The organism is Teichococcus wenyumeiae, assembly GCF_003696345.1.
Taxonomy (GTDB): domain Bacteria; phylum Pseudomonadota; class Alphaproteobacteria; order Acetobacterales; family Acetobacteraceae; genus Pseudoroseomonas; species Pseudoroseomonas wenyumeiae.
Genome location: NZ_RFLX01000007.1, coordinates 1 through 107,715 on the forward strand (window position 1 = coordinate 1; position 107,715 = coordinate 107,715).

Sequence of the window (107,715 nt, forward strand, 5' to 3'; positions counted from 1 at the left end):
GTCGCGGTGGTCTTCTTGGCCGCCGCGCCGCGCGTGGTGGTCGCCTTGCGCGCCGTGCTCGCCGCCGCCTTCTTCGGCGCCGCCGTCTTCGCCGCCGCAGGCTTGCGCGCCGTGGCGGACTTGCTCGCCGTGGTCCTGGCGGTGGACTTGCGCGCCGCGCCGGCCGTCTTGGTGGCCGCGGTCTTGCGCGCGCCGCCGGACTTGGCAGCGGTGGACTTGGAAGCCGTGGACTTCGCCGCTGGCTTCGCGGTCTTGGCGGCAGTCTTCGCGGGCGCCGCGGCCTTCTTCGCGGCGGCCGGCTGGCGGCCGGCGGTGCTCGCCTTCCGCGTGGCCGCGGTGCGGCGGCTCGTGCTCATCGCCATCGGGCGGGCGCGGCCCGAACCCGTCTCGTTAGTGTCGTCCATCTGCTGGCTCTCCTTGCCTTTGCCGTTCTGGGCCATTCCGATTCACCCCGCCGACCTGGTGGGGCGATGCCGCGTGGTGCCGCCGTCCGCATGCCTGAGCCATCGCGCACCGCAGGAGGAAGAACGAGGTGGCATGGCCTGCCCCGTCCCGCTTCCCTTGGTATGCACCCTGGCCCGGGCATAAATCCTTCCGAATTACGGCGCCGGCTGCGACCCGATTCACGATGCTGCCTTGACAGCGTTTCGCGAATCGCATCCGGCCCTCCCGCGCACACGACACGCTATCTTCACGCCCAATCAGCTTGTCAACGAAATCCGGAAGAACGCGTTGCATTTCTGCGCGCCGGGGTTGCACTCCCACGCGTTTTTTTATGCCGGTCGTGTCCTGAAAAGCGCAGCGAGGCGCGGCGGCGATCTTGCCGCTGGCGCGGGAAGGATTTGGAAACCTTCCCGCGCCATGCTCCGGTCAGAAGATGCCGGGCTTGCCCTCGGCCAGCGCGCCGCGTGGCAGGGAGACATTCAGCTGGTGCAGTTCATCGGCGCCAAGGCGCGGCAGATCCTGCACCACTTCCAGGAAGCGCGCGCTTTCACGCGGCGCCAGGATGCCATCCGTCAGGATCTCGAACTTGCGGATATAGTCCGCCCGCCCGAAGGGTCTGGCGCCCAGCGGGTGCGCATTGGCCACCGCCATCTCGTCCACGATGGTGCTGCCATCCTTCAGCAGGATCTCCACCCGCGCGCCGAAGGCCTTCTCCGCCGGGTCGGTGGAATGGTAGCGGCGCGTCCATTCCTCTTCTTCCCGCGTCTCGATCTTGTGCCAGAGCCGAACGGTATCAGCACGGCCGGCACGCTTCGGCGCGTAGCTGTCCACGTGGTGCCAGCGCCCGTCCTGCAAGGCCACGGCAAAGATGTACATGATGGAATGGTCCAGCGTCTCGCGGCTGGCCTTGGGGTCCATCTTCTGCGGGTCGTTGGCGCCGGTGCCGATCACGTAGTGCGTGTGGTGGCTGGTGTGGATGATGATCTTCTCGATCGCCTCCAGGTCCGGGATCAGCCCGCGCATCCGGAAGGCCAGGTCGATCAGCGCCTGACTCTGGTACTCGGCCGAGTGTTCCTTGGTGTAGGTGTCCAGGATGGCGCGCTTCGCCTCGCCCTTCTCCGGCAGCGGCACGTTGTAATAGACATCCTCGTACACGCGCTCGCGATTGCTCCGGCCGCTCAGCACCCAGGCGATGACGCTGTCCTCGCCTTCATAGATCGGGCTGGGCGCACCCTCACCGCGCATCGCGCGGTCCACGGCTTCCACCGCCAGCTTGCCGGCATGCGCCGGAGCAAAAGCCTTCCAGGAGGAAATCTCGCCCTTGCGGCTCTGGCGGAAGGTGATGGTGGTGTGCAGCGCCTGCTGCACCGCCTGGTAGATCACCTCCTGCTTCAGCCCCAGCAGCGCGCCGATGCCCGCCGCGGCCGAGGGCCCGAGATGCGCGATGTGGTCCACCTTGTGCTCATGCAGGCAGATGGCGCGCACCAGGTTCACCTGGATCTCGTAGCCGGTGGCGAGGCCGCGGATCAGGTCCCGCCCGCTGCGGCCCATGGTCTGCGCCACGGCCAGGATCGGTGGGATATTGTCGCCGGGGTGCGAGTAGTCGGCGGCGAGGAAGGTGTCGTGCATGTCCAGCTCGCGCACTGCCGTGCCATTGGCCCAGGCCGCCCATTCCGGCGAGAAGCCCTTGTTGCCCGGCAGGCCGAAGATGGTCGCGCCACCCTTTCGCGCATGTCCCATAGCCATGGTGCGCGCGGAGGTCGGCGCCGAGCGGTTGATGGCCGCGATGGCGACGGCAGCATTGTCGATGATGCGGTTGATGATCATGTCGGCGACCGGCTTCTGCACGGCCACCTTGTCGGCCGCGACGCCGGCGATCTTCCAGGCCAACTGGTCCTCGCGCTTCAGCAGCGCCTTGGACGGATACACCTTCACGGGATGCAGCTTCATGGCGGGGGGCGTCCTCCTCCAGCTCTTGGGTTTCCGGCCGGTGTTGTGCGCCACGCGCGCAGACTCGTCCATTGCGGATCAGGCGATGGCGGCCGCTTCTCCGTGCGACAATGAAACTTTATCAATGAAATGCGCTGCCGCCGCTTCCATCGGCAGCCATGACTCTGCATTCTAGGGTGGCGCCGCTGCGCACCGGCCCGGTGCGGCGCGGCGCCGTTGCCCATGGTCCTTCGTGGCCGGGCATTGGGGATGCGTGTGGAACCCGGGGGGGTTTTGGTCCGCGCGCAACATGGGGGAGCCTGCCACATGCCGCATCACGGCCATGCCGTGTGCCGCGTCATCGCCTTTGCGTTGCTCGCGGCTGTTCTGTCCATCGTCACCGCGCCTGCCGCGCGGGCGCAGATCGGCAGCGACCGCTACGCCGCTTTTGTCATGGATGCCAATACGGGTGAGGAGATCGTCTCCATCGCCGCCGACGAGCCGCGCTACCCGGCCTCCCTGACCAAGATGATGACGCTCTACATGGCCTTCGATGCCATGGCGCGGGGGCGGCTCTCGCCCAATTCCCGAATCCAGGTTTCCCGCAACGCCGCCGCGCAGCCGCCGAGCAAGCTGGGGCTGCGGGCGGGCAGCACCATCAGGGCGCGCGACGCCATCCTGGCGATGGTGACGAAATCGGCCAATGATGCCGCCGCCGCGCTGGGCGAGCATCTGGCGGGCAGCGAGGCCGCCTTCGGGCGCATGATGACCACCCAGGCGCGCGCCCTGGGCATGAGCGGCACCACCTTCCGCAATGCCTCCGGCCTGCCCAACCCGCAGCAAAGGACCACGGCGCGCGACATGGCGCGGCTGAGCCAGGCGTTGATCCGCGACTTCCCGGACCGCTACGCCTATTTCAGCGTGCAGTCCTTCGCCTACAACGGCCAGACCCTTCGCGGCCACAACCGGCTGCTGGACAACTACCCTGGCGCGGATGGCATCAAGACCGGCTTCATCAATGCCAGCGGCTTCAACCTCGCCGCCAGCGCCATGCGGGATGGCGTGCGGATGATCGCGGTGGTCTTCGGCGGCGCCAGCAGCTGGGAGCGCGACTCGCATGTCATGGCGCTGCTGGACCGTGGCTTCGCCGAGCGCCGCGGCCTGCCGAACACCGACATGATGATGGCCAGCCGGCGCGGCCCCTCCCTGATCGCCAGCGCCAATGCGGCGCCGGTGATGCCGGAGCCGCGACGCGAGGAAACCGGCGGATCGGTGCGGCGGGTGGTCAGCCGCCCGGTGACGCCGCCCCGGCCGGCGGCGCGCAGCAGCGCCCCGGCGGGCAACTGGGCGGTGCAGGTCGGCGCCTTCGCCGACCGCGGGCCGGCCCAGGCCGCCGCCAGGAAAGCCGCCGCGCGCGGCGGCAAGATGGAAGTGGAACGCGTGCGCGTGAAGGGCAACTGGTTCTGGCGCGCCCGCGTCACCGGCATCTCGCCTGCCGCCGCGCGCGCCACCTGCGGCGCCACGCGCGGCCCCTGCATGGTGCTCTCCCCCAGCGCGCAGTGAGCGAAGGCGGATCGCGCAGCCGTGCGATCCGCTGTATCCTCGCCCCACGGATATTCATGACGTGAGGCGCAATCGGTGACGCAGCTTCCCTATGACCGCGTTCTGCGCGGCAACCTCGTCCTGCCGGACCGGGTGGTGCAGGACGGTTATATCGCCGTGCGGGGCGAGACCATCGCGGCGATCGGGGAAGGCGCACTGCCCCCCGCCAATGCCGTACACGACTTCAGCGGCCATACGCTGCTGCCTGGCCTGGTCGATGGCCACATGCACACCAGCAGCGCGATCGGCTGGGCCGGCATCGAGGGCGCGACGCGCTCCGCAGCCGCCGGCGGTGTCACCACCTGCGTCGACATGCCTTATGACGTGCCGCGCGCCGTCACCAATGCCGGCATCTTCGCGGAGAAGGTGGAGGTGGTGAACGGCACCGCGCATGTGGACGTGGCGCTCTACGGCACCATCACCAAGCAGGGCGGCGTCGATGCCATCGCCGGGCTGGCGGAGGCCGGGGCCTGCTCCTTCAAACTCTCCACCTATGAATATGACGCGGTGCGCTTTCCGCGCATCGACCACCCCACCATGGTCGCGGCCTTCAAGGAGATCGCCAAGACCGGGCTGATGGTGGCCCTGCACAACGAGGACCAGGAGCTGGTGGAGCGCCTGACCGCCGAGGCCAAGGCCACCGGGCGCGTCGACCCCATCATGCATGCCCGCACCCGCCCGCCGCTGGCCGAGACCATGGCGGATCTCGAGATCTTCGAGATCGGGATGGAGACGGGCGCGCATGTGCATATCGCGCATTCTTCTGTCGCTCGCGGTTTCGACATCGCGGAGAGCTTCCGCGCCCAGGGGGGCCGCTCCACCGGCGAGGCCTGCCTGCAGTATCTCTGCATGACGGAGGAGGACCTCGTCCGCCTCAAGGGCTTCGGCAAGTGCAACCCGCCCTTCCGCACCGCCGAGGAAGTGGAGCGCATGTGGGCGGCGCTGGTGGCCGGCAAGGTCGCCTATGTCTCCACCGACCACGCGCCCTGGCCGCGCGAGAAGAAGCTGGGCGACGACATTTTTGCTTGTGGCGCCGGGCTGACGGGCATGCAGTCCTTCGCCCCCGTCTTCTATTCGCTGCTGGTGGAGCGCGGCCTGCCGCTGACGCTGATGGCGAAGTACACCGCCGAGCGGACGGCGAAGTTCCACGGCCTTTATCCCAAGAAGGGCGCGCTGCGCGTCGGCTCGGATGCCGATGTGGTGGTGATGCAGGAAGGCGACTTCACCTTCGACGAGGCCATCATCCAGGACCGTGAGGAAACCCGCTGGTCGCCCTATCATGGCCGCCCGGTGAAGGCGCGCGTCGCCGCCACCTTCCTGCGCGGGCAGCAGCTCTGGGATGGCGAGGCCGTGCTGGCCGCGCCCGGCACCGGCCGCTTCGTGCCGCGCCAGCACCGCGACAGCTACCTCGGCACGGATTGAGCCTGCGGCGATGCGCCTGTTCCTGGTCCTCTTCTCCATCCTGGTGGCGCTGGGGCTCTGGGTCTGGGCAACCGGGCCCGGCACCACGCTGCCGCTGGCGGTGGGGGGCTGGATCTTCTGCGCCGTGGTCGGGCGCATCGCCTACGTTCTGCTGAAGCCGAAGATCGAGGATCAGAACGACGTGCCGCCGCCGCCGTGATCCCTCCCCGCTCCCATTCCGGCCCTCGCCGCCACTCTTAAAGAAAGACCACTCCGATGTTCGAGATCCGCGAGGAAGGCGATGCCTTCTCCGTCTGGGCCGCGGGGCGCGAGCGCATCGCGCTGCTGCGCACGCAGGAAGCCGCCGAGGCGCTGATGGACGCGCTGGAGGATGCCTGGGACGAAGCCTTCATGCGCGCCGTCGCCGAAACGCAGATCGAGTATGGGGAGGATTTCATCGACCCCATGCCGCCGGTCGGAAGCCACTGACCGCAGCCGCCGTGCCGGGAGGCGCGGCGCCCGCCCTTGCCGGCGCTGACCATCGGCGGCGCCAGGGCCTGGGCAGATGAACGCCTTCGAACGTCCTTCTGCCCGCCTTATGGGCAGAACCGGCGCTGCCGGTGCTTCCTCGGCCCATCGGGACGGATTGCCATCGCACCGCTGATCGACGCATCCTCGCTCGGTGCGGTGGCTGGCCGCCTTCCCGCGCAGCCTTCTGTCAGGAGTTAACGACGCGATGCCCCGTCTGCTCACCCTTGCCGCCGCGCAGCTCGGCCCGATCCAGAAGGCCGAGGGGCGCGATGTCGTCGTCGGCCGCATGGTGCGGCTGATGGAGCGCGCCCATCAGCGCGGCGCCGAGGTGGTGGTCTTCCCCGAACTGGCGCTGACCACCTTCTTCCCGCGCTGGTACGAGGAAGACATCAACAACGCCGACCACTGGTACGAGCAGGCCCTGCCCTCCAACGAGACGGCGCCGCTCTTTGAGGCCGCGCGGAAGTTCAACATCGGCTTCCACCTCGGCTATGCCGAGATCGCGCATGAGGCGGACGAGACCGGCGTGGTGCGCAAGCGGCACTTCAACACCGCCGTTTACGTGCATCCCTCGGGCGAGGTGGTGCTGAAGTACCGCAAGATCCACCTGCCCGGGCACAAGGAATTCGACCCGAAGCGCAAGGTGCAGCACCTGGAGAAGCGCTATTTCGAGGTGGGCAACCTCGGCTTCCCGGTGGTGCGGGCGCCGATCGGCAATGCCGGTCCGGTGAATATCGGCATGATGATCTGCAATGACCGCCGCTGGCCCGAGGCTTGGCGCGTTATGGGGTTGCAGCAGGTCGAGCTGGTGATGCTGGGCTACAACACGCCGTCCCTGAACCAGGATGCGCGCGGCTTCGAGGCGCATCACCTGCGCGTGGCGCATAGCCATCTGTCGATCCAGGCCGGCTGCTACCAGAATGCCTGCTTCGCCGCCGGCGTCGCCAAGGCGGGCACCGAGGATGGCAATGAGCTCTTCGGCCATTCCATCATCGTCAACCCGCAAGGCGAGATCGTCGCCCAGGCCACCACCTGGGATGACGAGCTGATCGTGGCCGACCTCAACCTCGATCAATGCACGCTGGGCCGCACCACCATCTTCAACTTCGCCGCCCACCGCCGTGTCGAGGCCTATGGCCGCATCATCGAGCAGACCGGCAGCACGCCCCCGGCTGAATGGCAGCCGGCGGCCAAGGCGGCCGAGTAAGGCGGCATCCGGCGGGCGATTTTACGCCCGCCGGCCCTTGTCACGGCGCTGTCACGGCAGGAGCATCGCGGCCCCACCTCCGCGGAGCCTGCCTGATGCCGTCCGAAACCGATCCCCGCATCGCCGCCATCGCCGCCGAAGCCACCGAATGGCGGCGCGACATCCACGCGCATCCCGAACTCGCCTTCCAGGAACACCGCACCAGCGACCTCGTCGCCGCCAAGCTGGAATCCTGGGGCATCGAGGTGACGCGCGGCATCGCCGGCACCGGGCTGGTCGGCACGCTGCGCGGGCGGAAGGCGGGCAGCGGCAACCAGCGCCGCGCCATTGGGCTCCGCGCCGACATGGACGCGCTGCCGATGGAGGAGTTCACCGGCCTGCCTTATGCCAGCAAGGTGCCTGGCCGGATGCATGCCTGCGGCCATGACGGCCACACCTCCATGCTGCTGGGCGCCGCCAAGTACCTGGCGGAGACCAAGAATTTCGACGGCACCGTGCATTTCATCTTCCAGCCGGCCGAGGAGGATGGCGGCGGCGGCAAGGTGATGGTGGATGAGGGCCTCTTCACCCGCTTCCCCTGCGACCTGGTCTTCGGCATCCATAATGACTCCCGCACGGAGGCCGGCACCTTCACCATCGCGCGCGGCTCGGTCTGCGCCTCGGCCGATGCCATCGCCATCCGCGTGCTGGGCAAGGGCGGGCATGCGGCGCGGCCGCAGCTGGCGCTCGACCCGGTGCTGGGGGCTGCGCATATCATCGTGGCGGCGCAGAGCGTCGTCAGCCGCCGGACCGATCCGCTGGATTCCGCCGTCATCTCCCTTTGCACCATCCATGGCGGCACCGCGCGCAACGTGATTCCCGAGGAAGTGACGATCACCGGCACCATCCGCACCCTGCTGCCGGAAACGCGGGACACGGTGGAGAAGCAGCTCAAGGCCACCATCGAGGCCACCGCCGCCGCGCAGGGGCTGCGGGTCGAGATCACCTACAGCCGCGGCTATCCGCCGGTGGTGAACAGCGATTCCGCCGTGGAGGCCGCCCGCCGAGCCGCCGCCGCCATCGGTGGCGAGGGCCGGCTGGTACGGGACAGCGCGCCGAGCATGGGGGCCGAGGATTTCTCCTACATGGCCAATTCGGTGCCGGGCTGCTTCATCCGCCTCGGCCAGGTGGACCCGGCGAAGGAGAATTTCGCCGGCCACCATCCGCGCTACGACTTCAACGACGCCATCCTGCCCACCGGCATCGCCTTCTGGTCCAGCCTGGTGGAGCAGGAGCTGACGGAAGCCGCCTAGGCCAGCGCCAGCAGCGCCTGGGCCGCCGCCGCCTGGCAGGGCTCGATCACCGGCACGCCGGCGGCGTCTTCCACTGCCGCCCGGTGGCCGGCCATGCCGGCGCAGCCCAGGATGACGGCCTCGCTGCCCGCCGCGACCAGGGCCTTCGCCGTGTCGCAGAGCGCGGCGCGGGCGGCGGTGGGGTCGGTCAGGGTTTCCATCGGCAGGTTCAGCGCGATGCTGGCGGCCAGTCGCGCTTCCACCCCCATGGCCTGCAGCACGCGGCGCTGCCGGGCCTTGGAGGCTTCCACGAAGGCGATCACCCCGAACCGCTCCGCCCGCGCCAGCGCGCTGGCCACCGCCGCGCGGAAGGGGCCGAAGACGGGGCGGTCCGTGACCGTGCGGATGGCGTCGATGCCAGGGTCGGAGACGCAGGCGATGACATAGGCCTCGGCCTTCTCGCGCTCCACCATCTGGCAGAGCGGCTCGGCCACGCTGAACCAGTCGCGCCAAGTCACGATGGCGGGGGGGCCGCCGGGCAGCGAGACCACCTCGAAGGGCGTGCGCCCGGGGGCGGCGAAGGATTTCAGGGACTCCGCGATGCCGGCGGTGCAGCTTTGCGACGAGTTCGGGTTGATGACGAGGATTCGGCTTGCCATCTGCGTATCGTCCCCGGCAACGAGTACCACCGCAACCCTTGATCCCTGCGAGCGTGATGGACGATATTGCGCTGCACAACAGAAGGCCCCGGTCAGGTGGACACGGGGTCCCCTGAAACGCCTTCCAGGAACACAGCATGTCCGGCACGCCCTTGCGCCGCTGGCAGCCCGACCGTTCTGCGGCCGAGCCGCCTGCCGACCAGCCCAGCTTCCTCACCATGATCGGCCGGGGTGCCCGCAACCGCTGCCCGGTCTGCGGCGAGGGGCATGTCTTCCGCGGATTCCTGACTCTGGCGCCCGCCTGCGAGCATTGCGGCACGGATTTCTCCGAGCTGCGGGCCGATGACGCGCCGCCCTATATCGTCATCTTCCTGGTCGGCCATATCCTGGTGCCGCTGATCTTCGTGGTGGAAAAGCTCTGGATGCCGCCGATGTGGCTGCACATGGTGGTCTGGCTGCCGCTCTTCACGCTGGTCTCCACCCTGGCGCTGCGGCCGGTGAAGGGCGCGGTGGTGGGCTGGATGCTGCGGCTGGGCCCGACCGGCGACCATCACGGCGTGCTGCCGGCCAGCACGGCGCGGGCCGATGACTGAGGCCGGGGCGGTGGCAGCCACCACCCAGCGGCTGGCGCGGATCGAGCTGCCGGACAATGCCCCCCTCCCCAGCCCCTACGCCGAGGCCGACCGCACCCAGGCGGTGGCCGACCTTCTGGCAGCTAACCGCTTCGACCCGGAGGGCCTGCCGCGCGGCCCCTATGGCCTGCATCTCTGCGTGCGGGAGGGCCGGCTGGTCTTCGACATCCGCGATGCCGCCGACAACCCACTGCATGCCCTGGTCCTGGCCATGGGGCCCTTCCGCCGGCTGATCAAGGACTACCACATGGTGGTGGGCAGCCATGAACAGGCTGTGACGGAAGGCGCCAGCGACAGCACCATCCAGACCATCGACATGGGCCGGCGCGGGTTGCACAACGAAGGGGCGGAGCTGCTGGTCAAGCGCCTCTCCGGCCGCGTGCGGCTGGATTTCGAGACGGCCCGCCGGCTCTTCACCCTGGTCTGCGCCCTGCACCAGCGGATCTAGCCCCGCATCCCTCACCCGTCCGCATCGCATGACCATGCGGCGGAAAACGCCTTATATGCGTGTTCCTCTTTCGCCCCGCCCGCTTGCGCGGTTTTTCCGGACGGAGCCTGCCCCCGCATGAATATCGACGGTGTTCCCCATCGCAGCGTCTGGGTGGACGCGGAGGACGGCTGGTCCGTCCATATCTTCGACCAGACCCGCCTGCCCTGGGCAGTCGAGATCCTGCGCCTGACGCATGAGGATGAGGTGGCGCATGCCATCAGGTCCATGCAGGTGCGCGGCGCGCCGCTGATCGGTGCCGTGGCCGCCTATGGCCTGGCCCTGGCGCTGCGGCGGGATGCCTCGGATGCCGCGCTGGAATCCGTCGCAGCCATGCTGGGCGAGACGCGCCCCACCGCCATCAACCTGCGCTGGGCCCTGGCCCGGATGCTGGAAGCGCTGCGCCCGGTGGCCCCCGCCGCGCGGGTGGCCGCCGCCTATGCCGCGGCCGATGCCATTGCCGAGGACGATGTGGCGACCTGCCGCGCCATCGGCCAGCATGGTTTGCCGCTGATTCAGGCGATCGCCGCCCGCAAGCCGGGCAAGCCGGTCAATATCTTGACCCATTGCAACACCGGCTGGATCGCCACCGTCGATTACGGCACGGCGCTCTCCGTCATCTACCAGGCGCACGACGCTGGCATTCCCGTGCATGTCTGGGTGGACGAGACCCGCCCGCGCAATCAGGGTTCCAACCTGACGGCCTGGGAGCTGGGCAAGCACGGCGTGCCGCATACCGTGATCGCCGACAATGCCGGCGGCCACCTGATGCAGCATGGCGAGGTGGATATCGTGCTGGTGGGCACCGACCGCGTGACGCGCAACGGCGACGTGGCCAACAAGATCGGTACCTACCTCAAGGCCCTGGCCGCCCACGACAACAAGGTGCCCTTCTGGGTCGCCCTGCCGCATTCCACGCTGGACATGAGCGTGCGGGACGGGCTGCGCGAGATCCCGATCGAGGAGCGCGCGGCGGAGGAAGTGCTGACCGTCACCGGCCGCACGGAAGCGGGCGAGGTGGTCACCGTGCGCACCGCCGCCCCCGGCAGCCCCGGCGCCAACCCGGCCTTCGACGTGACGCCGGCGCGGCTGGTGACCGGCCTGATCACCGAGCGCGGTCGCTGCGAGGCTTCCGAGGCTGGCCTGCTGCGCCTCTACCCCGAATTTGTGGCCGAGCCCGAATTTGTGGAGGAAGCGGCCAACTGACGAAAGTGGGGTGACGCCGCCGGCGCGGCGTTGCACGCTTCTTGCTGGCTAAGGTGGCCACACCGGCCACCGGTGCCGCGCCAGGGTTGTTGCCCCGGCGCGGCGCAGGCCATCAGGGGAGCCTTCCGGACCATGCGTTTCACTGCACTTGCCTGCCTGCTTGCCGCGCCACTGGCCTTTGGCCTGCTGCCCGCCACGGCCTCGGCCCAACAGCCGCTGCGTACCGCCGTGGATGGCACACTGGCCCCCCACGCCTTCCCCAAGCTGGATGGCGGCGTGCAGGGCTTCAACGTGGATCTCTTCACCGAGGTCGCGAAGCGCATGGGCCGCCCCATCACCATCGACAGCGCCTCTTTCTCCGGCCTGATCCCGGCCCTGAGCGGCGGCCGCTACGACTTCCTGGCCGCTCCCGTGACAGTGACGCGGGAGCGGGCGGAGAACCTGCTCTTCACCGAGGGCTACCTCTACACCGTGTTCCAGTTCGGCATCCGCAAGGGATCGGCGCCGATCACCAACCCCGATGAGCTGAAGGGCAAGGTGGTCGCGGTCAACAAGGGCTCCGCCTACGATGCCTGGGCGCAGCAGAACGCGGCCAAGTACGGCTTCACGGTGCAGACCTACGAAAGCCAGCCGGACGCCGTGCAGGCCGTGGTGGCCGGCCGCGCCTATGCCACGCTGGGCGGCAATACGGCCATCCGCTACGCCGCCACGCGCACGCTGCAGCTTGTGCCGGATTTCGTGGTCAAGGAAACCCGCGCGCATTGGGCGGCTCCCTTCCGCAAGGACAGCGTGGCGCTGCGCGACCAGGTCGAGGGCGTGCTGGAATGCATGAAGAAGGATGGCTCCATTGCCAAGCTGTCGGAGAAGTGGTTCGGCGTGAAGCCGGAAGCGGATGACGCCGAGAATGTCATCTTCCCCGGCTACGGCGTGCCCGGCTTGGCCGGCTATGACGACAAGCCGCACGAGCTGAACTGCGGCTGAGGAACCTGCCGCCCTGGCCGGCGTTGTTTTCCGTAGTCAAAACGGAGGACGACATGCCCCAGGGCGACAAGTCCGCTTACACCGACAAGCAGAAGCGCAAGGCCGAGCATATCGAAGAAAGCTACGAATCCCGTGGCGTTCCGGAGGGCGAGGCCGAGCGCCGTGCCTGGGCCACCGTTAACAAGGATGACGGCGGCGGCAAGAAGAGCGGTTCCGGCAAGGGCCACGCTTCCAGCCATCCGGCGGCGCACAAGGGCGGCCAGAAGGGCGGCGAGGCTTCCGCGCACCGCTCAGCAGCGGCACGCTCCGCCAGCGCCAGGAAGGCCGCGGCCACGCGCAAGGCCAATGCGGCGCACCACTAGCTGAAGGCCAGGCGCATGGCACAGCGATGCGCGGGGTCATGGCCATGCGCCGCTTCCTGCGCCAGCCGCTCCCGCAGCACAGGGGTCAGCGCGCTTTCGTCCAGCACCTGGAAACCGGCGCTGGCGTAGAAGGGCGCGTTCCAGGGCAGGTCGTGGTCGGTGGTCAAGGAAACCCCGGCCAGCCCTTCCTCCCGCGCCCGGCGCACTGCCTGGCCCAGCAGGGCGCGGCCGAAGCCGCGGCGCTGGTGGTCCTGCGCCACCGAGAGTTCTTCGATGAACAGGTCGCCATCCAGCGCACCGGCCAGCAGGAAGCCGACGGCGCCGCCCTCGGCATGCCAAGCCACCCAGAGGTGGCCGCGCGCGGCGGCCTCCTCCAGCATGGCCGGGGCCAGGGTCGGGCCATCGGCCACCCAGTCCATCCGCGTGCCGCGAAACAGGGCGGCCGCCGAGCGCTCGACCGCCGCGAGATGCGGCAGGTCTTCCGGCAGGGCGTTGCGGATCAAGCGCGGCTCAGCGCTGGCGCCAGGGAAGGCCCTCGGCCTTCCAGCCGGCGATGGTGCCACGGTGCCCGGTGGCATCCGGCGGCCCCTCGAAGCCATCGGCGACGTTGAAGGCGTGCTGGAAGCCCGCCGCCTGCGCCGCCTGACCCGCCGCCACGCTGCGGACGCCGGAGCGGCACAGGAAATACAGCTTGCTCTCCGGCGTAGCGCCGGCCTTGCGCAGATGCTCCACGAAGGCGCCGTTCACCTGCATGGAGGGATAAACCTGCCAGGGGATCAGCACCGGCTGCTTGCCGGCCTCTTCCAGGTCGGGGATGCCGACAAAGTTCCACTCGGCATCCGTGCGCACATCGACCAGCACGGCATCGGGGTCGGCGCGCAGTGTCTCATAGGCGGCGCGGGGGGTGACGTCTTCGACGCTCATGGCTTTCTCCAGTTGCTCGCTTCGCTGCTGAGTGTGGGGATGACCGGGCGCTTCGTCCATCCGTGCCGGCGGCCGTCTTGCGCTGCAACAAAGACAGGTGCAAGCCTGAGCCGCAGAAGCCTGCGGAGCTCTGGCCATTTCTTCCTCCTTTCCCTCGCGCGGGCTGGGCCGTGTGCCGGTGCTGGCGGCCGCCTCCTTCGCCACTTCCACGCAGTCCTTTGTTTATGCCGGCCTGCTCAACGAGCTGTCGCATGACCTTTCCATCCCGGTCTCCCAGGCCGGGCAGCTGGGCACCGCCTTCGCGCTGGCCTACGGGCTTTCGGCCATTCCCCTGGCCTCAGTCTGCGCCCGGGTGCCACGGCGGCGGCTGATGGTGGTGGCGCTGGTGATCATGGCGCTGCTGAACCTCGGCATGACCCTGGCGCCGAATTTCGCGGTGCTGCTGGGGCTGCGGGTGCTGTGCGGCGTGGCGGCGGCGGTGGTCGTGCCTTCCGCCAGCGCCGTCGCGGCCATGCTGGCGCCGCCGGAAAAGCGCGCCCGCGCCCTGGCGCTGGTGATCGGCGGCACCACGGCGGCCTTTCTGCTGGGCATCCCGCTGGGCTCGGTGACGGGCGCCACCTTCGGCTGGCAGGGCGCCTTCGGCATGGCCGCGCTGCTCTGCGTCATCAGCGCCGCCGCCATCCGCCTGATCCTGCCGGAAGTGCCGGGAGAGGGCCGGGCCGGCGGCGGGCTCTCCGCCGTGCTGCGGCCGGGTGTGCCGCCGACTGCGGGGCTGGTTTACGCCTGCTTCGCCGCGTCCTTCTGCACCTCGGCCTATATCGGCCCGGCGGTGAACGCGGTCAGCGGCCTTTCCGGCGGGGCGGTGGGCATCATGCAGGCCGTGGCGGGGCTGGCCTCCATCCTGGGCCTGCCCATCGGCGCCCGGCTTTACGAGCGGCGCGGCATTGGCGCGGCCAAGCTGATGCCGCTGGTCATCATCGCCGCGCAGCTTCTGCAGGTGGCGCTGCTGGAAGGCTTCCTGCGCGGCAGCATCCTGGTGATCCCGGCGCAGGCGCTGGCTTTGCTGGCTTCCTCCACCGCCATCTTCGCCATGATGCCGATGATACAGGCGCGGCTGGTGGCGCTGGCGCCGGATGCGCGCAGCGTGGTGATGGCGGCCAATGCTTCCGGCATCTCTCTCGGCCAGGCCAGCGGCGCGGCGCTGGGCGGGCTTGCCATCGCGCTCGCGGGGCTGCCGGGCATGAGCATCGCCGGGGCACTGATGGCCTGCATCGGCCTGGGGCTGGCCATCGTGGTGGCGCGTGGCGCACAATCCTCCCGCATCTCCGGGGACAGGTAGCATGGCCTTCGTGGTGGCGGTCGCGCAGCGCAAGGGCGGCGCCGGCAAATCGACTCTGGCGGCGACCCTCGCCACCACCTTCGCCGAATCCGGCCAGCGCGTGGCCCTGCTGGATACCGATCCGCAGAAATCCCTGGCCCGCTGGTGGCAGGAACGCGCCGCTGCCGGCGCCCGCGCCAGGCCCATCACCTTCGAGGACCCTTCCGGCTGGCGCCTGACCGGCGCGGTGGACCGCATGGCGCGCAGCCATGACATCGTGGTGCTGGACACGCCGCCGCATGCCGAGACGGATGCCCGCGTCGCCATCCGCGCCGCCGGGCTGGTGGTGGTGCCCCTGCAGCCCTCCCCCGCCGATCTCTGGGCCATGGAGGGCACGCTGGCCCTGGTGGCCGAGGAACGTCGGCGGGCCGTGCTGATGCTCAACCGCGTGCCCGGCTCCGGCAAGCTGCGGGAGGAGATCGCGCGCGAATTGCTGCGGCGGGAGTTGCCATTGCTGGAGCCCGGCCTCGGCAACCGCACGGCCTTCGCCGTGGCCTTCGCGCAGGGGCTGGGCGTGGTGGAAAGCGCCCCGCGCGGCACCGCGGCCGAGGAAGCCCGCGCCGTCGCCGCCGCCGTGCTGTCCCTGAAGGAGTGAGACCCGCTTGGACTTCGAACTGATCGAGGATCGCCAGGGGCCGGAGGCCAGGGCGATCGGGGAGAACCTCACCGCGCACCGCACCAAGGCGCTGGGCTTCGAGCCCGTCAGCCAGCCCGTCTGCCTCGTCCATCGCGCGCCGGATGGCCGCCTGCTGGCCGGGCTGGTGGCGGAGGTGATGCTGGAATGGCTGTATGTCGAGAAGTTCTGGGTGGATGAAAGCCTGCGCGGCCAGGGCATCGGCACCCGCCTGCTGACGGCGGCGGAGGAAGCCGGCAAGGCGCGCGGCGCGGTGGGCGTGACGCTCAACACCAGCAGCTTCCAGGCCCCGGCATTCTACCGCCGCCAGGGCTATACCGAACTCGGCCGCATCGAGGGCCGCCCGGCGGGCCACCAGCGCTTCTGGTTCGGCAAGCGCTTCGACGGCGCGGACCCGCGCACCGGCTGAAGTTTGCGGGCAGGCAGCGGAGTGCCGGCGCGCCCGGCCCATCGCACCCTCGGCGGACCCATTCGAGGATTTCGCCCGTGCCACCCCTGCCACCCGCCTTCCGGCGCCTCAACCACTCCAATCTCGCCGCGCAGTTTTCCGAGCAGGTGGCGCTGGCAGCCGCGCCGCTGGCCGCGGTGCTGCTGCTGGGCGCCGGCCCCGCCGAGGCGGGCCTGTTGCAGGCGGCGCAGACCCTGCCCTTCCTGTTGCTCTCCCTGCCCGCCGGCGTGCTGGCCGACCGCTCCTCCCGCCGCCGGCTGATGGCGGGGGCGGAGGCGCTGCGCGCGGCGTCCCTGCTCGCCTTGCTGGCGCTGCTGCTGGCGGGGTGGCTGACGTTGCCGGTCCTGGCGCTGCTGGGCGCCATCGGGGCCACCGGCACCGTGGCCTATAGCGTGGCGGCCCCGGCACTGCTGCCTTCCCTGGTGGCGCGCGACCAACTGGCCCGCGCCAATCGCGGGTTGGAACTGGCGCGCAGCAGCGCCTATGCCGCCGGGCCGGCACTGGGCGGCGCATTGGTGGGCTGGACCGGCGCGGCGGCGGCCTATGCGCTGGCGGCGCTGCTTTCGCTGGGCGCCGTCCGCGGCCTGGCCGGCCTGCCGGAGCCCGCCACCGCCGCGCCGCCCCGTCGCCACCCGCTGCGGGAATTGTCGGAAGGCACCCGCTTCGTCGCCACCCACGCCCTGTTGCGGCCGATCCTGCTGACGGCGGTGTTCTTCAACACGGCCTGGTTCATTCTTCAGGGCGTTTATGTCGCCTATGCCGTGCAGTCCCTGGGCCTGACCGCAACCGGTGTGGGCATGACGCTGGGCGCCTATGGCACCGGCATGGTGGCGGGCGCCGTGGTGGCCCCCCGCCTGCTCAACGCCCTGCCCTTCGGGCGGCTGGTGGCGCTGGGGCCTGCCTGCGCGCTGCTGGCGGCGCTGCTGATGCTGCTGACCATCGCCCTGCCTTCAGGACTGCTGGCGGCAGCAGGCTTTTTCCTCTTCGGTGCCGGGCCGGTGCTCTGGACCATTGCCACCACCACATTGCGGCAGGCGGTGACGCCGCAGGGACTGCTGGGCCGGGTTTCCGCCGTGGTCATGACCGCCACCTTCGGCGCCAGGCCCCTGGGGGCGGCAATCGGCGCGGTGCTGGCAGGATGGATCGGGGTGGAGGCCAGCCTCCTGGCTTCCGCGCTGTGCTTCGCGGTGCAGTTCCTGCTGATCATGGCCTCGCCGGTGCCCCGCTTGCGGTCCCTGCCTCAGGCAGCATGACAAGCGTGCCGCCATCCACCCTGTAGGCAGGATTTACGGATGCGCCACCGCAGCCGGAAGGCGGCAGCCTAAGGTCTTCATCATCAAGGTATTTTGTCATCGGCACGGTGCTTGCTTCCGCTATCGTTTCGATAACGAAAGGCACCATTCCGATGAAACTGCTTACCGCGCTTTCCCTGGTCACAGGCCTTGCCATGGCGGCAGCCGGGCGGGCGGAAGCCGATGTCATCTATATCTTCACGCAGACCACGCCGACCTATACGAGCCCGGACAGCCCTTTTGCCTCCGGCCCCACTGTCGGCTTCGTCGGCAGCGCGCTGGTCGTCGTCACCGATGAAGCCGCCGCGAATGGCTTCAGCGTCCAGGGCAGTGCCAGCCCGCTGTCCACCCCCAGCATCGACGGGCTGCTGGCCCTGTCGGTAAGCCTGTTCAACGGCCCCTGGTACCCGCCGGTTCTTACCTACGACCTTGATGACTTCCTGACGCCTCGCTCCGGCGCGGTCGCCGGGAGGTTTCTTTTCGACCTGACGGCGGCCGCCGATGGCCTGCTGAACGGCACCATCTATGTCAACAACACCAATGACGAGATGCGGCTGACCTTCACGGGCGCGCCTGTCGTCAACGGCATGTTCAACAGCGATGGCGTTGGCGGCTGCTGGTATGGCGGCTGCACCTTCGCCGGCCAGCAGGTGGTGTACCGGACGTTGCCGCAGGTGGTGCCGGAGCCGGCATCCCTGGCCCTCTTCGGCGCCGGGATGGCCGGGCTCGCCCTGGCGCGCCGCCGCCGTGCCGGCTGCTAGCCGGCAGCCACCGGGCGCGTGTCTCGCCACCACATGCCGAGGCCCGCGCCCACCAGCGCCAGAATGCCCACGATGCTCCAGAAGTCCGGCCATTCCGCCCAGATCATGGCGCCGAGCAGCGTGGTCCAGACAATGCCGGAATATTCGAAGGGCGCCAGCAGCGTCGCCTCGCCGCTGCGATAGGCCGCCGTCATCAGCAGTTGCGCGAAGGCGGAGATGACGCCCACAGCCAGCAGCAGCGCCCATTGCCAGGGCTCCGGCCAGATCCATTCCGGCAGCGCCGCCAGCCCCCCCACCAGCGAGCCGCCGAAGGCGAACCAGAGCACGATGGTGGTGCCGGATTCACCGTTCTCCCCCATACGGCGGATGGTGATCATGGCCAGGGCCCAGCCCACCGCGCCCATCAGCACCACCAGCACCGGCACCAGCGGCAGGCCGGTCTCGCCGACGCCTTCCCAGGGCCGCAGCATCACCAGCACGCCGGCGAAGCCGAAGACCATGGGCAGCAGGCGGGAAGGCTTCAACTTCTCCCCCAGCATCGGCACGCAGAGCGCGGCCAGGAAGAAGGGCATGGTGAAGCCCAGCGCCGTGACGGTGGCCATGGGCAGGTGGATGTAGCCGTAGAAGCTGCCGAACATGCCCATCAGGCCATAGATCACCCGCTGCACATGGGCGAAGGGCCGGCTGGTGGAGAGCATGGCCATCAGGCCGCCCGCCTGCCGCGCCCCCGCCATGGCCAGCGCCAGCAGCACCGGGATGGCCAGCAGGTTGCGGAAGAAGATCACCTGCATCACCGGCACGCTGCCGTGCAGCGCCTTCACGCAGGCCGCGGCCACGGCGAAGGTTGCGGCGGCGCCCAGAACGCAGAGAATGGAGCGGCGGCGCGCGGCCTGCGCGCTGCGCTCCGCCGCGCGGCGCTCGTCTTCGGATGCGGCGGCGGAGGCAGGGTTTGAAAGGATGGCTGGCTGCATGTTCAGGAGATTCCGCCGCGACGTTACGGCCGCGGCCGCATGAAGGCCAGACCGGCAAAGGCCCCGGTGGTGCCGCCGCATCCGCTTTATGTGCCGGAAAGCGACGAGGTGGTCTGGGAAGGCCGCTTTCCGCTGCAGAAGGTGCGCTTCCGCTACCGCCGCTTCGACGGAACGCTCTCCGCCCCCCTGAACTGGGAGATGTGGCGGCGCGGCGATGCCGTGGCCATCCTGCCCTACGACCCCTGGAACCACCGCATCGCCATGATCGAGCAGTTCCGCCTGCCCATGCTGGCGGCGGGCGAGCACCCGATCTCGCGCGAAGTGCCCGCCGGGCTGCTGGAACCGGGCGAGGACCCCGGCGCCTGCGGCCTGCGGGAATTGCGGGAGGAAGCGGGGCTGGAGGCCGATATCCTGGCCGGCATGGGCAGCTACATGCTGGCCCAGGGCGCGACGGATGAGCGGGTGCATTTCTTTGCCGCCCGCGTGCGGCTTCCCGAACCCGGCGAGGGCTCTATCCTGGGCCTGGAGAGCGAAAGCGAGGAAACCCGCGTCCTGGTGCTGGGGGCCGATGAGGCCTTCGGCATGATGGCGCGCAACGAGATCCGCAATGCCTGTGGCGCCATCAGCCTGCTCTGGTTGCAGCTGAACGCCCCGCGCCTGCGGCAGGAATGGACGGCATGAGCACCGAGTTATTGTACCGCACCGACGCCTACGCGACCGAGGCCGAGGCCCGCGTGGTGTCCGCCGCGCCGGAAGGCGTGGTGCTGGACCGCACCCTCTTCTACGCCCGCGCCGGCGGCCAGCCCGGCGATGCCGGCACGCTGCGCTGGGATGGCGGCGAGATGGCGGTGTCGGAAGCGCTGAAGGGCGAGAACGGCACGGTGCTGCACCTGCCGGCCGAGGGCGCCAGCCTGCCGCCCGTCGGCGCCACCGTCCGCATGGCGCTGGACTGGCCGCGCCGCCACCGGCTGATGCGCATGCATACCTCGCTGCATCTGCTGTGCAGCCTGATCCCCGGCGCCGGCGTCACCGGCGGGCAGATCGGCGCCGACCGTTCCCGCCTCGATTTCGACCTGCCGGAGCCGCCGACCAAGGAGGCGCTGACCGAGGGCCTGCGCGCCCTGGTCGCCGCCAACCACCCCGTGACCGAAAGCTGGGTGGACGAGGCGGAGCTGGATACCAACCCCGGCCTGGTCCGCACCCTCTCCGTGAAGCCGCCGCGCGGCGCGGGGGTGGTGCGGCTGGTGCGGATCGGCGAGGGTGAGGCGCCGGTGGACCTGCAGCCCTGCGGCGGTACGCATGTGCGCGCGACGGGCGAGATCGGCACCGTCACCGTCACCAAGCTCGAGAACAAGGGCAAGCAGAACCGGCGGGTCTATCTGGTGCTGGAGGATTGAGCGCGATGCAGGAACTGGTTTCCGCCGAATGGCTGCGGGGCGAGATCGGCGCCCCCGATCTGGTGGTCTTCGATGCCACCTACTACCTGCCGAACGAGCCGCAGGATGCCCGCGCGCTGTTCGCGCAGGCGCATGTCCCCGGCGCCCGCTTCTTCGATGTCAACGAGGTCGCGGACCCCGAGACCAACCTGCCGCACATGGCCCCCACCCCTGGCCGCGCCGAGCGGCTGCTGGGCCAGCTCGGCATCGGCAATGACAGCCGCGTCGTGTTCTACGACCAGAAGGGCCTCTTCTCGGCCGCGCGCGGCTGGTGGCTGCTGCGGCTCTTCGGGCATGAGAAGGTGGCGGTGCTGGATGGCGGGTTGCCGAAGTGGCGCGAGGCCGGCGCCCCGCTGGAGAGCGGCGAGGCCCCTGCCCCCGCGCCGCGGCACTTCTGGGCCGATTTCGTGGCCCGCCGCCTGGCCGGCATCGGCGACGTGAAGCGCGTGGTGGCCGACCGCTCGGCCCAGATCATCGACGCACGCAGCACCGGGCGCTTCGACGGCACGGCGCCGGAGCCGCGGCCGGGTCTGCCTTCCGGCCACATGCCCGGCGCCTGCAGCGTGCCCGCCACCGCCCTGCTGGCGCCCGACCAGACCATGCTGCCGCCGGAGCAGTTGCGCGCGCTCTTCGCCAAGGCGGGCGTGGATGGCTCCAAGCCGCTGATCACCTCCTGCGGCACGGGCATCACCGCCTGCGTCGTCGCCCTGGGGCTGGTGCATGCCGGCCTGCCCGAGCCTGCCGTCTATGACGGTTCCTGGACCGAATGGGCCGCCCGGCCCGAAACCGCGAAAGAGACATCCGCCTGATGCCTGACGATCTCCATTCCAAGACCCGGCGCGGCTTCGGCACCCAGGTCACGCATGTCAGCCGCCCCGGTGTCCGCAACCACGGCTTCGTCAATGGCGCCGTGCATCGCGGCTCCACCGTGCTCTATCCCTCCTGCGAGGCGCGCGGCAGCATCAACGCGGCGGGCTTCGAGAAGCACGCGCTGACCTATGGCACCTCCGGTGGGCCCACGCATTTCGCGCTGGAGGATGCCATCGCCGAGGTGGAGGGCGGCACGCGCTGCCTGATCGTCGGCACCGGCCTCGCCGCCTGCGCGGTGCCGCTGCTGGCCTATCTGAAGGCCGGCGACCACTGCCTGATCCCCGACAGCGCCTATGGCCCGACCCGCCGCCTGGCCGATGGGCTGATGGCCGGCTGGGGCATCGAGACCACCTATTACGACCCTGGCATCGATGCCGAGGGCCTGAAGGCGCTGATGCGCCCCAACACCAAGGTGCTCTATACCGAGAGCCCCGGCAGCCACACCTTCGAGATGCAGGACATCCCGGCCCTGGCCGCCGTGGCCCATGCCGGCGGCGCCAAGGTGCTGATGGACAACACCTGGGGCATCCATCACTTCCAGCCCTTCCAGCACGGCGTCGATGTCTCGATCCAGGCGCTGACCAAGTATGTCGGCGGCCATTCCGACGTGCTGCTGGGCAGCGTGACGGTGAATTCCGAGGAAGACTGGCGCATCATCGCCGGCGCCGGCCGCTTCATGGGCCATTACGCCAGCCCGGACGACTGCTGGCTGGCGCTGCGCGGGCTGCGCACCATGGCGGTGCGGCTGAAGCACCAGGAAGCCGCTGGGCTGGAGGTGGCCCGCTGGTTCGAGGGGCGGCCGGAAGTGCTCCGCGTGCTGCACCCCGCCCTGCCCAGCCACCCGCAGCATGCGCTGTGGAAGCGGGACTTCACCGGCGCCTGCTCCCTCTTCGGCGTGGTGTTCCAGCCGCGCTACAGCGCCGCGCAGCTCGATGCCATGGTGGATGGGCTGAAGCTGTTCGGCATCGGCGCCTCCTGGGGCGGGTACGAAAGCCTGGCGCTGCCCACCACCGGCTACATCACCCGCACCGCCACCAGCACCGAGCTGCTGGGCGGGCCGGCCGTGCGCTTCCATATCGGCCTGGAGGATACCGCCGACCTGATCGCGGACCTGGACAGCGCACTGGCCACACTGCCACGCTGAGGCTTCCCGGGCGGGGCATGCCCAGCCCCGCCCGGCACCACTTTGTTAAAATTGCGGCTTGAACCTCGCAACTTGGCGAGACCTGGCAGGGTTAAGGGATGCCCTCTCAGCCAGGAATTCTCCCGTGCCCCCGTCGATCAATCAGTCTCGCGTCATGCAAGGCCGCCCGAACCCCCTGGGCGCCACCTGGACCGGCCTGGGCGTCAATTTCGCCCTCTTCTCCGCCAATGCCACCAAGGTCGAGCTCTGCCTCTTCGACTCCTCTGGAGAGACGGAGCTGGAGCGGATCGAGCTGCCGGAATACACCAACGAGGTCTTCCACGGCTTCCTGCCGGACGCGCGCCCCGGCACGATCTATGCCTACCGTGTCCATGGCCCCTATGCGCCGGAGGAAGGGCACCGCTTCAACCCCAACAAGCTGCTGCTGGACCCTTACGCGCTGAGCCATGTGGGCGACCTGAAGTGGGACCACGCCCTGTTCGGCTACACGATCGGCCACAAGGACGAGGACCTCTCCTTCGACGAGCGCGACAGCGCCCGCTTCATGCCCAAGTGCCGCGTGGTGGACCCCGCCTTCACCTGGGGCAACGACCGCCGCCTGCGCATCCCCTGGGAGCGGACGCTCTTCTACGAGACGCATGTGAAGGGCGCCACCAAGCTGAACCCGGTGGTGCCGGAGGAGATGCGCGGCACCTATGCCGGGCTGGCGCACCAAGATGTCATCAAGCACATCAAGTCGCTCGGCGTGACATCGGTGGAGCTGCTGCCGATCCAGTTCTTCCTGAACGACGACTACCTGCTGCAGAAGGGGCTGACCAACTACTGGGGCTATAACTCCCTCGGCTTCTTCGCCCCCGCGCGGCGCTATGCGCGCACGCCGGATTTCGCCTTCGCCGAGTTCAAGGAAATGGTGGCGCGCCTGCATGATGCCGGGCTCGAGGTCATCATGGACGTGGTCTACAACCACACGGCCGAGGGCAATGAGCGCGGCGCCACGCTCTCCTTCAAGGGCATCGACAACGCCAGCTACTACCGCCTGCTGCCGGACCAGAAGCGCTACTACATCAACGACACCGGCACCGGGAACACCGTCAATCTTTCCAATGCCCATGTGCTGCAGATGGTGATGGACAGCCTGCGCTACTGGGTCAACGAGATGCATGTCGATGGCTTCCGCTTCGACCTCGGCACCATCCTGGCGCGCGAGCCGGGCGGCTTCGACACCCAGTCCGCCTTCCTGAAGGCCTGCATGCAGGACCCGGTGCTGTCGGATGTGAAGCTGATCGCCGAGCCCTGGGATATTGGCCCTGGCGGCTACCAGGTCGGCAATTTCGCGCCGGGCTGGGCGGAATGGAACGACAAGTACCGCGACACCGTGCGCGGCTTCTGGGTGGGCGAGGAAGGCGCGGCCGCCGATCTCGGCAACCGCCTCTCCGGCTCCGCCGACCTCTTCGACCACAACGGCCGCAAGCCCTGGGCCAGCGTGAACTTCCTGGCCGCCCATGACGGTTTCACGCTGAACGACCTCGTCAGCTACAACGAGAAGCACAACGAGGCGAATGGCGAGGAGAACCGGGACGGCCATTCCCACAACCGTTCCTTCAACTACGGCGTCGAGGGCCCGACCGACGACCCCGAGATCAACGAGGTGCGGGAGCGGCAGATCCGCAACATGCTCGGCACCCTGTATCTCTCCCAGGGCACGCCGATGCTGCTGGCGGGCGACGAGTTCGGCCGCACCCAGCAGGGCAACAACAATGCCTATTGCCAGGACAACGAGATCTCCTGGCTGGACTGGGACTGGAAGGACAAGGGCGAGCGGCTGGTTGCCTTCACCCAGAAGCTGGCGACGCTGCGGGCGCGCTTCCCCATCCTGCGCCGTGGCCGCTTCCTGTCCGGCGATTTCCATGAGGCCAGCGGCAGCAAGGCGCTATCCTGGTGGAAGCCCTCGGGCGAGGAAATGGAGTCGGATGACTGGAACGACCCCAACACCAAGTGCTTCGCCCGCATGCTGGACGGCCGCGCGCAGGAAAGCGGCATCCGTGTCGCCGCGCATGACGAGACGATCCTGACCATCCTGAACGCGCATCACGAGGCGGTGGAATTCATCCTGCCGCCGGTGCCTGAGGGCGTGGCCTGGGTGCGGCTGCTGGATACCAACATCGTCGGCGAGGAGGAGGACGAGGAACCCGCCTTCAAGATCGGCGAGAGCTACACCGTCACCGGCCGCTCCCTGCTGCTCTTCCGCCTGCGGACGCAGCGGCGGCGCCCGGCCGCCTGAGGCGCCACCGCCTGCGCCGCCTCAGCCCTTGGCGGCGCAGGCGGCGCAGCGGCCCTCGATCTCGACGGTGGCATGAACGGCGGTGAAGCCGGCCTTTGCCGCCGCCTCGGCCACGGCATGGGCGACGCCGTGGTCGCTGACTTCCAGCGTCAGGCCGCAATCGCGGCAGATCAGGAACTGGTGCGGGTGCGCGTGGCCGTGGTGGTCATGGTCATGCCCGGCCTCGACGCAGCCGACGAAAGCGTTCAGCCGCTCCACCTTGTGGATCAGCCCCTGCTCCAGCAGGAAATCCAGCGCCCGATACACCGTGGGCGGCGCGGCGCCCGGCCGCTGCGCCTTCAGCTTGTCCAGCAGCGCATAGGCGCCCAGCGGCTGCTCAGCTTCCAGCACCAGGGCCAGCACCTGCCGCCGCAGCGCCGTCAGTTGCGCCCCGGCGCGGGCGCAGCGGGTATCGGCCACCTCCAGCGCATGACGCACCGATGCCGGCAGCATCGCTTCCGCCGCCTCGCCCGTGCTGCCCTGCCCTGCTGCCATGCCCATTCTCCGCTGCCCGTCCAACCGTTATATAGTAACACCATGTCCAGCACCGATACCGGCACCGCCGTCACAGACCCCGCCGCCCGCGCCCGCTTCCTGGCCGCTGTCCGCTTCGACGATCGCGGGCTGGTGCCCGTCATCGCCCAGGCCCATGGCACCGGGGAGGTGCTGATGATGGCCTGGGCCAATGCCACGGCGCTGGAGGAAACCCTCGCCACCGGACGTGTCGTCTATTTCAGCCGCAGCCGCAACGCGCTGTGGCGGAAGGGCGAGACCTCCGGCCAGGTGCAATATCTGGTGGACCTGCGGCTGGATTGCGATGGCGACACCGTCCTGGCCCTGGTGGAGCAGACCGGCGTGGCCTGCCATACCGGCCGCCGCTCCTGCTTCTTCCAGGTGCTGCGGGAGGGCGAGCTGACCGCCATCACCGCGCCGGAAGCGGACCCTGAGGCGCTGTATGGCCACAAGCATGGCCATTGAATCCCCCATCCCCGTCACGGTGCTGACGGGCTTCCTGGGCGCCGGCAAGACCACGCTGCTGAACCACCTGCTGCGCCAGCCGGAGATGGCCGCCACGGCGGTGATGATCAACGAATTCGGCGAAATCGGCCTCGACCACCTGCTGGTGGAGGCGTTGGAGGAGGATGCCATCCTGCTCCAGGCCGGCTGCCTCTGCTGCACCATCCGCGGCGACCTTTCGGCGGCGCTGCAACGGCTGGCGGCGCGGGTGGAAGCAGGCCAGGAGGTGCGGCGCGTGGTGCTGGAAACCACCGGCCTCGCCGACCCCGTACCCATCCTGCAGACCCTGCTGGCGGACCCGGCCATCGGGCGCCACTTCACCCTGGCGGGCGTCGTGACGCTGGTGGATGCCGCCAATGGCCTCGCCACGCTGGACAGCCAGTCGGAAGCAGTGCGGCAGGTGGCAGTGGCCGACCGGCTGCTGGTCAGCAAGCCCGACCTCGCCGATGCCGCCATGCTGGAGGCCCTGCTGGCCCGGCTGGCGCAGCTCAACCCCGGCGCGGTGCCGGTGTTGGCGGCGAATGGCGCGGCGCCGGTGGAAGCCCTGCTGGGCGAGGGCCGCTTCGACCCCGCCGACCATGGCGAGGCCGTGCGCGGCTGGCTCGACGCCTCGGCCTGGAACGGGCACCACCATCACCACCACCACCATGATCCCAACCGCCACGATGCCAGCATCGAGGCCTTCTGCCTGACCTTCGACCGCCCCTTGCCCTGGCAGGGCCTGGCTACCTGGCTGGAGATGCTGACGGCGACGCGCGGTGCCTCCGTGCTGCGGGTGAAGGGCATCCTGGACCTGGAGGGGCAGGAGAAGCCGGTGGCCATCCACGGCGTGCAGCATGTCTGGCACAGCCCCACCCTGCTGTCCGGCTGGCCGGAGGGTGAGCCGCGTCGGTCCCGCATCGTCTTCATCCTGCGGGACCTGCCGCGCGCGGTGGTGGAGGACGGGCTGGCCGCCTTCGTGCAGGCGGCGCGCGCCAGTTAGTTACGGCTGAGTCTCGGCTGGCGGCAACCGGCAGCGTCAGGGGGCGTTGCCGGCACAAGGACCCTGCCCTGAGGCGGGGACTTCGCCAAAGGAGACGCCACCATGTCACTGACCATGCCGGAGGAACTCCTCCTGCTGATGCTGGACGATGAAAGTGGGCGCCTGACTGACCGTGCCACCCCGGCCGGTGATTACGCGCTGATCGGCGCCATGCTGGCGGAGCTGGCGCTAGAAGAGCGCATCGACACCGACCCGCCGCGCCTGCGCGTGAAGAGCGCCGCCCCCACCGGCGACGCGGTGCTGGATGGCGTGCTGGCACGCATCGCGGCGGAGCGTGAGCCGCGCGACAGCCGCTGGTGGGTGGAAACGCTTGCTGGCGATGTCGAGACCTACCGCAACGCCTATTTCGAGCGGCTGGTGCAGCGGGGCATCCTGAAATCCGAGGAAGGCCGCTTCCTCTGGTTCTTCTCCGAGCGCCGCTACCCCGTCATCTCGGACAAGGAGGAACGGGAGGTGAAGGCGCGGCTGATGAGCATCATCTTCGAGGATGGCCCGCCTTCCGCCCGGGATTCCCTGCTGATCGGCCTGACCCGCGCCGCCGGCCTCTTCCCGCTGCTGCTGGCGCCGGGCGAGCTGGAGCGGGCCCAGCCGCGCATCGAGGCCGTCTCCCGCCACGAAGCCTTGAACAAAACCATCTCGGACGCGGTACGCGACATCTTCATCGAGGTGGCCCGCTACGCGCCGGTGATGTGACAGGGGGGAAAGGCTACGCATTTGTCACCGGAAGGGAGCCTTCCCCCGCGCTCCGGGCGTCTCATCTTTCCCGCAGGGCCGCTGATGGCCCTTCGGGAAGGAACCCGCCCATGAAACGACGCATGCTTCTCGCCCTCACGGGCGGGCTTTCGCTGCAAGCGGGACTCGCCACGGCCCAGGCGCCAGCACCGCAGCGCGTGCGGCTGCGCGGGCGCATCGACAGCATTGCCGCCGACAAGCTGGACATGACGCTGCGCGACGGCGGCAAGGCCAGCGCCACCCTGCCGGCCAACCTGCGCGTGACCGAGATGATGCCGGTGAAGCTCTCCGACATCCGGGAGGATAGCTATATCGGCGTGGCGGCGATGTCGCAGCCCGATGGCGTGCTGCGGGCGATGCAGGTGGTGGTCTTCCCCGCTTCCTCGCGCGGCGTGGGCGAAGGGCACTACCCTTGGGTCATGGGCGAAGGCAGCACCATGACCAACGGCACCGTGGGCAGCATGACGAACGGCACCGTCGGCCGTGTCGGCAGCGGCCAGGATGTGGTGCTGACCGTGCGCTACAAGGATGGTGAGCAGCGCATCCTGGTGCCGGAGGATGCCTCCATCCTCACCTTCACCCCCGCCAGCCGCGACATGCTGGCGCCGGGCACCGAGATCATCCTCAACGGCACCCGCGCGGCGGATGGCAGCATCGCCGCCGCGTCCATCAATGTCGGCAAGGACGGCGTGCTGCCGCCCAGTTGAAGCCAGGAACAACGCATGAGTGACTCCTCCCCCGTCGCGCTGGTCACCGGCGGCGCGCATGGCATCGGCGCCGGCATCGCAACGCATCTGGCCGGCAAGGGCTGGCGCGTGGTGACGGCCGACCTGAAGCCGGCGCCCGGTGCCCCCGGCCGCCATGTGGTGGCCGATATCGCCGAGGAAGCCGCCGTGGCCGCGCTGCTGGACGGCATCGCGGCGCGGGAGGGGCGGCTGGATGCCATGGTCTGCAATGCCGGCATCATGGTGCGCAAGCCGGTGGAGGAACTCTCCCTGGCGGAATGGCAGCGCGTGCTGGGCACCAACCTGACCAGCACCTTCCTGCTGGCACGGGCGGGGGCGAAGCTGCTGCGGGCTTCCGGGCGCGGCGCCATCGTCACCATCGCCTCCACCCGCGCGCATATGTCGGAGCCCGACACGGAATCCTATTCCGCCAGCAAGGGCGGGCTGCTGGCGCTGACCCATGCCCTGGCCGTCAGCCTGGGGCCGGACATTCGGGTGAACTGCGTCAGCCCCGGCTGGATCGACGTGGCCGGGGAGGATCTGCGCCCCGAGGACCACGCCCAGCACCCCGCCGGCCGCGTCGGCCGGGTGGAGGATATCGCGGCGCTGGTGGCCTGGCTGGTGGGGCCGGAGGCGGGCTTCGTCACCGGCTCCGAATTCATCAGCGACGGCGGCATGACCCGCAAGATGATCTACGCGGAATAGCCGCTGCGGGGCTTTGGTTGTATGCCGGCCCCATGGCCCTCCGCTTCGAAACCCTGCGCGGCCCCGCGCTGCATCCCTGGCTGCCGGCGCTGGCGCGGCTGCGCATCGCCGTCTTCCGCGAATGGCCCTACCTCTACGAAGGCGATGAAGCCTACGAGGCCCGCTACCTGCGCGCCTATGCGGAAGGCGAAGGCGCCGCCGCCTTCGTGGCCTTCGATGGCGAGACCCCGGTGGGCGCCGCCACCTGCGAACCCATGACGCAGACCCATGAAGAGGTGCGCGAAGCCTTCCTCGCCGCCGGGCGGGACCCTGCGGAATACTGCTATTTCGGCGAAAGCCTGCTGCTGCCCGAATGGCGTGGCCAGGGCGCCGGCGTGCGCTTCTTCACCTTGCGGGAGGAACATGCGCTCTCCCTCGGCCTGCGCCGCGCCACCTTCTGCGGCGTGCGGCGGGACAGCCGGGACCCGCGCCGCCCCGCCGGCTACGCGCCGCTGGATGCCTTCTGGCGCAAGCGCGGCTACACGCCCTGCCCCGGCCTCTCTTGCACCCTGAGCTGGCGCGAGATCGGCGCCACGGAGGAGACGCCGCATACCCTCGATTTCTGGGAGCGCCGCCTGCCATGACCGCCCTGCGCCTTGCCCTGCTGCAATATCCGGTGGAACGGCCTGAGGGCATCGCCGCCTTCGGGGCCAAGCTGGACCGCTGGCTGGCGGAAGCGAAAGCCAGCGGCGCGGAACTGGCGGTGCTGCCGGAATATGCCTGCGTGGAACTGGGCGCCGCCCTCACCGGCTCCGACGTGGCGGATGAGGCAACGGAACTGGCGGCGATGGTGGAAGCCGCGCCCGCCATCCTGGAAGCCATGCGCGCCGCCGCCCGCCGCGCCGGCCTCTGGCTGCTGCCCGGCACCATGCCGGTGCGGGACGCGGATGGGCTGATCCGCAACCGCGCGCCGCTGATCGCGCCTGATGGCCGCCTCGCAACCCAGGACAAGCATGCCATGACACGCTTCGAGCGTGAGCGCTGGGGTGTCTCCGCCGGCAGCGGCCCGGCGGTGTTCCAGACGCCCTGGGGGCTGATCGGCATTTCCATCTGCTACGACGTGGAATTTCCCAAGCATGTCCGCTCCCAGGTGGAAGCCGGGGCCTGGCTGATCCTGGCGCCCTCCTGCACCGACACCATGCATGGCTTCAACCGCGTCCGCGTTTCCGCCGCCGCGCGGGCGGTGGAGAACCAGTGCTTCGTCGCCATCACGCCCACCGTCGGCGTCGCGCCCTGGTCGGCCGCGCTGGACGTGAACCGGGGCCATGCCGCCGTCTTCGGCCCGATCGACCGCGGCTTCCCGGAAGATGGCGTGCTGGCGCGCGGGGCGCTGGACATGCCGCAATGGGTCTTCGCCGACCTCGACCCCGCGCGCATCGAGGCCGTCCGCCGGGAAGGCGCGGTCTTCAACCATCGTGACTGGCCCAAGCAATCCTTCAGCCGGCCCAAGGCGACGGCGCCGGCATGACCCTCATCTACCTAATTGCCGGCGAGGCTTCCGGCGACCTGCTGGGCGCGCGGCTGATCGCGGCGCTGCGGGCGGCGCGGCCGGATCTCACCTTCGCCGGCGTTGGCGGAGACCGCATGGCGGAACAGGGCTTTTCCAGCCTCTTTCCCATGCGGGAACTGGCGGTGATGGGGCTGGCGGAAGTGCTGCCGAATATCCGCCGCCTGTCCCGCCGGCTGGATGAGACGACGGCAGATATCCTCGCGCGCAGGCCTGGCGTAGTCGTCACCATCGACAGCCCGGGCTTCGGGCTGCGCATCGCGGCGCGGGTGCGGCCGCGCGGCTTCCGCGTGCTGCACTATGTCGCGCCGCAGGTCTGGGCCTGGCGCCCGGGGCGGGTGAAGCGCATCGCCAAGGAAGTGGACCGCATCCTGGCGCTGCTGCCCTTCGAGGCGCCGTTTTTCGAGAAGGCCGGCATTCCAGTCGATTTCGTCGGCCATTCCATCCTGGAATCTGGCGCGGACCAGGGCGATGCCGCCCGCTTCCGCGCGAAGCACAACATCGCGCCCGATGAGCGCGTGGTGCTGGTGATGCCCGGCAGCCGCCGCAGCGAGGTCGGGCGCCTGCTGCCCACCTTTGGAGCGGCGCTGAAACTGGCGGCGCAGCAGATGCCGAAGCTGCGCCCCGTGGTGCCGCTGGCCGGCCCGGTGGAGGAAGCGGTGCGCGCCACAGCCGCCCATTGGCATCCCGCGCCGATCCTGGTGCAGGACGTGCAGGAGAAATACGACGCCTTCGCCGCCGCTGCCGCCGGGCTGATCAAGTCCGGCACCTCCTCGCTGGAAGTGGCGCTGGCGGGGGTGCCGATGGTGGTGGGCTACCGGGTGAACCCCCTCACCGCCATCATCGCGCGCCGGCTGGTGAAGGTGCCGCATATCAGCATCGTCAACCTGCTGGCGGAACGCCGCATCATCCCGGAACTGGTGCAGGAGGATTGCACGCCGGAAAAGCTGAGCGCGGAACTGGTGCGCCTGCTGACCGACCCCGCCGCCGCCGCCGCGCAGCGGGAAGGCTTCGCCACCGTCTTCCACATGCTGCGCCCGGCCGAGGGCCTGCCCAGCGCCGCTGCCGCCGCCGCCGTGCTGCGGGCGCTGGAGCCGGCGTGACAGCCGCCCGGTTCGGCCGGCTGGGCGAAGGTCCGCGCCCGGCACCGGGCGAGGAAAGCTTCACGGAATTGCTGGCGGCGGGTGGCGCGGTGGTGGAACGCATCCTCTCCCGCGCCGCCGCCAGCCCACCCGACTTCTGGTACGACCAGCCACAGGACGAATTCGTGCTGCTGGTCTCCGGCGGCGCCGCGCTGGAATTCCCGGACGGCACGGTGATGCACCTTTCCCCCGGCGACTACGCCGTCCTGCCCGCCCATTGCCGCCACCGCGTCGCCTGGACCGAAGACGAGACACTCTGGCTGGCGGTGCACCTGCCGGAGGGCGGGAGCCGCTGACCTAGCCCCGCAGCAGCGCCGCCAGGGCCGGGGAAAGCCCGCTGCTGTCCCGCCCCTTCAAGGGCGCCAGGCTGCCGCTGCGGGCCTTGGGCAGGTTCAGCGCTACCAGTGCCTCCGCCATCTTCACGGCGCAGGCGATGCCGTCCAGCAGCGGCACGGAGGCACGGGGGCCAAGCCGCGCCGCCATGCCCGCCAGCGCCGCGCCACCCAGCACCACGGCATCGGCGCCGCCCGCGGCCAGCCGGGCGATGCCCTCCAGCACCATGGCCTCCACCCAATCCGGCTCGGCCACCGCGTCCTGCGGCGTGGCATCGATGCCTTCCAGCCCGGAGAGGCGGGCGGAAAGCCCGTGGCGGCCGATCAGCTCGCGGTAGGTTTCCACGCCCCCCAGCGTCAGCAACCCGAAGCGGGCGCCGGTCATGCAGGCGGTCAGGCAGGCGGCCTCGGTCATGCCCACCACCGGGCCGGGCATCAATTGCCGCGCGGCTTCCAGCGCCGTGTCGTGGCTGACGGCCAGCACCACCGCCTGCACCTGCCCGGCATGTTCCGCCAGCAGTTCCAGCAGCGCATGGCCGGCGATCACATTCTCGGCGCGGGAGGAAATCACCGCCGGGCCGAAGCGCGGCGTTCCCGGCACGATCTCGGTGCCCGGCGCGGCGGCTGCCCGCGCGGCCTCGGCGCAAAGCCGCGTGATGGCCTCGGTGGTATTGGCATTGGCGACCAGGATGCGCGTCATGACCGCAGCATTCCCGCGAAGGCGCCTTCCGCCAAGCGCGAATCCTCGCGCGCCCGCAATGGCTGCGCCACCGCGCTGCGCACCCGGCTGGCCCAGACCAGGAAGGGATTGATGCCCAGCACATCCCCCGGCCGTAGCGGCAGGTTCAGCGGCGGGCCGGAGGCTTCCAGCGCCTGGTCCAGGGCCGCCAGGGCCTCGGGCGCCAACCCATGGGCAATGGCGTCACGGTCCAGACGCGCGGAGAAAACCCCGCTGCTGACAGCGAAGACCGGCACCTCCAGGCCGCCCGAAGCCTGCGGCAGCGGTTGGTAGAAAGCCTCCAGCGCCGCGCGGTCGGTCTTCAGCAGGGCGTTGTGAACGGCGGCGGCCGAATGCAGCGTCATGGTCGTGGAATCCGTGCAGAGCAGCAGCAGCATGTCGCAGGGTTCGTTGAACAGGGAACCCTCGCCGGCCGGGAAGAGCATCACCTCGCCAATGCGGGCGCCAAGCAGGCGCAGCAGCGCGCCCGGGTCCTCCGGCAGGGGCAGGCCGCGCAGCAGCACGAAGCCCTTGCCGTGCAACAGCCGCTCCGCGACGCGGGACAGCAGCGGGTCCAGGCGCGGCAGGGCGGCGCCGGGGGCGGCCGCCTGCGCTTCCGCCGCGGCCTCCACGCCCAGCGGCAACATCCAGTCGGCGGGGGACAGCGCCTCGGCATGCCAAAGATGCGGGCCGGCTTCGGGCACGATGCGGCGCGGGGGCGGGGCTTCGGTCATGGAGCGGGAGTGTAACAGCGCTCTGGCGGCGGCGTCAGCCACTCCGCTGCCGAAGCCTGGCCCTTGCCGTGATGCCGAAGAGGCCGCAGGCTGCCGCCCCGAACCGCATTGCAGGAGCCTTACCCATGGATGCCGCGACGCCTTCGGCGCTTTCTCCCAACGCCAGCCGTGCCCTGGCCCTTCCCTTCACGGCGGAAGGGTTGCTGGCCAGCCTGCGCCCCTGGGTGGAGCAGGAAAGCCCGACCTTCGACGCCACCGCCGTCAACGCGATGATGTCCCTGGCGATGCGCGACATGGCGCTGATGGGCGCCCGCGTGGAGCGTATCCCCGGCCGCATGGGCCTGGGCGACTGCATCCGCGCCCGCTTCGCCCCGCCCGGCGCGGCGGAGGGCGGCATCCTGGTGCTGGCGCATCTGGACACCGTGCATCCCGTCGGCACCCTGGCCACCGGCCTGCCCTTCCGGGTGGAAGGGGACCGCGCCTTCGGCCCCGGCATCTTCGACATGAAGGGCGGCACGGTGCTGACGCTGCAGGCCCTGGCGGCGTTGGCGAAGGCCGGCATCCCCACCAGCCGCCCCGTGACGGTGCTGCTGACCAGCGACGAGGAGATCGGCAGCCCCTCCACCCGCGACCTGATCGAGGCCGAGGCCTCCCGCCACCAGGTGGTGCTGGTGCCGGAGCCCGGGCGGACGGATGGCGGCGTGGTCACCGGGCGCTATGCCATCGCGCGCTTCAACCTGCGCACGGTGGGCCGCCCCAGCCATGCCGGCGCCCAACTTTCCGCCGGCCGCAGTGCGGTGAAGGAAATGGCGCGCAGGCTGATCGCCATCGAGGACATGACCACGGAGGCCTGCACCTTCTCCGTCAGCGTCATGCATGGCGGGCAGTGGGTGAACTGCGTGCCGACCTTCTGCGACGCCGAGGCCCTGACCATGGCCAAGCGCCAGCCGGACCTCGATGCGGCGGTGGAGAAGATGCTCGCCCTGAACAATGCCAGCGGCGACGTGCGCTTCGAGGTGAAGCGCGGCGTCACCCGCCCGGTCTGGGAGCCGGACGAGGCAGTGATGGGCCTCTACGAGCAGGCCCGCCGCCTGGGCGCCGAGCTGGGGCTGAACATCGCCCATGAAAGCGCCGGCGGCGGCTCCGACGGCAATTTCACCGGCGCCATGGGCATCCCGACGCTGGACGGGCTGGGCGTGCTGGGCGGCAATGCCCATACGCTCAACGAGCACATCCTGATGGACGCGCTGGTGCCCCGCGCCCGGCTGATAGCCGCCCTGCTCGCCAGCGTCTGAGCCAAACTCCCCCGGCGGCGGCTCAGCCCTCGTGCTTCGGGCCGCCGCCCTGGTCGCGCAGCGACTGCGGCTTGCCGGCGCGGCGGTTCAGCGCCCAGCGCACCCGGTCCTCCAGCGCCGAGCGGCGGTAAGGCTTGCCCAGCACGTCCCAGTTGGAGGTGCTGGGCCCCTCGGCCACCAGGTCCTCGTTGTAGCCGGTGGTCAGCAGCACGGCGACATCCGGCCTCTGTTCCCGCACCCGCTGCGCCAGCGTCAGGCCGTTCATGCTGCCGGGCATCAGGATGTCCGAGAACAGCAGGTCGATGCCCACGTTCTCCGGCCGCTCCAGCAGTTCCAGCGCCTCGTCGGCATTGCGGGCGGCGATGACGCGGTAGCCCAGAGCCTCCAGATGCTCCCGCGCCAGGGTCAGCACGTCCTCGCTGTCCTCCACCACCATGATGGTCTCGGCGCCCCCGCGTGGCTCCTGCGGCAGGCGGCGCTCCGGCGCCGGGCGCGGCGGGACGGCCTCGACATCTTCGGCGGCGGCGGGGAAGAACATGCGGATGATGGTGCCCTGCCCGGCCTCGCTGTCGATCTCCAGCTTGCCGCGGGACTGCTGCACAAAGCCCTGCACCATGGCCAGGCCCAGCCCCGTGCCCTTGCCGGTGCCCTTGGTGGTGAAGAAGGGCTCGGTGGCACGCTCCCGCACATGGGCGGGCATGCCCTCGCCGTCGTCGCTGACCGAGATGACCACATAGGGTCCGCCCGGCAGCCCGTTCTCCTCCAGCGCCACGATGGAAGTGGAGATTGTGACCGTACCGCCCGCCGGCATGGCGTCGCGGGCATTGATCACCACGTTCAGCAGCGCCAGTTCCAGATGCGCGACATCCACCAGCACCGGCGGCAGGCGGCGGCGCAGGTTGACCTGCATCTCCACCCGGCTGCCGGCGGTGCTGTCCAGCATGTCCATGAACTCATGCACCAGCCTGTTCACGTCCGAGACGCGTGGCTCCAGCCGTGTCTTGCGGGCAAAGGCGAGCAGTTGGCGCGTCAGCTTGGCGCCACGCTCGGCGGCCTCTCCGGCGCGGTCCACGTAGCGGGCCAGGCGGTCGTCCTGCAGCTTGTTGCGCAGCAGCTCCAGGCTGCCGGAGATCACCTGCAGCAGGTTGTTGAAGTCATGCGCCAGCCCGGCGGTGAGCTGGCCGATCGATTCCATCTTCTGCGCCTGGCGGAAAGACTGTTCCGCCGTGTGGCGGCGCGTCACGTCCAGCTGCGAGGCAAAGAAATACAGCAGCTTGTCATCCGCGCCGAAGACCGGCGCGACGAAGACGCCGTTCCAGAAGGGCGTGCCGTCCCGCTTGTAGTTCAGCAGTTCCACGGAGATGGGGCGGTGCTCCGCAACGGCATCGCGCAGTTCCGCCACCTTTTCCCGGTCGGTCTGCGGCCCCTGCAGGAAGCGGCAGTTGCGGCCGACGATCTCCTCCTGCCTGTAGCCCGTCAGGTCCTCGAAGGCGCGGTTGGCGAAGACAACCGGGTTATCCGGCAGGTTGGGGTCGGTCAGGATCATAGGCATGCGGGTCATCTCGACCGCCGCGAAGAACACGTTGCCCCGGTCTTCCAGGCCGGGTTCGGTGATCGACGCTTCCTGCCAGTGCCGGATGCCTGGGCCGCCGGTGGGGGAATAGGACACATCCTCGTGCTGCCCGGCCGCCGGCACGCCGACGCTCTGGCCATGTCCCTGGTCCTGGTCGGTCAGCTCGCCGCGCTGTGCAGCCCTGGCTGCCTTATCCTCTTCCACGCCTGTTCCTCTGTCTCTGCCAGCACGAGCCATGCCCTTCCGACCAAGAGGAACGGCCGAGAAAACTCTCGGTTTGGCTTATAAACACATTGGTCAAGAATATTTGGCCGCCGGCATGTCGCGCCGCAGGCCCAGGGCCACCGGCACCGCCAGCAGGCAGAGCACCGCCATGGCCCAGAAGGCCCCTGCCCCGCCCCAGGCGGCATAAAGCGGCCCGCAGGCCAGGGTCAGCAGCCCCGTCCCCAGCCCGCCGCCCAGGCTGGCATGCAGCGTTTGCGCCGTGGAGGCCTGGTCCGGCGGCACCAGCCGCTGCAGCAGCCGCATCGCCCCCAGGTACTGTGCCCCGAAGGTGGCGGCGTGCAGCAACTGGGCCAGCACCAGTGCCGGCAGCCAGGTGGTGGCGCCCAGCAGGCCCCAGCGCAGCAGCCCGCCAAACGCGCCCAGCAGCATCATGCCGCGTATCCCCAGCGCCTCCGTCAGCCGGCGGCCGAAGGCGAAGAGCAGGATTTCCGCCACCACGCCCTCTGCCCAGAGCAGCCCGATGGTGACCGGCGCATGCCCCGCCGCCGCCCAGTGGATGGCGCCAAAGGCATAAAGCGCGGCGTGGCTGCCCTGCATCAGCGCCGAGAGCAGCAGCAGCCGCCGGAAGCCCGGCAGAGCCAGAACGGCCCGGAAGCCGCCGCCACCGCCCGCCCGCGCCAGCCCGCCGACACCGCCGCCGTAGCGCGGCAGCAGCGCGGCCAGGGCTGTCAGGGCCAGCATGGCGGCCATCAGCATCGGCGCGGTGCCGAAGCCCCATTGCCCCGCCGCCCAGCCCCCCAGGGCCGAGGCGAGGATGAAGGTCGCCGAGCCCGCCGCCCGCACCCGGGGATAATCCAGCCATCCCCGCCGGGCGGCGGAGAGCGTCACGGCCTCCGACACCGGCACCAGGGGCGCGAGAAAGGTGCTGAAGACCAGTTGCGCCAGCACCAGCCCCAGCAGCCCCGCCCCCAGCAGGAAGCCGCAGCAGGCCAGGGCGGCCGCCGCGGCGGAGAGCGCCAGCAACAGGCGCGGATCGCCCAGCCGATCCGCCAGCCGGCCGCCGAAGGGCCCGGCCAGCAGGCGCACGGCGGAGCCCAGCGCCAGCACAACGGAAACCTCCCCCGCCTGCAGCCCACGCTCCGCCAGGAAGGCCGGCAGGAAGGGCTGGGAGATGCCGAGGGCGGCGTAAACGGTGCCGAGCAGCGCGGCGTAGCGCGCGGCATGGGACAGGTTCGGAACGGGGATCTGGGGCATCGGAACAGGCAGCCTGACCCAGCCGCGCGCATCAGACCAGAGGCCCTGGCGCACACGCCCCGTTGCCAAGCACCCCCCAATGGCTCCACACACCGGAAGCGATGTCAGGTTTCGTCCCCCACAGCTCGTCCGCCGCCATGTTCCCGGCCCGCGTCAAGGCCATTCTGGGTCCGACCAATACCGGAAAGACCCACTTGGCCATCACGCGGATGCTGGCACATGCCTCCGGCATCATCGGTTTCCCGCTGCGCCTGCTGGCGCGCGAGAACTACGACCGCATGGTGGCCGCCAAGGGGGCGCGATACGTCGCCCTCATCACCGGGGAGGAGAAGATCGTCCCTCCCGAGGCGAAGTGGTTCGCCTGCACGGTGGAGGCTATGCCTCTGGACCGGCAGGCCGAATTCGTCGCCGTGGACGAGATCCAGCTCTGCGCCGACCCGGACCGGGGCCATATCTTCACCGACCGCCTGCTGCATGCGCGCGGGCTGGTCGAGACCATGTTCCTGGGCGCCGAGACCATCCGCCCCCTGTTGCAGCGCCTGGTGCCGCAGGCCGAGATCGAGACGCGGCCGCGCCTGTCCCAGCTTTCCTATGCCGGCCCGGCCAAGCTGACCCGCCTGCCGCCGCGCTCCGCCGTGGTGGCCTTCTCGGCGGCCGAGGTTTATGCCATCGCGGAAGCCATCCGCCGCCGGCGCGGCGGCTGCGCGGTGGTGATGGGGCGGCTTTCCCCCCGCACCCGCAACGCCCAGGTGGCATTGTATCAAAATCGTGAAGTCGATTTCCTGGTGGCCACCGACGCCATCGGGATGGGGCTGAACATGGACGTAGACCATGTCGCCTTCGCCAGCCTGAACAAGTTCGACGGCCACCGCCCCCGCGTGCTGACGCCGCAGGAAGCGGCGCAGATCGCCGGCCGCGCCGGCCGTGGCATGCGGGACGGCACCTTCGGCGTGACGGCGGAATGCCCGCCGCTGCCGGACGAGATGGTGGAAAAGATCGAGACCCACCATTTCGAGGCACTGCAGACCCTGGCCTGGCGCAATTCCGACCTCGACATGGCCAGCATCGACGGCCTGCTGGACAGCCTGGCCCTGGCCCCCAACCAGCCCGGCCTGGCACGAGGCAACGACGCCACGGACCACATCACGCTGGAAGCCCTGTCGCGGGACCCGGAGGTACGCAAGCTCGCCACCTCCCGCGCCCGGGTGCGGCTGCTCTGGGAAGCCTGCCAGATCCCGGACTTCCGCAAGCTGGCGGATGACAGCCACACCAAGTTCGCCGCCAAGATCTTCGGCCACCTGGTGCAGGACGGCGCGCTGCCCAATGACTGGGTGGCGGGGCAGATCGCCCAGCTTGGCAATATCGAGGGCGACCTCGATACCTTGATGACGCGCCTTTCGGCGATCCGGGTCTGGACCTACGTGGCCGCCCGGGCCGATTGGGTGCGTGATGCAACCCGTTTCCAGTCCGAGGCGCGCGCCGCCGAGGACGCCGTTTCCGACGCGCTGCATGAGCGCCTGACCGCCCGTTTCGTCGATCGCCGCGCGGCTCATCTGATCCGCCGGCTGGACGAAACGGAGGAAGAGCTGCTCTCCGCCGTCAATCGTAAGGGAGAGGTGGTGGTGGAAGGCCATCCCGTCGGTCATGTCAGCGGCTTCGTGTTCGAGCCGGATGCCTCCGCGGCCAATGAGGACGAGCGCAAGCTGGTGCTGCGCGCCGCCCGTCGTGCCCTGGTGGACGAGATCCCGCGCCGTGTGGTGGCGCTGGAAGCGGCGAAGGACGAGGAATTCGCCCTGACCCCCACCCACCGCATCACCTGGGACGGGGCCGAGATCGCCCGCCTTAAGGCCGGCCCCACGGCCGACAAGCCGCAGGTCGATGTGCTGCAGTCCGAATTCCTGGACGGCGCGCAGCGGGAGCGGGTGCGGGCCAAGCTGGCCGCCTGGCTGGAGGCGCTGATCGCGAAGGAATTCGCGGCGGTGACCACGGTCGAGGAGAAGGCGGCCGAGGATAACACCCTGCGCGGCCCCGCTTTCCGCCTGCGGGAATACCTGGGTCTGGTGCCGGGTGGCACCGAGGCCGAGGTGAACCCGGAACTGCGGCAGAAGCTGAAGGCCATCGGCATCCGCGCCGGGCGCTTCGCGCTCTATCTGCCGGAAGTGCTGAAGCCCCGTCCTATGGCGCTGCGCGCGCAGCTCTGGGCGCTGAAGGCCGAATGCGTGGTGCCGACCCTGCCGGGCGGCGGCCTCGTCTCCATCCAGCCGCCGGAAGGCTGGCCGCGCGGCTTCGCCGCCACCATGGGCTGGGTGCAGGCGGGCTCCGTGCTGCTGCGCCTGGACGTGGCCGAGCGCGTGGCCGGCGAGCTGGGCCACCTGACCCGCCGCGCCCCCGCCACCCTGCCGCAGGATGTCGCCAGCCGCCTGGGCGTGAAGGCCGATGCGCTGCCGGCGGTGCTGAATGCCCTGGGCTTCCGCCTGCTGCCGGCCGAGCCGCTGGCCGAGGATGCCTTCGGCCCGCCCTCCCCTACCATGGTCGGCGCGCGGCGTGAGGAGCATGGCCGGGGCAACCGTCCCCGCCACGGCCAGCGCCCGCAGCGCGACCGCCGCCCGCAGCAGGCCCCCGCGGCCGCGCCGCAGGATGGCGCGCCCGCCGAGGCCGGTGCCGAAGCGGGTGCCGAGGCCGCGCCGCGCCCCGAAGGTGGCCGCCCGCCGCGCCGGGAAGGCCAGCGCCCGCAGGGGGATCGTCCGCAGGGCGACCGCCAGCAGCGTGGCCCGCGCCCGGACCGTGGCCCCCGCCCGCCCCGCGATGGCCAGCCGGCCGAGGCGCGCGAGGGCAACCGCCCGCCGCGCGACCGCCAGAACCGCCCCGAGGGCGAGCGCCCGCAGGGCGACCGGCCGCGTGGCCCGCGGGAGGACCGCCCGCGTGGCAACCGTCCCTTCGACAAGGGCCGCGACAACCGGGGCAACGAGGGCCGCACCTACAGCTTCGATACGCCGAAGCCCGCCAAGGCGGACCCTGACAGCCCCTTCGCCGTGCTGGCGAAGCTGAAGCTGGGCAAGGGCTGAGGAGCCCTTCCCGGCGGTGGCGGAAACCGAGGACCGCGACTGGCAAAGACTGGACAAGTGGCTGTGGTGCGCGCGGGTGGCCAAGACCCGCGCCGAATGTAGCCGCTTCGTCGAGCGCGGCACGGTGCGGCTGAACCGCCAGCCGGTGGATAAGCCGCATGCCAAGCTGCGGCCGGGAGATGTGCTGACCCTGGCTTTCGGCGGGCCGGAACGGGGCATGGTGCGCATCTGGCGCGTCCTGGCCCTGGCGGAGCGGCGCGGCCCGGCGTCGGAAGCGCGCGGGCTTTACGAAGAGATCAGCTAGGCCGCCGGCAGCTTTTCGTCTTCCGGCGCCACAGGCGTGAAGCGCACCCCGGCCGGCACCAGCACGCGGCGGCCCTTGGCGGGCAGCGCCCCCACCGGCATCGCGCCGAACATCTCCTTCCGCGCTTCCACCAGCGTCACACCCGCGAAGCGCGGCACCAGCGCGCGCCCGGCGCGTTCCCAGACCCCGGCGCCGCGCAGCAGCAGCCGGGTCTGGAAGGGCGGGATGAACAGCGCGCCGCGCCGCCGCTCCACCGTGAACATGGTGCGGCTGAGCAGGCGGGAAATCTGCCCGGGGGAATAAGGCCGCCCCTGGCCGAAGGGCGTGGTGTCGGAATGGGCCCAGATGCCGCGCCGGTTGGGCACCACCACCAGCAGCCGGCCATCCTCCTTCAGCACGCGCCAGACCTCGCGCAGCAGCCGGCGGCCGTTCTCGGCGGTCTCCAGCCCATGCACCAGCAGCACGTTGTCGAAGCAGAAATCGGGAAAGGGCAGCTCCGTTTCTTCCACCAGGGTGGACAGGCTCGGGCCGCTACGGGGCCAGGAATATTGCGGCCCCAGTTCCGCCGGCATGGCGCAGAGCACGCGTTCCGCGCGGTCCCGCCACAGGCGCAGGTAAGGGGCGGCATGGCCAAGCCCCAGCACGCGCTGGCCGGTCAGGTCCGGCCAGAATTCCAGCAGCCGTTCCCGCAACACCCGCGCCGCCACCCGCCCGGTGGCGGACTGGTAGAAATCGCGATGCGGCGATTCGGGAATGGCCGATTCGAGGGGCGTGTGGACCTCCGCGCTCATGCATCCGATATAGTGGCGGAAGCGTGGGCTGGCACGCCCTTCCTGTGCCCCCAGAAAGAAGGACCGCTGCAATGACCGTGACCGTCCAGGCCGTGCCCTTTGCGTCCGACAACTACGCCTGGCTGCTTCGCGACCAGGCCACCGGCACCGTCGCGATCTGCGACCCGGGCGAGGCCGCGCCGGTCATCGCCGCGCTGGATGCCGCCGGAGGCCGCTGCGACATCATCCTGCTGACCCATCACCACGACGACCATATCGGTGGCGTGGAGGAAGTGCGGGCGAAATACGGCGCCAAGGTCATCGGCGCGAAGGCCGATGCGCACCGCCTGCCGAAGCTCGACCAGGCCGTGGTGCCGGGCGATACGGTCCGGGTGGGCGAGACGGAAGGCCGCGTCATCGATAGCCCCGGCCATACGGTCGGCCATATCGCCTTCTATTTCCCCGATGGCGACGTGCTGCTCTGCGGCGACACGCTCTTCTCCCTCGGCTGCGGCCGGCTGCTGGAAGGCACGGCGGAGGATATGTTCCACGCGCTGGAGCTGCTGAAGCCGCTGCCGCCGCAGACCCTGGTCTGCTGCGGCCATGAATATACCGAAAGCAATGCCCGCTTCGCCCTGACGGTGGAGCCCTACAACCAGGCGCTGCGCGACAAGGCGGCCGATGTCGCCGCCAAGCGTGCCGCCGGACAGCCGACCGTGCCTTCCCTGCTGGGGCAGGAGATGGAAACCAACCCCTTCCTGCGCGTGTCCAGCGCCGCGCGTCTGGCCGAGATCCGCAAGGCGAAGGATAACTTCCGCGGCTGATCAAACCAGAAGGATTCGCGCCGCCATGCAGCTCTTCTACTCCGCCACCAGTCCCTATGCGCGGAAGGTGATGGTTTGCGCGCTGTTGCGCGGCCTGGGTGACCGGATCGAGCGGATCGATGTCAGCCCCGATCTCAGCCCGCCGGAGCTGCTGGCGCAGAACCCGCTGTCCAAGGTGCCCTGCCTCGTCACCGTGGAAGGGCTGCCGGTCTATGACAGCCCGGTGATCTGCGAGTATCTCGATGGCCTGGGCACGGCGCGCCCGCTCTTCCCGAAGCCGGGGCCGGAGCGCACGGGGGCGCTGGTGATGCAGGCGCTGGCGGATGGCATCATGGATGCCGCCCTGCTGCGGCGCATACAGCAGCCTTTCCCGCAGGATGAAGGACGGCAGAAGGCGGGCGGCCGGGCCCAGGCGGCCATTGCCCGCGCGCTGGACGTGCTGGAAGCCGCGCCGCCGCAGGGCCTGCGGGATATCGGCGCCGTCGCCGTGGCCTGCGCCCTGGGCTACCTCGACCTCCGCTTCGCCGATGAGCCCTGGCGGGAGGAACACCCGAAGCTGGCCGCCTGGTTCGCCGAGGTGTCGCGGCACCCGGCGCTGGCAGAGACCGAGCCCGCCTGATGCCGGGCATCGACCTGCGCGACGCCAGCCTGCCGGCGGCGGCCGTGATCGCGGCGCTGGAGCTGCGCCCGCACCCGGAAGGCGGCCATTACCGCGAGATCTGGCGGGATGCGCCGGCGGATGGCGGGCGTGGCGCCGGCACTGCCATCTATTTCCTGCTGGATGCCGGCGAGCGCAGCCATTGGCACCGTGTCGATGCCGCCGAGGCCTGGCACTGGTATGCCGGCGGGCCGCTGGCGCTCTCCCTGTCCGCCGATGGCCAGGGGGTGGAGGAGCGGCTGCTGGGCCCGGATCTCGGCGCCGGGCAGCAGCCCTTCGGCATGGTGCCCAAGGGCTGGTGGCAGGCGGCGCGTCCGCTGGGCGGCTGGGTGCTGGTGGGCTGCACCGTCAGCCCCGCCTTCGACTTCGCGGGTTTCGAGCTGGCGCCGCCTGGCTGGAAACCGGCGCGGTGAGCGACAGCCTCGCCTGGGATGCCCGCTACGCCGCCCAGCCCTGGATGTTCGGGCAGGCCCCCAACCGCTACCTGGAAAGCCTGGCGCCCCGCCTGCCCCGCTGCGGCCGCGCCCTGGCGCTGGGCGATGGCGAGGGCCGCAACGGCGTCTGGCTGGCGCAGCAGGGGCTGGAGGTCACGGCGGTGGACTGGTCCGCCGCCGGCCTGTCCCGCGCCGCCGCCCTGGCCAGCCAGCACGGCATCGCGCTGCGCACCGAGGCCGCCGACCTCACCCGCTGGTCCTGGCCGGAAGCGCGCTTCGACCTGATCGCCTGGATCTTCCTGCACCTGCCGCCGCAGGACCGGGCGGTGGTGGTGGCCGGCGCGCTGCACGCCCTGGCACCGGGCGGGCTGCTGGTGCTGGAATGCTTCACGCCGGCGCAGCAGGGCCGCCGCAGCGGCGGGCCGAAGGAGCCCGCGCTGCTCTGGACCCGCGCCATGGCCGAGGAAGCCTTCGCCAGCCTGGAGGTGCAGGAATGCCTGGAAGGCACCGTGCGGCTGGATGAAGGCCCGAAGCACCAGGGCCCGGCTGAAGTGGTGCGGGGCTTCTGGCGCAAGCCGGGCTGAGCCACGCATAAAAAAAGCACCGCCCGGCCATATGGCGGGCGGTGCCGGTGCGGCCTTCAGGCCGGCGCCTCAGTCGTGGAAGGCGACCTTGGCATTCTCGCCGGTATGGGCGGGCTTGCCCGTCGCGGCGGCCTTGGCATAGCCGAAGGCGAAGGCGACGTTGGAAGCGACGCCATCCCAGTATTCGGCGCTTTCCACCTCAACCGCGATCAGCGCGATGCCATCGCCTTCCGGGCCCTGCGGCAGCCAGGTGCGCAGGTCCTCGGTCCAGAGCTTCTTGTTCATCTCCTTGTCGCGCACCACACGAGCCTTGCCGGCGATGGACACGAAATCCTGGCTCTTGGTGTCCGAGTAGCCGAGCAGCACGCGCGGCTCGCCCTCGATCTCATCGACCTTCGAGCTGTCGTCCCTGGTGAAGAACCACAGCGTCTTGCCATCCGTGTCCGGCTTCTGCGCCCGCATCGGGCGGCCATGCATGCGGCCTTCCGGGGTGTTCGTCACCATGATCGCGACCTGGATGTCCTTGATCATGTCGCGCACTTTCACGCGCATCTCGTCTTCGTTCTGGGGAGCAGCCATGATGTGTCTTCCCTCACTGTTCGGGGGGAGAACAGCGCAGGCGCGATCCGGTTGCGGACTCAGGCCGTCTCGGGCGCGCCCTCGGTGGTCTCGCTGCCCTTGCGCCAGCGGTGGGTGGAGCTGCCGAAGGCCACCATCTCGCCGGCCTCATTGAAGACCTCGGTGCGCGCGAAATAGATGTTGCGGCCGCGCGAAGCCATCTTCGCCTCCGCCACCACCCGCCCGCTGGCCACCTGGCCGGTGAAGCGGCAATCCAGGTCGATGGTCACGGCGCGGCGGGCATTGCCGGGCACGCTACACCACAACCCGCAGAAGCCGGCGGCCTGGTCGATCAGGGACAGGATGGCGCCGCCGTGGAGGATGCCGCTGCGGTTCATGTGCTGCGGGCTGGCGGTCATCACCACGCGGGCGAAGCCGTCGCGCCATTCCTCCAGCCGCATCCCGAGCAGCTCGTGATAGGGGGCGGAGGCGGCGGCGAAGGTAGGGTCTGCATTCTCGGACATGGACGCCGGGGTGCCGGGGGATCGCGCCAGCGTCAAGGGGCTTCCAGCCGGTGCGCCAATGCGGGGGCGAGGCCGGTGCTCGGCGCCGGGGCGGCGGCGGGCGGCACCGGCAGCGGGCGGGCCGCCACCCGCAGCAGGCATTCCAGGCTGTCCAGCACCGGCACGGGCAGGCGTGGCTGCAACCGCGGCGCCAGCCCGGCCAGCCCGGCGCCGCCCAGCACCACCACCCCCGCGCCGGCCGCCACCGCCCCGGCGGCGGCTTCCGCCAGCAGGTCCAGGGCGCGCTCCGGCTCCCGCGCGATCAGGTCGCCGGTGGGGGCCACGGCATGGACGCCGACGCGGTCCCGCCCCAGGCCGCGCAGCAGGCAGAATTCCTCCAGCATCGGCACCCAGGCGGCGCCGCCGGTCAGCAGCGCCACGCGCGGCGCCATGTCCAGCGCGATATCCAGGCTGGCATCGGCCATGCCGGTGACGGGGATGCGCGCCACTTCCCGCGCCGCCGCCAGGCCGGGATCGCCGAAGCAGGCGATGGCCACGGCATCCACCTGCCCCGCATGTTCCGCCACCTGCTCCAGCACCGCATGGCCGGCAATGGCCGCCGCCGCGCGGCTGGCGATGTAGCGGGCGCCGAAGCGCGCCGTGGCCGGCAGCAGCGTCACGCCCACCAGCCCCAGGCGCGGCAGCGCGGCCTGCGCCAGCGCCAGCATGCGTTCGGTCATGGCGGCATCGGTGTTGCCGTTCAGCAGCAGGATGCGCATGGGCCGAGCCTAGGGCGAAAGCCCGCCGGCGCGCAGCGGCCTTCCTATTCCGGCACCGTTTCGCCGGAGCCGCCGACTTCCGCCGGGAAGTCACGCATCTTGGGCAGGCCGTCGCGCATCGGCAGCACGGTCTCGGCATAGTTCAGGTGCACGGCCGGCACGAAGGGCAGGTCGGGAATCGTGGCGGCGAAGACATCGATTATTTGCAGCGGCGGATGGCGCGCCATGAGGTGGCCACCGCAGAGCTTGCAGAACTGGCGCTCGCTCATCGGCGTCTTGGCATAGGTGCCAATATGCTCGGCGCCCTTGGTGACCTCCACCGCCTTCGGCTGCCAGAGGCTGAAGGCATTCACCGGCCCGCCTGACCAGGAGCGGCAGGACCGGCAATGGCAGTAGCCCATGGCATCCGGCTGGCCGGTGACGCGAAGCTCGACGGCACCGCAGAAGCAGGCACCTGTGTAAGGACCGCTCATGGCGTTCTTCCCTGTTCTTATGATTGTGTTGCCGACTCTCGCCCGATCCCGCTGCGGGGCAAGAGAATTAGGGAACGGGCCGCTACCGCCGCAGCTCCAGGATATCGAAGCGCGACTCGCGCATGGGCAGCGGCAGCTCCAGCCGCATCCGGTCTGCCGAGACCGGCACGAGGTAGCCGACCTGGTCCCGCTGCATGTCCTGCCCGTAGCGCAGCGGCCGCTCGTTGCCCCAGGCCTCGGCCCCGGCATAGCCCAGCCGGCGGCCCGGGATGTCGTAGAAGATGCCGGAAGTGCGCTGGGAGCCTGTGATTTTTTCCAGCCGCAGCCCTTCGGCATCGTCGGTGATGCGGCATTTGAAATCGGCATAGACCACCAGCGGCGGAGTGCCACCCAGCTTCAGAAGGCGGCAGCGCCAGTCGCCCGCCATGCGCGCCGGGGGAATGGAAGCCGCCTCCCCCTTCAGCACCTGATTGAGCACGGCGACATCCGCCGGCTTGCCGCGCGCGCGGGCGGCGGCGATGGCTTCCCGCCGCACGGTGTCGAAACGCTCCAGCCGGCCCTGATCGAAGGGAGAGAGCTCTTCGGGAAAGCTGCCTTCCGCCAGGGCCGGAGCGACCACCAGCATGCCGGCGAGCGCCAGCCACAGGAAACGGTGCGTCATGCCCACAGACTAGGACAGCGCGGCGCCGATTCCACTGAATTCATGCGGCGGAGAGCGCCCAGTGGCCCGGCTCGACCTCCTGCAGCACCGCACCGGGCGGCGGGGGCACGAGGTCATAGGGGATGCGGCGCCGCGCGGCCTCCCGCTCCGGGTCCGGAATGGGCGCGGCGGAGATCAGCGCGCGGGTATAGGGGTGGCGCGGATTCGCGAAGACCTGCTCCGTGCTGCCCATCTCGACGATTCGGCCGCGCAGCATCACCGCCACCCGGTGGCAGAGATGCCGCACCATGCCGAGGTCATGCGCGATGAAGAGATAGGCCATGCCCATCTCCTCCTGCAGGTCGAGGAAGAGGTTCACGATCTGCGCCTGGATGGAAACATCAAGCGCGGTGATGGGCTCATCCGCCACGATCAGCTTCGGCCCCAACGCGATGGCGCGGGCGATGCCGATGCGCTGCCGCTGCCCGCCGGAGAACTGGTGCGGGAAGCGGTCCATGAACCGGGGGTCCAACCCCACCTGCCGGAACAGCGCCGCCACCTTCTCCCGCCGCTCCCCGGCGCTGGAGATCAGGCCATGGGTCCTCAGCGGCTCCCCCACGCTCTCGCCAATGCGCAGGCGCGGGTTGAGCGAGGAGAAGGGATCCTGGAACACCACCTGTAACCTGCGGCGGATCGGCGCCAGGGCATGCGGCCGCAGGCGGCTGATGTCCTGCCCCTCGAAAAAAACCTGCCCCGCCGTGGGTTCTTCCAACCGCAGGATCAGCCGGCCGGTGGTGGACTTTCCGGAACCGGATTCGCCCACCAGCCCCAGCGTCTCGCTATGCCCGATCTCGAAGGAAACGCCCTCCACCGCGCGCACGGTATGGGTCGGCTTGCCGAAGAGATTCTTCGTGGTGTGGAAGTGCTTGGTCAGCCCTTCCACCCGCAGCAGCGGTGCGGCGGCCGCGCTCATGCCCCCTCTCCCTTGCCGGCGAGGTCGGGGCGCGCGGCCAGCGCCTTGGGCAGGTCATACCAGGCGGCGACCAGATGGCCCGGCGCGGCATCGCGCGCCTGCACCAGCGGCGGCATCTCCTGGAAGCAGCCCGAGATGGCGAAGGGGTTGCGCGGCGCGAAAGGGTCGCCGGGCGGCGGGTCGGTCATGTCCGGCGGCGCGCCGGCGATCTGCCGCAGGCGGGGGCGCTTCCTCGCCTGGCCGGGGGTATGGGTCTCGTAGACCCGGCCCTCGCTGTGGTCGGGCAGCGAGCGCAGCAGGCCCCAGGTATAGGCGGAACGGGTGTCGTTGAAGACCGCCCGCGCCGGCCCGCGCTCCATAATGCGGCCGCCATACATGACCTGCACCGTGTCGGCGAGCCCGGCCACCACGCCCATGTCATGCGTGATCCAGATCATCGCCATGGACAGCTTGCGCTTCAGGTCCTTCATCAGGTCCAGGATCTGCGCCTGCACCGTCACGTCCAGCGCGGTGGTGGCCTCATCCGCGATCAGCAGCTTCGGCTCGCAGGCGACGCCGATGGCGATCATGGCGCGCTGCCGCATGCCGCCGGAGAACTGGTGCGGAAACTGCTTCACCCGCTTCCGTGGCTCGGGGATGCCCACGAGGTCGAGCAGCTCCACCGCCCTTGCCCGCGCCGCGCTCCTGGACATCAGGCCATGGCTGGTGATGGCCTCCGCGACCTGCGCCTCCACCGTCAGCACCGGGTTCAGCGAGGTCATGGGGTCCTGGAAGATCATGCCGATCTTCTTGCCGCGCAGGTCGCGCAGCTCCCGCTCCGGCAGGGTCAGCAGGTCGCGGCCCTCGAAGAGCACCTGGCCGCCGGCGATGCGCCCCGGCGGCTTCGGGATCAGCCCCAGCATGGCCAGCACATGCACGCTCTTGCCGCTGCCGCTCTCGCCCACCACGCCCAGGGTTTCCCCCGGCTCCAGGTCATAGGTCACGCCGCTGACGGCATGCACGGTGCCCCCGGCGGTGTCGAAGCGCACGGTGAGGTCTTTCACCTGCAGCAGGGGCATCGGCGGTCTCCTGAGGTCGATCCGGTTCGGAAAACTCTTGGGCTCCCTGGCGATCCTCCCTGCCCTTCCCACGGCTGGTCAACCTCATGAACGAGGTAGGACGCCGATCCAGGATCAGGTGAGGCAGAAGCGCACGGGGCGCAACGGCGGCGGCAGGTCCGTTTCGCCCAATGTCGCGAGCAGTTCGATCTCCACCGTGCGCGTGATGGCATCCAGCGGCAGGTCGTTCGGCTCCAGGCCGAAGGGTTCCTCCAGCTGGTCGCCCAGCGCATCCAGGCCGAAGAAGGCATAGGCCAGCAGCACGGAAGCAACAGGAGTCGCCAGCCCGATGGTGCCGGCCAGGCCGAAAGGCACCAGCAGGCAGAAGAGAAAGGCCGTGCGGTGCAGCAGCAGGGTATAGGCGAAGGGCAGGGGCGTGGAGCGGATGCGCTCGCAGGCCGCCTGCACCTCGGAAAGGCCGTGCAGCCGCTCCTCCAGCCCGGCGTAGAGCATGTCGCTCAACCGCCCGTCCCGCCGCAGCGCCGCCAGCTCGGCATTCATGGCGCGCAGGATGGCATCGGGAATATTGGGCGCGGTGGCCAGGGCGGCGGCTTCCTCCGGCGGCAGCCAGGGGCTGGCGGCGGCCTTTTCGTCGCGGCCGCGCAGGCGGGCGCAAAGCGCATGGGTGAAGCCGATGGCCCGGCGCAGCAGCGCGGGTTGCGGGCCGAGCAGCGCCGTCGTCTCGCGCGCCAGGCTGCGCGCCTCGATGACTAGGCGGCCCCATTGCTTCCGCCCTTCCCACCAGCGGTCGTAGCAGGCGTTGTTGCGGAAGCCGAGAAAGATGGAGAGCGCCAGCCCGAAGAGTGCGAAGGAGGCCAGCGGCAACTCGGGCATGAATCCCGGCCAGCGCCGTTCCGCCGCCACCACCGCAGCGCCCAGCAGGGCCACGCCCAGCAGGCGCGGCGCCACGACCGGAACGATGGAGCCGCGCAGGATGAACAGCAGCGCCCAGGAACTCGGCCGGGGGCGCAGGATCACGAGCTGCCCCCATTCAGCAGCCCGGTGACGATGCCCACCGTACCCGCCACGATCACGGCGTTGAAGGCATAGGCGATCAGGCCGTGCAGCATTGCCGCGCGGCGGATGGCGGGGGAATGCGTCACCATATCGGTCACGCCGTTGGTCGTGCCGATGCTGAAGGCGAGGTACAGGAACTCGGAAAACGGCGGCTCCTCGGCGCCGCCGGGAAAATGGATGCCGCCGCCGCTCAGCCAGTATTCCCGCGCGTAATCCTGCGCGAAAAGCAGGTGCACATAGAGCCAGGAGAGCACCACCGTCGCCACGCCCAGCGAGACATAACCAGGCGTGGAGGCCGCCAGGTCCATCGCCACCGCCACCAGCGAGGCCGCGGCGGCCAGCAGCGACAGTGCCATGATGGCGAAGCGGCCTTCATCCAGCTCCTGGGCATGGATCCGCATGGCCTCGGCATCGGCCGGCCAGATGCGTGCCAGCACCAGCACGGCATGCGTCAGCACGAAGCCGCACCAGCCGAACATCGACGCATGCAGCCAGGCGCCGCCGCGCAGCCGCACCACCCCCACCAGGGCGATGCCCACCAGCAGCGCCAGCAGGGTCAGCGGGCGGTAGCGCGGCGCCAGCCGGAGCATCAGGCCGCCAGGGCGCGGGCGAAGACCGCCGGGTCCACGTTGCCACCGCTGAGCACCACGCCCACGGTGCGGCCACGCGCCGGCACCTTGCCCGCCAGCACCGCCGCCAGGGCCACGGCGCCACCGGGTTCCACCACCACTTTCAAGGCCTCGAAAGCCAGGCGCATGGCGCGGAAGACCTCATCCGGCGTCACCACGGCGGCGCCCTTCAGGCGCGGCTGGTTCACCGCGAAGGTCAGCGCGCCGGGGCGCATGGAAAGCAGCGCGTCGCACAGCAGCGCACCCTTGCCGTCATTGGCGATCCGCTCCCCGGCCGCGAGGGAGCGCGCGGTGTCGTCCCAGCCTTCCGGCTCCACCGCCCAGACCTCGGTGGCGGGAGAGGCGCCTTCCACCGCCAGGGCGCAGCCGCCCACCAGCCCGCCGCCGCCGGTGCAGACGGAGAGTGCATCCAGCTCGAAGCCGGCGGCGCGGGCATCCTCGACCAGTTCCAGCGCCAGGGTGCCCTGGCCGGCGATGACATCGGGGTGATCGAAGGGCGGCAGCACGGTGCCGCCACGCTCCTCCGCCAGCCGGCTGGCCAGCACCTCGCGGTCCGTGGTGGCGCGGTCGAAGAAGGTGATCTCGGCGCCCCAGCGGCGTGTGCTTTCCACCTTGATGGAGGGCGCATCGGCCGGCATCGCGATCAGGGCGCGCACGCCCTCCGCAGCCGCAGCGCAGGCGATGGCCTGGCCGTGGTTGCCGGAGGAATGCGTCACCACGCCGGCGGCGCGTTGCGCGGCGTCCAGCCTCAGCACCGCGTTGGTGGCGCCACGCAGCTTGAAGCTGCCGGTGCGCTGCAGGCATTCCGGCTTGATCAGCACGGTGCCGCCGGCGATCTCATCCAGCAGCGGATGCCGCAGCATGGGGGTGCGCACCACCCGGCCGCGCAGGCGGTCGGCGGCGGCCAGGACGTCGTCGTGGGTGGGAAGGGTGCTCATGCCGCATTCTCCGCCCGCCGCCCGCGCCCGGCAAGATGAGGCCTGCGCCAGCGCATTCGAATCGCCCGCATCAGAACCGTTGCAACCGGCTGCTGCGCCTGCGTAACCTTCCCGCAGCGTGAGAGGGCCAAAGCCCATGGCGGCACCAGGACTGCCCGCGCACAGGAGGAGTAACGGACATGGAAGGCAACGGGTTCACCCGCCGCACGGTGCTGCGCGCCGGCGTGGCGGGGGCAGCGGCCAGTGCGCTGCCTCTGGTGAATGTGCATGGGCAGACATCGGGCGGGCGCCTCGCCCTCGGCCTGTGGGACCATTGGGTGCCCGCCGGCAACGACGCCATGCGCAAGATCGTCATGGACTGGGGGCAGAAGAACAAGGTCGAGATCCAGCTCGACTTCATCACCACGGTTGGCAACAAGAACCTTCTGACTCTCGCGGCCGAGGCGCAGGCGAAGCAGGGGCATGACGTGCTCTCCTTTCCCACCTGGGAGGTGCACGCGCAGTCCGAGCTGCTGGAGCCGATGGACGACGTGATGACCCGCCTGGCCGAGAAATACGGCAAGGTGAATTCCATCGTGGAATACCTGGCCAAGGTGGAAGGCAAGTGGCGCGCGGTGCCGGCCATCTCCGGCTCGCAGAACAAGCCCTCGCTGGGGCGGATCGACCTGCTGAAGCAGCATGGCGGCATCGACATCCAGCAGATGTTCCCGGCCAATGACACCGCCGCCAACGTGGATGCCTGGACCTGGGATGCCTTCATCAAGGCGGCCGAGGGCTGCCACAAGGCGGGCGTGCCCTTCGGCCTGCCGCTGGGCACCTTCCCGGATGCCACCGACTGGGTCGGCTCGATGTTCCGCTCCTTCGGCGCCGAGCTGGTGAATGCCAAGGGCGAGATCACGGCCAAGTCGGACAAGGTGCGCGCGGTGCTGGATTACGCGCAGCGGCTCTGCCAGTTCATGCCGGCTGATGTGTTTTCCTGGGACGATGCCTCCAACAACCGGGCGCTGATCTCGGGCAAGTCGGCGCTGATCTTCAACCCGCCTTCCGCCTGGGCCGTTGCCAAGCGCGACGCGCCGCAGGTGGCCGAGCAGTGCTGGACCTTCCCCGCCCCCACCGGCGCGGCCGGGCGCTTCACGCCCTACCTGCCGTATTTCTGGGGCGTGTGGAACTTCAGCCGCAACAAGGGCGCCGCCAAGGCACTGGTGGAATATCTCAGCCAGCGTGAACAGGCGCAGACCATGGTCGCCGCCACCAATGGCTACGACATCCCGCCCTTCACCAGCATGACGGATTTCGACACCTGGCAGAAGGAAGGGCCGCCCACCGGCGTGGTCTACAACTACCCCGTGCGGCCGCACCACAAGGCGGAGCAGTTCATCGCCGACTACCCGGCGCCGCCGAACATCGCGGTGCAGATGTACAACCAGGGCATCCAGGCCAAGATGATCGCCCGCGCGGTGCAGAACAAGGAACCGGTGGAACGCACCATCGCCTGGGCCTCCAGCGAGCTGGAAGGCTTCCAGCGCGGCTAGGCCGGTGACCCGTGGCGGCGCCGCGGCGCCGCCGATGCCCCGGCGGCCGCATGGCCCCGGGGCGCCTTCCCATTTCCGCTGAGGGAGCCCAGGCATGTCCCAGGCCGTGATATCCCCCGCCTCCGCCGTGCCGCAGCGCCAAGGCGCGATGCGGCGGCTGGCGCGGCGCAACTCCACCACAGCCTTCCTGCTGACGCTGCCGCTGATCCTGCTGATCCTCGGCCTGGTGGTCTATCCCTTCCTCTACGCCCTCTACCTCTCGATGCTGAACAAGCGGCAGACCCGCTTCATCGGCATCGAGAACTTCACCTTCCTCTTCTCGCGCGAGACCTTCTGGAATGTCGTGTTCCAGTCGGTGGTCTTCGCGGTCTCGGCCGTGTTGCTGAAGGCCCTTATCGGCTTCGTGCTGGCGCATGTGCTGCACGCGCTGCCGGCCAAGGGGCAGCGCAAGTGGCGCGGCATGCTGCTGGTGCCCTGGGTCATCCCGCCCGCCATCTCGACCCTGGCCTGGTGGTGGCTCTTCGACCCCTCCTATTCCGCCTTCAACTGGGCGCTGGCCGGCATCGGGGTGGACCCGGTGCCCTGGCTGGGCGCCACGGGCTGGGCGCGCTTCTCCGTCATCCTGGTGAATGTCTGGTACGGCGCGCCCTTCTTCATGATCATGTACCTGGCTGCGCTGAAGTCGGTGCCGGACCAGCTCTACGAGGCCGCCGCCATCGACGGCGCCAGCGCCTGGCAGAAGCTGCGCTTCGTGACCTTCCCGATGATGCGCAACATCATCAGCATCACGGTGCTCTTCAGCCTGATCGTCACCTTCGCCAATTTCGACATCGTCCGCATCCTGACCAATGGCGGGCCGCAGGACAGCACGCATGTCTTCGCCACCTATGCCTTCCAAGTCGGGATCCAGTCCGGCGACATCCCGCTGGGCGCCTCGGTCAGCCTCTTCATGTTCCCGCTGCTGGCGGTCTTCGCGGTGCTGACGCTGCGCGGGGTCAACAAGCGCACCAAGGAGATGTCCTGACCATGGGCACCACCGCCGCTCCCACCACCCCCTTCGTGCCGGCGCAGCGCCGGATCGGCAGCATCGCGGCCGAGCGCCGCTGGGCCATGATCGGCGCCTATATCGCGCTGGCCGTCTTCGTCATCTTCTTCATGACGCCGCCCTTCCACATGCTGATGACCAGCCTGAAGAGCAGCGGCGAGATCGCCGACCTGTCCGGCAATCCCTGGATCGTGCGGAACCCGACGCTGCAGAACTACTGGGAGCTGCTGACCCAGGGCAATTACATGATCCACTTCCGCAACTCGATCATCGTCACGCTCAGCACCGTCATCATCAGCATGGTGGTCTCCACCATGGCGGCCTTCGCGCTGGCGCGGATGAAGTTCTGGGGCAGCGCCACGCTCGCCACCGGCGTCTTCCTGACCTACCTGGTGCCGGAGACGCTGCTGTTCATCCCGATGTTCCAGATCGTCGGCTCCATGGGCCTCTACAACAACCTACTGGCCATGGTGCTGATCTTCCCGACGCTGACGGTGCCTTTCTGCACCTGGATCATGATCGGCTACTTCGCCTCCATCCCGAAGGAACTGGACGAGGCCGCGCTGATCGACGGCGCCAGCCATATCCAGATGCTGTGGAAGATCTTCATCCCCGTGGCCCTGCCCGGCATCCTGGCGGCGATGATCTTCGCCTTCACCGTCTCCTGGGCCGCCTTCATCTACCCGATGGCCTTCCTGGTCTCCTCGGACCAGATGGTGCTGACGGTCGGCATCGTGTCGGACCTGATCCGGGCGGACACGTTCCAGTGGGGCAAGATCATGGCCGGGGCGCTGATGGCGGCTTTGCCGCCCCTGCTCGTCTATGCTTTCCTCATGGACTACTACATCGCTGGCCTGACCGCCGGCGCAACAAAAGGCTGAGGGAGAGAACTTCCATGGCGCAGGTGACGCTCCGGAAAGTCGTCAAAGCCTATGAAGGTGGCGTGCAGGCGGTGAAGGGGATCGACCTCGACATCGCCGATGAGGAATTCGTGGTTCTGGTGGGCCCTTCCGGCTGCGGCAAGTCCACCACCCTGCGGATGATCGCGGGGCTGGAGGAGATCTCGGGCGGCGAGATCTCGATCGGCGGGAAGGTGGTCAACGACATCCCGCCACGCGACCGCGACATCGCCATGGTGTTCCAGAACTACGCGCTCTACCCGCACATGACGGTGGCGGAGAACATGGCCTTCGGCCTGATGCTGCGGAAATTCCCGAAGGAGGAAATCCGCCGCCGGGTGGACCATGCCGCCCGCATCCTCGACATCACGCCCCTGCTGGAACGCAAGCCCAAGGCGCTCTCGGGCGGGCAGCGGCAGCGTGTCGCCATGGGCCGCGCCATCGTGCGCGATCCCAAGGTCTTCCTGTTCGACGAGCCGCTCTCCAACCTCGATGCCAAGCTGCGGGTGCAGATGCGCACCGAGATCAAGAAGGTGCACCAGACGGTGCGTACCACCACGGTCTATGTCACCCACGACCAGGTGGAGGCCATGACGCTCGCCGACCGCGTGGTGGTCATGAACAACGGCGTCATCGAGCAGGTGGGGCCGCCGCAGGAGCTGTACCACAACCCCGCCACGCGCTTCGTGGCCGGCTTCATCGGCTCCCCCGCGATGAACTTCATCAACGCGCGGCTGGAGCAGGCCTCGGGCGCGCTGCGCATCCACCTGCCTGGCGACATCGTGCTGCCGGTGCCGGCCGAGCGCACCAGCCGCTACGCCGCCCTGGCCGGGCGCGAGGTGGTCTTCGGCATCCGGCCGGAGCATCTGACGGAAGCCAAGAACCTCGACCGACCCCATGTCGCGCCCTTCCCCGCCGTGCCGGAGGTGACGGAGCCGATGGGCATGGAAACCCTGGTGCATTTCAAGATGGACGGTGCCGAGGTCTGCGGCCGCGTCGATCCCAATGCGCCCGCTTACCCCGGGCAGCAGCTGCCAATGGCTGTGGACCTGAGCAACATGCATATCCTCGACCCGCAAACAGGACGCGTCCTATGAACCAGCTTGCATGGGTGACGGGTGCCGGCTCCGGCATCGGGCGCGCGGTGGCGATGTCGCTGGCCAAGGCCGGCTGGCATCTGGTGCTGACCGGGCGGCGCGAGGCCGCGCTGCGCGAGACCGCCGCGCTGCTGGATGGGGAGGAACCGATGATCCTTCCCGCCGACCTGACAGACCCCGCGGCGGTGGAAGCCGCGGTCGCCCAGTTGCCGGAGGCGCCCGCGCTGCTGGTGAACAATGCCGGCGGCAACACGCCCCGCCGCCACTGGCACCAGCTATCCCCAGCCGATGCGCGGGCGCTGCTGGACGTGAACCTCGCCGCGCCCTTCCTGACCAGCCTGGCGGTGCTGCCGGGCATGCGGAAGCGCGGCGGCGGGTTGATCGTGCAGATCGCCTCCGTCGCCGGCAAGGGCGCCTCGGCGGTGTCGGGGCCCGCCTATATCGCGGCCAAGTCCGGCTTCGTGGCGCTCTCCGCCTCGCTCAACGCGGAAAACGGCATCCACAACATCCGCAGCACCTGCATCTGCCCGGGCGAGGTCGCGACACCGATCCTCGACCTGCGCCCGCAGCCGCCCTCGGCGGAGGAACGGGCGCGGATGCTGCAGCCTGAGGATGTGGCGGCGGCCGTGCTCTTCGCCGCCAGCATGCCCGAGCATGTCTGCCTGAACGAGATCATCATCACCCCCACCTTCAACCGCGACCTCGCGGCAGGGGCCGAGGCGATATCGCGACTGAGCTGACCGTGCCCCCCGAGGATGCGCTGAAGGCCCTGCATGCCGGCCGTGCCTATCACGGCTGGCCGCATGTGGAGGCCCTGCTGGCCCTGTGGCGGGAATACGCGGGCGCCTTGCACGATGCCGAGGCCGTGCGGCTGGCCATCCTGTTCCACGATGCCGTCTACGACCCCCGCCGCAGCGACAACGAGCGCGCTAGCGCCGCCCTGCTGCGGGAGTGGATGGCCGGCACCGTGCCGGCGGCGCGGCTGGAAGCCGCCGCGGCCATGGTGCTGGCCACCGAGCGCCATGCGGTGCCGGAGAACCTGCCGCCGGAACTTGCCGCCGATACCGCCAGCTTCCTGGACATGGACCTCTCCATCCTGGGCGCCGAGCCCGCACGCTTCGAGGACTATGACCGCGCCATCCGGCAGGAATACGCGCATGTGCCGGCGGAAGCCTACCGCACCGGCCGCGCCGCCGTCTTGCGCCGGCTGCTGGCGCGCGATCCTATCTTCCTCACCGCCCCTTTCCGCGCGCGATTCGAGGACGCGGCGCGGCGCAACCTCCAGGCCGCACTGACCAGATTCGAATCACCACAAGGACCTTCCATGCCTGACTACAACACCGTCACCGTCCCGGCCCCGGCGCTGGAAGACATGATCCGCGGCATCTTCCTGGCGATCGGCTGCGACGATGGCGAGGCCGGGGATATCGCCAGCCACCTGGTCGGCTCCAATCTGGCGGGGCATGACAGCCACGGCGTGGTGCGGGTGCCGCGTTACGTGGATTGGCACAAGGCGGGCTACCTGCATGCCGGCCGCAAGCCGGAAGTGGTCACGGATGGCGGTGCCTTCCTGCTGCTGGACGCGCAGTTCGGCTTCGGCCATGCGGTGACCAAGCAGGGCGTCGCCATGGGCATCGCGCGGGCGAAGCAGCATGGCGCCGCCGTGGTGGCGCTGCGCAATTCCGGCCATTGCGGCCGCATCGGCACCTATGCCGAGCAGGCGCTGGCCGAGAACCTCATCTCCATCCATTTCGTCAATGTGGCCGGCTCCTTCCTTGTCGCGCCCTATGGCGGCGTGGACCGGCGCTTCTCCACCGCGCCCATCGCCATCGGCGTGCCGCTCGAAGGCCGGCCGGTGGTGCTGGATTTCGCGACCTCGCTGGTGGCGGAAGGCAAGGTTCTGGTGGCCAGCAACGGCGGCAAGCCGCTGCCGCCGGATGCGCTGATCGAGCCCGATGGCCGCTTCTCCGGCGACCCGCACACGCTGTATGGCGAATATCCGCAGGTGGGCGCGCGCATTCCGGGCAATGGCCCCGGCGCCATCCGCGCCTTCGGCGATCACAAGGGCTCGGGCCTGGCGCTGATGTGCGAGCTGCTGGCGGGCGCCTTCACCGGTGGCGGCACCTCGGGGCCGCGCGACCAGCGCGGCTGCATCACCAATGGCTTGCTCTCCATCTATCTCTCGCCGGCGCATTTCGGCACCGAGGCCGAGTTCCAGCGCATGGGGCAGGAATATCTGGAATGGGTCGCCGGCAGCCGCCCGATCGACCCCGCCAGCCCGGTGATGCTGCCGGGCGAGCCCGAGAAGCGCAGCCGCGAGAAGCGCCTGCGCGAGGGCCTGCCCCTGCCCGCCGATATCTGGGAGGACCTGCGCCGCACCGCCACGACGCTGGGCGTCGCCGTTCCGGCGGTGTAGTGCGGCTTCCGCGCATGGCCTAATCTGGGCCTTGTGCGGAAAGCCCCATCCCCGGTCGCCCTGCGGCGGCTCGCCTTCGCCCTGCTCTGCCTTTGCATCAGCGCGGGGCTGCTGGCCCTGCTCTGGCGCGTGCTGGCGCCGGGAGGCTGGACGGGGTGGGAGATCGCGATCCTGCTGGCCTATGCCGGCACGGCGCCCTGGTCCGCCATCTCGGCCGGCAATGCGCTGATCGGGCTGGCGCTGCGGCTGCGCGGGCGCGGCCTGCCCGCCGCGCCCGCCGGCACCGGCCAGCTCCGCACCGCCATCGCCCTTTGCATCCGCAACGAGGACATGGACGCCGTCCTCGCCCCCCTGCCCGCCCTGCTGGATGGGTTGGAAGCGGCGGGGCAAGGGCACCGCTTCGTGCTCTGGTTCCTGTCCGACACCCAGGACCCCGTCCGCGCGCTGCGGGAGGAGGAGGCGGTGGCCGGCTTCGTGGCGCAGCGGGCGGGCCGGCCCATCGCGGTGCGCTACCGGCGCCGGCAGCACAATACCGGCTTCAAGGCCGGCAATGTCATGGAGTTCCTGGACCGGCACGCCGCCGGCCTGGAACTGATGCTGAGCCTGGATGCCGATTCCGCCATGACCGCCCCCGCCGTGCTGCGGCTGGTGGCGGAGATGGAAGCGGACCCCAGGCTGGCCATCCTGCAGCAGCTCATCGCCGGCCGCCCGGCGGAAGCCGCCTTCGCCCGGCTGTTCCAGTTCGGCATGCGCGCCGGCATGCGGTCCTGGGCCAGCGGGCAGAACTGGTGGCAGGCCGATGAAGGCCCCTACTGGGGCCACAACGCCATCATCCGCATCGCCGCCTTCCGCGCCCATGCGCGGCTGGATCATCTGCCCGGCGGCCACGCCATCCTCAGCCATGACCAGATCGAGGCCGTGTGCCTGCACGCCGCCGGCTGGAAGGTGCGCTGCCTGGCGGAGGATGCCGGCAGCCTGGAAGCCAGCCCGCCCGCCATGCCGGAATTCCTGGCCCGGGATCACCGCTGGTGCGCCGGCAACATGCAGTACTGGCGGCTGCTGCCCCTGCCCTGGCTGCGGCCGATGGGGCGCTGGCAACTGGCCCAGGCCATCCTGCTCTTCGTGACCGCGCCGCTCTCGCTGCTGCTGCTGGTGGCGGCGGTGGGCAACGTGGCCAGCGGCGGCGCGGCCGCCACGCCGCCCGGCGCCCTGGCCCTGCTCTTCGCTGCCACATGGCTGGCCAGCTATGCGCCGAAGGTGGCCGGCTATGCCGAGGCCCTGCTGCGCCCATCCCTGGCCGCGCGCCTCGGCGGCCGTGGCGCGGTGCTGCGCGGCGCGCTGGCGGAGATGGCCTTCGCCATTTTCTTCGACCCGCTCAGCATGGCCAGCAAGGGCTTCTTCATGCTCTCCATGCCCTTCCGGCGCGGTGGCGGCTGGGGGGCGCAGAACCGCGCCGCGCGGGGCGTGACGTGGCGGGATGCCACGCGCCTGCTCTGGCCACAGACGGTGCTGGGCATGGCCGGGTCGCTGATGCTGGTGACCGCCGGCGGCACCGCCTGGCTCTGGGGCGCGCCCTTCCTGCTGCCGCTGCTGCTGGCCATCCCCTTCTGCGTCGCCACCGCCTCCCCGGCGCTGTCGGCCTGGATGCGGGCGCGGCGGCTCTGCGCCACGCCCGAGGAGCTAGAAGGTCTTCAGCAGCCGGTCGATATAGTCCAGCTCTGACGGCGGCCGCTCCCGGTCCGCGCCGCGCCGCCGCAGCTCCTCCTGGATCTGCCGGGTGCGCAGCGCCTCGGCATCGCCGGGCACCACGGTGTCGCTGCCGGTGTCGTTGGAATTCGGCTCGTTGCGGGTGGGGCGGCCCAGCGGGTCGCGGCCTTCCCCCTGCCCCATCGCCTGGTCCCGCCCCTGCCCGCCATTGGGGTCGCGGCCCTGCTGACCACGGCTGGCCTCGCCCTGGCCCTCGCCGGGCTCCTGGCCCTGCTGTCCCTGGCCGAACTGACGCTGCATGGTCTGCGCCATCTGCTGCGCGCCTTCCTGCAACTCGCGGATCGCCTGCTGCTGGTTCGCAGTGGGGTCGCCGCCCCGGCCCAGGGCTTCCTGCGCCTGCCGCATCTGCTGGTCGGCGCGGCCCAGCGCTTCCGGGATCTCGCCGGTCAGGTCGCCGAATTGCTGCATCAGCTCGCCCAGGGCGCGGCGCAGGGCGCGCTGCTGGCGGGCGTCCCGCTGCGCCTCGGCAGCGCGCTGCTCGGCCGTGGTGGCATCGGCCTGGGGTTGGCGCTGCTGTTGATTGTAGGGCGAGCGGCGCTGCTGCTGTTGCTGCGGCTGCCCGGCCTCGGCCTGTTCGCGCTGGTGGCTGCGGTCCAGCATCTGGCCTTCCCGCTGCACCATGTCCTGGATCGCGCCCATTTGCTGCTGGCCACGCTGCTGGCGCTGCTGCTGCTGCTGGCTGTTGCGGTTGCCGCCTTCCCGCCGGGCCATCTGGCCGTTCTGCAGGGCCTCCAGCATGCGCTCCAGCTCCGCCAGCTGCTGCTGCATGTCCTGGGTACGGCCCTCGCGCGCCGCGTCCTGCATCTCCTGCGTGCGGCGGTCCAGGTCCTGCGGGTCCATCAGGCGGGCCTGGGGGTCCTGCGGCATGGTCTCGCCATTCTCGCGCTGCAACTGCTCGGCCAGGGCCTCCAGATGCTGGCGGATGGCCTCACGCAGTTCCTGCACCCGGCGCTCCAGCTCGGCGCGGCGCTGGGCATCGGGGGGCTGCCGCTCGGCTTCGGCCAGGGCCTCGCGCAGGGCCTCGCGGGCCTCGGCCAGGGCGCGGGCGGTGCGGTTGGTGCGGCCTTCCTCCAGCGCGATGGCGGTCTGCCACATCAGCGCCTGCGCTTCCTCCACCGCCTCGGGCCGGCGGTCGAAGGTCAGGTGGTAGCGGGCGCTGCGCATGGCCATGAAAGTGGTCAGGTCGTTCTCGAAATCCTCGGGCCGCAGCGACAGCTCATCCAGCCCGCGCTCGGCGCCCTGCCGTGCCAGCGGGTCCATGGAGAGCGACTTGCGCAGCGCCACCAGCCGCCGCGCCACCGGGTGGTCGAAGCGCCGCTCCGGCAGGGTCAGTTCGGCGGTGTCGGAACGGCCTTCCTGCCCGGCGCTGTCCCGCGCCACCAGCCGCAGCCGCACCGGCAACCCGGCCCAGGGATGCGCGGAAAGGTCCGGCTGCGCCACGCCGCGCGGCTGCCTGCTATCGCCGGAGATGGGCAGGTCCAGCGCCAGCGGCGGCGCATCGGGCCGCGGCGCCAGGGTGATCTCGGCGCGGGCGGCGGCCACGCCCCAGTCATCCTCGGCGCGCCAGGGCAGCCGGATGGCGAGGCCGCGCTGCGCCGACCCGGGCGGCTCGGCGAAGGTGATGCGGGGCGGCGCGTCCGCCTGGGTGGCGACGGTCCATTGCGCCAGGTCCTGCCCATCCCGCCGTACGCCGATGCGGGTGCCGGCATCGAGCGGCGCCTCGGCGGTGAAGCTCGCAACATCCAGGGCGCGGAAGGGGGTGGCGGTCTCGCCCAGCCGCAGTTCCGGCACGCCGCCACGGCCGCCAGAAAGCGCGACCTGCAAGCGGCTGCCCGCCGGCACGGTAACGGAACCGCCCGTGGGCGGCAGGAAGACCGGCGCGGCGCCGGTATAGGCAGGAGGCGAGATCCAGGCCTCCAGCCGCAGCGCCGGCGGCAGCACCGGGGCGCCGAAGGCGGGCTGGAAGGCACGGCGCAGCCGCTCGGGCGTTTCGGCCCCGGCCACGCCCAGGGCGGCGACGAGCGCCACCAGCAGGCCAAGCCGCAGCCCGCGCCGATCCCGTGCCGGCAGGCCGGGGCGCGGCAGGCCGACCTTCAGCCGCTCCACCGCCGCCGCGGCGCGGGCGCGGTGCACCCGCCACAGCGCCAGGGCCATGGGGTCGGAATCAGTGGCGGGGCGGTCGGACAGCGTGGAGAGCGGGCGGTGGGAGAGGCCGGATTCCCGCTCCAGCCGCCGGTCGGCGGCGGCGGTCGGCGGCACCATGAAGCCGCGCAGCCCGCGCCAGGCGGCCCAGCCCACTGCCAGTGCGAAACCCAGCAGCGCCAGCAGGTGCAGCCAGCCCGGCAGGCGAAGAAACAGGCCCGACAGCGCGGCGACGAGAAACAGCCCCACCACGCCCAGGATGGGCCAGAGGCGCGGCCAGGCTTCCTCCCAGGCCAGCGCCCATCGCGCGAGCCGCCGCCCGCGCGCGAGACGGCGGGAAAGCGGATCGCGCGGTGTCTGCATCAGTCGAGCCACTCCGGAATGCGCTGGTGGGCGAGCAGTTCCTCATGCGTCTGGCGGCGGCGCACCAGGGCGGCGCGGGCGCCATCCACCAGGACCTCGGCCGCCAGGGGGCGGGCGTTGTAGGTGCTGCTCATCACGGAACCATAGGCACCCGCATCCAGGAATGCGACCAGATCCTGCGGCGCCATGGCCGGCATCAGGCGGCCTTTCGCGAATGTGTCCCCGCTTTCGCAGACCGGGCCGACGATATCGGCCGGCGAGAGCGGCGCCACATGGGCGCGCGGCGAGACCGGCAGGATGCCGTGCCAAGCGTCATACATGGCCGGGCGCATCAGGTCGTTCATGGCGGCATCCAGCACCAGGAAGCGCCGGGCGCTGCCCTGCTTCTGCAGCACCACCGAGGCCAGCAGCACGCCGGCGGGGCCGACCAGCCAGCGGCCGGGCTCCAGCATCACCGGGATGCCGAGGCCGCCCAGCGTGGACTTGATGGCGCCGGCCAGGGCTTCCGGCGTCGGCGCCGGCTCGTCGCGATAGGGGATGCCGAGGCCGCCGCCGCAGTCCACCCGCTCCACTGGCAGGCCGCGCCCGCGCAGGTCGCCGATCATCTCGGCCAGCCGGGCATAGGCAGCGCGATAGGCGGACATGCCGTCGGTGATCTGGCTGCCGATATGCGTGGCTATGCCGATCGGCCGGATGCCGGGCAGCGCGGCCATGCGGGCATAGAGCGCCGGCGCGTCCTCGAAGGCGATGCCGAACTTGTTCTCGGCGCGGCCGGTGGTGATCTTGGCGTGGGTGCGCGCATCCACGTCCGGGTTCACGCGCAGCGAGACCGGGGCCTCGACGCCCATGCCGGCGGCGATGGCGGAGATCATCTCGATCTCCTCCGCGCTTTCGGCATTGAGCTGGAAGATGCCGGCTTCCAGCGCGAAGCGGATTTCCTCCGGCGCCTTGCCGACGCCCGAGAAGACGGTGGCCCCCGCCGGGATGCCGGCGGCCATGGTGGCGCGCAATTCGCCGGCCGAGACGATATCCGCCCCCGCCCCTTCCGACCGCAGCACGCGCAGCACGGCCTGGTTGTCGTTGGCCTTGGCCGCGTAATGGACGCTGGCGCGCAGCCCGGCTGCCTCCAGCGCCGCTTTCAGCGCGCGGAAGCGGCGGCGCAGCGTATTGGCGGAGTAGACCCAGGTGGGGGTGCCATGCTCGGCCGCGATGCGGGCCAGCGGCACGTCCTCCATCAGCAGCCCGTCCTGCGCGTGCATGGACAGCGAGGGGCGGATGGCGAGCAGGTCGGCGAAGGTCGGGTCGGCGCTGGTGGGCGCCAGGGAAAGGGCGGTGGCCATGCGGCTATTTAGGGTCGCGCCCCCGGAGGATGGAAGCGCTGCAACGTTTCGCTACCAGCCCAGGGGGTCGAAATCGGCGAAGGGGGTGGTATCCGCCGGGCGCATGGGTGGCGCCGCCAGGATATTGGCCAGGGCCAGGGCGGGCGACAGCGCGGGCAACTGCCCCGCCGCCGGCGGCGGCAGCGGGAAGCGCAGGCTGCCGGGCGGCGCGGCCTCCCAGTCGCCCAGCAGCAGCGTGGCGCAGCCCGCCTGCCCCGCCGCCGCCGCCAGCGAGGCCCCCGGCCCGCCCCCCGCCGTGTCCAGCGCCACCAGCACCACCGCATCGTCGGCGGAGGCGGTGGCCAGTTGCCGCCGCGCCACCTCCGGCGCCGCATCCAGCAGGACCACCGGGCGCTGCCGCCGCGTCAGCAGCCAGCGCAGGTGCCAGGCCACGGCCCGCCCGGGCTCGTCGGCGCCAATCCAGACCAGCCGAGCCGCCACCAGCCGCGCGGTCGCGGCTTCCAGCTCAGCGGCGGGCAGGCGTTCCAGCATGGTCTGCAGCCCCGCCATTTCATGCGCCACCACGGCGCGGGCGGGGTCGGCCCCGGTGCCGCGTGGCGACAAGGCGCGGTGCAGCAGCGAGGTGCGCGAGGTGACGCCCCGCGCGCGGTCGAAAACAGCGGCCTTGAAGACGCGCTGCATCTCCCGGAAGCCGTCATAGCCCAGGCTCTTGGCCAGCCGCACCAGGGCCGAAGGATGCGCCTGCACATGCCCCGCCAGCACGCGCAGCGGCGCCAGGGCCACCTCGTCCGGGTTGGCGGCGCAGTATTGCGCGATGCGCTGGAACTGCGGGCTGAGGCCTGGCCCACGTTGCTCCAGCAGGGCCAGCAGGTTGGGCAGCGTATCAGGTGGCAAGAGCATGTCCGAAAGGATGGCAACCAATGTTGCCGCTGCGCTCCTGCAGTTCGCAACATTTTTTGCCATCACGGCTCGCCGCATTCTTTGTTGCTGGCGGGAGCGGCCCCGCCTTAGCATCCGCCCTTGCCGGCATGATGGCCCGCCAGAAGGCCCGGGCGGCACAGCATGAACCACACGGGAAGGATGACCCCATGAAGCTCGGCCTGTTCATGATGCCGCTGCACCCTGCCGACCGCCCCCTGCGGGACACCCTGGCGGAGAACACCGAAAAATCCCTGCTGGCGGAGGAACTGGGCTTCGAGGAGCTCTGGATCGGCGAGCATTTCTCGGCCACCACCGAGCCGATCTGCTCGCCGCTGATGTTCCTGGCCTCGCTGCTGCCGCAGACCAAGCGGATCAAGATGGGTACCGGCGTGATCAACCTGCCGAACCACCACCCCGCCATTGTGGCCTCCGAGGTCGCGCTGTTCGACCACATGAGCAACGGACGGCTGCTCTTCGGCATCGGCCCCGGCGGGCTGGCCAGTGATTTCGAGCTGTTCGACAACGAGGACCCGCAGAAACGTGGGGAGCGGATGCTGGAAAGCATCGACACCATCCTGCAACTCTGGACCCAGGACCCGCCCTATCGCGTCAGCGGCAAGTACTGGGACCTGAAGCTGTCCGAGGCCATCGTGCCGGACCTCGGCATCGGCTACCTGCGCAAGCCGCTGCAACAGCCGCATCCGCCCATCGCCATGTCGGCCATGAGCCCCTTTTCCGGCAGCGTGAAAACAGCGGCCATGCAGGGCTGGAGCCCGATCAGCGCCAATTTCATCCCGGAATACAGCGTCGCCAGCCACTGGAAGAAATACCTGGAAGGCTGCGCCGCCGTCGGCCGCACGCCCGATGGGCAGGACTGGCGCGTGGCCCGCAACATCGTGGTGGCGCCCACGGATGAGGAAGCGCGGGAGCGCGCCTTCAGCACCGCCGGCAGCAACCATTACTACTACCGCTACCTTTGGGAAGTGCTCCGGCGCGGCAACTATTCCATCGCCATCAAACCGGACCCGAAGATGGACGACAGCGAGGTGACGGTGGAGATGCTGATCGAGGCTACCGTTATCCACGGCAGCCCGGAGACCGTGACGCGGAAGCTGGCCGGGCTGCGGGAGCGCATCGGCCCCTTCGGCACGCTGTTGATGGCCGGCATGGACTGGAGCGGCCCGAACCGGGAATGGGAACGGGACAGCATGCGCCTGCTGGCCCAGGAGGTGATGCCCGCCCTGCATCGCCAGACGGTGCCCGCCTGAGCATGGATGAAGCGCCGCTGATCCTGACGCTTGGGTTGGACGCGGCCTCCTTCACCCGGCTGGATGCGCTGCGCCGCGCGCATTTCCCGCCGGAGCGGAACTACCTCTCGGCGCATCTGACGCTGTTCCATGCCCTGCCGGGCGCGATGCTGGCGGAGATCTCGGCCAATCTGGAAACGCTGGCGGCTGGCACGCCGCCGCCGGCGCTGCACTTCGCCGGCTTGCGCAGCCTGGGGCGTGGCGTCGCCTTCACGGTGGAAAGCCCGGCCCTGGTGCGGTTGCGCGGATTGCTGGCCAGCGCCTGGCACGGGCTGCTGGGGGCGCAGGACCGCCAGGGCTTCCGCCCGCATGTGACGGTGCAGAACAAGGTGGAGCCCGCCGCCGCCCGCGCCTTGCTGGCGGAATTGGAGAACGACTTCACCTCCTGGGAGGGCCAGGGGGTGTCGCTGCTGCTCTGGCATTATCGCGGCGGCCCCTGGGAGCCCGCCGGGACTTTTGCGCTTACCGGCTCGGATAAACCCGCGGGTAGGTGATGTCCTCCGGCGGGCCGGGCGGACGCACCGGGCCGGGGCGGCCGCAGGCGGCCAGCAGGGCCGCCACCGCCAGCAGGGTGAGGATGCCGCGCGTCATGCCAGCCGCTCCCGCCATTCCGCCGCCATGCGGCGCACATTCACCGGCGCCGTGCCGCCGTAGGAAGTGCGGGAGGCGACCGAGGCCTCCACGCTCAGCACCTGGAAGATGCCGTTGTGGATGCGCGGCTCCTCCGCCTGCATTTCTTCGAGTGTCAGCTCGGAGAGATCCATACCCCGCGCCTCGGCCTTGGCCACGAGGTGGCCGGTGACGTGGTGGGCATCGCGGAAGGGCATCCGCAGCTCCCGCACCAGCCAGTCGGCCAGGTCGGTGGCGGTGGAGAAGCCGGCGCCGGCCGCTTCCCGCAGCCGGGCGGCGTCGGGCTTCATGTCGCGCACCATGCCGGCCGTGGCGGCCAGGGCCAGGGCCATGGTCTCGGCGGCGTCGAAGATGCCTTCCTTGTCTTCCTGCATATCCTTGCCATAGGTCAGGGGCAGGCCCTTCATCACCGTCATCAGCCCGACCAGCGCGCCGGCCACGCGGCCCACCTTGGCGCGCACCAGCTCGGCCGCGTCCGGGTTGCGCTTCTGCGGCATGATGGAGGAGCCGGTGGTATAGGCATCCGACAGCTTCACGAAGCCGAAATACGGGTTGGTCCAGAGCACCACCTCCTCCGCGAAGCGGGAGAGATGCGTGGCGCAGATGGCCAGCGCCGCCAGGAATTCCATGGCGAAGTCGCGCGAGGCCACGGCATCCAGGCTGTTGCGCATCGGGCCGTCGAAGCCCAGCGCATGCGCCGTCATGTGCCGGTCGATCGGGAAGCCGGAGCCGCAGAGGGCGGCGGCGCCCAGCGGCGACTGGTTCATGCGCGCCCGGCAATCGCCGAGGCGGGAGCGGTCGCGCCCCAGCATCTCCACATAGGCCAGCAGGTGGTGGCCGAGCGTCGTCGGCTGCGCCGGCTGCAGGTGAGTGAAGCCCGGCATCACGGTGGCGGCGTGCTCATCGGCCCGCTCCACCAACGCCTGCATCAGGTCGGCCAGCTGCTTGTCGAGGCCGTCGATGGCATCCCGCACCCAGAGGCGCACGTCCAGCGCCACCTGGTCGTTGCGGCTGCGGGCGGTGTGCAGGCGCTTGCCGGCCTCGCCGATCCGCTCCGTCAGGCGGGCCTCGATATTCATGTGAATATCCTCCAGCGCCTCGCTGAAGGGGAATTCGCCGGCCTCGATCTCGGCGCCGATGGCGGTCAGGCCTTCCTTGATCGCGGCCTCGTCATCGGCCGAGATGATGCCTACATGGCGGAGCATGGCGGCATGGGCCAGGCTTCCGCGGATGTCCTGCCGCCACATCTTGCGGTCGAAGCCGATGGAGGCATTGATGGCCTCCATGATGGCGGAGGGTCCGCCGCTATAACGGCCGCCCCACTGCTGGTTGCCCTGGCTGCGCTGCTGTGTGGACAAGGAAGGATATGCCTCGTGTTGCCGATCGGACGCCGCCCGCTTCTCTCGTCGCTGGCTGCTGGGGCGACCCTAACCACGCTGCTTCCGGCACGGCAAGGGATGGCAGCCACCAGCAAGCTCACGCCGAGCGATCCGAAGCCGCTTCCGCCGCTGAATTTCACCGATGCCGAGGGCAAGCCCTATGACCTCGGCGCTTTCGCCGGGCAGGCGCTGCTGGTCAATCTCTGGGCCACCTGGTGCGCCCCTTGCGTCAAGGAGATGCCGGCGCTGGACCGCGCGCAAGAAGTTTTGAAGGCGGAAGGATGGACGGTGCTGCCCCTCTCCTCCGACCGTGGCGGCAGGCCGCAGGTGGAAGGCTTCTACCAGCGCACGGGCCTGAAGAACCTGGGCATCTGGCTGGACCCCAAAGGCGAATGCGCCCGTGCCGTGAAGGCGCGCGGCCTGCCCACCAGCCTGATCGTGGACCGGGAGGGGCGCGAGGTGGCGCGGCTGGAAGGCGAGGCCGAATGGGACGCCCCCGCCATGCTGGAGGCGCTTCGTAATCTTGTGAAGGGCGGTTGACCTCACCCCTCGACGGATGATGCTTCCCAGGGGACACTGACGCTTCAGCTTCTGGGACTCCGCAGCATGACCGATTTCTGGCGCCTGACCGCGACCGAGACCGCCGCCCGCGTCGCCGCCCGCGACATCTCGGCGCGCGAGGTGACGCAGGCGGCGCTGGATCGGCTGGCGGCGGTGAACCCGGCCATCAATGCCGTGGTGCAGGAAATGCCGGAGGAGGCCCTGGCCGCCGCCGATGCGGTGGACGCCGCCATCGCGCGCGGCGAGAAGCCCGGGCCGCTGGCGGGGGTGCCCGTCACCATCAAGGTGAACGTGGACCAGAAGGGCTTCGCCACCACCAACGGGCTGCGCATCCAGGCCGAGCTGATGGCCACCGAGGACAATCCGGTGGTCGCCAATTTCCGGCGGGCCGGTGCCGTCATCATCGGCCGCACCAATACCCCCGCCTTCTCGCTGCGCTGGTTCACCCGCAACGGGTTGCATGGCCATACCCGCAACCCGCGCGACCCTTCCCGCACCCCCGGCGGCTCCTCCGGCGGTGCGGCGGCGGCCGTGGCGGCGGGCATCGGCGCCATCGGGCATGGCACGGATATCGGCGGCTCCGTCCGCTACCCTGCCTATGCCTGCGGCATCCATGGGCTGCGGCCGACACTGGGCCGCGTGCCGGCCTGGAACCCCTCGGGGGCGGAACGCGCCATCGGCGCGCAGCTGATGGCGGTCTCGGGCCCCCTCGCCCGCTCCATCGCCGATATCCGCCTGTCGCTGGAAGCCATGGCGGCCGAGGACCTGCGCGACCCCTGGTGGGTGCCGGCGCCGCTGAACAGCGGCCCCTATCCGAAGCGCGCCGCCCTTTGCGTGCGGCCGGAAGGGCTGGACACCAAGCCGGAGGTGGAGCGCGCCCTGCGCGACGCCGCCCTGCGCCTGCAGGCCGCCGGCTGGAGCATCGTGGAAACCACCTGCCCGCCGCTGCGCGCCCCGGCGGCCTTGCAGGCGCTGCTCTGGCTGGCCGAGAACCGCCGCACCGGCGGCGAGGCCCTGCGGCGGGAAGCCGACCCGGATGCCGCCTTCGTCTTCGCGCAGATGGAGGCACTCTGCCCTAACGCAGATTTCCCCGCCTTCCAGGATGCCTTGCAGGCCCGCGCCACCTATACCCGGCAGTGGCAGCTTTTCCTGAAGAACTACCCGGTGCTGCTGACGCCGGTTTCTTCCGAGCTGCCCTTCCCCGACCTGCTGGACATCGAATCGCCCGAGGCCTTCCGCCGGGTGATGGAGGCGCAACTGGTGCAGGTCGGCCTGCCGCTGATGGGCCTGCCTGGCCTGACGGTCGCCACCGGCGCGGTGGATGGCGTGCCGGTGGGCGTGCAGCTGATCGGCGGCCGCTACCGTGAGGACGTGCTGCTGGATGCCGGCGCCATCATCGAGGCCGGCGGTCCCATGATCGAGGTGGCGGAGCCGGCGCCGCTCTAGGGCGCGCCCATCGGACGCTGCGCCTGCCCGCCTGACGCCGGGCCCGCTTCGGGCAGGAAGATGCGCACCAGCGGCGCCAGATAGGTGTTCCAGGCCTGGCGGCAGCCCTCGCCGCAGCGGGCGATCCAGCCTGGGATCACCGCCTCGGCCAGCAGGCGCCGGCGCACCGCCTCATCCTGCGGCGAGATGGCGTCCCAGCGCATGGAACCGGGCGTGCCAGACTGGCAGCTTGGGCGGCCGGCATTGCAGAGGAAGCCATCCTCCGTGTCCTGCCCGGCGGCGGCCCAGACCGCCAGCTCCAGCCGCGCCAGCCCCCGCCGCAGCACCTGCTGCGCCTCGGCGGGCAGCGCCTCCCAGGCATGGACATTGGCGCCGAAGACCGAAAGGCCCCAGGAGATCGCCATCGGGTGCATCTGCTGCGTCAGCCGGTGCAGCCCCAGCTGGTTGCCGCTGAGCGAGCCTGTGATGGTGCAGTCGATCCGCCCTTCCCGCAGCTCGGCCGCCTGCTTGGCGAAGGGTATCTGGACCGCGATGGCCCCCAGCGCCTCCATGGCATCCGCCTGGCTGGGGTTGGAAACACGGACCCGGCGGCCGCGCATGTCCTCCAGCCGCGGCAGCGGCTGGGTGCAGAACAGGATCTGGGCCGGGTAGGCATAGATGGCCAGAACCTCCACCCCGTACTGCTGCTTCAGAACGGCGGTCAGATGCGGGCGATAGACCTGCACCACCCGCCGCAGGGTGCTCAGCTCGGGCGCCAGCATGGCCAGGTTCGGGGCTGCCAGCTCCGGCTCATCGCTCCCCACCAGGCTCAGCAGCGCGGTGCCGAAGGGCGTCACGCCCAGGCGCATCAGGTGCAGCATGTCCTGCCCCCGGATGCCGCTGCTGTCGAAGGGCACGATATCGGCCTGGAGCTTGCCGTCGCTGATGCGCGGCAGCTCTTCCCGCCAGAAGGGGCGCTCGTACTGCTCGTAGAGCCGCACATCGGCCAGGCTGCCGACCACCTGCAGGCGGAGCGGCGGGGCCTGCGCCCCGGACGGCCCGGCCAGCAGTGCGGCCATGAGGCACCCCGCCACCAAACGCAAAAGGCCGCGGCGCCTGGGCGGCTCCGGCGGGAAAGGGTGCATCGTCACCGTGGCAGGATAAGGCAGCGCCACGGGCAGGCAAGCTCTTCCTGGCCCTTCTCCGGGCCAGGAACCCTCAGTCCAGCGTCCGGCTCTGGGACTGGGCGGCCAGGGCACGGGCCATCTGGCTCAGCGCTTCCTGATGCTTTTCGTTGTCGATCAGCACGAAGTTGCGCGCAAGTTCGAGGCACATGCGCTGGCGCTGGCCGAGCGGCTGCGCCTGCCCGTCCTGTTCCAGTCCCTCGAAGAACCAGGCCACCGGCACGCCGAGCACGATGCCGATCTCGAACAGCCGCCCGGCCGAGATGCGGTTCATGCCGCGCTCGTACTTGTGGGCCTGCTGATAGGTCACGCCAATCATGGTGGCGAGCTGCTGCTGTGAGAGCCCGAGCATCAGCCGCCTTTCGCGGATGCGGGCGCCCACGTGCCGGTCCGCATTGCGGGCGCGGGTCGTCGGTTTGTCCTGGTCGTCTTCTGCCACGGAAGGGGATGCGGCGATCTGGTCAGCCATGCTCCGCCTGTATTCGGTGTTCATCATCAAAGCTAGATGGGATTTCGTGTTCTGGCACGAGGCCCTCACCGACAGTACCCACGTGAACAATGCGTGAGGCCCTGAACTTCACGCAAGATCGAAAGCAACGAAGGGGCCTCATCCCGGCTCATTTCCCGCGCCTTCGCGCAGCCGGGCCAATTGTTCCCTGGCCGTGGCCAGCTCGGCGCGCAGCCGCTCCAGCTCGTCCTGGTCGCGGGAGGAGGACGGATTGGCCTGGTCCTTGCGCGGGAAAGGGCTGAAGAGGCTCATGGCGCGCTCCATCATGGCCATGTTCTGCTTGCCCACCTCCTCCAGCCCGCCGAAGGGGTTGAAGCCGCCCATGGCCTGCTCCACCGACTGGCGCATCTGCTCCTGCTGCCGGGCGAAGCTGCCCATGGCGAATTCCAGGTAGCGCGGCACCAGGGACTGCACGCTGTCGCCGTAAAGCCCGATCAACTGGCGCAGGAAGGGGATGGGCAGCAGGTTCTGGCCCTTGGATTCTTCCTCGACGATGATCTGGGTCAGCACGGCGCGGGTGATGTCATCGCCGCTCTTGGCGTCATAGACCGCGAAGTCGCGGCCCGCCCGCACCATGGCGGCCAGATCCTCCAGCGTGACGTAGGACGAGGCCTCGGTGTTGTAGAGGCGGCGGTTGGCGTATTTCTTGATCACCACCGAAGGCAGTGCCTGCTCGCCGCCCGCCTGTCGTTTCGCCTGCTCGGCCATGACTTTCCGCCCTTCTTCTTCGCGCCCTCGCTGCGCCACGGAATAGGCTAGCACGCGAAATGATGCGCTGCGAACCAACTGTAGGCCTCCTGCGGCGTTGCCGCAGCGCCAGGCACCGCGCGGCTGGACAAGCGGGCCTGTCCGCCGGACAAGGACGCGCATGGAAGGGCCGAAGGACATGCCGGGCTCCGAGCCCGGCGAGCTGGAAAGGCTTGCAGAGGATTGGATCGCCCTGTGGCAGAGCGAGGTCGCGGCCATGGCCGCCGACCGGGAACTGGCCGAGGCCTGGGCCGGCTGGGCGGCGGCGGCCACCGGCTGGCGGCACGGCGTCATGACCGGGCGTCCCCCGGCCATGCCTCCCATGCCGACGCCCGCCTGGCCGCTCTGGCCGCCGGTCGCGATGCCGGGCACCGCCCATGACCGCCCCGATGCTGCGGCGCGGCCCGCGCCCCCTGCCCCTGCACCTGAGCCTCGCCCTGACACGGGGCATGGCGGCGCTGACGATACCGCCGCCCTCCGGCGAAGACTGGAGCAACTGGAACAGCGGCTGGCCGATCTCGAAGGCGGGGCGAGCGGAGGCGGAGCGGATCGGCGCCGCCCTCGCCGCCGGGCGCCATCCGCCTGAAGCCTTCCGTGCCGCCGTGCTGCGGCGGCTGGCCCGGGAAGACCGGGAGCTGATCGCCGGCATCGCCGCCTATCGCCGCCACCCCTGGCAGCGGGAAGCGGCCGAGGTTCCCGTGGTCTGGGAAGAAGGCGGCTCCCGCCTGCTGGATTTCGGCGGCACGGGCACGCCGGTGCTGGTGGTGCCTTCCCTGGTCAACCGCGCGCAGGTGCTGGACCTGCTGCCGGGCCATTCCATGCTGCGCCACCTGGCTGCCCGGGGCTGCCGCGTGCTGCTGCTGGACTGGGGCTGGCCTGGCGAGGTCGAGCGCCGCTTCACCCTGACGGATTACATCGCCGGGCGGCTGGAACGCGCGCTGGCGGCACCGCCGGTGGCGGCGCTGGGGCCGGTGGCGCTGGTTGGTTATTGCATGGGCGGGCTGCTGGCCCTGGCCGCCGCGCTGCGCCGGCCGGAGCGGGTGCGCGCCCTGGCGCTGCTGGCCACGCCCTGGGACTTCGCGGCAGGCGGCGCCGAGGCGGCAGAGCGTGCCCGCGGCCTTGCCGCCCTGCTGCCAGGGCTGGAGCCGGTGCTGCAGGCCACGGGCAGCCTGCCGGTGGATGCCATCCAGTCGCTCTTCGCCATGCTCGACCCCTGGGCCATTGCCCGGAAGTTCCGCGCCTTCGCCCGGCTGGACCCGGCCAGCCCGCGCGCGGTGCAGTTCGTGGCGCTGGAGGACTGGCTGAACGACGGCATCCCCCTTGCCGCCCCGGTGGCGCGGGAATGCCTGGGGGGGTGGTATGGCCGGAACGAGCCGGGCTCCGGCTGCTGGCGCGTGGCCGGGGCGGTGGTGGACCCGGCGGCGCTGGCACTGCCCACCTTCCTGGCCATTCCGGAATCAGATCGAATCGTGCTACCGGCTTCCGCCTTGGCCCTGGCGGCACGGATGCCGGCCGCCCATGTCCATATGACTCCCGCCGGGCATATCGGCATGGCGGCCGGCGGAAAGGCGGAAGCCGCGCTCTGGTCGCCGTTGCTGCGCTGGCTGGCGGACTTGTAGGCAACCCTTGCGGCGGCGCACACTGTGCCGGCCCAGCACGGCCAGAGGGAGTATCAGAAGAATGACCGAGATCGTCATCGCATCGGCGGCTCGCACACCCGTGGGCGCCTTCAATGGCGCCTTCGCCAATCTGTCGGCCCATGCACTGGGCACCGTCGCCATCCAGGCCGCGCTGCAGCGCGCCGGTGTCGAGGCCGGTGAGGTGGACGAGGTGATCCTCGGCCAGGTTCTGGCGGCCGGCTCCGGCCAGAACCCGGCACGCCAGGCGGCCGTTGCCGCCGGCATCCCGGTGGAGCGCACCGCCTTCGGCATCAACCAGCTCTGCGGCTCCGGCCTGCGCGCGGTGGCCCTGGCGGCGCAGCAGATCGCGACAGGCGATGCCAGCATCGTGGTGGCGGGCGGCCAGGAGAGCATGACCCAGGCGCCGCATTGCGCGAACCTGCGCGCCGGCCAGAAGATGGGCGACCTCGCCTTCGTGGACACCATGATCCGCGACGGGCTCTGGGACGCCTTCCAGGGCTACCATATGGGCGTGACGGCCGAGAACGTGGCCGAGAAGTTCCAGATCACCCGCGACGACCAGGACGAATTCGCCTTCAACAGCCAGCGCAAGGCGGGCGAGGCGATGGCGGCCGGCCGCTTCGCCGACGAGATTGCGCCCGTGACGGTGAAGACCCGCAAGGGCGAGACGGTGGTGGGCACCGACGAATACCCGAAGCCCGAAACCTCCCGCGAGATCCTGGCCAAGCTGCGCCCGGCCTTCGACAAGAGCGGCACGGTGACGGCGGGCAATGCCAGCGGCATCAATGACGGTGCCGCCGCTACGGTGGTGATGAGCGCGGCCGAGGCCGCGCGGCGTGGCATCACCCCCCTGGCGCGCATCGTCTCCTGGGCCACGGCGGGGGTGGACCCCTCCATCATGGGAACCGGTCCCATTCCGGCCAGCCGCAAGGCGCTGCAGAAGGCGGGCTGGACCATCGCCGATCTCGACCTGATCGAGGCCAACGAGGCCTTCGCCGCTCAGGCCTGCGCGGTGAACAAGGAAATGGGCTGGGACAAGACCAAGGTGAACGTCAATGGCGGCGCCATCGCCCTGGGCCACCCGATCGGCGCTTCCGGCGCCCGGGTGCTGACCACGCTGCTGTACGAGATGCAGCGCCGCGATGCCCGCAAGGGCTTGGCCACACTGTGCATCGGCGGCGGCATGGGCGTGGCGCTCTGCGTCGAACGCTGAACCGCTTCATCAGCCAGACCCGGGCCGGCCAGCAGATCCTGGCCGGCCTTTTTCATGTCATGGCCGATCCGACAAATCGTCTTATTAATGATAAATTTCTGAGTCTTTGCCTAAACTTTGCAGGTCCAGAGATTTACAACCATGAGGCGAGTTCATTGGCGAGGCAGTAGGTTCTTCGTTCTTTCCAGCAATATCAGGCGCTATGGCTCTGATTCACCATGATGCATTGCCAGAATGTATATCATTTTTAGACTTAGTATTTTTCTTAATACGATCTGTGAGCGAAAAACCTCTTCATCACTCGCCTTATGGTGGTATCAATACAATCACTGATTGAGGGGAAGATGAAAATGAGGACACTCCTGGTTGAAGATGATCTGACCACCGCCCGCGGGGTCAGCATGATGCTCAAGGCCGCCTCCATGATGGTGGATGTCGCCAGCACGGGAGAGGAGGCGCTGGAGCTCGCTGCTCTCTATGACTACGACATCGTCATCCTGGACCTGATGCTGCCGGACATGGAGGGCTACGAAGTGGTCCGCCGCCTGCGCGGCAACCGGGTGGAAACGCCGGTTCTGATCCTGTCCGGCCTTTCCCGCCCGCAGGCCAAGGTGAAGGGCTTCGGCATGGGCGCCGACGACTTCATCACCAAGCCCTTCGACCAGCAGGAACTGCTGGCCCGCATCCAGGCCATTGTCCGCCGCGCCAAGGGCTTCAGCCAGCCGACGCTGTCCGTGGGCCCGCTGACCCTCAACCTCGGCTCCCGCGAAGTGCGGGTGGATGGGCGCGATGTTCACCTGACCGGCAAGGAATACGCCATCCTGGAGCTGCTGACCCTGCGCAAGGGCCTGGTGCTGACCAAGGAAGTCTTCCTGAACCACCTCTATGGCGGGATTGACGAGCCGGAAGCCAAGATCATCGACGTCTTCATCTGCAAGCTGCGCAAGAAGCTGGCGCAGGCCGGGGCTGGCGAGCTGATCGGCACCGTCTGGGGCCGTGGCTATGTGCTGCGGGACCCCGCCAGCCTCGCCAACCGCTATGGCATGCCGGAAGTCGCCGCCGCCGTCCTTGCCAGCCCCAGCCCGCTGCACGCCGTGGCCTGACGTCACCCCTGCCCCGCCGCCCCGATGCGCGCTGGCCCACCAAGGGCCGGCGCGCATCACGCCGTGATTCCTGCGCTTCCCCTCTCGCGCGGATCACGGCAGCGGCGCGGCGGGCTCAGCCCGCCATGCGCGTTGCCGCAGGCGCCAGGGCATAGGCACCACGCTCACCCATCACCGCCGCCAGACGGTCAGTCAGGCCCAGCACCGTTTCCGCACCGCCCAGATACATCACGCCATCCGCCGCCATCTGCGCCGCCAGGGCATTCAGCACCCGCCCCTTGGTCTGCGGGTCAAAGTAGATCAGCACATTGCGGCAGAAGACGATGTCGAACCGCCCCAGCATGCGGTGATCCACCAGCAGATTGCGTTCCTCGAAGCGCGTCATCTCCCGCAGCGCTGGCTGCACGCGCCATCTGCCGCCTTCCTGCCGGAAATACTTCACCAGCATCTGCACCGGCAGGCCGCGCTGCACCTCGAACTGCGTGAAGCTGCCCTCCCGCGCCCGCTCCACCACCTCTCGTGACAGGTCGGTGCCCAGGATCTCGGCATTCCTGATGCCCAGCTCCGCCAGGATCATGGCCACCGAATAGGCTTCCTGCCCGGTGGAACAGGCGGCCGACCAAATTCGCAGCCTGTGGTCCGGCGCGCGCGCCGCCATCAGCTTGGGCAGCAGCCGCCTGAGATGGTCGAAGGGTTTTCCGTCCCGGAAGAAGCTGCTTTCGTTGGTGGTCAGCGCTTCCGTCACCGCCCGTGCCAGTGCCTCCGCGCGCGGGTCGCGCAGCTTCAGCGCCAGCATGTCCAGGCTGGCGATGCCGTCCTGCTTCAGCAGCGGCGCCAGCCGGGTCTCCAGCATGTATTCCTTGTCGGGCGTCAGCACGATGCCCGAACGCGCCTTCACCAGCGCGGCGATCGAGGCAAATCCCTCGGCGTTCATGTCGCTCCCCCAGCCGGGTCGAATTGTCCCATCACCCGCTCCGCCAGTTGCTCCGGCGGCAGCAGCACTTGCGCCAGGCCGGCCCGCGCCACCGCGCCCGGCATTCCCCAGACGACGCTGCTAGCCTCGTCCTGCGCCACGACGGTGCCGCCGGCGGCGGCCACCGCCTTGCAGCCCAGCATCCCGTCCGAGCCCATGCCGGTCAGGATCACCGCCGTCACCCGCCCCTCGCAGGCGCTCACGACGCTCCGCAGCATCGGGTCCACCGCCGGGCGGCAGAAATTCTCCGGCGGGCCGGAATTCAGCCGGGCCACCAGCGCGCCGCCGGTATTCTCCACCAGCAGGTGCCGGTCCCCTGGCGCCAGATAGATGCGGCCGGGCTGCAGCACCTCGCCATCCCGCGCCTCGGCGGCGGGCGGCCCGCCCAGGCGGCTGAGATGATCCGCCAGCATGGCGGTGAAGCCCGCCGGCATGTGTTGCACCACCACCAGCGGCACCGGCAGCGGCCCTCGCAGGGCGCGCACGAAACCCGCCAGCGCCTGCGGCCCGCCGGTGGAACTGCCCACCGCCACCACCTTCGGCCTTGGCCCGGCACCGGCGGGCCGCCGCGCCACCCGGGCGGCAGGCGCGGCCAGCGGCACTGACGCCCGCATCCGCGCCCAGCCCTTCACCTTGGCCAGCAGTTCCGCCTGGAAGGCCGGGTCCCGCACGCCTCCGCCAGCGGCGGAAGGCTTCGGAACGTAGTCGGCCGCGCCGGCCCGCATGGCGGCCTTGGTGGCCTCCGCCCCCCGCTGGGTCAGCGCGCTGGCGACGATCACCGCCAGCTTCGGCTGCGCCTTCAGCAGCAGCGGCAGCACCGTCATGCCATCCATCACCGGCATTTCCAGGTCCAGCAGCATCACGTCGGGCCGCTGCGCGGCGGGCAGCGCCTCCAGCATCTCCAGCGCCTGCTTGCCATCCCCGGCACGGCCGACCACCCGCACCTGCGGGTCGGATTCCAGCACGCGGCCCATGGCGGTGCGGGCGGTGGGGCTGTCGTCGCAGAGCATCACCCGCACCGGAACGCCGGCCTGGGGCATCATGCTTCGGATTCTTCCGGCACCAGTCCCAGTTGCGCCAGCTTGCCGCTCAGGATCGCATCGTCGAAGGGCTTCATGATGTATTCCTGCGCCCCGGCTTCCAGCGCCATGACGATGCGCTCGAACTCGCTCTCGGTGGTGCAGAGCATGACCAGCGGCTCTTCCGTCCCGAACTCCGCCCGCGCCGCCTTCAGGAATTCCAGCCCGTTCATCACCGGCATGTTCCAGTCCAGCAACACCAGCCGGGGCAGCGCGGCGCGGCAGGCCACCAGGGCCTCGGCGCCGTCGCCGGCCTCGCGCACGCTGAAGCCATGCCGTTCGATGATGCGGCGCGCGGCCTTGCGCACCACGCGGCTGTCATCGACCACAAGGATATCGCCTGTGCCTTGCATCATCCCCTCCCTCAGCCGATCGCCAGGATGCGGTCGACATCCAGCATGATCAGCAGGCGGTCGCCCTGCCGGTGCACGCCGCGAGAAACCTCGCGCCAGACGCTGTCCAGCGTCGGCGGATTGCCGGCCAGACCCTCCGCCGGCAGCGGCACCACCTCGCCCACGGAATCGGAGAGCAGGCTGTAAAGCTCGCCCCCCTGCTCCACCACCACGCTCATCGGCGGCGGGCTGCCGGCGGGGCGGTTGGGCAGGCCCAGCCGCCGCCGCAGGTCGATGGCAGTGACGATGCGGCCGCGCAGGTTCAGGCTGCCGGCCACCTCGGGCGGCGCCAGCGGCACGCGGGTGATGGCCTGGGAGGCCAGGATATCCCGCACCGCCAGCACCGGCACGCCGCAGAGCTGGCCGGCCACCGTCAGCGTCAGCACCATCTCGGCGGCCGCATCGGCCACGGTTGGCGCACCGGGCAAGGTTCCAGGCAGCGTGCAGGACGCACGCGCTTCGGACTGCATCACGTCTCGCTCCTCAATGGACAGCGGGGGAGAGGCTGTCGCGCAGCAGGCTCAGCAGCGCTTCCCGGTCCGATTTTCCCACATCGCCGGTAAAGCCGGCGTTACGGCAGCGCGCGGAATGTCCGGGTTCGGCATGCGCGCTCATCGCGATCATCGGCAGGTGCTGCCAGATGCCGCCCTCCCGCACCGCGCGGGCGAGGCCCAGCCCGTCCAGCTCCGGCATCTCGATGTCGGAGATGATGATGTCGAACATCGCCCCCTGTTCCCGCAGCCGCAGCGCCTGGGTGCCGGTTTCCACCGCCGTCACCTCGTAGCCGGCGGCGGTCAGGCCGGGCACCAGCAGGTGGCGGAAGAAGGCGCTGTCCTCGGCCAGCAGCACGCGCTTGCCGGTCTTCTCGCCCTGCGGTTGCGGCTTGAACCAGTCGTCGCCCGCCTGGCGCAGCCACCAGGCGCAATCCATCACGTCCGTGACCTTGCCGCAGATCACGGCGCTGCCCAGGAAGCCCGGGCGGTCGTGGCTGCCCTCGATGTCCAGGTGCTCCTCCACCACGTCCAGGATGGCGTCCACCATCAGGCCCATGGCGCGGTGCTGGTCGCTAAAGACCAGCACGGCCTGCCGCGTGCCAGGCTGCGGCGGCATCCAATGACCGGACATCGGCACCAGCGGCATCAGCTTGCCGCGATACTGCACCAGCGGCTGGGTGCCGGAGAGTTCGATGCTGGCGGCGGGCAAGTCCTCCAGCCGCGCCACCAGCCCCAGCGGCACCGCCTTCGGCGTCTCGTCCCCGGCGCGGAAGAGCAGCAGCGCCGTGCGTTCGCCGGGGCGGGCACCGACCCTGGCGGCGGCGCGCGCCGCATCCTCCACCGGACCATCGGCGCCGACACCGGTGGCGCGGGCGATGCCATTGGGGTCCAGGATCATGATGACGCTGCCATCGCCCAGGATGGTATTGCCGCTGAACATCGTGACGTGGCGCAGGATCGGCGCCACCGGCTTCACCACGATCTCCTCGGTATCGAAGACCTTGTCGACGATGATGCCAAAGACATTGGGCCCGACCTGCGTCACCACGACGAAGCCGGCATCCTCCTCCCGCACCTCTTCCACATCGTCCAGCTTCAGCAGCCTGGACAGGGAGACCAGCGGCAGCAGCCGGTCGCGCAGGCGCATCACCGGGGTCTGGTCGATCCGCTCGATGGTGCTGCCGCCACCGCCCGCACGCACCAGTTCCACCACGCCGATCTGCGGAATGGCGAAACGCTCCCGGCCCGCTTCCACGATCAGCGCGGAAACAATGGCGAGCGTCAGCGGGATCTTGATGAAGAAGGTGGTGCCGCGCCCTTCCACCGAGCGCAGCTCGATGGTGCCGCCGATCTTCTCGACATTGGTCTTCACCACATCCATGCCGACGCCACGGCCGGAGACGGAGGTGATGGCGGCGGCGGTGGAGAAGCCGGCGCGGAAGATGAAGTGCTGGATCTCCCGCTCGCTCATGCCGGCGATCTCGGCTTCCGTCGCCAGCCCCTGAGCCAGCGCCTTCTGCTTGATCTTCTCGGCCGGCAACCCGCGCCCGTCGTCGCCGATCTCGATGATGATATGACCGCCTTCGTGATAGGCGTTCAGCGTGATGCGGCCCATCTCCGGCTTGCCGGCGGCGCGGCGCTGCTCGGGCGTTTCCAGGCCGTGGTCGCCGCTGTTGCGCACCATATGCGTCAGCGGGTCCTTGATCAGCTCCAGCACCTGCCGGTCCAGCTCGGTGTCGGCGCCCTTCATCACCAGCTCGATCTTCTTGCCAAGTTCATTGGCGAGATCGCGCACGATGCGCGGCAGCTTCTGCCAGGCATTGCCGATCGGCTGCATGCGCGTCTTCATCACCCCTTCCTGCAATTCGGAGGTGATGTGGGAGAGGCGCTGCAGGGGCACCGTCAGTGCCGAATCGCCCCGCGCGCGCACCAGCTGCAGCAGCTGGTTGCGGGTCAGCACCAGTTCGCTGACCAGGGTCATCAGGTCTTCCAGCACATCCACCGAGACGCGGATGGTCTGCGGCGGCGCCACGCCGGCGCCGCCCGCCGCCGGCGTGGCCGCCGGGGCCGCGGCTTCGCTGGCGGCGGGCGGGCAGGCCACGGCTTCGCAGGGCGTCGCTTCGGCCACCGGCTCGGGCACCGGGAGCTCCAGCGCCTCGAAAGGGTCCACCACCACAGGCTCCGGCGCGGCCACCGCCCCGCCCCGCCATGCGGCATCCAGCGCCGCGATCAGCGCACTGTCATCGCCCTGGGGCTCGCTGCCGGTGGCTTCCAGCCCGGCGACGATGCCCTTCAGCGCATCGATGGCGGAGAGGATCAGCGTGATGCCCGCCGGCGTCACCTTCAGCGAGCCGTCGCGGTACTTGCCGAGCACGTTCTCGGCCGCATGGGCCACCTTCTCCAGCCGCGACAGGCCCAGAAAGCCGCAAGTGCCCTTGATGGTGTGCACGCTGCGGAAGATCTCCGACAGCGTCGGGCGGTCGTCCGGGGCCTTCTCCAGCGTCAGCAGCGCCACGTCCAGCGTGGCGAGACCTTCATTGGTCTCAGTCAGGAAGTCTGCGAGAAGGTCGTCCATGGCGGTCCCCGACGGCTGCGATGCGGCCCAATCTCCGGCGGGGAGGCAAAGGAAAGATGAAGAACGTGCCTTAACCCTGCGGGTGCAGCAGCAACGCCTCTTCCGTCAGCCGGGCCTGCCAGCCGGCGGCGCCGGCCAGTTGCGCCAGCAGCGGCGCCAGCACGGCGCGTGGGCCCTCGGCGGGCTCCCCCGCCAGGGCAGCGGCCAGGGCGGGTGGCCAGTTCAGCACGCGGCCCTCGGGGCGCAGGGCCACGCCGCCTTCCTGCGGCAGCAGGCGCACCACGCCGCCGCGCGGCAGGGCCTCGCCGCCCAGCATGGCGGCCACCAGCAGCAGTTGCGCCACCGGGGCGGCAAAGGACTCGCCGGGCGGCAGGGCGCCGAGCGCCAGGCTGGCCCGGCCGCCAGCCAGGTTGCCATCCAGCAGCGCCGCCAGGTCGGCTGGCCTCATCGGGCCGGTGCCGGCGCCGCAGGCGGCGCGCCAGAGCTGCAGCCGGCCGCGCAGGCTGGCGGCGGCCTCGCGCGCCAGTTCGGCGGCCTCGGGGTCCTCGGTCACCATCTCCACCGCGCTGGCCACGGTGCCCAGCGGGCCAACGAGGTCGTGGCACAGCCGGGCGCAGAGGTCCTGCGCCAAATTCAGCCTGGGTTCCGCCAGCATGCACGCTCTCCGACTCAGGAAATCGCCACAGTTTAAGCTCGAAGTGTTAACATCACGCCAGCGTGATCATGGGTCTCACTGGCTCCGGCGGCGCGGTGGCGTCAGGCTGGGCAAATGATGATGCCGTTGGAACCCGGAATGCGCGTCCGCCACCCCGCCCATCCCGAATGGGGCGAGGGGCAGATTCAATCGGTGGTGCAGGAGCGCGTGACGGTGAATTTCGAGCATATGGGCAAGGTGCTGATCAACGCGCGGCATGTAGAGCTGGAGGTCCTGGACTAAGGACCATGCTCGATTCGCTGTTGCAGGAAGCGCTGGGGCTGCTGCTGTCCTGGCGCTTCGTCGTTGCCGCCCTTGCCACCGCCATCGCCGGACTGATGCGGGGGTATTCGGGCTTCGGCACCGCCATCCTGCTGGCGCCGGTCTATTCCACGCTCTGGAGCCCGCGCGTCGGCGTGCCGGTGGTGCTGCTGATGGAGCTCTTCGTTTCCGCCTATCTGCTGCCCCGCTCCTTCGGCGAGGCCAACAAGAAGCTGATCCTGCCCATCTGCGCCGCGGCGGTGCTGATGCTGCCGCTGGGCTCCATCATCCTGCTGCAGGCCGATGGCGGCACGCTGCGGCGGGCCATCGGCATCTTCGTGCTGCTCTTCGGCATGCTGATGATGTCGGGCTGGCGCTACCACGGCACCAGGCCGCTGCCGCTGAACATCGCGATCGGCGTGGTCGCCGGGCTGCTGAAAGGTGCTACGGGCATGTCGGGCCCGCCCGTCATCCTCTACCTGCTGGCGGGCAAGGAGGAAGCGCGGCAGCATCGCGCCAACCTCATCCTCTTCTTCGGCGTGCTGGGCGTGGCTTCCATCGTCCCGCCGCTCTGGGGCGGGTTGATCGGCATCTCCACCTTGATCATGACAGCGGTGATGCTGCCGGTGATGCTGGTCTCGGTGCCGGTGGGCGCGCGGCTCTTCCACGTCATCCCGCAGCGCTGGTACCGCCGATTCGCGCTGATCCTGCTGATCGCCACCGGGGGCTTCGCGCTTCTGGGTTGAGGGAGGGGTTGCAGCCGGGGGGGCAGACGGCCCAAATGAAGGGCCTTCCCCCTCCGGCGAGGAATCCGACTGCTATGATCGACCCGTTCGGCCGGGCCATCAGTTATCTCCGCGTCTCGGTGACGGACCGTTGCGACCTCCGGTGTGTTTACTGCATGGCGGAGGACATGACCTTCCTGCCCAAGGCCGAGATCCTCTCCCTGGAGGAGCTGGACCGGCTTTGCGGCGCCTTCATCGGCCTCGGCGTCCAGCGCATCCGCCTCACGGGCGGGGAGCCGCTGGTGCGCAAGGATGTGATGACGCTGTTCCGCTCCCTCGGCGCCCGCATCGGGCCGCAGGGGCTGAAGGAACTGACCGTCACCACCAACGGCACGCAGCTCACCAAGCACGCGGAAGGGCTCTATGCCGCCGGGGTGCGCCGCATCAACGTCTCGCTGGATTCGCTGGACCCGGGCACCTTCAAGGCCCTGACCCGCTGGGGCAGGCTGGAGCAAACGTTGGACGGTATCTTCGCCGCCAAGGCCGCCGGGCTGCAGGTGAAGATCAACGCGGTCGCCATGAAGGGCGTCAACGAGCAGGAATTCGACCGCCTGATCGCCTGGTGCGGCGAGCATGGCTTCGACCTGACGCTGATCGAGACCATGCCGATGGGCGATATCACCGGCGACCGCACCGACCAGTACCTGCCGCTCTCCATGGTGCGGGCCGATTTGCGCCAGCGTTGGACGCTGGAGGATACCGACTACGCCACCGGCGGCCCCGCCCGCTACTACACCGTGGCCGAGACCGGGCGGCGCCTCGGCTTCATTACGCCGATGACACATAATTTCTGCGAAAGCTGCAACCGGGTGCGGCTAACCTGTACCGGGACACTTTACATGTGTCTCGGCCAGGAGGACTCGGCGGACCTGCGCGCGGTGCTGCGCGACCCATCGGTGGGCGAAGCCGGGTTGCAGCAGGCCATCCGCGATGCCATCGCCCGCAAGCCCAAGGGCCATGACTTCATCATCGACCGGCGGCACAAGACGCCTTCGGTCGGGCGCCACATGAGCGTGACGGGCGGGTGAATCGATGGAGAATGTGCGCGGCTTGACCAATAGCCTGACCATCCCCGGCATGCCGGAATGGACCGGGCTGCTGATCCTGGTGGTGGGGCTGCTCTGCGCCGCCGCCTTTCTGCTGATGCCCTTCAGCGTCTTCGGCGTGAAGGCGCGGCTGGAGGCCATCGAGGTGCAGCTGGACGAGATCCAGGCCGAGATCCGCAGCCTGGCCCTGCGGCTGTCCGAGCCCGAGCTGCCGCCCCGCCCGCCGATCACCGAGGATTATATCGAGCCGCCGGCCAGCTATGCCGTCAGCTCCAGCCGGGACCAGGCACCGCGCATCGTGCCGCCGGTGCCGCCGCCGCCCATCTTCCCGGACAGCCGCGTGGCGCGGCAGGCCCCCTCTCCCCGTGCCGAGCCGCGGCTCGACTGGCCGCGCCACCGGAACTGAGGCTGAAGGGCCTGCCCCGGCACCTCAGCGCGCCGGGCTTGCCGCGGACACCCGGCGCGCGGCGGCGGCGATGGCGCGGGTGAAGTCATCGGCATCCGCCACGCCGCTGTTGCGCCGGGGCATCGTGACATGCACGCGCAGGAAGCGCCCGGCGGCGGTGCCGGCACAAACCTGCTGCTCCACCGCCGTGCGGCCGAAGCTGCCCGAGAGGTCGGCACAGGTCATGCTGCCGCCGTCGGGCAGCAGGAGGTTGCGGCGGGCGATCTCGGCCAGGGTGCGGCCGGGGGGCAGCACGGTGGCTTCGCGCACCGCCTCGTCCAGCACGGGCGTCACGGCCTCCGCCGGGGCATTCGCCGGCAGGGCCTGCTGCCCGAGGTCGTAGAGCATGACCGATGCCACCGCCGCCCGCGCCGGCAAGCCGTCGCGCGCGGGGGTGGTGTATTCCACCGCACTGCCGTAGCCGGGCTGCCGGTCCTCGAAATTGGTGGTTGTTCCCCGTTCGAACCCGGCTGCCTCCGTCGGCAGCCGGGCCAGGACCTCCGCCAGCGCCGGCCGGGCGCGGAGGGCGGCCTGGGCCTGCTCCTCCGGGCTTTGCGGCGCGGCGCAGGCGGCCATGAGGGCCATGGCGCCCAGGGTGAGACCCTGGGCAAGCCGTGCTGCCTTCAATGCGTGACCCCCGGAACCGGCAGGCCCAGCTGGAGCGCGGCATTCGCCATGATCAGTCCTTCCCAAAGCAGCTGCAGGCCGATCCACACGATCAGCACCACGCCGATGTAGGCGATGATCCTGAACCTTTCCAGAAGCTTGGCCAGCAAGCCGCCGAGCAGGCCCATCATTACGATGGAAATGCCGAGGCCGATCATCAGCAGCGTCAGGTTGGACCGCGCCACCGCCGCCACGGCGAGCACATTGTCCAGGCTCATGGACACATCGGCGATGATGATCTGCCACAGCGCCTGGCCCAGCGTCTTCTCGGCGGGCGGCGAGGCCGCCCCGGCCTCATGCGCGGGCTCGCTGCGCAGTTCCTTCAGGAAGGTCCAGGCGATGTAGAGCAGCGCCAGGCCGCCCACGATGTCGATCCACCACAGCGACAGCAGCATCGTGGCGAAGATGGAAAAGATGATCCGCAGAATGGCGGCGGCGATGATGCCGAAAAGGACGGCGCGGGACCGGAGTTGCGGCGCGAGGCCGGCGGCGGCCAGGCCGATGACGACGGCGTTGTCGCCGGACAGGATGATGTTGAGCCAGATGATCTCGGCAAGGCCGGACAGCATGCCGCTGTACGCTTCCATTGATATTTCCCCATGGGAGTTATGGCGGACCGGCGTGGCGTCGCCCGGCACGACACCCCACGGATGCGCGGGACGCTACAGGCTGGAAGGGTGCAGGTGAAGTAACGCAGACCCCAGAAATGCATGGGGCCGCCTCCCGTAAGGGAGGCGGCCCCGATCAGCCGAAGCGTTGGCTTGCCTGTTACGGCGTCGCCGGCGCGGTGCCGTTGAGGTAGGGCAGCACCTCGCCGCCGCCGGCCCAGATCATCTGCACGGCGACATAGAGGATGACCAGCAGGCCGACCCAGGCGATCCAGCGGAAGCGCTCCAGCAGCCGGGCGATGAAGGTGGCTGCCACACCCATCAGCACGACCGAGATGCCGAGGCCCACCACCAGCACCCAGAGGTGCTCCTTGGCCGCGCCGGCCACCGCCAGCACGTTGTCCAGGCTCATGGACACATCGGCCACCAGGATCTGGATGATGGCGCCCCTCAGCGTCTTGCGCTCACCCGCGGGCGCGTCCGCCTGATGCAGCTCAGCCTCGTTGACCTCCGGCTGATGGCCGCGCTGCAATTCGCGGAACATCTTGTAGCAGACCCAGAGCAGCAGGATGCCGCCGGCCAGCGTCAGGCCCACGATGGCCAGCAACTGGGTGGTGACGGCCGCGAAGCCGATCCGCATGATCGTCGCGGCGACGATGCCCCAGAAGATAGCCTTGCGGCGCTGGTCGGCCGGCAGGCCGGCCGCGGCCATGCCGACGACGATGGCATTGTCGCCAGCAAGAACAAGGTCGATCAGAAGCACCTGCCCAAGGGCTATCAGCTCAGGCATCCAGGCAGAAAAGTCCATCAGTACGATTTCCCGGCGTTAATGATTTGGCCATCGCGCGGCAGGGCCGGGCTTGTCAACCACCGGCGGAGGCGCCACACCCCCGCCCGCCAGGTTCCGCTCCCTCTTCCAACATCAAGGATCGCCCCATGGTTCCGCGCTACACCCGCCCTGAAATGGCCGCGATCTGGTCGCCTGAGACCCGCTACCGCATCTGGTTTGAGATCGAGGCCCTGGCGGCGGAGGCCATGGGGGAGCTGGGCACCATTCCGGCCGAGTCGGCCCGCGTGATCCGTGAGAAGGGCGGCCCCCGTGCCGAGGCGATCGACGCCGCCGCCATCGCCCGCATCGACGAGATCGAGAGCGTGACGCGCCATGACGTTATCGCATTCCTGACCTACATGGCGGAGGGCATCGGCGAGGATGCCCGCTTCATGCACCAGGGCATGACCAGTTCCGACGTGCTGGACACCTGCCTTTCCGTGCAGCTTACCCGCGCCGCCGACCTGCTGATCGCCGATCTCGACCGCGTGCTGGCGGCGTTGAAGGCGCGGGCGCTGGAGCACAAGTTCACCCCCACCATCGGCCGCAGCCACGGCATCCATGCCGAGCCGACGACCTTCGGCCTGAAGCTGGCCGGCCACTACGCCGAATTCGCCCGCTGCCGCACCCGCATGGTGGCCGCGCGGGCCGAGGTGGCGACCTGCGCCATCTCCGGCCCCGTCGGCACCTTCGCCAGCGTGGACCCGCGCGTGGAGGAATTCGTGGCGGAGAAGCTGGGCCTCACGGTCGAGCCCTCCTCCACCCAGGTCATCCCGCGCGACCGGCACGCCGCCTTCTTCTGCACCCTGGCCGTGGTGGCCTCGGCCATCGAGCGGCTGGCCACCGAGGTGCGGCACCTGCAGCGGAGCGAAGTGCGCGAGGCGGAGGAATATTTCCATCCGGGCCAGAAGGGCTCCTCCGCCATGCCGCACAAGCGGAACCCGGTGCTGAGCGAGAACCTGACCGGCCTGGCCCGCGTGGTGCGTGGCTATGCCATCCCGGCGCTGGAGAACGTGGCGCTGTGGCATGAGCGCGACATCAGCCACAGCAGCGTCGAGCGCTACATCGGCCCCGACGCCACCATCACCCTGGACTTCGCCCTTGGCCGCCTGGCCGGCATGATGGAGAAGCTGACCATCTACCCGGCCCAGATGGAAGCCAACCTGGCAAGCCTGGGCGGCGTGGTGCACAGCCAGAAGGTGCTGCTGGCCCTGACCCAGGCCGGCCTGTCGCGGGAGGGCGCCTATGCCGCCGTGCAGCGCGCGGCCATGGCCACCTGGACCAAGCTGGGCAGCGCCGAGGGCAAGTCCTTCCGCGACAACCTGCTGGCCGACCCGGAAGTGGCCGGCAAGATGGATGCCGCCGGGCTGGATGCCGCCATCGATCCGCAGCGCGATTTCCGCCATGTCGAGACGATTTTCGCCCGCGTCTTCGGCTGAGACGTGATGGCCGCTGGTCGCGTTTTCGTGACTGGCGGCCACCGCAGCGCCCCCCGGGTGCCACCGTTCCGCCTCAGATGACCCCGAAATTCAGGTGCATGACGAGGAGGAACTGCCAGATGCCACGTCTTCTCAAATCCGGCTTTTTCGCCAGGATCGCTTCCGCCGCGCTGCTGGCCACCGGCCTCGGTTTCGGTGCCCTGAGCCTGCCGGGAGAAGCCCAGGCCGCCCCTGCCCGGCCCGTGGTCGCCGCGCCATTGGCGCAGCCCGACGTGCAGGCGGTGCAATACTACCGGCATCCGCCGCCACCGCCGCGCCACTGGCGCCGTGGTCCGCCGCCGCGCCACTGGGGTCCGCCGCCGCGTGCCCGCTATTATGGCCCGCCGCCGCGCTGGCACCGTGGCCCGCCGCCTCGCCACTGGCATCACCCGCCGCCGCGTTACCGCTATTGAGCACGAAAAAGGGCCAGGGGATCGCTCCCCTGGCCCTTTCCGCTGGCCACCAGCCTCAGGCGAGGCTGGCAGGGTCCTTCGGGTCTTCCTTGGGGCTGGGGGAAACCGGAGCCTCCTCTTCCGCCGCCGGCGCGGCCTTGGGGACAGCGGCGGCATCGATGCCGAGCTTCGCCTCCAGCGCCGCGACGCGCGCGGCCAGGGCGGTGGATTCCTCGCGCGCCCGGCGGGCCACTTCCATGGCGGCGTCCAGGTCCTCGCGCCGCACCAGCTCCAGCCGCTGCACCAGCATCTCGACCTGCGACTTCACCGCCGCTTCCAGCTCGGACCGCGCGCCGGCGAAGACAGAAAAGGCCCCGCCCGCGACGCCCGCCAGGTCGTCAAAGAAGCGCCCGCGCCGGCCAGGGCCGTGTCCGGTGCCGCTCTCGCTCTTGGTATCCGTCATCCCAAACCTCCAAAACGCCGGTGAAACAGACCTGATAGCCAGGGCGGGTCGCCCGGCATCGGCGCTTGCCGCTGTCACGGCACGGCGCCTATACCCGGCGCGCCCGGGGAACAACCCCGGGCTGCCACATCGCGGAAGGCTCTGCGCGCCCTGATGGACCCTGCCCCATGTATCTAGTGACCGGAGGCGCCGGTTTCATCGGCTCCAATCTCGTGGCGGCGCTTTGTGCCCGTGGCGAGGAAGTTCTGGTGGTGGACCGGCTGCGTGCCGGGGAGGCCGGGCGCGAGAAGTGGCGCAACCTGGCGCACCACAACATCGCCGGCATCCTGAGCCCGGACCGGCTCTGGGCCTATCTGGCCGATGCGCCGCGCCCCAAGGCCATCCTGCACCTGGGCGCCATCAGCGACACCACGGTGCACGACGGTGATCTGGTGGCAGAGAACAACCTGTCCCTGACGCTGCGCCTGTTTTCCTGGTGCGCGGATTATGGGGTGCCGCTGATCTATGCCTCCTCCGCCGCCACCTATGGCGGGGGCGAGCAGGGCTTCGACGACGATGCATCGCCCGAGGCGCTGGCCAGGCTGCGGCCGCTGAACCTTTACGGCTGGTCGAAGCACGCCACGGATCGGCGCATCGCCGACCTGCTGGCGCGCGGCCGCAAGGCGCCGCCGCAATGGGCCGGGCTGAAGTTCTTCAACGTCTACGGCTCCAATGAATTCCACAAGGGCCGCATGGCCAGCGTGGTGCTGCACAAGTTCCGCCAGATCATGTCGGACATGCCGGCCACCCTGTTCCGCTCCGACCGCGAGGGCATCGCGGATGGCGAGCAACTGCGCGACTTCGTCCATGTGGACGATTGCGTCGAGGTGATGCTCTGGCTGCTGGACAACCCGCAGGTGTCCGGCCTGTTCAATGTCGGCACCGGCACGGCGCGGTCCTTCCTGGACCTGACGCGCGCCATCTATGCCGCGCTGGGCAAGGAGCCCGAAATCTCCTTCGTGGACATGCCGATCGATCTGGAAGGCAAGTACCAGTACTACACCCAGGCCCGCATGGACCGGCTGCGCGCCGCCGGCTTCACCGGCGCCGCCACGGGGCTGGAGGATGGGGTGGCGCGCTACGTGCAGCGCTACCTGACCCAGACCGACCCCTACGTCTGAGGGCCCAAGCCGGCATGCTCCCTGTCATAGCCTTTCCCGCCATCGACCCGGTGCTGGTGCATCTGGGCCCGCTGGCCATCCGCTGGTATGCGCTGGCCTATATCGTCGGCATTGTCATCGGCTGGCAGTGGATGAAGCGGCTGGTGGTGCTGAAGCCCGCTGTGGCCACCCCGCAGCAGGTGGACGATTTCGTCACCTGGGCGGTGCTGGGCGTCATCCTGGGCGGCCGGCTGGGCTATGTGCTCTTCTACGGCTTCGAGCGGTACCTGACCGCGCCCTGGGAAGCCCTCTACGTCTGGCAGGGCGGCATGTCTTTCCATGGCGGCGCGGCGGGCGTGATCCTGGCGATCTTCCTGTATTGCCGGCAGCAGAAGCTCAGCTTCCTGGGCTTCGGGGACCGCATCTGCGCCGTGGTGCCGGTGGGCCTCTTCTTTGGCCGCCTCGCCAATTTCATCAATGGCGAGCTCTGGGGCCGTGTCTCGGACGTGCCCTGGGCCATGGTCTTCCCGACCGGCGGGCCGGAGCCGCGCCACCCCAGCCAGCTTTACCAGGCCGCCATGGAAGGACTGATCCTGCTGCTCATCGTGCAGGTGCTGGTGCATATCCCGGCCATCCGGGCGCGGCTGGGCTTCGTGGCCGGCGCCTTCCTGGCCGGCTACGGCGTCGCCCGCATGGTGGGCGAGCTGTTCCGCCAGCCGGACGCGCAGCTCGGCTTCCTCTTCGCCGGCCTCACCATGGGGCAGCTTCTTTCCATCCCGATGGTGCTGGTCGGCGCCTTCCTGATGCTGCGCGCCAAGCCCGTGACCCGGAGCGTGACGGCTTGAGCGAGGCGGAACGCCTCGACCACTTCATGGCTCGCGCGGCGGCGGCCTATTACGCCGGGCGCGAGCCATTCGGCGCGCGGGGGGACTTCACCACCGCGCCCGAGATGTCCCAGGCCTTCGGCGAATGCCTGGGCCTCTGGGCCGCCGTGGTCTGGCAGGGGATGGGCGCGCCCTCCCCGCTGCATCTGGTGGAATGCGGCCCCGGGCGCGGCACGCTGATGGCGGATGCGCTGCGTGGCATCGCCACCGCCCTGCCGCCCTTCCGCGCCGCGCTGCGGGTGCATCTGGTGGAAGCCAGCCCCGGCCTGCGCGCCGTGCAGGCCGCGACGCTGGGCGCAGGCGTGGCGGAATGGCACGACAGCCTCAACACCGTGCCGCCCGGCCCCGCCATCATCCTGGGCAACGAGTTCCTGGACGCGCTGCCGATCCGCCAGTTCATCCGCCGTGGCGAGGGCTGGATGGAACGCTTCGTGCGTGACGGCGCCTTTGTCGAGCAGCCCGCCGAGAACCCGCCCCCCCTGCCCGCCGAAGCCCCCGAGGGGGCCGTGCAGGAATGGAACGAGGCCGGCGAGGCTTTTATTCGTGCCCTTTCCGCCCGTCTTGCCACACAGGGCGGTGCCGCGCTGTTTCTGGATTACGGCCCGGCCGAGAGCGGGTTGGGCGACAGTCTCCAGGCGCTGGCCAACCACCGCGCCGCCGATCCGCTGTCCGAGCCCGGCAGCGTCGACATCACCGCCCATGTGGATTTCGCCGCGCTTGCCCGCACGGCGCGTGCCGCAGGTGTCGCCGCGCACGGCCCGGTGCCGCAGGGCATCTTCCTGCAGGCGCTGGGGCTGGTGACGCGCGCCGCCATGCTGGCCCGCGCCGCGCCGCATTCCGCCGGCATGCAGCTTTCCGCCGCCCAGCGGCTGATCGCGCCCGAGGGCATGGGCCGGCTGTTCAAGGCCCTGGCCCTGACCCATCCTGCCCTTCCCGCCCCGCCTGGCTTCGAGGTATCCGCCCCATGACCGCCGAATTCCTCTCCGACGCGGCGCTGGATGGCCTGCCGCATGGCTTCTTCACCCGGCGCGGCGGCGTCTCCTCCGGCAGCTTCGCCTCGCTGAACTGCTCCCTCTCCGGCCGCGACGACCCGGATGCCGTGGCCCGCAACCGGGCGCTGGCCATGGAGGCCATCGGCATCGCGCCCGCCGCGCTTTCCTCCACCGTGCAGGTGCATGGGCCCGTCGTGGCGCAGGTGACCGCCCCCATCCCGCCCGATGCCCGCCCGCAGGCGGATGCCATGGTCACCGACCGACCCGGCCTCGCGCTCGGCATCATCACCGCCGATTGCGGCCCCATTCTTTTCGCGGACCGCGCGGCGGGGGTGGTGGGCGCGGCCCATGCCGGCTGGCGTGGCGCGGTGGGCGGCGTGCTGGAAGCCACCATCGCGGCCATGGAGGCCCTGGGCGCGCAGCGGCGGAACATCGCCGCCGTGGTCGGCCCCTGCATCCGCCAGCCCTCCTACGAGGTCGGGCCGGACATGCGGGACGCCGCCCTGGCGCAATCCGCCGAGGCCGCCCGCTTCTTCGCCCCCGGGCAGCGGGAGGACCGCTGGCAGTTCGACCTCGCCGGCTATTGCGCCGCGCGGCTGCGCGCGGCGGGGGCCGGGTTGGTTTCCGTGGTGGCGGCGGATACGCTGGTGGAGGAAGACCGCTTCTTCTCCTACCGCCGCAACACGCTGCGTGGCGGCGGGCCGATCGGCCACCAGCTCTCGGCCATCGCCCTGCCCGCCTAGGGCAACCCCGCCCCGCCCGCCGATGTTCTGCTTTTTCGTCCTTCCTTCATGATGGTGTTCTGCATTGCCCTGGTCTGACTTCCTGCGGCGCCGCCTGCCGCTGGTGCTGCTGCTGCTCGCCGCCGCCTGTGGCGACCTGCCGCAACCCTATCGGGGCAATCCGGGTGGCGAGGCCGCGCGGCTGGCACTGCCGCCCGCCTATCGCATCGCCGTGGTGAAGCCCACGGATGCCATGCTCTCGGATGAAGCCGCCAAGGACCTGGCCGAGGCCATGGCCATCGCCCTGCGCGATGCCGAGGTGCCGGCCACCGTCACCGCGCCGCTGCCGCTGGACCTGCGGCTCACCATCGTGGCGCAGCGGCCGGACGCCAACCGCAACACGGTGGTGCCGCGCTACACCCTCTACGACGCCGATGGTGCGTCGCTCGCCAGCAACACCGGCGCCCCGGTGCCGCTGAAGGCCTGGGCCAGCGAGGCTCCCAGCGTGTTCAAGAGCCTGGGTGACCGCGATGCCCCCGGCATCGCCAAGTTGCTCTCGGGCATCGAGGCCGCGCGCAAGGAAAGCCACCCGCAAAGCCTGACCGGCAAGGCCGCGCCGCGCCTGCGGCTGGTGCCGGTGAAGGGTGCCCCGGGCGACGGCAATGCCGCGCTCACCGCCCGCATGGAGGAATTCCTGACCAAGCGCGGCCTGGTGCCGCAGAACAATGCCGAGGGTGCCGACTATGGCGTCGAAGGCCGCGTCACCATGGCCGATGCCCCCAACAACCAGCAGCGCGTCGAGGTGCTCTGGATCGTCACACGGCGGGACGGGCAGGAAATCGGCCAGGTGCTGCAGATGAACGAGGTGCCGAAGGGCAGCCTGAACCGCTTCTGGGCCGATGTGGCCTATGTGGTGGCGGACGAGGCCTCGGCCGGCATCCGCGACGTGCTGCGCAACGCCGGCTCGCCGCCGGGCCCGCAGCAGGCGCCGGAGCCGCCGCCGCGCGGCGCCACCCCCGCCGCGCCGGTGGCGCCGCCGGTCACCGGCCCTGCCGCCGACCTGCCGGTGCCCACCCCGGGCCGCGGGCGCACGGGCCCATGAGCACGCCGCGCCGGCCGCCCATCGGGCGGGACACGAAGCTGTGCATGTCCCTGGCGGGGCGGCCGGGCAATTTCGGCTCCCGCTTCCACAACCACCTCTATGAGGCGCTGGGGCTGGACTACGTCTACAAGGCCTTCACCACCCGGGACCTGCCGGCGGCCATCGGCGGCATCCGGGCGCTGGGCATCCGTGGCTGCGCCATCTCGATGCCCTTCAAGGAGGCCTGTATCCCGCTGCTCGACGGGCTGGCGCCTTCCGCCGCCGCCATCGATTCGGTGAACACCATCGTCAACGACGATGGCCTGCTGACCGGCCACAACACCGACTACGCCGCCATCGCCCCGCTGCTGCGCCAGTATGGCGTGCCGGCGGAGACGCCCTTTGTGGCGCGCGGCAGCGGCGGCATGGGCAAGGCGGTGGTCTCGGCGCTGCGCGATGCCGGCTTCCGCGATGGCACTGTGGTGGCCCGCAACGAGGCCGCCGGGCGCCGGCTGGCCGAAGGCTGCGGCTATCGCTGGCAGGCCGAGGTGACCAGCGCGCCCCTGCTGGTGAACATCACCCCCATCGGCATGGAAGGCGGCCCCGAGTCGCGGGACCTCGCCTTCCCCGAGGAATTGATCGAGGCCGCCGACTACATCTTCGACGTGGTGCACCTGCCGCCGGAGACGCCGCTGATCCGCCGCGCCCGCGAGATGGACAAGGTGGTGATCACCGGCGCGGAAGTGGCGGTCCTTCAGGCGCTGGAGCAGTTCCGCCTTTATACGGGCGTCACGCCCTCTCCCGCCCAGGTAGAAGCGGCCGCCGCCTTTGCGCGTGGTTGATGCGGCATGAAGGAGGCGGTCGGCGCATACCCCTCATGCACTACACCGCTGCGTGATGGACATCTTACCGTCACGTTGCTACCACGCGCCGTCCTTTGCCGGGTCGGCTTCCCGCCGGCCGCACCCGATGGCCGGAGAAGCCCCCCCGGATGAAGATTATCGCCTGCAACAGCAACCGTCCCCTCGCCGAGGCGGTGGCCGCCGCACTGAACCTGCCTCTCACCCAGGCATCGGTTCGCCGCTTCGCCGACATGGAGATCTTCGTCGAGATCCATGACAACGTGCGCGGCGAGGATGTGTTCGTCATCCAGTCGACGAGCTATCCCGCGAACGACAACCTGATGGAGCTGCTGATCATGCTGGACGCGCTGCGGCGCGCCAGCGCCAAGCGCATCACGGCCGTCATTCCCTATTTCGGTTATGCGCGGCAGGACCGTAAGTCCGGCTCCCGCACCCCGATCTCGGCCAAGCTGGTGGCCAACCTGATCGTGGAAGCCGGCGCCGACCGCGTGCTGACGCTGGACCTGCATGCCGGGCAGATCCAGGGCTTCTTCGACATCCCGGTCGACAACCTCTTCGCTGCGCCCCTTTTCGCCCGTGACATCATGGAGCGCTACAAGGGCCGCGACCTGATGGTCGTCTCCCCGGACGTGGGCGGCGTGGTGCGCGCCCGCGCCATCGCGGCGCGCCTGCACACCGACCTCGCCATCATCGACAAGCGCCGCCCGCGCGCTGGCGTCTCCGAGGTGATGAACGTCATCGGTGACGTGGAAGGCCGCGACTGCATCCTGGTGGACGACATCGTCGATTCGGGCGGCACGCTGTGTAACGCGGCCGAGGCGCTGCTGAAGAACGGGGCTCGCTCCGCTTCCGTCTATGTCACGCACGGCGTCTTCTCCGGCGGCGCCGTGGCCCGCATCGGCGCCGCGCCGATCGAGGCGATGGTGGTGACGGACAGCATCCAGGCCACCGAGGCCGTGCGCGTCTCCTCCAACATCCGCCAGTTGACCATCGCGCCGCTGCTGGCCGAGGCGATGCGCCGCATCTCCGAGGAAAGCTCGGTCTCCACGCTGTTCAACTGACAGCCGGCCTCACGGTCCGCGCGGCGCTGCCCGCGGACCGTGAGGCCCACCACGCCGGCCGATCTTCCAGGCCGGCCTCCGCCACGCCCGCGCCCCTTCGCCCGAAGCGGCGCGCCGCTCCCGGCCCCATGACGCGCCGGCTGCGCCCCCCCGTGCCATCGCGCCGCCGCTGAAGCCGCTGCCCCCCTCTTGCGGGCCAGGGCTGTGCCGCCGATGCTCCCGGTCGCACACGGTATTCCGAGGGTCTCCATGAAGCTCTATTATTCGCCCGGCGCCTGCTCTGTCGGCATCCACGTCCTGCTGGAAGAGGTCGGCAAGCCTTTCGACCTGGAGCTGGTGGCGCTGAAGGACCAGGCGCAGAACACGCCGGAATTCCGCGCCATCAACCCCAAGGGCAAGGTGCCGGTGCTGCAGCGGGACGACGGCTCGGTGCTGACGGAATTCACCGCTATCGCCTTCTGGCTGGGCGCCAAGTTCCCCGAGGCCAAGCTGCTGCCGGCGGATGTGGACGCGCAGGCCGATGCGATTTCCTTTGTGGACTACATCACCGGCACGGTGCATCCGAACGGCTTCACCCGCCAGTTCCGCGCCAGCCGCTTCACCCCCAACCCCGCCGACGAGCCCAAGGTGGTGGAACAGGGCAAGGCCCTGGCCGCTGAATACCTCGAGACCATCGACCGCACCTGGAAGGGCGGCGAGTGGGTGGTGCCGCAGGGCTATTCCATCGCCGATGCCGCGCTGTTCTTCGTGGAATACTGGGCGGTGAAGCGCGTCGGCATGCCGGTGCCGGCCCGCATCGAGGCGCATCTGAAGGCCATGCTGGCCCGCCCGGCGGTGCAGCGCGCGCTGGCGGCCTCGGGCATGGCGGCATGACGCTGGAGGTCTCGCCCGCCGCGCCCTTCTGGTTCCTGCGCCATGGCGAGACGGACTGGAACGCGCGTGGCCTCAGCCAGGGCAATGTGGACATCCCGCTGAACACGGTGGGATGGGCGCAGGCGGAACGTGCCGCCAAGGCCCTGGTGGAGGTGGCGACCGGCCCGCGCGCCATCGCCACCATCGTCGCCTCCCCCCTCTCCCGCGCCCGCAACACCGCGGAGGCGGTCTCGGCCAAGCTCGGCCTGCCGCTGGAGATCGACGAAGGGCTTCGCGAGGTCTCCTTCGGCGTGCAGGAAGGCCAGGAGATGGGGGGCTGGTTCGATGACTGGGTCGAAGGCAAGCTGACCCCGGAAGGCGGCGAGAGCTTCGAGCAGCTACGCCAACGCACCGTGGCGGCCCTGAACCGCGCCCTGGCGCGGCCGGGGCCGGTGCTGGTGGTGGCGCATGGCGCGCTGTGGCGTGCCTTCCGCTCGGTGGCGGGGCTGCCGGCCAATGTCCGCACGCCCAATGCCCTGCCGTTGTGGGTCACGCCCCCGCCGGCCGGTGAGACCGCCTGGCACTTCGAGCCGGCGGAACTGCCCGCGCTGTGACAGGCCGCCGTCAGGGGTGCAGCGATGCGCCCTTGGTGGCCTTGTCCACATCCTTGCGGGACCCGCGCAGCGCCAGGCCGACGAGGTCCGGCGCCTCCGCGGGTTCCGCCAGGAAGGCTTCGCGATTGGCGGCGTCATGGCCGGTGGCGAACATCGGCCGGACATAGACGGCGCGGGTCAGTCCCCGCTCGATGCCCTGGCGGTAAGCGCGGGCCAGGGTTTCCGGGCTGGCGGCATGGATCATGATGGGCTGGCCCAGCAGCCGGGCATGCTCCCGCCCGGCGGCGTCCAGGTAGGGTTCGCCCATGGCTTCCGGCGCCGCGCCGGCGATGCCGGTGGCCAGAAAGGCCGTGACGTTCAGCTTCTGCCAGACCGCCAGATCCTCCAGCACCAGAATGGCCACCTTGGTGTCGAACTGCATGGCTTGCGCTCTTGCTCTGCTCAGGCGGGCAGTTCAGCCCGGCGGCGCGGCGCGGTCTGGAACGCCCGTGCAGCAGGCGCGATAGGCGCCGGGCGCCATGCCATAGGCGCGGCGGAACCAGCGGCCCAGGTGGCTCTGGTCCGCAAAGCCGCAGGCGGCCGCGACACGCGCCGGCGCCTCCCCCGCCGCCAGCATCTGCCGCGCCCGCAGCAGCCGCTGCTGCACCAGATAGGCATGGGGCGCCGTGCCATAGGCGGCGCGGAAGGCACGGGCGAGCTGGAAGCGGTCCGCCGCCCCCGCCGCGCGGGCCAGGGCATCGGCGCCGATTTCGCTGGCCAGCATGTCGTGCAGCCTGTCCCGTGCCCGGCGGGCCACGCGGGTATCGCGGCTGGCCTCCGGCCGGCGCTCGGGGCGGCCGAGATGGGGACGCAGCCGGTGCAGCACCGCATCCAGCGCCGCGTCCCGCGCCAGCGCCGGTGCGCCACCCGCCAGGGCATTCCAGGCGGCATGGATGGCGCGCGCCAGAGCCGGGTCATCCTGCAGGGTGGCGGCGAAGCCGGGGTCGCCGCCCGGCGTGTCGGCCAACGCGACGGAGAGCCAGCGGCGCGGCAGGTAGAGCATGCTGTAGGCGAAGCCGCCCTCCGCCCCCGCCTGGCCGTCATGCGCCTCCTGCGGCTCGATCAGGATGACGCGGCCGGTGGTGCTGCGCTGGCGGGCGCCGCGGCAGAAGAAGTCCTGCACGCCGCGATGCGTGACGCCGATCAGCCATTCGTCGTGCCGGTGCAGGTCGTAAGCATGGCCGGAGAAGCGCGCCCGCACGGCCTCGACGCCGCTGGCGCCGTCGCGCACCAGCTGGAAGCGGTCGGGAGGCGGTTGGTGCGGCATGGTGGCGGCCAGGATAGCGGCACCGCGCGGGGCAGGCCATCACCGCGCGGCCATTGTGCCAGCGGCGCGCTTTTGCTACGCACCGCCCGCGCGCTGGCACCCCTGGAGGCCGGCGCGATCGTCTTTGGGCATCCCGCCTAGGGCGTATGGCATGGCGCCCCGGGCAGAACCCCGGCGCGGCGCCACTGATGAGCGGAGCACGGATTCATGGTCCAGACAATTCGGATCGAGGCCGAAGCGCGCGAGTTGGCCGGTAAGGGGGCGGCGCGCGCGACTCGGAAGCAGGGGCTGGTCCCCGCGGTCATCTACGGCGCGAAGGAAGAGGCGGTGCTGATCGCCCTCGACCCGCGTGACGTGATGAAGGAAATGCACAAGGGCGGCTGGGCGTCGCACCTCTATGAGGTGGCGGTGAAGAACGGCCCGACCATCCGCACCCTGATGCGCGACGTGCAGTTCCACCCGCTGAAGGACACGCCGATGCACGTGGACTTCCAGCGCCTGGCCCCGGGTCAGCTGATCCGCGTGAAGGTGCCGGTGGTGTTCACGGGCGAAGAGACCAACCCCGGCGTCAAGGAAGGCGGCGTGGTCAATGCCGTGCACCGCGAGCTGGAAGTGCTGTGCGACCCCGACCAGGTGCCCGAGAACTTCGTGGTGGAGCTGGGCGAGCACGGCATCGGCCACTCCTTCCACTGGGACGACGTAAAGGACAAGGCCGGCGCCAAGCCGGTGCAGTCCGGCAACTTCGTCGTCGCCTCCATCGCACCGCCGAAGGTGGTCGAGGAAGAGGTGATCGTGGCCCCCGTTGCCACCGCTGCCGCGCCCGCCAAGGGCAAGGCCGCCAAGGGCAAGAAGTAAGAAGCAGGGTTTGTGACGGTGCTGCTCTGGGTCGGTCTCGGCAATCCGGAGCCGGGCCAGGCGCGGCACCGGCATAACATCGGCTTCATGGCGCTCGACGCCATCGCGCGCCGCCACGGCTTCTCGCCGTGGCGGAGCCGCTTCAAAGGCCTCGCCTCGGACGGCAGCATCGCCGGCCAGAAGGTGCTGCTGCTGAAGCCGCAGACCTACATGAACCTCTCCGGCGAATCGGTGCAGCCGGCGGCGGCCTTCCTCAAGATCCCGCCCGAGAACATCACCGCCTTCCATGACGAGCTGGACCTCGCCCCCGGCAGGATCCGCATCAAGAAGGGCGGCGGCGCCGCCGGGCATAACGGCCTGCGCGACATGGACCGCAAGCTCGGCACCCCGGAATATTGGCGTGTGCGGCTCGGCATCGGGCATCCCGGGATGAAGGAAAAGGTTACCGGCCATGTGCTGGGCAACTTCGCCAAGGTGGACACCTGGCTGGAGCCCATGCTGGATGCGGTGGCCGATGCAGCGCCGCTGCTGGCCAAGGGGGAGCGGGAAGCCTTCATGACCCGCGTCGCCCTGCTGACACAGGAGAGCTGAGACATGGCGATCGAAGACGCCGCGGCCGATCTGGCCGCCGAGTTCGGCGGCCCTGGCCCCGAGGATATCGCCAACGGCGTGGCCGCGCTGGCCGCCGCCCTGCTGGCGCAGGCCAGGACGCTGGCGAGCACCGCCGCCGCGCTGCGCGAGAGCGACACCGACCACGAGGGCGCCATCGAGGCCGCCGCCGCCCGCGCCGCCCTGGCGCTGGCCATGGCCCAGGCCGTATCCGAGGCCGCGCCCCCGGCCCGCCCCGGGCTGATCCGCGCCGCGGCCGAGGCGCTGGACGTTTCCATCAACGGCGCCGTGACGCAGATCCGTGCCGCCGCGCTGAACCTGCCTACCGACGATGCCTCCGCCCGCATCGCCGCCGCGCAGATCGCGCAGGACATCGCGCACGGCCTCGGCTGAGCGCACCGCCACCTTCTTTCGACTGAGGACTTCGCTGTCATGGGTTTCAACTGCGGCATCGTCGGGCTGCCGAACGTCGGCAAGTCCACCCTGTTCAACGCGCTGACGCAGACCGCATCGGCCCAGGCGGCGAACTACCCCTTCTGCACCATCGAGCCGAATGTGGGCCGCGTGGCCGTGCCGGACGCGCGCCTGCAGACCATCGCCAAGATCGGCAAGAGCCAGAAGATCGTCCCGACCAGCCTGGAATTCGTGGACATCGCTGGCCTGGTGCGCGGCGCCAGCAAGGGCGAGGGCCTGGGCAACCAGTTCCTCGCCAATATCCGTGAGACGGATGCCATCGTGCATGTCCTCCGCTGCTTCGAGGACAGCGACGTCACCCACGTCGAGGGCAGCGTCGACCCGCTGCGCGATGCCGACATCATCGAGACCGAGCTGATGCTGGCCGACATGGATAGCATCGAGAAGCGGCTGGTCGGCCTGCAGAAGCGCGCCCGTGGCGGCGACCGTGAATCCGCCGCCCAGGTGGCGCTGATGGAGCCGATCCTGGCCGCCTTGCAGGACGGCAAGCCCGCCCGCACCGCCATCCCCAAGGGGCAGGAGGAGGCGGTACGCCGGCTGCAGCTGCTGACCAGCAAGCCCGTGCTTTATGTCTGCAATGTCGAGGAAGCCTCGGCCGGCGAGGGCAATGCCTATTCCGCCAAGGTCTTCGAGCGCGCCAAGGCCGAGGGCGCCAAGGCCGTGGTGGTCTCCGCCGCCATCGAGGCCGAGATCAGCCAGATGGACGAGGCCGACCGGGGCGAGTTCCTGGAAGGGCTGGGGCTGCACGATTCCGGCCTCGATCGCGTCATCGCCGCCGGCTACAGCCTGCTGGGGCTGATCACCTATTTCACCGTGGGGCCGAAGGAAGCCCGCGCCTGGACCATCATCAAGGGCATGAAGGCGCCGCAGGCCGCCGGCGTGATCCATGGCGATTTCGAACGCGGCTTCATCGCGGCCGAAACCACCGCCTATGACGACTACGTTGCCCTGGGCGGCGAGCAGGCAGCCAAGGAAGCCGGCAAAACGCGCGTAGAAGGCAAGGAATACGTCGTCAAGGACGGCGACATCATGCTCTTCCGCTTCAACGTCTGAGGGTACGCCACCCAGACCGGCACCGATTTAACTTCACGTTTCCGCGAGAATCCGCTAGGTTGTTTCACCCCCGGAGTGACGCCTGCCGGGGGTGCATCTGAATCCCAGCACCCCGCAGGACGGCGGATTTGCAGCTCCACATCCCTACGCTGCTCGTTGTCAGCACCTTGCTGGCCATCACCCTCGGGGTCATGTGGCTGTTCCTCGCCAGGGGCGGCTCGCGGGTCGGTGGGCTGCGCCACATGGGCGCGGCCAACCTGCTCTTCGCGGCCGGCACGGTGTTCAGCGCGTTCCGCGGCGCCATGCCCGCCTTTCTTTCCATTGACATCGCCAATGGGCTGATCCTGCTGGCCTGCGGGCTTTGCTGGGCCACTGCCCGCCTGTTCGATGACCGCCCGGCGCCCTGGGGCGTGGTGGTGGCGGGTAGCCTGGTCTGGCTGGTGGCCTGCCGCTTCCCCGGCATCACCGGGACCGTCGAAGCCCGCATCCTGATCATGAACCTGATGTGCGGCGGCTATATCCTGGCGGCGTCCTGGCAGTTCACGCGCCGCTGGCAGGACATGCGGCTGTTCCGCGCCATTGTCTCGGTCTCCTTCGGCCTGCACGGGCTGCTGATCCTGCTGCGCCCCCTGCCCTCCCTGCTGGAGGACCGCTGGCACGTCACCCAGGCCCTGCCTTCCAGCACGCTCTTCGGCGCCGCGCTGGTGGAGGCCATGGTGCATCTGGTGGCGGTCAGCTTCGCCATGCTGGCCATGATCCGGGAGCGGGAGCAGCACCGGGCCGTGGCCGAGATCGCCATCTCCCGCGACGCCGCTGACCGCGCCAATAACGCCAAGTCGCGCTTCCTGGCCCGCATGAGCCACGAGCTGCGCACCCCGCTGAACGGCGTGCTGGGCTTGGCGCAGGTGCTCTCCGCCAACCGCAGCCTGCCGGCCGAGGCGCGCAGCCACGGCATCATGATCGAGCGTGCCGGCCGCCACCTGCTGGCCCTGGTGAACGATGTGCTGGACCTGTCGCAGGTGGAGGCCGGCCGCGTCAGCTTCGACAGGCAGCCGGTGCCGCTGGGGCGGCTGATCGACAGCGCCGCCGTGCTGGTCCGCCCCGCCGCCGCCGGCAAGCAGATCCAGCTCACGGTCTCCATGGCGCCCGGCTGCCCGCAGGTGGTGCTGGGCGATGAGCTGCGCCTGCGGCAGGTCCTGCTGAACCTGCTGGGCAATGCCGTGAAGTTCACGCCCGAGCATGGCCAGGTGCGGCTGGAGATCCTGCCGCTGCCGGAGCAGGGTATCCGCATCGAGGTGACGGATACCGGCCCTGGCATCCCGGCCGAGCAGCGGGACCTGCTGTTCCGCGACTTCAGCCAGGTACCCGGCCACAAGCTGCGGCGCGAGGGCAATGGCCTCGGTCTCGCCATCTCGGCTGGGCTGGTGGAGGCGATGGAGGGGCGCATCGGCATGGTGGCGGGGCTCGGTGACCGGGGCAGCCGCTTCTGGGCGGAGCTGCCGCTGCCCAATGCCATCGGCATCATCCCGGCCGCGCCCGTCTTTGTGCCGGGTCAGCCCGGGCGCATCCTGGTGGTCGATGACGTGGCGCTGAACCGGCTGGTGGTGCAGGCGCTGCTGGAATCGGCCGATTACGAGGTGATCATGGCCGCCAGTGGCCGCGAGGCCATTGCCGTCCTGTCCGAAAGCCACTTCGACCTCGTGCTGATGGATGTGCAGATGCCGGAGATGGATGGGCTGGAGGCCACCCGCTACATCCGCAGCGCCGAGGCCATGCGCCCTGATACCCCCCGCACCCCCATCGTCGCCCTCACCGGCGAGGAGATGAAGGACGAGGTGCAGGCCTGCTTCGACGCCGGCATGGACGGCCACCTGACCAAGCCGGCGGACCGCGCCACCCTGCTTGCCATGGTGCGCCGCATCATCAGCCTCGGACAGAAGGACAGCCGGGCGCCCTTCAGCGGCGCGGCCTAGGGCGCCGCGGGCTCCGGCTTCTCCGGCTCCAGCGCCGCGCCGTCCAGCAGGGCGCGGCGGCGGGCCTCTTCCTGCTCTTCCCGCAGCCGCGTGGCCTTGTCGCGCCCGAACTTGACGCGGTTGGCCTCGGCCTGCCGCTCCGCCTGCTGACGCGCCTGGGCTTTTCGGTGGCGGTTGAGGTTGACGATCTCGGCCATGGGGCCAGGATAGTCCGGTCGCTGGCCGTGAGGCCAGGGTCCGGCGCCGTGCAGGCAGAGGAGAGCCCATGAAGATCGAATTGACCGCCAGCGATGGCCACCGCTTCTCGGCCTGGCGCGCCGGCCCGGCCGAGGCCACCAAGGCGCTGGTGGTGGTGCAGGAGATCTTCGGCGTGAACCGCCACATGCGCCATGTCTGCGAGGGCTTCGCCAACCAGGGCTTCGCCGTCATCTGCCCCGCGCTGTTCGACCGTGCCGAGCGGGATGCCGAGCTGGGCTATGAGCAGGCGGACGTGCAGCGTGGCCTGGCGCTCCGCAAGCAGGTCTCCGACGAGCAGGTGATGCTGGACATCGAGGCCGCCGCCGCCGCCCTGCCCGCCGGCGCCGCCAGGGGCATCATCGGCTATTGCTGGGGTGGCAGCATTGCCTGGTGGGGCGCCACGCGCAGCCGCTCCTTCAAGGCGGCGGTCGGCTATTACGGCGGTGGCATTGCGGCCAGCCGGGACGAGAAGCCGAACTGCCCGGTGCAGCTGCATTTCGGCGCCGAGGACAAGGGCATCCCGCTGACGGATGTGGAAGCCATCCGCGCCGCGCAGCCAGGGGTCGAGATCCATGTCTATCCCGGCGCCGGCCATGGCTTCTCCTGCGAGGAGCGTTCCTCCTACAGCCCGGCCGACGCCATGCTCGCCGAGCAGCGCAGCCTGGCCTTCCTGGCCAAGCACCTGGGCTGAGGCATGTTCCTGTTCCTGATCACCGCGCTGGTGCTGCTCGGCCTGCTGGCGGTGATTCCCTTCTGGACGGGAACGGGGCTGCAGGGCGTGCCTTTCGCCATGATCGGACTGCTGGCGGTGGGCGTGGTGCTCTCCGCCATCTTTGGCAGCTCGCCGAAGGACTGACCTCAGGCGCCGGCACCCTCCCGCCGGTAGCGGGGAATGCCGGCCACCCAGGTGGCGCGCACAGCGCGGTCGTCGCCCAGCGTCATCAGCACGAAAAGCCGTTCCGCCCAGTCGCGGGCATGGCGCAGGCGGTATTCCACCAAGGGTGTCGCCTTCAGGTCCAGCACCGCGAGGTCCGCCTCATGCCCCGGCGCGACGCGGCCGATGCGGCCGGTGAGGTCCAGGGCCTCCGCCGCCCCCGCCGTGGCCAGCCAGAAGCCATGCGCCGCCGTCAGCCTGCCGCCCCGCGCCCGCGCGACCTTGTAGGCCTCCCCCAGGGTGCGGAGCTGCGAGAAGCTGGTGCCGGCGCCGAGATCGGTGCCGAGGCCGACGCAGACCGGCCGGTCCCGCCGCTTGGCATCGAACAGCCGGAACAGGCCGCTGCCGAGAAAGAGGTTGGAGGTCGGGCAATGCGCCAGGGCGGAGCCGGTGCGGTGGCAGCAGCCGAATTCCGCCTCGGAGAGATGCACCGCGTGGCCGAAGATGGCGCGGCGCCCGGTCAGCCCGGCGCGGTGATAGACATCCAGGTAGCCGCCGGCCTCCGGGAACAATTCCCGCACCCAGGCGATCTCGGCCTTGTTCTCGCTCAGGTGGGTCTGGAGGTAGGTGCCGGGATGCTCCCGCCACAGCCGCGCGGCGGCGGCGAGCTGCGCCGGGGACGAGGTGGGCGCAAAGCGGGGCGTGATGGCGTAAAGCTGCCGCCCGGTGCCATGCCAGCGCTCGATCAGCGCCTTGGATTCGGCATAGCCGCGCTCGGCGGTGTCCAGCAGCGCATCGGGCGCGTTGCGGTCCATCAGCACCTTGCCGGCGATCATGCGGGTGTTCAGCCGGTGCGATTCGGCGAAGAAGGCCTCCACCGACTGCGGATGCACGGTGCAATAAACCGCCGCCGTGGTGGTGCCGTTCCGCAGCAGCTCCGCCAGGAAGACCCTCGCCGCCTCCGCGGCATGGGCGGGGTCGGCGTAATCCTGCTCGGCGGGGAAGGTATAGGTGTTCAGCCAGTCCAGCAGTTGCTCACCAAAGGCGCCGATCATCTGCGTCTGCGGGTAATGGACGTGGCAGTCGATAAAGCCGGGGCAGATCAGCGCATCCGGGTAATGCACGACCTCCAGCCCCCTCGCCCGCGCCGGGTCATAAGGCGCGACCTCGGCAATCAGGCCATCCTCCAGCACCACCAGGGTATCCTCGGTGATGTGGAGGGTGGCGGCGGGGTCTTCCGCCAGGAACGGGTCCCCGGTGAAGCCGAGGACCGCCCCGCGCAGCGCCCGCCGCATATGCCTTAGGCCGCCCGGTTCAGGACCCGGCCGGCAACGGCATCCAGCTTGGCCAGCAGCGCCGGATCGCGCTTCTCCGGCGCCGTCACAAGCGCGTATTCCAGCGCGCGGTCGCAGCCGGCGGGGCAAGGGCCGCGGGCCTGGCCCAGCATCGGCACCACCGTCTTCACCAACTGCTTGGCGCGGTCGGCATTGGCCATCATGACCTTGACCACCGCATCGACCGTCACGGCGTCATGGTCCGGGTGCCAGCAGT

118 protein-coding genes (1 of these 118 only partly in view) are annotated in these 107,715 nt (G+C 70.1%); 74 read left to right on the forward strand and 44 right to left on the reverse strand.

The genetic code is table 11. The features are described from left to right. On the forward strand, positions 1-588 hold a 588-nt coding region (locus EBE87_RS28970; protein ID WP_199726495.1), incomplete at its 5' end, for a hypothetical protein. A gap of 282 nt (positions 589-870) precedes the next feature. Here the strand turns inward: EBE87_RS28970 and EBE87_RS11105 are convergent. Further along, positions 871-2,394 (reverse strand): MmgE/PrpD family protein, encoded by a 1,524-nt coding sequence (locus tag EBE87_RS11105; protein ID WP_120641077.1) that lies wholly within the window; start codon positions 2,392-2,394, stop codon positions 871-873. A 306-nt stretch (positions 2,395-2,700) separates the two neighbouring features. Here EBE87_RS11105 and EBE87_RS11110 point away from each other — a divergent pair, with 306 nt between their 5' ends. From EBE87_RS11110 to EBE87_RS11135, 6 genes are all read left to right on the forward strand, one after another. After that, complete coding sequence (locus EBE87_RS11110) at positions 2,701-3,936, forward strand: D-alanyl-D-alanine carboxypeptidase family protein (RefSeq protein ID WP_122139991.1); 1,236 nt, start codon at positions 2,701-2,703, stop codon at positions 3,934-3,936. A gap of 75 nt (positions 3,937-4,011) precedes the next feature. After that, the gene (locus tag EBE87_RS11115) at positions 4,012-5,397 is read left to right on the forward strand and encodes a dihydroorotase (RefSeq protein ID WP_120639896.1); all 1,386 of its coding nucleotides are present in this window, start codon (positions 4,012-4,014) and stop codon (positions 5,395-5,397) included. A gap of 10 nt (positions 5,398-5,407) precedes the next feature. Next, complete coding sequence (locus EBE87_RS11120) at positions 5,408-5,596, forward strand: hypothetical protein (RefSeq protein WP_120639895.1); 189 nt, start codon at positions 5,408-5,410, stop codon at positions 5,594-5,596. Between the two features lie 56 nt (positions 5,597-5,652). Further along, positions 5,653-5,865 (forward strand): hypothetical protein, encoded by a 213-nt coding sequence (locus tag EBE87_RS11125; RefSeq protein WP_120639894.1) that lies wholly within the window; start codon positions 5,653-5,655, stop codon positions 5,863-5,865. 247 nt (positions 5,866-6,112) lie between these two features. Next, a complete protein-coding gene (locus tag EBE87_RS11130; RefSeq protein WP_120639893.1) occupies positions 6,113-7,114 on the forward strand; it encodes an N-carbamoyl-D-amino-acid hydrolase in 1,002 nt (333 codons plus the stop codon). A 95-nt stretch (positions 7,115-7,209) separates the two neighbouring features. Next, positions 7,210-8,406, forward strand: coding sequence for a M20 aminoacylase family protein (locus tag EBE87_RS11135; protein ID WP_120639892.1), 1,197 nt, complete (start codon positions 7,210-7,212; stop codon positions 8,404-8,406). Here the strand turns inward: EBE87_RS11135 and EBE87_RS11140 are convergent. Further along, positions 8,403-9,044, reverse strand: coding sequence for an aspartate/glutamate racemase family protein (locus EBE87_RS11140; protein WP_120639891.1), 642 nt, complete (start codon positions 9,042-9,044; stop codon positions 8,403-8,405). The genes EBE87_RS11135 and EBE87_RS11140 overlap by 4 nt on opposite strands. 137 nt (positions 9,045-9,181) lie before the next feature. On the opposite strand from EBE87_RS11140, the gene EBE87_RS11145 reads away from it, so the two are divergent. From EBE87_RS11145 to EBE87_RS11165, 5 genes are all read left to right on the forward strand, one after another. Beyond that, positions 9,182-9,637, forward strand: coding sequence for a DUF983 domain-containing protein (locus EBE87_RS11145; RefSeq protein ID WP_120639890.1), 456 nt, complete (start codon positions 9,182-9,184; stop codon positions 9,635-9,637). Next, on the forward strand, positions 9,630-10,124 hold the full coding sequence (locus tag EBE87_RS11150) for a UPF0262 family protein (RefSeq protein ID WP_120639889.1): 495 nt from the start codon (positions 9,630-9,632) through the stop codon (positions 10,122-10,124). The genes EBE87_RS11145 and EBE87_RS11150 overlap by 8 nt, the downstream gene beginning before the upstream one ends. Before the next feature lie 117 nt (positions 10,125-10,241). Beyond that, positions 10,242-11,369, forward strand: coding sequence for an S-methyl-5-thioribose-1-phosphate isomerase (gene mtnA, locus EBE87_RS11155; RefSeq protein ID WP_120639888.1), 1,128 nt, complete (start codon positions 10,242-10,244; stop codon positions 11,367-11,369). Positions 11,370-11,501: 132 nt separating this feature from the next. Next, entirely contained in the window at positions 11,502-12,350 is an 849-nt protein-coding gene (locus EBE87_RS11160; RefSeq protein WP_120639887.1) for a transporter substrate-binding domain-containing protein, read from the forward strand. Positions 12,351-12,403: 53 nt separating this feature from the next. Continuing rightward, on the forward strand, positions 12,404-12,712 hold the full coding sequence (locus EBE87_RS11165) for a plasmid stabilization protein (RefSeq protein ID WP_120639886.1): 309 nt from the start codon (positions 12,404-12,406) through the stop codon (positions 12,710-12,712). Here EBE87_RS11165 and EBE87_RS11170 read toward each other — a convergent pair. Further along, the gene (locus EBE87_RS11170; RefSeq protein ID WP_120639885.1) at positions 12,709-13,215 is read right to left on the reverse strand and encodes a GNAT family N-acetyltransferase; all 507 of its coding nucleotides are present in this window, start codon (positions 13,213-13,215) and stop codon (positions 12,709-12,711) included. The two genes, EBE87_RS11165 and EBE87_RS11170, sit on opposite strands and share 4 nt — an antisense overlap. 7 nt (positions 13,216-13,222) lie before the next feature. Further along, positions 13,223-13,636 carry a rhodanese-like domain-containing protein gene (locus EBE87_RS11175; protein ID WP_120639884.1) on the reverse strand — a complete coding sequence of 138 codons (414 nt, stop codon included), beginning with the start codon at positions 13,634-13,636 and terminating at the stop codon, positions 13,223-13,225. 172 nt (positions 13,637-13,808) lie between these two features. Here EBE87_RS11175 and EBE87_RS11180 point away from each other — a divergent pair, with 172 nt between their 5' ends. From EBE87_RS11180 to EBE87_RS29665, 5 genes are all read left to right on the forward strand, one after another. Further along, the gene (locus tag EBE87_RS11180) at positions 13,809-14,975 is read left to right on the forward strand and encodes an MFS transporter (RefSeq protein WP_233553357.1); all 1,167 of its coding nucleotides are present in this window, start codon (positions 13,809-13,811) and stop codon (positions 14,973-14,975) included. A gap of 1 nt (position 14,976) precedes the next feature. Continuing rightward, positions 14,977-15,609 (forward strand): ParA family partition ATPase, encoded by a 633-nt coding sequence (gene parA / locus EBE87_RS11185; RefSeq protein ID WP_120639882.1) that lies wholly within the window; start codon positions 14,977-14,979, stop codon positions 15,607-15,609. Positions 15,610-15,616: 7 nt separating this feature from the next. Continuing rightward, entirely contained in the window at positions 15,617-16,057 is a 441-nt protein-coding gene (locus tag EBE87_RS11190) for a GNAT family N-acetyltransferase (protein WP_120639881.1), read from the forward strand. A 77-nt stretch (positions 16,058-16,134) separates the two neighbouring features. Continuing rightward, positions 16,135-17,349 (forward strand): MFS transporter, encoded by a 1,215-nt coding sequence (locus EBE87_RS11195; protein ID WP_122139992.1) that lies wholly within the window; start codon positions 16,135-16,137, stop codon positions 17,347-17,349. Positions 17,350-17,501: 152 nt separating this feature from the next. After that, positions 17,502-18,149: a PEP-CTERM sorting domain-containing protein gene (locus EBE87_RS29665; protein ID WP_233553244.1), complete on the forward strand. Its 648-nt coding sequence runs from the start codon at positions 17,502-17,504 to the stop codon at positions 18,147-18,149. On the opposite strand, the gene EBE87_RS11205 is transcribed toward EBE87_RS29665, so the two are convergent. Then, on the reverse strand, positions 18,146-19,120 hold the full coding sequence (locus EBE87_RS11205; RefSeq protein WP_120638662.1) for a DMT family transporter: 975 nt from the start codon (positions 19,118-19,120) through the stop codon (positions 18,146-18,148). The genes EBE87_RS29665 and EBE87_RS11205 overlap by 4 nt on opposite strands. 39 nt (positions 19,121-19,159) lie before the next feature. On the opposite strand from EBE87_RS11205, the gene EBE87_RS11210 reads away from it, so the two are divergent. From EBE87_RS11210 to glgX, 5 genes are all read left to right on the forward strand, one after another. Continuing rightward, on the forward strand, positions 19,160-19,801 hold the full coding sequence (locus tag EBE87_RS11210) for an NUDIX domain-containing protein (protein ID WP_120638663.1): 642 nt from the start codon (positions 19,160-19,162) through the stop codon (positions 19,799-19,801). Beyond that, a complete protein-coding gene (locus EBE87_RS11215; RefSeq protein ID WP_456316278.1) occupies positions 19,798-20,517 on the forward strand; it encodes an alanyl-tRNA editing protein in 720 nt (239 codons plus the stop codon). The genes EBE87_RS11210 and EBE87_RS11215 overlap by 4 nt, the downstream gene beginning before the upstream one ends. Positions 20,518-20,522: 5 nt before the next feature. Then, a complete protein-coding gene (locus EBE87_RS11220) occupies positions 20,523-21,365 on the forward strand; it encodes a sulfurtransferase (RefSeq protein ID WP_120638665.1) in 843 nt (280 codons plus the stop codon). Further along, entirely contained in the window at positions 21,365-22,570 is a 1,206-nt protein-coding gene (gene metC / locus EBE87_RS11225; protein WP_120638666.1) for a cystathionine beta-lyase, read from the forward strand. The genes EBE87_RS11220 and metC overlap by 1 nt, the downstream gene beginning before the upstream one ends. Before the next feature lie 154 nt (positions 22,571-22,724). Beyond that, on the forward strand, positions 22,725-24,851 hold the full coding sequence (glgX, locus tag EBE87_RS11230; protein WP_199707419.1) for a glycogen debranching protein GlgX: 2,127 nt from the start codon (positions 22,725-22,727) through the stop codon (positions 24,849-24,851). A 21-nt stretch (positions 24,852-24,872) separates the two neighbouring features. Here the strand turns inward: glgX and EBE87_RS11235 are convergent, their stop codons facing one another. Beyond that, on the reverse strand, positions 24,873-25,385 hold the full coding sequence (locus EBE87_RS11235; protein ID WP_199707421.1) for a Fur family transcriptional regulator: 513 nt from the start codon (positions 25,383-25,385) through the stop codon (positions 24,873-24,875). A gap of 42 nt (positions 25,386-25,427) precedes the next feature. Between EBE87_RS11235 and hisI the strand changes: the two genes are divergently transcribed. The 9 genes from hisI (at position 25,428) to EBE87_RS11280 (ending at position 32,095) form a co-directional block, all read left to right on the forward strand. After that, positions 25,428-25,868: a phosphoribosyl-AMP cyclohydrolase gene (hisI, locus tag EBE87_RS11240; RefSeq protein ID WP_120638668.1), complete on the forward strand. Its 441-nt coding sequence runs from the start codon at positions 25,428-25,430 to the stop codon at positions 25,866-25,868. After that, positions 25,858-26,889: a CobW family GTP-binding protein gene (locus EBE87_RS11245; protein ID WP_233553245.1), complete on the forward strand. Its 1,032-nt coding sequence runs from the start codon at positions 25,858-25,860 to the stop codon at positions 26,887-26,889. The genes hisI and EBE87_RS11245 overlap by 11 nt, the downstream gene beginning before the upstream one ends. 102 nt (positions 26,890-26,991) lie before the next feature. Next, the gene (locus EBE87_RS11250) at positions 26,992-27,642 is read left to right on the forward strand and encodes a GOLPH3/VPS74 family protein (RefSeq protein WP_120638670.1); all 651 of its coding nucleotides are present in this window, start codon (positions 26,992-26,994) and stop codon (positions 27,640-27,642) included. A 110-nt stretch (positions 27,643-27,752) separates the two neighbouring features. Then, positions 27,753-28,388, forward strand: coding sequence for a hypothetical protein (locus EBE87_RS11255; protein ID WP_147426075.1), 636 nt, complete (start codon positions 27,753-27,755; stop codon positions 28,386-28,388). 15 nt (positions 28,389-28,403) lie between these two features. After that, positions 28,404-29,111, forward strand: coding sequence for an SDR family oxidoreductase (locus EBE87_RS11260; RefSeq protein ID WP_120638672.1), 708 nt, complete (start codon positions 28,404-28,406; stop codon positions 29,109-29,111). A gap of 32 nt (positions 29,112-29,143) precedes the next feature. Next, on the forward strand, positions 29,144-29,734 hold the full coding sequence (locus tag EBE87_RS11265; protein ID WP_120638681.1) for a GNAT family N-acetyltransferase: 591 nt from the start codon (positions 29,144-29,146) through the stop codon (positions 29,732-29,734). Next, the gene (locus EBE87_RS11270) at positions 29,731-30,618 is read left to right on the forward strand and encodes a carbon-nitrogen hydrolase family protein (RefSeq protein ID WP_120638673.1); all 888 of its coding nucleotides are present in this window, start codon (positions 29,731-29,733) and stop codon (positions 30,616-30,618) included. Before EBE87_RS11265 ends, EBE87_RS11270 begins: the two co-directional genes overlap by 4 nt. After that, a complete protein-coding gene (lpxB, locus tag EBE87_RS11275) occupies positions 30,615-31,760 on the forward strand; it encodes a lipid-A-disaccharide synthase (protein WP_120638674.1) in 1,146 nt (381 codons plus the stop codon). The genes EBE87_RS11270 and lpxB overlap by 4 nt, the downstream gene beginning before the upstream one ends. Next, entirely contained in the window at positions 31,757-32,095 is a 339-nt protein-coding gene (locus EBE87_RS11280; RefSeq protein ID WP_233553246.1) for a cupin domain-containing protein, read from the forward strand. Before lpxB ends, EBE87_RS11280 begins: the two co-directional genes overlap by 4 nt. A 1-nt stretch (position 32,096) precedes the next feature. Here EBE87_RS11280 and EBE87_RS11285 read toward each other — a convergent pair whose 3' ends face one another. Continuing rightward, complete coding sequence (locus EBE87_RS11285; RefSeq protein WP_120638675.1) at positions 32,097-32,831, reverse strand: aspartate/glutamate racemase family protein; 735 nt, start codon at positions 32,829-32,831, stop codon at positions 32,097-32,099. Continuing rightward, complete coding sequence (locus EBE87_RS11290; protein WP_120638676.1) at positions 32,828-33,583, reverse strand: hypothetical protein; 756 nt, start codon at positions 33,581-33,583, stop codon at positions 32,828-32,830. The genes EBE87_RS11285 and EBE87_RS11290 overlap by 4 nt, the downstream gene beginning before the upstream one ends. A gap of 125 nt (positions 33,584-33,708) precedes the next feature. Here EBE87_RS11290 and EBE87_RS11295 point away from each other — a divergent pair, with 125 nt between their 5' ends. Further along, complete coding sequence (locus tag EBE87_RS11295; protein WP_120638677.1) at positions 33,709-34,878, forward strand: M20/M25/M40 family metallo-hydrolase; 1,170 nt, start codon at positions 33,709-33,711, stop codon at positions 34,876-34,878. A gap of 22 nt (positions 34,879-34,900) precedes the next feature. Here the strand turns inward: EBE87_RS11295 and EBE87_RS11300 are convergent, their stop codons facing one another. Both EBE87_RS11300 and EBE87_RS11305 read right to left on the reverse strand, forming a co-directional pair. Further along, positions 34,901-36,655 (reverse strand): histidine kinase famiy protein, encoded by a 1,755-nt coding sequence (locus tag EBE87_RS11300; protein ID WP_199707423.1) that lies wholly within the window; start codon positions 36,653-36,655, stop codon positions 34,901-34,903. A 93-nt stretch (positions 36,656-36,748) separates the two neighbouring features. Beyond that, positions 36,749-37,930 (reverse strand): MFS transporter, encoded by a 1,182-nt coding sequence (locus tag EBE87_RS11305; protein ID WP_120638679.1) that lies wholly within the window; start codon positions 37,928-37,930, stop codon positions 36,749-36,751. Positions 37,931-38,031: 101 nt separating this feature from the next. Here EBE87_RS11305 and EBE87_RS11310 point away from each other — a divergent pair, with 101 nt between their 5' ends. Both EBE87_RS11310 and EBE87_RS11315 read left to right on the forward strand, forming a co-directional pair. After that, entirely contained in the window at positions 38,032-40,995 is a 2,964-nt protein-coding gene (locus EBE87_RS11310) for a helicase-related protein (protein ID WP_233560084.1), read from the forward strand. Positions 40,996-41,011: 16 nt separating this feature from the next. Further along, entirely contained in the window at positions 41,012-41,299 is a 288-nt protein-coding gene (locus EBE87_RS11315; RefSeq protein WP_120640932.1) for an RNA-binding S4 domain-containing protein, read from the forward strand. Here EBE87_RS11315 and EBE87_RS11320 read toward each other — a convergent pair. Beyond that, positions 41,296-42,090, reverse strand: a complete 795-nt coding sequence (locus EBE87_RS11320; RefSeq protein WP_120640933.1) for a class I SAM-dependent methyltransferase — start codon at positions 42,088-42,090, stop codon at positions 41,296-41,298. The two genes, EBE87_RS11315 and EBE87_RS11320, sit on opposite strands and share 4 nt — an antisense overlap. Before the next feature lie 71 nt (positions 42,091-42,161). On the opposite strand from EBE87_RS11320, the gene gloB reads away from it, so the two are divergent. Genes gloB through EBE87_RS11340 form a run of 4 tightly spaced genes read left to right on the forward strand, consistent with a single transcriptional unit; the run spans position 42,162 to position 44,569 of the window. Then, positions 42,162-42,893 carry a hydroxyacylglutathione hydrolase gene (gene gloB, locus EBE87_RS11325; protein WP_120640931.1) on the forward strand — a complete coding sequence of 244 codons (732 nt, stop codon included), beginning with the start codon at positions 42,162-42,164 and terminating at the stop codon, positions 42,891-42,893. Positions 42,894-42,918: 25 nt separating this feature from the next. Continuing rightward, positions 42,919-43,512 carry a glutathione S-transferase family protein gene (locus EBE87_RS11330; protein ID WP_120640930.1) on the forward strand — a complete coding sequence of 198 codons (594 nt, stop codon included), beginning with the start codon at positions 42,919-42,921 and terminating at the stop codon, positions 43,510-43,512. Continuing rightward, complete coding sequence (locus EBE87_RS11335) at positions 43,512-43,964, forward strand: cupin domain-containing protein (protein ID WP_120640929.1); 453 nt, start codon at positions 43,512-43,514, stop codon at positions 43,962-43,964. Before EBE87_RS11330 ends, EBE87_RS11335 begins: the two co-directional genes overlap by 1 nt. Beyond that, positions 43,961-44,569 carry a class I SAM-dependent methyltransferase gene (locus EBE87_RS11340; protein ID WP_120640928.1) on the forward strand — a complete coding sequence of 203 codons (609 nt, stop codon included), beginning with the start codon at positions 43,961-43,963 and terminating at the stop codon, positions 44,567-44,569. Before EBE87_RS11335 ends, EBE87_RS11340 begins: the two co-directional genes overlap by 4 nt. Positions 44,570-44,638: 69 nt before the next feature. Here the strand turns inward: EBE87_RS11340 and EBE87_RS11345 are convergent, their stop codons facing one another. The 10 genes from EBE87_RS11345 to EBE87_RS11390 form a co-directional block, all read right to left on the reverse strand. Next, complete coding sequence (locus tag EBE87_RS11345; protein ID WP_120640927.1) at positions 44,639-45,148, reverse strand: pyridoxamine 5'-phosphate oxidase family protein; 510 nt, start codon at positions 45,146-45,148, stop codon at positions 44,639-44,641. A gap of 59 nt (positions 45,149-45,207) precedes the next feature. After that, positions 45,208-45,651, reverse strand: a complete 444-nt coding sequence (locus EBE87_RS11350; RefSeq protein ID WP_120640926.1) for a PaaI family thioesterase — start codon at positions 45,649-45,651, stop codon at positions 45,208-45,210. 32 nt (positions 45,652-45,683) lie between these two features. Beyond that, complete coding sequence (locus tag EBE87_RS11355) at positions 45,684-46,409, reverse strand: aspartate/glutamate racemase family protein (protein WP_122139994.1); 726 nt, start codon at positions 46,407-46,409, stop codon at positions 45,684-45,686. Positions 46,410-46,453: 44 nt separating this feature from the next. Continuing rightward, the gene (locus EBE87_RS11360) at positions 46,454-46,882 is read right to left on the reverse strand and encodes a GFA family protein (protein ID WP_120639330.1); all 429 of its coding nucleotides are present in this window, start codon (positions 46,880-46,882) and stop codon (positions 46,454-46,456) included. Between the two features lie 82 nt (positions 46,883-46,964). Further along, on the reverse strand, positions 46,965-47,543 hold the full coding sequence (locus EBE87_RS11365) for a DUF4893 domain-containing protein (protein ID WP_120639329.1): 579 nt from the start codon (positions 47,541-47,543) through the stop codon (positions 46,965-46,967). A gap of 40 nt (positions 47,544-47,583) precedes the next feature. Beyond that, a complete protein-coding gene (locus EBE87_RS11370) occupies positions 47,584-48,495 on the reverse strand; it encodes an ABC transporter ATP-binding protein (RefSeq protein WP_120639328.1) in 912 nt (303 codons plus the stop codon). Beyond that, the gene (locus tag EBE87_RS11375) at positions 48,492-49,553 is read right to left on the reverse strand and encodes an ABC transporter ATP-binding protein (protein ID WP_120639327.1); all 1,062 of its coding nucleotides are present in this window, start codon (positions 49,551-49,553) and stop codon (positions 48,492-48,494) included. Before EBE87_RS11375 ends, EBE87_RS11370 begins: the two co-directional genes overlap by 4 nt. Before the next feature lie 114 nt (positions 49,554-49,667). Continuing rightward, positions 49,668-50,570: a bestrophin family protein gene (locus tag EBE87_RS11380; protein WP_120639326.1), complete on the reverse strand. Its 903-nt coding sequence runs from the start codon at positions 50,568-50,570 to the stop codon at positions 49,668-49,670. Next, complete coding sequence (locus EBE87_RS11385; RefSeq protein ID WP_120639325.1) at positions 50,567-51,199, reverse strand: DUF1345 domain-containing protein; 633 nt, start codon at positions 51,197-51,199, stop codon at positions 50,567-50,569. Before EBE87_RS11385 ends, EBE87_RS11380 begins: the two co-directional genes overlap by 4 nt. Next, entirely contained in the window at positions 51,199-52,176 is a 978-nt protein-coding gene (locus EBE87_RS11390; RefSeq protein WP_120639324.1) for a threonine ammonia-lyase, read from the reverse strand. The genes EBE87_RS11385 and EBE87_RS11390 overlap by 1 nt, the downstream gene beginning before the upstream one ends. Positions 52,177-52,355: 179 nt before the next feature. Here EBE87_RS11390 and EBE87_RS11395 point away from each other — a divergent pair, with 179 nt between their 5' ends. From EBE87_RS11395 to mdoH, 7 genes are all read left to right on the forward strand, one after another. Next, complete coding sequence (locus EBE87_RS11395; protein WP_120639323.1) at positions 52,356-53,708, forward strand: ABC transporter substrate-binding protein; 1,353 nt, start codon at positions 52,356-52,358, stop codon at positions 53,706-53,708. Between the two features lie 94 nt (positions 53,709-53,802). Next, positions 53,803-54,732 carry a carbohydrate ABC transporter permease gene (locus tag EBE87_RS11400; RefSeq protein ID WP_120639322.1) on the forward strand — a complete coding sequence of 310 codons (930 nt, stop codon included), beginning with the start codon at positions 53,803-53,805 and terminating at the stop codon, positions 54,730-54,732. Between the two features lie 2 nt (positions 54,733-54,734). Continuing rightward, positions 54,735-55,634, forward strand: a complete 900-nt coding sequence (locus tag EBE87_RS11405) for a carbohydrate ABC transporter permease (RefSeq protein ID WP_120639321.1) — start codon at positions 54,735-54,737, stop codon at positions 55,632-55,634. Between the two features lie 14 nt (positions 55,635-55,648). Continuing rightward, a complete protein-coding gene (locus EBE87_RS11410; protein ID WP_120639320.1) occupies positions 55,649-56,749 on the forward strand; it encodes an ABC transporter ATP-binding protein in 1,101 nt (366 codons plus the stop codon). After that, complete coding sequence (locus tag EBE87_RS11415; RefSeq protein ID WP_120639319.1) at positions 56,746-57,489, forward strand: SDR family oxidoreductase; 744 nt, start codon at positions 56,746-56,748, stop codon at positions 57,487-57,489. Before EBE87_RS11410 ends, EBE87_RS11415 begins: the two co-directional genes overlap by 4 nt. A gap of 2 nt (positions 57,490-57,491) precedes the next feature. After that, positions 57,492-59,165 carry a malate/lactate/ureidoglycolate dehydrogenase gene (locus tag EBE87_RS11420; protein WP_233553304.1) on the forward strand — a complete coding sequence of 558 codons (1,674 nt, stop codon included), beginning with the start codon at positions 57,492-57,494 and terminating at the stop codon, positions 59,163-59,165. Positions 59,166-59,198: 33 nt separating this feature from the next. Then, positions 59,199-60,887 (forward strand): glucans biosynthesis glucosyltransferase MdoH, encoded by a 1,689-nt coding sequence (mdoH, locus tag EBE87_RS11425; RefSeq protein WP_120639318.1) that lies wholly within the window; start codon positions 59,199-59,201, stop codon positions 60,885-60,887. On the opposite strand, the gene EBE87_RS11430 is transcribed toward mdoH, so the two are convergent. The 3 genes from EBE87_RS11430 to EBE87_RS11440 are packed head-to-tail and all read right to left on the reverse strand — an operon-like array spanning position 60,846 to position 65,677. After that, positions 60,846-63,437, reverse strand: coding sequence for a TIGR02302 family protein (locus EBE87_RS11430; RefSeq protein ID WP_122139996.1), 2,592 nt, complete (start codon positions 63,435-63,437; stop codon positions 60,846-60,848). The genes mdoH and EBE87_RS11430 overlap by 42 nt on opposite strands. After that, the gene (lysA, locus tag EBE87_RS11435; RefSeq protein WP_120641227.1) at positions 63,437-64,777 is read right to left on the reverse strand and encodes a diaminopimelate decarboxylase; all 1,341 of its coding nucleotides are present in this window, start codon (positions 64,775-64,777) and stop codon (positions 63,437-63,439) included. The genes EBE87_RS11430 and lysA overlap by 1 nt, the downstream gene beginning before the upstream one ends. A gap of 51 nt (positions 64,778-64,828) precedes the next feature. Then, positions 64,829-65,677, reverse strand: a complete 849-nt coding sequence (locus EBE87_RS11440) for a MurR/RpiR family transcriptional regulator (RefSeq protein ID WP_158611645.1) — start codon at positions 65,675-65,677, stop codon at positions 64,829-64,831. Positions 65,678-65,865: 188 nt separating this feature from the next. On the opposite strand from EBE87_RS11440, the gene EBE87_RS11445 reads away from it, so the two are divergent. Next, the gene (locus EBE87_RS11445; protein WP_120640368.1) at positions 65,866-66,966 is read left to right on the forward strand and encodes an LLM class flavin-dependent oxidoreductase; all 1,101 of its coding nucleotides are present in this window, start codon (positions 65,866-65,868) and stop codon (positions 66,964-66,966) included. A 2-nt stretch (positions 66,967-66,968) separates the two neighbouring features. Next, positions 66,969-67,499, forward strand: coding sequence for a 2'-5' RNA ligase family protein (locus EBE87_RS11450; protein WP_120640367.1), 531 nt, complete (start codon positions 66,969-66,971; stop codon positions 67,497-67,499). Here EBE87_RS11450 and lptM read toward each other — a convergent pair. Next, complete coding sequence (lptM, locus tag EBE87_RS30300) at positions 67,468-67,596, reverse strand: LPS translocon maturation chaperone LptM (protein WP_267898250.1); 129 nt, start codon at positions 67,594-67,596, stop codon at positions 67,468-67,470. The genes EBE87_RS11450 and lptM overlap by 32 nt on opposite strands. Continuing rightward, positions 67,593-68,993: an argininosuccinate lyase gene (argH, locus tag EBE87_RS11455; protein ID WP_120640366.1), complete on the reverse strand. Its 1,401-nt coding sequence runs from the start codon at positions 68,991-68,993 to the stop codon at positions 67,593-67,595. Before argH ends, lptM begins: the two co-directional genes overlap by 4 nt. A gap of 99 nt (positions 68,994-69,092) precedes the next feature. Here argH and EBE87_RS11460 point away from each other — a divergent pair, with 99 nt between their 5' ends. Both EBE87_RS11460 and EBE87_RS11465 read left to right on the forward strand, forming a co-directional pair. Continuing rightward, the gene (locus EBE87_RS11460; protein WP_120640365.1) at positions 69,093-69,554 is read left to right on the forward strand and encodes a TlpA family protein disulfide reductase; all 462 of its coding nucleotides are present in this window, start codon (positions 69,093-69,095) and stop codon (positions 69,552-69,554) included. A gap of 66 nt (positions 69,555-69,620) precedes the next feature. After that, complete coding sequence (locus EBE87_RS11465) at positions 69,621-71,021, forward strand: amidase family protein (RefSeq protein WP_120640364.1); 1,401 nt, start codon at positions 69,621-69,623, stop codon at positions 71,019-71,021. Here EBE87_RS11465 and EBE87_RS11470 read toward each other — a convergent pair. The 3 genes from EBE87_RS11470 to phaR all read right to left on the reverse strand — a co-directional run bounded on the left by EBE87_RS11470 (position 71,018) and on the right by phaR (position 73,400). After that, positions 71,018-72,079, reverse strand: a complete 1,062-nt coding sequence (locus tag EBE87_RS11470; RefSeq protein WP_158601020.1) for a TRAP transporter substrate-binding protein — start codon at positions 72,077-72,079, stop codon at positions 71,018-71,020. The genes EBE87_RS11465 and EBE87_RS11470 overlap by 4 nt on opposite strands. A 139-nt stretch (positions 72,080-72,218) precedes the next feature. Then, complete coding sequence (locus EBE87_RS11475; protein WP_120640362.1) at positions 72,219-72,653, reverse strand: helix-turn-helix domain-containing protein; 435 nt, start codon at positions 72,651-72,653, stop codon at positions 72,219-72,221. 138 nt (positions 72,654-72,791) lie between these two features. Then, complete coding sequence (gene phaR / locus EBE87_RS11480) at positions 72,792-73,400, reverse strand: polyhydroxyalkanoate synthesis repressor PhaR (protein WP_120640361.1); 609 nt, start codon at positions 73,398-73,400, stop codon at positions 72,792-72,794. A 416-nt stretch (positions 73,401-73,816) separates the two neighbouring features. Between phaR and EBE87_RS11485 the strand changes: the two genes are divergently transcribed. The 3 genes from EBE87_RS11485 to ctrA all read left to right on the forward strand — a co-directional run bounded on the left by EBE87_RS11485 (position 73,817) and on the right by ctrA (position 77,395). Continuing rightward, complete coding sequence (locus tag EBE87_RS11485) at positions 73,817-75,058, forward strand: alpha/beta fold hydrolase (RefSeq protein WP_122139998.1); 1,242 nt, start codon at positions 73,817-73,819, stop codon at positions 75,056-75,058. Between the two features lie 61 nt (positions 75,059-75,119). Next, positions 75,120-76,292 (forward strand): acetyl-CoA C-acetyltransferase, encoded by a 1,173-nt coding sequence (locus EBE87_RS11490; protein ID WP_120640577.1) that lies wholly within the window; start codon positions 75,120-75,122, stop codon positions 76,290-76,292. Between the two features lie 350 nt (positions 76,293-76,642). Then, complete coding sequence (ctrA, locus tag EBE87_RS11495) at positions 76,643-77,395, forward strand: response regulator transcription factor CtrA (protein WP_120640578.1); 753 nt, start codon at positions 76,643-76,645, stop codon at positions 77,393-77,395. A 115-nt stretch (positions 77,396-77,510) separates the two neighbouring features. Here the strand turns inward: ctrA and EBE87_RS11500 are convergent, their stop codons facing one another. From EBE87_RS11500 to EBE87_RS11525, 6 genes are all read right to left on the reverse strand, one after another. Beyond that, positions 77,511-78,329 carry a CheR family methyltransferase gene (locus tag EBE87_RS11500; RefSeq protein WP_120640579.1) on the reverse strand — a complete coding sequence of 273 codons (819 nt, stop codon included), beginning with the start codon at positions 78,327-78,329 and terminating at the stop codon, positions 77,511-77,513. Continuing rightward, a complete protein-coding gene (locus tag EBE87_RS11505) occupies positions 78,326-79,411 on the reverse strand; it encodes a protein-glutamate methylesterase/protein-glutamine glutaminase (protein WP_233553430.1) in 1,086 nt (361 codons plus the stop codon). The genes EBE87_RS11500 and EBE87_RS11505 overlap by 4 nt, the downstream gene beginning before the upstream one ends. Beyond that, positions 79,408-79,803, reverse strand: coding sequence for a response regulator (locus EBE87_RS11510; protein ID WP_233553431.1), 396 nt, complete (start codon positions 79,801-79,803; stop codon positions 79,408-79,410). Before EBE87_RS11510 ends, EBE87_RS11505 begins: the two co-directional genes overlap by 4 nt. An 8-nt stretch (positions 79,804-79,811) precedes the next feature. After that, entirely contained in the window at positions 79,812-80,309 is a 498-nt protein-coding gene (locus EBE87_RS11515) for a chemotaxis protein CheW (RefSeq protein ID WP_120640581.1), read from the reverse strand. Positions 80,310-80,322: 13 nt separating this feature from the next. Then, entirely contained in the window at positions 80,323-82,908 is a 2,586-nt protein-coding gene (locus EBE87_RS11520) for a hybrid sensor histidine kinase/response regulator (protein WP_122139999.1), read from the reverse strand. Positions 82,909-82,978: 70 nt separating this feature from the next. Further along, entirely contained in the window at positions 82,979-83,563 is a 585-nt protein-coding gene (locus tag EBE87_RS11525) for a histidine phosphotransferase family protein (protein WP_122140000.1), read from the reverse strand. A 138-nt stretch (positions 83,564-83,701) separates the two neighbouring features. On the opposite strand from EBE87_RS11525, the gene EBE87_RS11530 reads away from it, so the two are divergent. The 4 genes from EBE87_RS11530 (at position 83,702) to EBE87_RS11545 (ending at position 86,100) form a co-directional block, all read left to right on the forward strand. Then, on the forward strand, positions 83,702-83,845 hold the full coding sequence (locus EBE87_RS11530) for a DUF3553 domain-containing protein (protein WP_367604648.1): 144 nt from the start codon (positions 83,702-83,704) through the stop codon (positions 83,843-83,845). Between the two features lie 5 nt (positions 83,846-83,850). After that, positions 83,851-84,609 carry a sulfite exporter TauE/SafE family protein gene (locus tag EBE87_RS11535; protein ID WP_120640056.1) on the forward strand — a complete coding sequence of 253 codons (759 nt, stop codon included), beginning with the start codon at positions 83,851-83,853 and terminating at the stop codon, positions 84,607-84,609. 74 nt (positions 84,610-84,683) lie between these two features. Beyond that, entirely contained in the window at positions 84,684-85,676 is a 993-nt protein-coding gene (moaA, locus tag EBE87_RS11540; protein WP_233553367.1) for a GTP 3',8-cyclase MoaA, read from the forward strand. Between the two features lie 22 nt (positions 85,677-85,698). Continuing rightward, positions 85,699-86,100: a hypothetical protein gene (locus tag EBE87_RS11545; protein WP_147426157.1), complete on the forward strand. Its 402-nt coding sequence runs from the start codon at positions 85,699-85,701 to the stop codon at positions 86,098-86,100. A 24-nt stretch (positions 86,101-86,124) separates the two neighbouring features. On the opposite strand, the gene EBE87_RS11550 is transcribed toward EBE87_RS11545, so the two are convergent. The 3 genes from EBE87_RS11550 to EBE87_RS11560 form a co-directional block, all read right to left on the reverse strand. After that, a complete protein-coding gene (locus tag EBE87_RS11550) occupies positions 86,125-86,766 on the reverse strand; it encodes a hypothetical protein (protein ID WP_158600995.1) in 642 nt (213 codons plus the stop codon). Beyond that, on the reverse strand, positions 86,763-87,374 hold the full coding sequence (locus tag EBE87_RS11555) for a YjbE family putative metal transport protein (protein WP_233553368.1): 612 nt from the start codon (positions 87,372-87,374) through the stop codon (positions 86,763-86,765). The genes EBE87_RS11550 and EBE87_RS11555 overlap by 4 nt, the downstream gene beginning before the upstream one ends. A gap of 199 nt (positions 87,375-87,573) precedes the next feature. After that, positions 87,574-88,221, reverse strand: a complete 648-nt coding sequence (locus EBE87_RS11560) for a TerC family protein (RefSeq protein WP_120640061.1) — start codon at positions 88,219-88,221, stop codon at positions 87,574-87,576. Positions 88,222-88,349: 128 nt separating this feature from the next. Between EBE87_RS11560 and purB the strand changes: the two genes are divergently transcribed. Together purB and EBE87_RS11570 are read left to right on the forward strand one after the other, a co-directional pair. Beyond that, on the forward strand, positions 88,350-89,681 hold the full coding sequence (purB, locus tag EBE87_RS11565) for an adenylosuccinate lyase (RefSeq protein WP_120640062.1): 1,332 nt from the start codon (positions 88,350-88,352) through the stop codon (positions 89,679-89,681). Positions 89,682-89,800: 119 nt separating this feature from the next. Beyond that, positions 89,801-90,133, forward strand: coding sequence for a hypothetical protein (locus EBE87_RS11570; RefSeq protein ID WP_120640063.1), 333 nt, complete (start codon positions 89,801-89,803; stop codon positions 90,131-90,133). Between the two features lie 55 nt (positions 90,134-90,188). Here the strand turns inward: EBE87_RS11570 and EBE87_RS11575 are convergent, their stop codons facing one another. Further along, positions 90,189-90,575 carry an accessory factor UbiK family protein gene (locus tag EBE87_RS11575; protein ID WP_120640064.1) on the reverse strand — a complete coding sequence of 129 codons (387 nt, stop codon included), beginning with the start codon at positions 90,573-90,575 and terminating at the stop codon, positions 90,189-90,191. A gap of 167 nt (positions 90,576-90,742) precedes the next feature. Here EBE87_RS11575 and rfaD point away from each other — a divergent pair, with 167 nt between their 5' ends. The 9 genes from rfaD (at position 90,743) to EBE87_RS11620 (ending at position 98,783) form a co-directional block, all read left to right on the forward strand. Continuing rightward, entirely contained in the window at positions 90,743-91,735 is a 993-nt protein-coding gene (gene rfaD, locus EBE87_RS11580) for an ADP-glyceromanno-heptose 6-epimerase (protein ID WP_120640065.1), read from the forward strand. A gap of 14 nt (positions 91,736-91,749) precedes the next feature. Next, positions 91,750-92,559, forward strand: a complete 810-nt coding sequence (gene lgt / locus EBE87_RS11585) for a prolipoprotein diacylglyceryl transferase (RefSeq protein ID WP_120640066.1) — start codon at positions 91,750-91,752, stop codon at positions 92,557-92,559. Then, the gene (locus EBE87_RS11590; RefSeq protein WP_120640067.1) at positions 92,556-93,566 is read left to right on the forward strand and encodes a class I SAM-dependent methyltransferase; all 1,011 of its coding nucleotides are present in this window, start codon (positions 92,556-92,558) and stop codon (positions 93,564-93,566) included. Before lgt ends, EBE87_RS11590 begins: the two co-directional genes overlap by 4 nt. Beyond that, positions 93,563-94,333, forward strand: a complete 771-nt coding sequence (gene pgeF, locus EBE87_RS11595; protein WP_120640068.1) for a peptidoglycan editing factor PgeF — start codon at positions 93,563-93,565, stop codon at positions 94,331-94,333. The genes EBE87_RS11590 and pgeF overlap by 4 nt, the downstream gene beginning before the upstream one ends. Before the next feature lie 64 nt (positions 94,334-94,397). Continuing rightward, entirely contained in the window at positions 94,398-95,414 is a 1,017-nt protein-coding gene (locus EBE87_RS11600) for a hypothetical protein (protein WP_122140001.1), read from the forward strand. Then, on the forward strand, positions 95,411-96,235 hold the full coding sequence (locus tag EBE87_RS11605) for a shikimate 5-dehydrogenase (RefSeq protein ID WP_120640808.1): 825 nt from the start codon (positions 95,411-95,413) through the stop codon (positions 96,233-96,235). Before EBE87_RS11600 ends, EBE87_RS11605 begins: the two co-directional genes overlap by 4 nt. A 149-nt stretch (positions 96,236-96,384) precedes the next feature. Beyond that, positions 96,385-97,317: a ribose-phosphate pyrophosphokinase gene (locus EBE87_RS11610; protein ID WP_120640809.1), complete on the forward strand. Its 933-nt coding sequence runs from the start codon at positions 96,385-96,387 to the stop codon at positions 97,315-97,317. 213 nt (positions 97,318-97,530) lie between these two features. Next, the gene (locus EBE87_RS11615) at positions 97,531-98,190 is read left to right on the forward strand and encodes a glutathione S-transferase family protein (protein ID WP_233553459.1); all 660 of its coding nucleotides are present in this window, start codon (positions 97,531-97,533) and stop codon (positions 98,188-98,190) included. Continuing rightward, positions 98,187-98,783, forward strand: a complete 597-nt coding sequence (locus EBE87_RS11620; RefSeq protein WP_120640811.1) for a histidine phosphatase family protein — start codon at positions 98,187-98,189, stop codon at positions 98,781-98,783. The genes EBE87_RS11615 and EBE87_RS11620 overlap by 4 nt, the downstream gene beginning before the upstream one ends. A gap of 10 nt (positions 98,784-98,793) precedes the next feature. Here EBE87_RS11620 and EBE87_RS11625 read toward each other — a convergent pair whose 3' ends face one another. Together EBE87_RS11625 and EBE87_RS11630 are read right to left on the reverse strand one after the other, a co-directional pair. After that, positions 98,794-99,204: a DUF2000 family protein gene (locus EBE87_RS11625; RefSeq protein ID WP_120640812.1), complete on the reverse strand. Its 411-nt coding sequence runs from the start codon at positions 99,202-99,204 to the stop codon at positions 98,794-98,796. A 33-nt stretch (positions 99,205-99,237) separates the two neighbouring features. Beyond that, on the reverse strand, positions 99,238-100,089 hold the full coding sequence (locus EBE87_RS11630; protein WP_120640813.1) for an AraC family transcriptional regulator: 852 nt from the start codon (positions 100,087-100,089) through the stop codon (positions 99,238-99,240). Positions 100,090-100,296: 207 nt separating this feature from the next. On the opposite strand from EBE87_RS11630, the gene EBE87_RS11635 reads away from it, so the two are divergent. The 5 genes from EBE87_RS11635 (at position 100,297) to EBE87_RS11655 (ending at position 105,053) form a co-directional block, all read left to right on the forward strand. Beyond that, entirely contained in the window at positions 100,297-100,944 is a 648-nt protein-coding gene (locus EBE87_RS11635) for a 50S ribosomal protein L25/general stress protein Ctc (RefSeq protein WP_120640814.1), read from the forward strand. Positions 100,945-100,962: 18 nt separating this feature from the next. Continuing rightward, positions 100,963-101,535, forward strand: coding sequence for an aminoacyl-tRNA hydrolase (pth, locus tag EBE87_RS11640; RefSeq protein WP_120640815.1), 573 nt, complete (start codon positions 100,963-100,965; stop codon positions 101,533-101,535). A gap of 3 nt (positions 101,536-101,538) precedes the next feature. Next, complete coding sequence (locus EBE87_RS11645) at positions 101,539-101,946, forward strand: hypothetical protein (RefSeq protein WP_122140002.1); 408 nt, start codon at positions 101,539-101,541, stop codon at positions 101,944-101,946. Between the two features lie 39 nt (positions 101,947-101,985). Then, a complete protein-coding gene (ychF, locus tag EBE87_RS11650) occupies positions 101,986-103,080 on the forward strand; it encodes a redox-regulated ATPase YchF (RefSeq protein ID WP_120639372.1) in 1,095 nt (364 codons plus the stop codon). A 128-nt stretch (positions 103,081-103,208) separates the two neighbouring features. After that, a complete protein-coding gene (locus EBE87_RS11655; protein ID WP_120639373.1) occupies positions 103,209-105,053 on the forward strand; it encodes a response regulator in 1,845 nt (614 codons plus the stop codon). On the opposite strand, the gene EBE87_RS11660 is transcribed toward EBE87_RS11655, so the two are convergent. After that, entirely contained in the window at positions 105,050-105,250 is a 201-nt protein-coding gene (locus EBE87_RS11660; RefSeq protein WP_120639374.1) for a DUF4169 family protein, read from the reverse strand. The two genes, EBE87_RS11655 and EBE87_RS11660, sit on opposite strands and share 4 nt — an antisense overlap. A 68-nt stretch (positions 105,251-105,318) precedes the next feature. Here EBE87_RS11660 and EBE87_RS11665 point away from each other — a divergent pair, with 68 nt between their 5' ends. Beyond that, positions 105,319-105,981 (forward strand): dienelactone hydrolase family protein, encoded by a 663-nt coding sequence (locus EBE87_RS11665; RefSeq protein WP_120639375.1) that lies wholly within the window; start codon positions 105,319-105,321, stop codon positions 105,979-105,981. 3 nt (positions 105,982-105,984) lie between these two features. Then, a complete protein-coding gene (locus tag EBE87_RS28975) occupies positions 105,985-106,146 on the forward strand; it encodes a hypothetical protein (protein WP_158600951.1) in 162 nt (53 codons plus the stop codon). Between the two features lie 2 nt (positions 106,147-106,148). Here EBE87_RS28975 and guaD read toward each other — a convergent pair whose 3' ends face one another. Next, positions 106,149-107,459: a guanine deaminase gene (gene guaD, locus EBE87_RS11670; RefSeq protein ID WP_120639376.1), complete on the reverse strand. Its 1,311-nt coding sequence runs from the start codon at positions 107,457-107,459 to the stop codon at positions 106,149-106,151. 5 nt (positions 107,460-107,464) lie between these two features. Continuing rightward, on the reverse strand, positions 107,465-107,715 hold the 3' end of the coding sequence (locus EBE87_RS11675; RefSeq protein ID WP_120639377.1) for an S-methyl-5'-thioadenosine phosphorylase. 640 nt of this gene lie beyond the right edge of the window; only the last 251 of its 891 coding nucleotides appear in the window; its start codon lies off the right edge, out of view; the stop codon is at positions 107,465-107,467.

Excerpts from the sequence above, each read along its gene's own strand:
- EBE87_RS11105 (WP_120641077.1), bottom strand. The coding sequence starts at position 2,394 with ATGAAGCTGCATCCCGTGAAGGTGTATCCGTCCAAGGCGCTGCTGAAG.
- EBE87_RS11110 (WP_122139991.1), top strand. The coding sequence starts at position 2,701 with ATGCCGCATCACGGCCATGCCGTGTGCCGCGTCATCGCCTTTGCGTTG.
- EBE87_RS11120 (WP_120639895.1), top strand. The coding sequence starts at position 5,408 with ATGCGCCTGTTCCTGGTCCTCTTCTCCATCCTGGTGGCGCTGGGGCTC.
- EBE87_RS11125 (WP_120639894.1), top strand. The coding sequence starts at position 5,653 with ATGTTCGAGATCCGCGAGGAAGGCGATGCCTTCTCCGTCTGGGCCGCG.
- EBE87_RS11130 (WP_120639893.1), top strand. The coding sequence starts at position 6,113 with ATGCCCCGTCTGCTCACCCTTGCCGCCGCGCAGCTCGGCCCGATCCAG.
- EBE87_RS11135 (WP_120639892.1), top strand. The coding sequence starts at position 7,210 with ATGCCGTCCGAAACCGATCCCCGCATCGCCGCCATCGCCGCCGAAGCC.
- EBE87_RS11140 (WP_120639891.1), bottom strand. The coding sequence starts at position 9,044 with ATGGCAAGCCGAATCCTCGTCATCAACCCGAACTCGTCGCAAAGCTGC.
- EBE87_RS11145 (WP_120639890.1), top strand. The coding sequence starts at position 9,182 with ATGTCCGGCACGCCCTTGCGCCGCTGGCAGCCCGACCGTTCTGCGGCC.
- EBE87_RS11150 (WP_120639889.1), top strand. The coding sequence starts at position 9,630 with ATGACTGAGGCCGGGGCGGTGGCAGCCACCACCCAGCGGCTGGCGCGG.
- mtnA (WP_120639888.1), top strand. The coding sequence starts at position 10,242 with ATGAATATCGACGGTGTTCCCCATCGCAGCGTCTGGGTGGACGCGGAG.
- EBE87_RS11160 (WP_120639887.1), top strand. The coding sequence starts at position 11,502 with ATGCGTTTCACTGCACTTGCCTGCCTGCTTGCCGCGCCACTGGCCTTT.
- EBE87_RS11165 (WP_120639886.1), top strand. The coding sequence starts at position 12,404 with ATGCCCCAGGGCGACAAGTCCGCTTACACCGACAAGCAGAAGCGCAAG.
- EBE87_RS11175 (WP_120639884.1), bottom strand. The coding sequence starts at position 13,636 with ATGAGCGTCGAAGACGTCACCCCCCGCGCCGCCTATGAGACACTGCGC.
- parA (WP_120639882.1), top strand. The coding sequence starts at position 14,977 with ATGGCCTTCGTGGTGGCGGTCGCGCAGCGCAAGGGCGGCGCCGGCAAA.
- EBE87_RS29665 (WP_233553244.1), top strand. The coding sequence starts at position 17,502 with ATGAAACTGCTTACCGCGCTTTCCCTGGTCACAGGCCTTGCCATGGCG.
- EBE87_RS11205 (WP_120638662.1), bottom strand. The coding sequence starts at position 19,120 with ATGCAGCCAGCCATCCTTTCAAACCCTGCCTCCGCCGCCGCATCCGAA.
- EBE87_RS11210 (WP_120638663.1), top strand. The coding sequence starts at position 19,160 with ATGAAGGCCAGACCGGCAAAGGCCCCGGTGGTGCCGCCGCATCCGCTT.
- EBE87_RS11215 (WP_456316278.1), top strand. The coding sequence starts at position 19,798 with ATGAGCACCGAGTTATTGTACCGCACCGACGCCTACGCGACCGAGGCC.
- EBE87_RS11220 (WP_120638665.1), top strand. The coding sequence starts at position 20,523 with ATGCAGGAACTGGTTTCCGCCGAATGGCTGCGGGGCGAGATCGGCGCC.
- metC (WP_120638666.1), top strand. The coding sequence starts at position 21,365 with ATGCCTGACGATCTCCATTCCAAGACCCGGCGCGGCTTCGGCACCCAG.
- glgX (WP_199707419.1), top strand. The coding sequence starts at position 22,725 with ATGCAAGGCCGCCCGAACCCCCTGGGCGCCACCTGGACCGGCCTGGGC.
- EBE87_RS11235 (WP_199707421.1), bottom strand. The coding sequence starts at position 25,385 with ATGGCAGCAGGGCAGGGCAGCACGGGCGAGGCGGCGGAAGCGATGCTG.
- hisI (WP_120638668.1), top strand. The coding sequence starts at position 25,428 with ATGTCCAGCACCGATACCGGCACCGCCGTCACAGACCCCGCCGCCCGC.
- EBE87_RS11245 (WP_233553245.1), top strand. The coding sequence starts at position 25,858 with ATGGCCATTGAATCCCCCATCCCCGTCACGGTGCTGACGGGCTTCCTG.
- EBE87_RS11250 (WP_120638670.1), top strand. The coding sequence starts at position 26,992 with ATGTCACTGACCATGCCGGAGGAACTCCTCCTGCTGATGCTGGACGAT.
- EBE87_RS11255 (WP_147426075.1), top strand. The coding sequence starts at position 27,753 with ATGAAACGACGCATGCTTCTCGCCCTCACGGGCGGGCTTTCGCTGCAA.
- EBE87_RS11260 (WP_120638672.1), top strand. The coding sequence starts at position 28,404 with ATGAGTGACTCCTCCCCCGTCGCGCTGGTCACCGGCGGCGCGCATGGC.
- EBE87_RS11265 (WP_120638681.1), top strand. The coding sequence starts at position 29,144 with ATGGCCCTCCGCTTCGAAACCCTGCGCGGCCCCGCGCTGCATCCCTGG.
- EBE87_RS11270 (WP_120638673.1), top strand. The coding sequence starts at position 29,731 with ATGACCGCCCTGCGCCTTGCCCTGCTGCAATATCCGGTGGAACGGCCT.
- lpxB (WP_120638674.1), top strand. The coding sequence starts at position 30,615 with ATGACCCTCATCTACCTAATTGCCGGCGAGGCTTCCGGCGACCTGCTG.
- EBE87_RS11285 (WP_120638675.1), bottom strand. The coding sequence starts at position 32,831 with ATGACGCGCATCCTGGTCGCCAATGCCAATACCACCGAGGCCATCACG.
- EBE87_RS11290 (WP_120638676.1), bottom strand. The coding sequence starts at position 33,583 with ATGACCGAAGCCCCGCCCCCGCGCCGCATCGTGCCCGAAGCCGGCCCG.
- EBE87_RS11295 (WP_120638677.1), top strand. The coding sequence starts at position 33,709 with ATGGATGCCGCGACGCCTTCGGCGCTTTCTCCCAACGCCAGCCGTGCC.
- EBE87_RS11305 (WP_120638679.1), bottom strand. The coding sequence starts at position 37,930 with ATGCCCCAGATCCCCGTTCCGAACCTGTCCCATGCCGCGCGCTACGCC.
- EBE87_RS11310 (WP_233560084.1), top strand. The coding sequence starts at position 38,032 with ATGTCAGGTTTCGTCCCCCACAGCTCGTCCGCCGCCATGTTCCCGGCC.
- EBE87_RS11320 (WP_120640933.1), bottom strand. The coding sequence starts at position 42,090 with ATGAGCGCGGAGGTCCACACGCCCCTCGAATCGGCCATTCCCGAATCG.
- gloB (WP_120640931.1), top strand. The coding sequence starts at position 42,162 with ATGACCGTGACCGTCCAGGCCGTGCCCTTTGCGTCCGACAACTACGCC.
- EBE87_RS11330 (WP_120640930.1), top strand. The coding sequence starts at position 42,919 with ATGCAGCTCTTCTACTCCGCCACCAGTCCCTATGCGCGGAAGGTGATG.
- EBE87_RS11335 (WP_120640929.1), top strand. The coding sequence starts at position 43,512 with ATGCCGGGCATCGACCTGCGCGACGCCAGCCTGCCGGCGGCGGCCGTG.
- EBE87_RS11345 (WP_120640927.1), bottom strand. The coding sequence starts at position 45,148 with ATGGCTGCTCCCCAGAACGAAGACGAGATGCGCGTGAAAGTGCGCGAC.
- EBE87_RS11350 (WP_120640926.1), bottom strand. The coding sequence starts at position 45,651 with ATGTCCGAGAATGCAGACCCTACCTTCGCCGCCGCCTCCGCCCCCTAT.
- EBE87_RS11355 (WP_122139994.1), bottom strand. The coding sequence starts at position 46,409 with ATGCGCATCCTGCTGCTGAACGGCAACACCGATGCCGCCATGACCGAA.
- EBE87_RS11360 (WP_120639330.1), bottom strand. The coding sequence starts at position 46,882 with ATGAGCGGTCCTTACACAGGTGCCTGCTTCTGCGGTGCCGTCGAGCTT.
- EBE87_RS11365 (WP_120639329.1), bottom strand. The coding sequence starts at position 47,543 with ATGACGCACCGTTTCCTGTGGCTGGCGCTCGCCGGCATGCTGGTGGTC.
- EBE87_RS11370 (WP_120639328.1), bottom strand. The coding sequence starts at position 48,495 with ATGAGCGCGGCCGCCGCACCGCTGCTGCGGGTGGAAGGGCTGACCAAG.
- EBE87_RS11375 (WP_120639327.1), bottom strand. The coding sequence starts at position 49,553 with ATGCCCCTGCTGCAGGTGAAAGACCTCACCGTGCGCTTCGACACCGCC.
- EBE87_RS11385 (WP_120639325.1), bottom strand. The coding sequence starts at position 51,199 with ATGCTCCGGCTGGCGCCGCGCTACCGCCCGCTGACCCTGCTGGCGCTG.
- EBE87_RS11390 (WP_120639324.1), bottom strand. The coding sequence starts at position 52,176 with ATGAGCACCCTTCCCACCCACGACGACGTCCTGGCCGCCGCCGACCGC.
- EBE87_RS11395 (WP_120639323.1), top strand. The coding sequence starts at position 52,356 with ATGGAAGGCAACGGGTTCACCCGCCGCACGGTGCTGCGCGCCGGCGTG.
- EBE87_RS11400 (WP_120639322.1), top strand. The coding sequence starts at position 53,803 with ATGTCCCAGGCCGTGATATCCCCCGCCTCCGCCGTGCCGCAGCGCCAA.
- EBE87_RS11405 (WP_120639321.1), top strand. The coding sequence starts at position 54,735 with ATGGGCACCACCGCCGCTCCCACCACCCCCTTCGTGCCGGCGCAGCGC.
- EBE87_RS11410 (WP_120639320.1), top strand. The coding sequence starts at position 55,649 with ATGGCGCAGGTGACGCTCCGGAAAGTCGTCAAAGCCTATGAAGGTGGC.
- EBE87_RS11415 (WP_120639319.1), top strand. The coding sequence starts at position 56,746 with ATGAACCAGCTTGCATGGGTGACGGGTGCCGGCTCCGGCATCGGGCGC.
- EBE87_RS11430 (WP_122139996.1), bottom strand. The coding sequence starts at position 63,437 with ATGCAGACACCGCGCGATCCGCTTTCCCGCCGTCTCGCGCGCGGGCGG.
- lysA (WP_120641227.1), bottom strand. The coding sequence starts at position 64,777 with ATGGCCACCGCCCTTTCCCTGGCGCCCACCAGCGCCGACCCGACCTTC.
- EBE87_RS11440 (WP_158611645.1), bottom strand. The coding sequence starts at position 65,677 with ATGCTCTTGCCACCTGATACGCTGCCCAACCTGCTGGCCCTGCTGGAG.
- EBE87_RS11445 (WP_120640368.1), top strand. The coding sequence starts at position 65,866 with ATGAAGCTCGGCCTGTTCATGATGCCGCTGCACCCTGCCGACCGCCCC.
- EBE87_RS11450 (WP_120640367.1), top strand. The coding sequence starts at position 66,969 with ATGGATGAAGCGCCGCTGATCCTGACGCTTGGGTTGGACGCGGCCTCC.
- lptM (WP_267898250.1), bottom strand. The coding sequence starts at position 67,596 with ATGACGCGCGGCATCCTCACCCTGCTGGCGGTGGCGGCCCTGCTGGCC.
- EBE87_RS11460 (WP_120640365.1), top strand. The coding sequence starts at position 69,093 with ATGGCAGCCACCAGCAAGCTCACGCCGAGCGATCCGAAGCCGCTTCCG.
- EBE87_RS11465 (WP_120640364.1), top strand. The coding sequence starts at position 69,621 with ATGACCGATTTCTGGCGCCTGACCGCGACCGAGACCGCCGCCCGCGTC.
- EBE87_RS11470 (WP_158601020.1), bottom strand. The coding sequence starts at position 72,079 with ATGGCCGCACTGCTGGCCGGGCCGTCCGGGGCGCAGGCCCCGCCGCTC.
- EBE87_RS11475 (WP_120640362.1), bottom strand. The coding sequence starts at position 72,653 with ATGGCTGACCAGATCGCCGCATCCCCTTCCGTGGCAGAAGACGACCAG.
- phaR (WP_120640361.1), bottom strand. The coding sequence starts at position 73,400 with ATGGCCGAGCAGGCGAAACGACAGGCGGGCGGCGAGCAGGCACTGCCT.
- EBE87_RS11485 (WP_122139998.1), top strand. The coding sequence starts at position 73,817 with ATGACCGCCCCGATGCTGCGGCGCGGCCCGCGCCCCCTGCCCCTGCAC.
- EBE87_RS11490 (WP_120640577.1), top strand. The coding sequence starts at position 75,120 with ATGACCGAGATCGTCATCGCATCGGCGGCTCGCACACCCGTGGGCGCC.
- ctrA (WP_120640578.1), top strand. The coding sequence starts at position 76,643 with ATGAGGACACTCCTGGTTGAAGATGATCTGACCACCGCCCGCGGGGTC.
- EBE87_RS11500 (WP_120640579.1), bottom strand. The coding sequence starts at position 78,329 with ATGAACGCCGAGGGATTTGCCTCGATCGCCGCGCTGGTGAAGGCGCGT.
- EBE87_RS11505 (WP_233553430.1), bottom strand. The coding sequence starts at position 79,411 with ATGATGCCCCAGGCCGGCGTTCCGGTGCGGGTGATGCTCTGCGACGAC.
- EBE87_RS11510 (WP_233553431.1), bottom strand. The coding sequence starts at position 79,803 with ATGATGCAAGGCACAGGCGATATCCTTGTGGTCGATGACAGCCGCGTG.
- EBE87_RS11515 (WP_120640581.1), bottom strand. The coding sequence starts at position 80,309 with ATGCAGTCCGAAGCGCGTGCGTCCTGCACGCTGCCTGGAACCTTGCCC.
- EBE87_RS11520 (WP_122139999.1), bottom strand. The coding sequence starts at position 82,908 with ATGGACGACCTTCTCGCAGACTTCCTGACTGAGACCAATGAAGGTCTC.
- EBE87_RS11525 (WP_122140000.1), bottom strand. The coding sequence starts at position 83,563 with ATGCTGGCGGAACCCAGGCTGAATTTGGCGCAGGACCTCTGCGCCCGG.
- EBE87_RS11530 (WP_367604648.1), top strand. The coding sequence starts at position 83,702 with ATGCGCGTCCGCCACCCCGCCCATCCCGAATGGGGCGAGGGGCAGATT.
- EBE87_RS11535 (WP_120640056.1), top strand. The coding sequence starts at position 83,851 with ATGCTCGATTCGCTGTTGCAGGAAGCGCTGGGGCTGCTGCTGTCCTGG.
- moaA (WP_233553367.1), top strand. The coding sequence starts at position 84,684 with ATGATCGACCCGTTCGGCCGGGCCATCAGTTATCTCCGCGTCTCGGTG.
- EBE87_RS11555 (WP_233553368.1), bottom strand. The coding sequence starts at position 87,374 with ATGCTGTCCGGCCTTGCCGAGATCATCTGGCTCAACATCATCCTGTCC.
- EBE87_RS11560 (WP_120640061.1), bottom strand. The coding sequence starts at position 88,221 with ATGGACTTTTCTGCCTGGATGCCTGAGCTGATAGCCCTTGGGCAGGTG.
- purB (WP_120640062.1), top strand. The coding sequence starts at position 88,350 with ATGGTTCCGCGCTACACCCGCCCTGAAATGGCCGCGATCTGGTCGCCT.
- EBE87_RS11570 (WP_120640063.1), top strand. The coding sequence starts at position 89,801 with ATGCCACGTCTTCTCAAATCCGGCTTTTTCGCCAGGATCGCTTCCGCC.
- EBE87_RS11575 (WP_120640064.1), bottom strand. The coding sequence starts at position 90,575 with ATGACGGATACCAAGAGCGAGAGCGGCACCGGACACGGCCCTGGCCGG.
- rfaD (WP_120640065.1), top strand. The coding sequence starts at position 90,743 with ATGTATCTAGTGACCGGAGGCGCCGGTTTCATCGGCTCCAATCTCGTG.
- lgt (WP_120640066.1), top strand. The coding sequence starts at position 91,750 with ATGCTCCCTGTCATAGCCTTTCCCGCCATCGACCCGGTGCTGGTGCAT.
- pgeF (WP_120640068.1), top strand. The coding sequence starts at position 93,563 with ATGACCGCCGAATTCCTCTCCGACGCGGCGCTGGATGGCCTGCCGCAT.
- EBE87_RS11605 (WP_120640808.1), top strand. The coding sequence starts at position 95,411 with ATGAGCACGCCGCGCCGGCCGCCCATCGGGCGGGACACGAAGCTGTGC.
- EBE87_RS11610 (WP_120640809.1), top strand. The coding sequence starts at position 96,385 with ATGAAGATTATCGCCTGCAACAGCAACCGTCCCCTCGCCGAGGCGGTG.
- EBE87_RS11615 (WP_233553459.1), top strand. The coding sequence starts at position 97,531 with ATGCTCCCGGTCGCACACGGTATTCCGAGGGTCTCCATGAAGCTCTAT.
- EBE87_RS11620 (WP_120640811.1), top strand. The coding sequence starts at position 98,187 with ATGACGCTGGAGGTCTCGCCCGCCGCGCCCTTCTGGTTCCTGCGCCAT.
- EBE87_RS11625 (WP_120640812.1), bottom strand. The coding sequence starts at position 99,204 with ATGCAGTTCGACACCAAGGTGGCCATTCTGGTGCTGGAGGATCTGGCG.
- EBE87_RS11630 (WP_120640813.1), bottom strand. The coding sequence starts at position 100,089 with ATGCCGCACCAACCGCCTCCCGACCGCTTCCAGCTGGTGCGCGACGGC.
- EBE87_RS11635 (WP_120640814.1), top strand. The coding sequence starts at position 100,297 with ATGGTCCAGACAATTCGGATCGAGGCCGAAGCGCGCGAGTTGGCCGGT.
- EBE87_RS11645 (WP_122140002.1), top strand. The coding sequence starts at position 101,539 with ATGGCGATCGAAGACGCCGCGGCCGATCTGGCCGCCGAGTTCGGCGGC.
- ychF (WP_120639372.1), top strand. The coding sequence starts at position 101,986 with ATGGGTTTCAACTGCGGCATCGTCGGGCTGCCGAACGTCGGCAAGTCC.
- EBE87_RS11660 (WP_120639374.1), bottom strand. The coding sequence starts at position 105,250 with ATGGCCGAGATCGTCAACCTCAACCGCCACCGAAAAGCCCAGGCGCGT.
- EBE87_RS11665 (WP_120639375.1), top strand. The coding sequence starts at position 105,319 with ATGAAGATCGAATTGACCGCCAGCGATGGCCACCGCTTCTCGGCCTGG.
- EBE87_RS28975 (WP_158600951.1), top strand. The coding sequence starts at position 105,985 with ATGTTCCTGTTCCTGATCACCGCGCTGGTGCTGCTCGGCCTGCTGGCG.
- guaD (WP_120639376.1), bottom strand. The coding sequence starts at position 107,459 with ATGCGGCGGGCGCTGCGCGGGGCGGTCCTCGGCTTCACCGGGGACCCG.